This is a genomic window from Mesorhizobium sp. P2_F5 (assembly GCF_056403715.1).
In genome coordinates this window covers 1-110,238 of the sequence record NZ_JBFUEY010000011.1, presented here as the reverse complement: position 1 = coordinate 110,238, position 110,238 = coordinate 1, and the positions used below count along the sequence as shown (strand labels likewise).

The 110,238-nt window shown below is 62.8% G+C and carries 109 protein-coding genes, 1 tRNA gene, 2 pseudogenes and 1 riboswitch (1 of these 113 only partly in view); of the genes and pseudogenes, 56 read left to right on the top strand and 56 right to left on the bottom strand.

The annotated features are described in order from the left end of the window. Both AC1DYO_RS17550 and parE read right to left on the bottom strand, forming a co-directional pair. On the bottom strand, positions 1–1,866 hold the 5' portion of the coding sequence (locus AC1DYO_RS17550; protein ID WP_477265304.1) for an FUSC family protein. Its footprint begins 204 nt before the window's first position; 1,866 of the gene's 2,070 nt are visible here — the first part of the coding sequence; its start codon is at positions 1,864–1,866; the stop codon falls past the left edge of the window. Positions 1,867–1,910: 44 nt separating this feature from the next. Continuing rightward, complete coding sequence (parE, locus tag AC1DYO_RS17545; protein ID WP_477265302.1) at positions 1,911–3,968, bottom strand: DNA topoisomerase IV subunit B; 2,058 nt, start codon at positions 3,966–3,968, stop codon at positions 1,911–1,913. A 237-nt stretch (positions 3,969–4,205) separates the two neighbouring features. On the opposite strand from parE, the gene cpaB reads away from it, so the two are divergent. From cpaB to AC1DYO_RS17500, 9 genes are all read left to right on the top strand, one after another. Next, positions 4,206–5,132 (top strand): Flp pilus assembly protein CpaB, encoded by a 927-nt coding sequence (gene cpaB / locus AC1DYO_RS17540; protein ID WP_477265300.1) that lies wholly within the window; start codon positions 4,206–4,208, stop codon positions 5,130–5,132. A gap of 33 nt (positions 5,133–5,165) precedes the next feature. Further along, positions 5,166–6,611, top strand: coding sequence for a type II and III secretion system protein family protein (locus tag AC1DYO_RS17535; RefSeq protein ID WP_477265298.1), 1,446 nt, complete (start codon positions 5,166–5,168; stop codon positions 6,609–6,611). A 4-nt stretch (positions 6,612–6,615) separates the two neighbouring features. Next, positions 6,616–6,882: a hypothetical protein gene (locus AC1DYO_RS17530; RefSeq protein WP_477265296.1), complete on the top strand. Its 267-nt coding sequence runs from the start codon at positions 6,616–6,618 to the stop codon at positions 6,880–6,882. A gap of 45 nt (positions 6,883–6,927) precedes the next feature. After that, on the top strand, positions 6,928–8,142 hold the full coding sequence (locus AC1DYO_RS17525) for a CpaE/TadZ family protein (RefSeq protein ID WP_477265294.1): 1,215 nt from the start codon (positions 6,928–6,930) through the stop codon (positions 8,140–8,142). Next, complete coding sequence (locus tag AC1DYO_RS17520; RefSeq protein ID WP_477265292.1) at positions 8,139–9,560, top strand: CpaF family protein; 1,422 nt, start codon at positions 8,139–8,141, stop codon at positions 9,558–9,560. The genes AC1DYO_RS17525 and AC1DYO_RS17520 overlap by 4 nt, the downstream gene beginning before the upstream one ends. Positions 9,561–9,564: 4 nt before the next feature. Next, the gene (locus AC1DYO_RS17515) at positions 9,565–10,530 is read left to right on the top strand and encodes a type II secretion system F family protein (protein WP_477265290.1); all 966 of its coding nucleotides are present in this window, start codon (positions 9,565–9,567) and stop codon (positions 10,528–10,530) included. Position 10,531: 1 nt separating this feature from the next. After that, positions 10,532–11,497, top strand: coding sequence for a type II secretion system F family protein (locus AC1DYO_RS17510; protein ID WP_477265288.1), 966 nt, complete (start codon positions 10,532–10,534; stop codon positions 11,495–11,497). Between the two features lie 173 nt (positions 11,498–11,670). Continuing rightward, positions 11,671–12,141: a hypothetical protein gene (locus tag AC1DYO_RS17505; protein ID WP_477265286.1), complete on the top strand. Its 471-nt coding sequence runs from the start codon at positions 11,671–11,673 to the stop codon at positions 12,139–12,141. A 161-nt stretch (positions 12,142–12,302) separates the two neighbouring features. Continuing rightward, positions 12,303–13,472, top strand: coding sequence for a GGDEF domain-containing protein (locus AC1DYO_RS17500; protein ID WP_477265284.1), 1,170 nt, complete (start codon positions 12,303–12,305; stop codon positions 13,470–13,472). 12 nt (positions 13,473–13,484) lie between these two features. Here the strand turns inward: AC1DYO_RS17500 and gcvP are convergent, their stop codons facing one another. From gcvP to gcvT, 3 genes are read right to left on the bottom strand one after another with little or no spacing between them, the layout of a single operon-like run. Further along, entirely contained in the window at positions 13,485–16,295 is a 2,811-nt protein-coding gene (gene gcvP / locus AC1DYO_RS17495; protein ID WP_477265282.1) for an aminomethyl-transferring glycine dehydrogenase, read from the bottom strand. Between the two features lie 17 nt (positions 16,296–16,312). Beyond that, positions 16,313–16,681, bottom strand: a complete 369-nt coding sequence (gene gcvH / locus AC1DYO_RS17490) for a glycine cleavage system protein GcvH (RefSeq protein ID WP_477265281.1) — start codon at positions 16,679–16,681, stop codon at positions 16,313–16,315. A gap of 5 nt (positions 16,682–16,686) precedes the next feature. Then, entirely contained in the window at positions 16,687–17,787 is a 1,101-nt protein-coding gene (gcvT, locus tag AC1DYO_RS17485) for a glycine cleavage system aminomethyltransferase GcvT (protein ID WP_477265279.1), read from the bottom strand. Between the two features lie 149 nt (positions 17,788–17,936). Beyond that, a riboswitch (glycine riboswitch) is annotated at positions 17,937–18,023 on the bottom strand. Between the two features lie 330 nt (positions 18,024–18,353). On the opposite strand from gcvT, the gene AC1DYO_RS17480 reads away from it, so the two are divergent. Further along, complete coding sequence (locus AC1DYO_RS17480; RefSeq protein ID WP_477265277.1) at positions 18,354–19,355, top strand: hypothetical protein; 1,002 nt, start codon at positions 18,354–18,356, stop codon at positions 19,353–19,355. Between the two features lie 100 nt (positions 19,356–19,455). Here AC1DYO_RS17480 and AC1DYO_RS17475 read toward each other — a convergent pair whose 3' ends face one another. The 7 genes from AC1DYO_RS17475 to AC1DYO_RS17445 form a co-directional block, all read right to left on the bottom strand. After that, a complete protein-coding gene (locus AC1DYO_RS17475; RefSeq protein WP_477265275.1) occupies positions 19,456–19,887 on the bottom strand; it encodes a GNAT family N-acetyltransferase in 432 nt (143 codons plus the stop codon). After that, on the bottom strand, positions 19,887–20,678 hold the full coding sequence (locus tag AC1DYO_RS17470; protein ID WP_477265273.1) for a molybdopterin-binding protein: 792 nt from the start codon (positions 20,676–20,678) through the stop codon (positions 19,887–19,889). Before AC1DYO_RS17470 ends, AC1DYO_RS17475 begins: the two co-directional genes overlap by 1 nt. Before the next feature lies 1 nt (position 20,679). Further along, the gene (locus tag AC1DYO_RS17465) at positions 20,680–21,546 is read right to left on the bottom strand and encodes a cytochrome b/b6 domain-containing protein (RefSeq protein ID WP_477265271.1); all 867 of its coding nucleotides are present in this window, start codon (positions 21,544–21,546) and stop codon (positions 20,680–20,682) included. 135 nt (positions 21,547–21,681) lie between these two features. Then, positions 21,682–22,362 carry a DUF1345 domain-containing protein gene (locus tag AC1DYO_RS17460; protein ID WP_477265269.1) on the bottom strand — a complete coding sequence of 227 codons (681 nt, stop codon included), beginning with the start codon at positions 22,360–22,362 and terminating at the stop codon, positions 21,682–21,684. Between the two features lie 22 nt (positions 22,363–22,384). Further along, complete coding sequence (locus AC1DYO_RS17455) at positions 22,385–22,852, bottom strand: YaiI/YqxD family protein (protein WP_477265267.1); 468 nt, start codon at positions 22,850–22,852, stop codon at positions 22,385–22,387. A 63-nt stretch (positions 22,853–22,915) separates the two neighbouring features. Then, positions 22,916–23,485, bottom strand: coding sequence for an S-(hydroxymethyl)glutathione synthase (gene gfa / locus AC1DYO_RS17450; RefSeq protein ID WP_477265265.1), 570 nt, complete (start codon positions 23,483–23,485; stop codon positions 22,916–22,918). 66 nt (positions 23,486–23,551) lie between these two features. Continuing rightward, positions 23,552–24,679: an S-(hydroxymethyl)glutathione dehydrogenase/class III alcohol dehydrogenase gene (locus tag AC1DYO_RS17445; RefSeq protein WP_477265263.1), complete on the bottom strand. Its 1,128-nt coding sequence runs from the start codon at positions 24,677–24,679 to the stop codon at positions 23,552–23,554. A 238-nt stretch (positions 24,680–24,917) separates the two neighbouring features. Between AC1DYO_RS17445 and AC1DYO_RS17440 the strand changes: the two genes are divergently transcribed. The 5 genes from AC1DYO_RS17440 (at position 24,918) to AC1DYO_RS17420 (ending at position 32,449) form a co-directional block, all read left to right on the top strand. Next, the gene (locus AC1DYO_RS17440) at positions 24,918–26,930 is read left to right on the top strand and encodes an acetyl-CoA carboxylase biotin carboxylase subunit (protein WP_477265261.1); all 2,013 of its coding nucleotides are present in this window, start codon (positions 24,918–24,920) and stop codon (positions 26,928–26,930) included. 104 nt (positions 26,931–27,034) lie between these two features. Further along, positions 27,035–30,562: a DNA polymerase III subunit alpha gene (gene dnaE / locus AC1DYO_RS17435; RefSeq protein ID WP_477265259.1), complete on the top strand. Its 3,528-nt coding sequence runs from the start codon at positions 27,035–27,037 to the stop codon at positions 30,560–30,562. Between the two features lie 149 nt (positions 30,563–30,711). Beyond that, a complete protein-coding gene (locus tag AC1DYO_RS17430; protein ID WP_477265257.1) occupies positions 30,712–31,083 on the top strand; it encodes a glyoxalase superfamily protein in 372 nt (123 codons plus the stop codon). A gap of 113 nt (positions 31,084–31,196) precedes the next feature. Then, complete coding sequence (locus AC1DYO_RS17425; RefSeq protein ID WP_477265255.1) at positions 31,197–31,595, top strand: nuclear transport factor 2 family protein; 399 nt, start codon at positions 31,197–31,199, stop codon at positions 31,593–31,595. A gap of 53 nt (positions 31,596–31,648) precedes the next feature. Next, on the top strand, positions 31,649–32,449 hold the full coding sequence (locus AC1DYO_RS17420) for a potassium channel family protein (protein ID WP_477265253.1): 801 nt from the start codon (positions 31,649–31,651) through the stop codon (positions 32,447–32,449). Positions 32,450–32,460: 11 nt separating this feature from the next. Here AC1DYO_RS17420 and AC1DYO_RS17415 read toward each other — a convergent pair whose 3' ends face one another. Both AC1DYO_RS17415 and AC1DYO_RS17410 read right to left on the bottom strand, forming a co-directional pair. Further along, complete coding sequence (locus AC1DYO_RS17415; RefSeq protein ID WP_477265251.1) at positions 32,461–33,342, bottom strand: DMT family transporter; 882 nt, start codon at positions 33,340–33,342, stop codon at positions 32,461–32,463. Positions 33,343–33,459: 117 nt separating this feature from the next. Continuing rightward, positions 33,460–35,016, bottom strand: coding sequence for an AMP-binding protein (locus AC1DYO_RS17410; RefSeq protein WP_477265249.1), 1,557 nt, complete (start codon positions 35,014–35,016; stop codon positions 33,460–33,462). 556 nt (positions 35,017–35,572) lie between these two features. Here AC1DYO_RS17410 and AC1DYO_RS17405 point away from each other — a divergent pair. Beyond that, positions 35,573–36,076 (top strand): hypothetical protein, encoded by a 504-nt coding sequence (locus tag AC1DYO_RS17405; RefSeq protein ID WP_477265247.1) that lies wholly within the window; start codon positions 35,573–35,575, stop codon positions 36,074–36,076. Positions 36,077–36,082: 6 nt separating this feature from the next. On the opposite strand, the gene AC1DYO_RS17400 is transcribed toward AC1DYO_RS17405, so the two are convergent. Further along, positions 36,083–37,411, bottom strand: coding sequence for a DNA polymerase IV (locus AC1DYO_RS17400; RefSeq protein WP_477265245.1), 1,329 nt, complete (start codon positions 37,409–37,411; stop codon positions 36,083–36,085). Between the two features lie 67 nt (positions 37,412–37,478). Between AC1DYO_RS17400 and AC1DYO_RS17395 the strand changes: the two genes are divergently transcribed. Both AC1DYO_RS17395 and AC1DYO_RS17390 read left to right on the top strand, forming a co-directional pair. Further along, a complete protein-coding gene (locus AC1DYO_RS17395; RefSeq protein WP_477265243.1) occupies positions 37,479–38,054 on the top strand; it encodes a GNAT family N-acetyltransferase in 576 nt (191 codons plus the stop codon). 100 nt (positions 38,055–38,154) lie between these two features. Then, positions 38,155–39,660 (top strand): hypothetical protein, encoded by a 1,506-nt coding sequence (locus tag AC1DYO_RS17390; RefSeq protein WP_477265241.1) that lies wholly within the window; start codon positions 38,155–38,157, stop codon positions 39,658–39,660. A 25-nt stretch (positions 39,661–39,685) separates the two neighbouring features. On the opposite strand, the gene AC1DYO_RS17385 is transcribed toward AC1DYO_RS17390, so the two are convergent. Continuing rightward, complete coding sequence (locus AC1DYO_RS17385; protein ID WP_477265239.1) at positions 39,686–40,339, bottom strand: hypothetical protein; 654 nt, start codon at positions 40,337–40,339, stop codon at positions 39,686–39,688. Then, entirely contained in the window at positions 40,336–40,635 is a 300-nt protein-coding gene (locus tag AC1DYO_RS17380) for a DUF3572 domain-containing protein (RefSeq protein ID WP_477265237.1), read from the bottom strand. Before AC1DYO_RS17380 ends, AC1DYO_RS17385 begins: the two co-directional genes overlap by 4 nt. 238 nt (positions 40,636–40,873) lie before the next feature. On the opposite strand from AC1DYO_RS17380, the gene AC1DYO_RS17375 reads away from it, so the two are divergent. Continuing rightward, positions 40,874–41,245, top strand: a complete 372-nt coding sequence (locus tag AC1DYO_RS17375; protein ID WP_477265388.1) for a response regulator — start codon at positions 40,874–40,876, stop codon at positions 41,243–41,245. 33 nt (positions 41,246–41,278) lie between these two features. Next, the gene (locus tag AC1DYO_RS17370; protein WP_477265235.1) at positions 41,279–42,652 is read left to right on the top strand and encodes a PleD family two-component system response regulator; all 1,374 of its coding nucleotides are present in this window, start codon (positions 41,279–41,281) and stop codon (positions 42,650–42,652) included. A 405-nt stretch (positions 42,653–43,057) separates the two neighbouring features. Here the strand turns inward: AC1DYO_RS17370 and rpmG are convergent, their stop codons facing one another. From rpmG to AC1DYO_RS17330, 8 genes are all read right to left on the bottom strand, one after another. Beyond that, the gene (gene rpmG, locus AC1DYO_RS17365) at positions 43,058–43,225 is read right to left on the bottom strand and encodes a 50S ribosomal protein L33 (protein ID WP_006201775.1); all 168 of its coding nucleotides are present in this window, start codon (positions 43,223–43,225) and stop codon (positions 43,058–43,060) included. Between the two features lie 154 nt (positions 43,226–43,379). Then, positions 43,380–43,838: a YqfO family protein gene (locus AC1DYO_RS17360; protein WP_477265233.1), complete on the bottom strand. Its 459-nt coding sequence runs from the start codon at positions 43,836–43,838 to the stop codon at positions 43,380–43,382. Between the two features lie 116 nt (positions 43,839–43,954). Beyond that, a complete protein-coding gene (locus AC1DYO_RS17355) occupies positions 43,955–45,130 on the bottom strand; it encodes an MFS transporter (protein WP_477265231.1) in 1,176 nt (391 codons plus the stop codon). Between the two features lie 37 nt (positions 45,131–45,167). Then, complete coding sequence (locus AC1DYO_RS17350; protein ID WP_477265229.1) at positions 45,168–45,908, bottom strand: NUDIX hydrolase; 741 nt, start codon at positions 45,906–45,908, stop codon at positions 45,168–45,170. Between the two features lie 86 nt (positions 45,909–45,994). Next, entirely contained in the window at positions 45,995–46,447 is a 453-nt protein-coding gene (locus AC1DYO_RS17345) for a DUF983 domain-containing protein (protein ID WP_477265227.1), read from the bottom strand. Then, the gene (gene rnr, locus AC1DYO_RS17340) at positions 46,447–48,753 is read right to left on the bottom strand and encodes a ribonuclease R (RefSeq protein WP_477265226.1); all 2,307 of its coding nucleotides are present in this window, start codon (positions 48,751–48,753) and stop codon (positions 46,447–46,449) included. Before rnr ends, AC1DYO_RS17345 begins: the two co-directional genes overlap by 1 nt. 4 nt (positions 48,754–48,757) lie before the next feature. Continuing rightward, positions 48,758–51,394 (bottom strand): type I DNA topoisomerase, encoded by a 2,637-nt coding sequence (gene topA, locus AC1DYO_RS17335; RefSeq protein WP_477265224.1) that lies wholly within the window; start codon positions 51,392–51,394, stop codon positions 48,758–48,760. 333 nt (positions 51,395–51,727) lie between these two features. Then, the gene (locus tag AC1DYO_RS17330) at positions 51,728–52,105 is read right to left on the bottom strand and encodes a COG4315 family predicted lipoprotein (protein ID WP_477265222.1); all 378 of its coding nucleotides are present in this window, start codon (positions 52,103–52,105) and stop codon (positions 51,728–51,730) included. 217 nt (positions 52,106–52,322) lie between these two features. Between AC1DYO_RS17330 and AC1DYO_RS17325 the strand changes: the two genes are divergently transcribed. Further along, positions 52,323–53,072: a cytochrome c biogenesis CcdA family protein gene (locus tag AC1DYO_RS17325; RefSeq protein WP_477265220.1), complete on the top strand. Its 750-nt coding sequence runs from the start codon at positions 52,323–52,325 to the stop codon at positions 53,070–53,072. Positions 53,073–53,216: 144 nt separating this feature from the next. After that, on the top strand, positions 53,217–54,590 hold the full coding sequence (gene glmU / locus AC1DYO_RS17320) for a bifunctional UDP-N-acetylglucosamine diphosphorylase/glucosamine-1-phosphate N-acetyltransferase GlmU (RefSeq protein ID WP_477265218.1): 1,374 nt from the start codon (positions 53,217–53,219) through the stop codon (positions 54,588–54,590). 3 nt (positions 54,591–54,593) lie between these two features. On the opposite strand, the gene AC1DYO_RS17315 is transcribed toward glmU, so the two are convergent. After that, complete coding sequence (locus AC1DYO_RS17315; RefSeq protein WP_477265216.1) at positions 54,594–54,956, bottom strand: ADP-ribosylation/crystallin J1; 363 nt, start codon at positions 54,954–54,956, stop codon at positions 54,594–54,596. A 211-nt stretch (positions 54,957–55,167) separates the two neighbouring features. Between AC1DYO_RS17315 and glmS the strand changes: the two genes are divergently transcribed. The 4 genes and pseudogenes from glmS to AC1DYO_RS17295 all read left to right on the top strand — a co-directional run bounded on the left by glmS (position 55,168) and on the right by AC1DYO_RS17295 (position 58,563). Further along, positions 55,168–56,991 (top strand): glutamine--fructose-6-phosphate transaminase (isomerizing), encoded by a 1,824-nt coding sequence (gene glmS / locus AC1DYO_RS17310; RefSeq protein WP_477265214.1) that lies wholly within the window; start codon positions 55,168–55,170, stop codon positions 56,989–56,991. 85 nt (positions 56,992–57,076) lie between these two features. Further along, positions 57,077–57,389 (top strand): annotated as a pseudogene (locus tag AC1DYO_RS17305) (type II toxin-antitoxin system RelE/ParE family toxin). Between the two features lie 34 nt (positions 57,390–57,423). Further along, positions 57,424–57,723 carry a HigA family addiction module antitoxin gene (locus AC1DYO_RS17300; protein WP_112625080.1) on the top strand — a complete coding sequence of 100 codons (300 nt, stop codon included), beginning with the start codon at positions 57,424–57,426 and terminating at the stop codon, positions 57,721–57,723. Positions 57,724–57,804: 81 nt separating this feature from the next. Beyond that, entirely contained in the window at positions 57,805–58,563 is a 759-nt protein-coding gene (locus AC1DYO_RS17295; protein WP_477265211.1) for a DUF502 domain-containing protein, read from the top strand. Here the strand turns inward: AC1DYO_RS17295 and recG are convergent. After that, complete coding sequence (recG, locus tag AC1DYO_RS17290) at positions 58,515–60,623, bottom strand: ATP-dependent DNA helicase RecG (protein WP_477265209.1); 2,109 nt, start codon at positions 60,621–60,623, stop codon at positions 58,515–58,517. The genes AC1DYO_RS17295 and recG overlap by 49 nt on opposite strands. Before the next feature lie 312 nt (positions 60,624–60,935). Between recG and AC1DYO_RS17285 the strand changes: the two genes are divergently transcribed. From AC1DYO_RS17285 to AC1DYO_RS17265, 5 genes are all read left to right on the top strand, one after another. Continuing rightward, a complete protein-coding gene (locus AC1DYO_RS17285) occupies positions 60,936–61,223 on the top strand; it encodes an FAD assembly factor SdhE (RefSeq protein WP_477265207.1) in 288 nt (95 codons plus the stop codon). A 71-nt stretch (positions 61,224–61,294) separates the two neighbouring features. Then, on the top strand, positions 61,295–64,792 hold the full coding sequence (gene mfd / locus AC1DYO_RS17280) for a transcription-repair coupling factor (protein WP_477265205.1): 3,498 nt from the start codon (positions 61,295–61,297) through the stop codon (positions 64,790–64,792). Between the two features lie 110 nt (positions 64,793–64,902). Further along, positions 64,903–65,235: an Mpo1-like protein gene (locus AC1DYO_RS17275; RefSeq protein ID WP_477265203.1), complete on the top strand. Its 333-nt coding sequence runs from the start codon at positions 64,903–64,905 to the stop codon at positions 65,233–65,235. Between the two features lie 2 nt (positions 65,236–65,237). After that, complete coding sequence (locus tag AC1DYO_RS17270) at positions 65,238–65,672, top strand: DUF3995 domain-containing protein (RefSeq protein ID WP_477265201.1); 435 nt, start codon at positions 65,238–65,240, stop codon at positions 65,670–65,672. A gap of 136 nt (positions 65,673–65,808) precedes the next feature. Beyond that, positions 65,809–67,182 carry a class II 3-deoxy-7-phosphoheptulonate synthase gene (locus AC1DYO_RS17265; protein WP_477265199.1) on the top strand — a complete coding sequence of 458 codons (1,374 nt, stop codon included), beginning with the start codon at positions 65,809–65,811 and terminating at the stop codon, positions 67,180–67,182. A gap of 61 nt (positions 67,183–67,243) precedes the next feature. Here the strand turns inward: AC1DYO_RS17265 and AC1DYO_RS17260 are convergent, their stop codons facing one another. The 3 genes from AC1DYO_RS17260 to AC1DYO_RS17250 all read right to left on the bottom strand — a co-directional run bounded on the left by AC1DYO_RS17260 (position 67,244) and on the right by AC1DYO_RS17250 (position 69,647). After that, complete coding sequence (locus AC1DYO_RS17260) at positions 67,244–68,014, bottom strand: RES family NAD+ phosphorylase (protein WP_477265197.1); 771 nt, start codon at positions 68,012–68,014, stop codon at positions 67,244–67,246. Next, the gene (locus AC1DYO_RS17255; RefSeq protein ID WP_477265195.1) at positions 67,974–68,357 is read right to left on the bottom strand and encodes an antitoxin Xre/MbcA/ParS toxin-binding domain-containing protein; all 384 of its coding nucleotides are present in this window, start codon (positions 68,355–68,357) and stop codon (positions 67,974–67,976) included. Before AC1DYO_RS17255 ends, AC1DYO_RS17260 begins: the two co-directional genes overlap by 41 nt. A 219-nt stretch (positions 68,358–68,576) precedes the next feature. After that, on the bottom strand, positions 68,577–69,647 hold the full coding sequence (locus AC1DYO_RS17250) for a GGDEF domain-containing protein (RefSeq protein WP_477265193.1): 1,071 nt from the start codon (positions 69,645–69,647) through the stop codon (positions 68,577–68,579). A 345-nt stretch (positions 69,648–69,992) separates the two neighbouring features. On the opposite strand from AC1DYO_RS17250, the gene AC1DYO_RS17245 reads away from it, so the two are divergent. The 3 genes from AC1DYO_RS17245 to AC1DYO_RS17235 all read left to right on the top strand — a co-directional run bounded on the left by AC1DYO_RS17245 (position 69,993) and on the right by AC1DYO_RS17235 (position 71,485). Next, positions 69,993–70,412, top strand: coding sequence for a GFA family protein (locus AC1DYO_RS17245; protein WP_477265191.1), 420 nt, complete (start codon positions 69,993–69,995; stop codon positions 70,410–70,412). A 79-nt stretch (positions 70,413–70,491) separates the two neighbouring features. Continuing rightward, positions 70,492–70,851: a diacylglycerol kinase gene (locus AC1DYO_RS17240; protein ID WP_477265189.1), complete on the top strand. Its 360-nt coding sequence runs from the start codon at positions 70,492–70,494 to the stop codon at positions 70,849–70,851. 40 nt (positions 70,852–70,891) lie between these two features. Continuing rightward, positions 70,892–71,485 carry a hemerythrin domain-containing protein gene (locus AC1DYO_RS17235; RefSeq protein WP_477265187.1) on the top strand — a complete coding sequence of 198 codons (594 nt, stop codon included), beginning with the start codon at positions 70,892–70,894 and terminating at the stop codon, positions 71,483–71,485. A 6-nt stretch (positions 71,486–71,491) separates the two neighbouring features. Here AC1DYO_RS17235 and AC1DYO_RS17230 read toward each other — a convergent pair whose 3' ends face one another. After that, a complete protein-coding gene (locus AC1DYO_RS17230; RefSeq protein ID WP_477265185.1) occupies positions 71,492–72,097 on the bottom strand; it encodes a DedA family protein in 606 nt (201 codons plus the stop codon). Beyond that, entirely contained in the window at positions 72,094–72,657 is a 564-nt protein-coding gene (locus tag AC1DYO_RS17225; RefSeq protein ID WP_477265183.1) for a DUF1003 domain-containing protein, read from the bottom strand. Before AC1DYO_RS17225 ends, AC1DYO_RS17230 begins: the two co-directional genes overlap by 4 nt. 100 nt (positions 72,658–72,757) lie before the next feature. On the opposite strand from AC1DYO_RS17225, the gene AC1DYO_RS17220 reads away from it, so the two are divergent. From AC1DYO_RS17220 to AC1DYO_RS17205, 4 genes are all read left to right on the top strand, one after another. Next, positions 72,758–73,474: a DNA-3-methyladenine glycosylase I gene (locus AC1DYO_RS17220; protein WP_477265181.1), complete on the top strand. Its 717-nt coding sequence runs from the start codon at positions 72,758–72,760 to the stop codon at positions 73,472–73,474. 125 nt (positions 73,475–73,599) lie between these two features. Beyond that, a complete protein-coding gene (locus AC1DYO_RS17215; RefSeq protein WP_477265179.1) occupies positions 73,600–75,282 on the top strand; it encodes an NAD+ synthase in 1,683 nt (560 codons plus the stop codon). A 146-nt stretch (positions 75,283–75,428) separates the two neighbouring features. Continuing rightward, positions 75,429–75,839, top strand: coding sequence for a GNAT family N-acetyltransferase (locus AC1DYO_RS17210; protein WP_477265177.1), 411 nt, complete (start codon positions 75,429–75,431; stop codon positions 75,837–75,839). 392 nt (positions 75,840–76,231) lie between these two features. Beyond that, a complete protein-coding gene (locus AC1DYO_RS17205; RefSeq protein ID WP_477265175.1) occupies positions 76,232–78,037 on the top strand; it encodes an ABC transporter ATP-binding protein in 1,806 nt (601 codons plus the stop codon). 44 nt (positions 78,038–78,081) lie between these two features. Here AC1DYO_RS17205 and AC1DYO_RS17200 read toward each other — a convergent pair whose 3' ends face one another. The 7 genes from AC1DYO_RS17200 to AC1DYO_RS17170 form a co-directional block, all read right to left on the bottom strand. Then, positions 78,082–78,495 carry a GFA family protein gene (locus tag AC1DYO_RS17200; RefSeq protein WP_477265173.1) on the bottom strand — a complete coding sequence of 138 codons (414 nt, stop codon included), beginning with the start codon at positions 78,493–78,495 and terminating at the stop codon, positions 78,082–78,084. A gap of 22 nt (positions 78,496–78,517) precedes the next feature. Continuing rightward, positions 78,518–78,982, bottom strand: a complete 465-nt coding sequence (locus AC1DYO_RS17195; protein ID WP_477265171.1) for an SRPBCC family protein — start codon at positions 78,980–78,982, stop codon at positions 78,518–78,520. Continuing rightward, the gene (locus AC1DYO_RS17190) at positions 78,979–79,299 is read right to left on the bottom strand and encodes an ArsR/SmtB family transcription factor (protein ID WP_181061553.1); all 321 of its coding nucleotides are present in this window, start codon (positions 79,297–79,299) and stop codon (positions 78,979–78,981) included. The genes AC1DYO_RS17195 and AC1DYO_RS17190 overlap by 4 nt, the downstream gene beginning before the upstream one ends. 193 nt (positions 79,300–79,492) lie before the next feature. Beyond that, positions 79,493–79,990, bottom strand: coding sequence for an NUDIX hydrolase (locus tag AC1DYO_RS17185; protein WP_477265168.1), 498 nt, complete (start codon positions 79,988–79,990; stop codon positions 79,493–79,495). Positions 79,991–80,197: 207 nt separating this feature from the next. Further along, positions 80,198–80,698: a xanthine phosphoribosyltransferase gene (gene gpt / locus AC1DYO_RS17180; RefSeq protein ID WP_181061551.1), complete on the bottom strand. Its 501-nt coding sequence runs from the start codon at positions 80,696–80,698 to the stop codon at positions 80,198–80,200. Between the two features lie 136 nt (positions 80,699–80,834). Continuing rightward, positions 80,835–81,668 (bottom strand): universal stress protein, encoded by an 834-nt coding sequence (locus AC1DYO_RS17175; RefSeq protein ID WP_477265166.1) that lies wholly within the window; start codon positions 81,666–81,668, stop codon positions 80,835–80,837. Between the two features lie 97 nt (positions 81,669–81,765). Continuing rightward, positions 81,766–82,506, bottom strand: coding sequence for a competence/damage-inducible protein A (locus tag AC1DYO_RS17170; protein WP_181061549.1), 741 nt, complete (start codon positions 82,504–82,506; stop codon positions 81,766–81,768). A 173-nt stretch (positions 82,507–82,679) separates the two neighbouring features. Between AC1DYO_RS17170 and AC1DYO_RS17165 the strand changes: the two genes are divergently transcribed. Together AC1DYO_RS17165 and AC1DYO_RS17160 are read left to right on the top strand one after the other, a co-directional pair. Further along, positions 82,680–83,666: an alpha/beta fold hydrolase gene (locus AC1DYO_RS17165; protein ID WP_477265164.1), complete on the top strand. Its 987-nt coding sequence runs from the start codon at positions 82,680–82,682 to the stop codon at positions 83,664–83,666. Positions 83,667–83,822: 156 nt separating this feature from the next. Next, the gene (locus tag AC1DYO_RS17160; protein ID WP_477265162.1) at positions 83,823–84,092 is read left to right on the top strand and encodes a hypothetical protein; all 270 of its coding nucleotides are present in this window, start codon (positions 83,823–83,825) and stop codon (positions 84,090–84,092) included. Positions 84,093–84,173: 81 nt separating this feature from the next. On the opposite strand, the gene AC1DYO_RS17155 is transcribed toward AC1DYO_RS17160, so the two are convergent. The 3 genes from AC1DYO_RS17155 to AC1DYO_RS17145 all read right to left on the bottom strand — a co-directional run bounded on the left by AC1DYO_RS17155 (position 84,174) and on the right by AC1DYO_RS17145 (position 86,024). After that, positions 84,174–84,413 carry a DUF2188 domain-containing protein gene (locus AC1DYO_RS17155; protein ID WP_181061546.1) on the bottom strand — a complete coding sequence of 80 codons (240 nt, stop codon included), beginning with the start codon at positions 84,411–84,413 and terminating at the stop codon, positions 84,174–84,176. 39 nt (positions 84,414–84,452) lie between these two features. Beyond that, positions 84,453–84,731, bottom strand: coding sequence for a DUF982 domain-containing protein (locus tag AC1DYO_RS17150; protein ID WP_032891817.1), 279 nt, complete (start codon positions 84,729–84,731; stop codon positions 84,453–84,455). Positions 84,732–84,926: 195 nt separating this feature from the next. Further along, positions 84,927–86,024, bottom strand: coding sequence for an NADH:flavin oxidoreductase/NADH oxidase (locus AC1DYO_RS17145; RefSeq protein WP_477265159.1), 1,098 nt, complete (start codon positions 86,022–86,024; stop codon positions 84,927–84,929). Positions 86,025–86,179: 155 nt separating this feature from the next. Here AC1DYO_RS17145 and AC1DYO_RS17140 point away from each other — a divergent pair, with 155 nt between their 5' ends. Next, positions 86,180–86,758 (top strand): NUDIX domain-containing protein, encoded by a 579-nt coding sequence (locus AC1DYO_RS17140; RefSeq protein WP_477265157.1) that lies wholly within the window; start codon positions 86,180–86,182, stop codon positions 86,756–86,758. A 27-nt stretch (positions 86,759–86,785) separates the two neighbouring features. On the opposite strand, the gene AC1DYO_RS17135 is transcribed toward AC1DYO_RS17140, so the two are convergent. Further along, positions 86,786–88,291 carry an HAL/PAL/TAL family ammonia-lyase gene (locus AC1DYO_RS17135; protein ID WP_477265154.1) on the bottom strand — a complete coding sequence of 502 codons (1,506 nt, stop codon included), beginning with the start codon at positions 88,289–88,291 and terminating at the stop codon, positions 86,786–86,788. 262 nt (positions 88,292–88,553) lie between these two features. Here AC1DYO_RS17135 and AC1DYO_RS17130 point away from each other — a divergent pair, with 262 nt between their 5' ends. Further along, positions 88,554–89,525, top strand: a complete 972-nt coding sequence (locus tag AC1DYO_RS17130) for an ATP-grasp fold amidoligase family protein (protein ID WP_477265152.1) — start codon at positions 88,554–88,556, stop codon at positions 89,523–89,525. Between the two features lie 244 nt (positions 89,526–89,769). Here AC1DYO_RS17130 and AC1DYO_RS17125 read toward each other — a convergent pair whose 3' ends face one another. Together AC1DYO_RS17125 and AC1DYO_RS17120 are read right to left on the bottom strand one after the other, a co-directional pair. Further along, a complete protein-coding gene (locus tag AC1DYO_RS17125; protein ID WP_181061541.1) occupies positions 89,770–89,976 on the bottom strand; it encodes a hypothetical protein in 207 nt (68 codons plus the stop codon). Positions 89,977–90,110: 134 nt separating this feature from the next. After that, the gene (locus AC1DYO_RS17120; RefSeq protein WP_477265150.1) at positions 90,111–90,317 is read right to left on the bottom strand and encodes a hypothetical protein; all 207 of its coding nucleotides are present in this window, start codon (positions 90,315–90,317) and stop codon (positions 90,111–90,113) included. Positions 90,318–90,639: 322 nt separating this feature from the next. On the opposite strand from AC1DYO_RS17120, the gene AC1DYO_RS17115 reads away from it, so the two are divergent. Further along, entirely contained in the window at positions 90,640–90,879 is a 240-nt protein-coding gene (locus tag AC1DYO_RS17115) for a hypothetical protein (protein ID WP_477265148.1), read from the top strand. Positions 90,880–91,693: 814 nt separating this feature from the next. Here AC1DYO_RS17115 and AC1DYO_RS17110 read toward each other — a convergent pair. Continuing rightward, a complete protein-coding gene (locus AC1DYO_RS17110) occupies positions 91,694–91,909 on the bottom strand; it encodes a hypothetical protein (protein ID WP_477265146.1) in 216 nt (71 codons plus the stop codon). Between the two features lie 522 nt (positions 91,910–92,431). On the opposite strand from AC1DYO_RS17110, the gene AC1DYO_RS17105 reads away from it, so the two are divergent. Beyond that, positions 92,432–92,578, top strand: a complete 147-nt coding sequence (locus AC1DYO_RS17105; protein WP_477265144.1) for a hypothetical protein — start codon at positions 92,432–92,434, stop codon at positions 92,576–92,578. Between the two features lie 134 nt (positions 92,579–92,712). On the opposite strand, the gene AC1DYO_RS17100 is transcribed toward AC1DYO_RS17105, so the two are convergent. From AC1DYO_RS17100 to AC1DYO_RS17090, 3 genes are all read right to left on the bottom strand, one after another. Then, a tRNA-Leu gene (locus AC1DYO_RS17100) sits at positions 92,713–92,798 on the bottom strand. Between the two features lie 135 nt (positions 92,799–92,933). Next, positions 92,934–93,593 (bottom strand): outer membrane protein, encoded by a 660-nt coding sequence (locus AC1DYO_RS17095; RefSeq protein WP_477265142.1) that lies wholly within the window; start codon positions 93,591–93,593, stop codon positions 92,934–92,936. 115 nt (positions 93,594–93,708) lie between these two features. Beyond that, positions 93,709–94,560, bottom strand: a complete 852-nt coding sequence (locus AC1DYO_RS17090) for an alpha/beta fold hydrolase (protein WP_477265140.1) — start codon at positions 94,558–94,560, stop codon at positions 93,709–93,711. A gap of 145 nt (positions 94,561–94,705) precedes the next feature. On the opposite strand from AC1DYO_RS17090, the gene ade reads away from it, so the two are divergent. Next, on the top strand, positions 94,706–96,523 hold the full coding sequence (gene ade, locus AC1DYO_RS17085) for an adenine deaminase (RefSeq protein ID WP_477265138.1): 1,818 nt from the start codon (positions 94,706–94,708) through the stop codon (positions 96,521–96,523). Between the two features lie 258 nt (positions 96,524–96,781). On the opposite strand, the gene AC1DYO_RS17080 is transcribed toward ade, so the two are convergent. The 3 genes from AC1DYO_RS17080 to AC1DYO_RS17070 all read right to left on the bottom strand — a co-directional run bounded on the left by AC1DYO_RS17080 (position 96,782) and on the right by AC1DYO_RS17070 (position 100,651). Beyond that, complete coding sequence (locus AC1DYO_RS17080) at positions 96,782–97,939, bottom strand: alpha/beta hydrolase (protein WP_477265136.1); 1,158 nt, start codon at positions 97,937–97,939, stop codon at positions 96,782–96,784. A gap of 134 nt (positions 97,940–98,073) precedes the next feature. Then, positions 98,074–99,147 carry an alpha/beta hydrolase gene (locus AC1DYO_RS17075; protein WP_477265134.1) on the bottom strand — a complete coding sequence of 358 codons (1,074 nt, stop codon included), beginning with the start codon at positions 99,145–99,147 and terminating at the stop codon, positions 98,074–98,076. A gap of 100 nt (positions 99,148–99,247) precedes the next feature. Beyond that, complete coding sequence (locus AC1DYO_RS17070) at positions 99,248–100,651, bottom strand: aminopeptidase P family N-terminal domain-containing protein (protein WP_477265132.1); 1,404 nt, start codon at positions 100,649–100,651, stop codon at positions 99,248–99,250. Positions 100,652–100,747: 96 nt separating this feature from the next. Between AC1DYO_RS17070 and AC1DYO_RS17065 the strand changes: the two genes are divergently transcribed. The 3 genes from AC1DYO_RS17065 to AC1DYO_RS17055 are packed head-to-tail and all read left to right on the top strand — an operon-like array spanning position 100,748 to position 103,408. Next, a complete protein-coding gene (locus tag AC1DYO_RS17065) occupies positions 100,748–101,596 on the top strand; it encodes an O-fucosyltransferase family protein (RefSeq protein WP_477265130.1) in 849 nt (282 codons plus the stop codon). A gap of 4 nt (positions 101,597–101,600) precedes the next feature. Beyond that, positions 101,601–102,857 (top strand): threonine ammonia-lyase IlvA, encoded by a 1,257-nt coding sequence (gene ilvA, locus AC1DYO_RS17060; RefSeq protein WP_477265128.1) that lies wholly within the window; start codon positions 101,601–101,603, stop codon positions 102,855–102,857. Next, positions 102,854–103,408 (top strand): DUF1697 domain-containing protein, encoded by a 555-nt coding sequence (locus AC1DYO_RS17055; RefSeq protein ID WP_477265126.1) that lies wholly within the window; start codon positions 102,854–102,856, stop codon positions 103,406–103,408. The genes ilvA and AC1DYO_RS17055 overlap by 4 nt, the downstream gene beginning before the upstream one ends. A gap of 2 nt (positions 103,409–103,410) precedes the next feature. On the opposite strand, the gene AC1DYO_RS17050 is transcribed toward AC1DYO_RS17055, so the two are convergent. Then, on the bottom strand, positions 103,411–103,704 hold the full coding sequence (locus tag AC1DYO_RS17050) for a DUF2218 domain-containing protein (protein ID WP_477265124.1): 294 nt from the start codon (positions 103,702–103,704) through the stop codon (positions 103,411–103,413). Here AC1DYO_RS17050 and AC1DYO_RS17045 point away from each other — a divergent pair. Beyond that, positions 103,703–103,834: a hypothetical protein gene (locus tag AC1DYO_RS17045; RefSeq protein WP_477265122.1), complete on the top strand. Its 132-nt coding sequence runs from the start codon at positions 103,703–103,705 to the stop codon at positions 103,832–103,834. The two genes, AC1DYO_RS17050 and AC1DYO_RS17045, sit on opposite strands and share 2 nt — an antisense overlap. A gap of 3 nt (positions 103,835–103,837) precedes the next feature. On the opposite strand, the gene AC1DYO_RS17040 is transcribed toward AC1DYO_RS17045, so the two are convergent. After that, positions 103,838–104,278 (bottom strand): VOC family protein, encoded by a 441-nt coding sequence (locus AC1DYO_RS17040; protein WP_477265120.1) that lies wholly within the window; start codon positions 104,276–104,278, stop codon positions 103,838–103,840. 356 nt (positions 104,279–104,634) lie between these two features. Here AC1DYO_RS17040 and AC1DYO_RS17035 point away from each other — a divergent pair, with 356 nt between their 5' ends. From AC1DYO_RS17035 to AC1DYO_RS17020, 4 genes are all read left to right on the top strand, one after another. After that, positions 104,635–105,231 (top strand): cold-shock protein, encoded by a 597-nt coding sequence (locus AC1DYO_RS17035; protein ID WP_477265118.1) that lies wholly within the window; start codon positions 104,635–104,637, stop codon positions 105,229–105,231. Between the two features lie 122 nt (positions 105,232–105,353). Continuing rightward, positions 105,354–105,929: a DUF192 domain-containing protein gene (locus AC1DYO_RS17030; protein WP_477265116.1), complete on the top strand. Its 576-nt coding sequence runs from the start codon at positions 105,354–105,356 to the stop codon at positions 105,927–105,929. A 9-nt stretch (positions 105,930–105,938) separates the two neighbouring features. Then, positions 105,939–106,706, top strand: coding sequence for an alpha/beta fold hydrolase (locus AC1DYO_RS17025; protein WP_477265114.1), 768 nt, complete (start codon positions 105,939–105,941; stop codon positions 106,704–106,706). Positions 106,707–106,757: 51 nt separating this feature from the next. After that, a complete protein-coding gene (locus AC1DYO_RS17020; RefSeq protein ID WP_477265112.1) occupies positions 106,758–107,255 on the top strand; it encodes a GNAT family N-acetyltransferase in 498 nt (165 codons plus the stop codon). 13 nt (positions 107,256–107,268) lie between these two features. On the opposite strand, the gene AC1DYO_RS17015 is transcribed toward AC1DYO_RS17020, so the two are convergent. Then, on the bottom strand, positions 107,269–107,880 hold the full coding sequence (locus tag AC1DYO_RS17015) for an HD domain-containing protein (protein ID WP_477265110.1): 612 nt from the start codon (positions 107,878–107,880) through the stop codon (positions 107,269–107,271). Between the two features lie 111 nt (positions 107,881–107,991). Between AC1DYO_RS17015 and AC1DYO_RS17010 the strand changes: the two genes are divergently transcribed. The 3 genes from AC1DYO_RS17010 (at position 107,992) to AC1DYO_RS17000 (ending at position 110,031) form a co-directional block, all read left to right on the top strand. Beyond that, on the top strand, positions 107,992–108,618 hold the full coding sequence (locus tag AC1DYO_RS17010; protein WP_477265108.1) for a VOC family protein: 627 nt from the start codon (positions 107,992–107,994) through the stop codon (positions 108,616–108,618). 207 nt (positions 108,619–108,825) lie between these two features. After that, positions 108,826–109,674, top strand: a complete 849-nt coding sequence (gene cysE / locus AC1DYO_RS17005; RefSeq protein WP_477265106.1) for a serine O-acetyltransferase — start codon at positions 108,826–108,828, stop codon at positions 109,672–109,674. A 153-nt stretch (positions 109,675–109,827) separates the two neighbouring features. After that, positions 109,828–110,031 carry a DUF3126 family protein gene (locus AC1DYO_RS17000; RefSeq protein ID WP_006200852.1) on the top strand — a complete coding sequence of 68 codons (204 nt, stop codon included), beginning with the start codon at positions 109,828–109,830 and terminating at the stop codon, positions 110,029–110,031. A gap of 65 nt (positions 110,032–110,096) precedes the next feature. On the opposite strand, the pseudogene AC1DYO_RS16995 reads toward AC1DYO_RS17000, so the two are convergent. Then, positions 110,097–110,238 (bottom strand): annotated as a pseudogene (locus AC1DYO_RS16995) (IS110 family transposase); the annotation flags it as partial.

The window sequence follows — 110,238 nt, the reverse complement described above, 5'->3', positions numbered from 1 at the left end:
ATTGGCGATCGAAAGCGCGGTTGCGGAAGGAATGGTCAGGCTCAGCTGCGCGGCGCGCAACCGCAGGATTTCGAGGCCGACGGTGACGGCGGCGACGCCGCCGCCCAGGATGGCGTCGCCTTTCTTGCCGGCATTCTGCAACAGCGGCATCAACTGGTTGATACGGTCATAGGCCAGGCTCTCGAAGGCTGAACGCCGCGGCACCCGCTCATGCAGGCACAGCCGGGCCAGATCCTCGCGCATGACGCGCACGATGCGGTTGGCGGCGAGCCATGGATCGGCTGGCAGCACGACGATGAAGACGCCGATCGCCAGCAGGATGCCGACCAGCACCGACGCCGAGCCGGCGAAGAACGGGCCTGGAGCATAGGTCATCGCCTGGTGCGGGCTGAGGAAGGCGAGGAAGTTGATGGCAAAGGCCGTCGCCACACCGACAGTACGCGGATTGGCCATGCCCAGCGCCGTCGGTATGAGGATCGGCACGACAAACAGCGTGAACCAGCCGAAGCCGGGCAGGGCAGGCAGCGCGACCTGGCCGACAAGGAAGGCAAAGGGCAAAGCCAGCAGCGTTCCCTTGAAGAAGCCCCAGGACACCTGCACCGGGTCAGGCCGCGCGGCGAAAAGACTGGAGACGACGGCCACGAGAATGACGGTGCCGGCCGCATCGGACCATTTCGTCGTCAGCCAGAAGGCGGCGACCGCCAGCGTGGCAATGGCGGCGCGTATGGCATTGCGCGACGCGCCGGGGTAGTCGCGGTGCACCACCAGCGCCGGCGGCTGCCTGTTGCCTTGACCGGGGCGCGTCACCGGCGCGCGCAAAGCGTCGAGACCGCGCAGCACCTGCTTGAAGGCTTCAGCGAAATCGGCGGCGATGGTGAGGCGCGTTATGGTGCCGACCCTGTCGTCGCCCTGATCGGTCGAGGCGTCGGGCATTTGCCGGGCCTTGCCGGCGATCGCGTCGAGCCGCGTCACCCAGGGCCAGGTGTCGTCCAGCGCCTCGGGCGTGGCTGCAAGTTCGCTGACCAGCGACTGGAGTTCGGAGCGCACCGGAATGAGTGCGGCGTTTTTCGGCGCGGCGTGCGAATGCAGCGCGCGTGCCGCCGACAGCGCCGACAGGAGTTGGCCAATGGTGCGGCGGACCGGATGGGCACGGGTGGCGAAGCTCGGCGCTTCGAGCCGGGCATAGGTGCGCATCTCGGCCAGCGTCTGGGCGTCGCTGATCAGCTTGCGATGCAGGCCGGCCAGCGTCGCCGGGTCGCCGCCGGAAAAAGCGCCGCCGGCGTAAGTGGCAAGGTCGAGGATGCTGCGCTTCAGCCTGGAGATGATGGCGTCGGCCGCCAGCTTGGGCAGGATCAACCGGCTGGTCAACCCAGCGCAGACGATGCCGAGCACGATCTCGGCGCAGCGCGCGACAGCGAGATCGACGATCACATGTGGTTGGCCGAAAGCCGGCAGCCCGATGATCATCGCGGTATAGCCGGCAAGGGCGGCGCCATAGGCTTCCGGGTTGCGCAGCAGCGACGAGACCAGAGTGCATAGGCCGATCCAGACGGACAACGCCGTGACCAGCAGCCAGGGGTTGGTGCCGAAAACCGAGGTGATGGCGATCGCCGCCAACCCGCCGGCCAGCGTGCCGAGCAGCCGGTAAAAACCTTTCGCCAACACCATACCGGCGACCGGCTGGGCGACGATGAAGACCGTCATCATCGCCCATTGCGGGTGGTCGAGTTTCAGCGCGTAGGCAACGAGGAGCGCGATCAGGCCGGCCGAAACGGTGCGCAGGGCAAAAATCCAGTCCGAGCGGGTCGGCTGCGTCAGGCCCGCCAAACTGGTTTCGAAGTAGCTCTTCAGCCGCGCCCAGATCACAAGCTGGTCTCCGTATCGGAAGCGCAGGCTAGACCGGCTGACGCTCAGATATCCAGCACTTCCGTCGCGGCGAATTCGGCGCGTTCCTGGATGAAGCGGAAGCGGGCCTCGGGCTTGGTGCCCATCAGCGCGTCGATCGCATCCTTGGTCGCCGCCACGGCATCGATGACATCGACCCTGAGCAGCGTGCGCTTCCTCGGGTCCATGGTCGTTTCCTTGAGTTGCGCGGCCATCATTTCGCCGAGGCCCTTGAAGCGGCCGATCTCGACCTTGGCGCGGCCGGTGAATTCGGTGCGCAACAGCTCGTCCTTGTGCGCATCGTCGCGGGCATAGGCGACTTTGCCGCCCTGCCGGATCGAATAGAGCGGCGGCACCGCCAAATAGAGATGGCCCCCGTTCACCAGGTTCGGCATTTCCTGGTAGAAGAAGGTGATCAGCAGCGAGGCGATGTGGGCGCCGTCGACGTCGGCGTCGGTCATGATGATCACGCGGTCGTAGCGCAAATCCTCGTCACGATATTTCGAGCGCGTGCCGCAGCCGAGGGCCTGGATCAGGTCCGAAATCTGCTGGTTGGCGGCCAGCTTGTCGTTGCCGGCGCTGGCGACGTTGAGGATTTTGCCGCGCAGCGGAAGGACCGCCTGGCTGGCGCGGTCGCGCGCCTGCTTGGCCGAGCCGCCGGCCGAGTCGCCTTCGACGATAAACAGTTCCGCACCCGCGGCGGCATTCTGCGTGCAGTCGGCGAGTTTGCCGGGCAGCCTGAGCTTGCGCACAGCGCTCTTGCGCGAGACTTCCTTTTCCTGGCGCCGGCGCACCCGCTCGTCGGCGCGCGCGATTACCCATTCCAACAGCTTCGAGGCTTCCTGCGGATTGTCGGCCAGCCAATGGTCGAAAGGATCGCGGATGGCGGTCTCGACAATGCGGATCGCTTCGATCGTCGCCAGCCTGTCCTTGGTCTGGCCGACGAATTCCGGCTCGCGGATGAACACCGACAGCATGCCGGCCGCCGAGATCATGACGTCTTCGGAGGTGACGATCGAAGCGCGCTTGTTGCCGACCAGGTCGGCATAGGCGCGAAGCCCGCGCGTCAGTACGTTACGGAAGCCGGCCTCATGGGTGCCGCCTTCGCCGGTCGGGATGGTGTTGCAGTAGGAATTGACGAAGCCGTCGCCGCCGAACCAGGTTACCGCCCATTCGAGCGAGCCGTGGCCGCCTTGCTTCTCGCTCTTGCCGGCGAAGATTTCGCGCGTCACCTGGAAGTCGTCACCGAGCGATGCCTTGAGGTAGTCCTTCAGCCCGCCGGGGAAATGGAACTCCGCCTTGGCCGGCGTCTGGTCCTTTTCCTTGATCAGCGACGGATCGCAGCTCCAGCGGATTTCGACGCCGCCGAACAGATAGGCTTTCGAGCGCGTCATGCGGTAGAGCCGCGCCGGCTCGAAGGCGGCGCCCTTGCCGAAAATCTGCTCGTCGGGATGGAAACGGATCCTGGTGCCGCGCCGATTGTGCACCTCGCCGAGGTGCTCCAGCCCGCTTACCGGTACGCCACGAGAGAATCTTTGGCGGTAAAGCTGGCGGCCCCGCGCGACTTCGACCTCGAGATGGTCCGACAGCGCGTTGACGACGGAGACGCCGACGCCGTGCAGGCCGCCTGACGTTTCATATACCTTGGAGTCGAATTTGCCGCCCGAATGCAGCGTTGTCATGATGACTTCGAGCGCCGGCTTCTTGAATTTCGGATGCGGATCGACCGGGATGCCGCGGCCATTGTCGGTAACGGTCAAAAACCCGTCGGCCGAAAGCTCGACGTCGATGAAGGTGGCATGGCCGGCGACCGCCTCGTCCATCGAATTGTCGATGACCTCGGCGAACAGATGGTGCATCGCCTTGTCGTCGGTGCCGCCAATATACATGCCGGGACGGCGCCGCACCGGCTCCAGCCCTTCCAGCACCTCGATGTCGGCGGCGCTATAGCCTTCGCTGCCATCCTTGGTGGCAACAGGGCGTTTCGCCGCCGCCTGCACCAGCGGATCGGCCGGTCGCGCGGTCGCGCGGGCAGGTTGGGGCTGCTTTTCCAGATTGCCGAAAAGATCGTTGTTGTCGTCCATGCCTGCCATAGAATCCGGTGCCGCGAATCACCCGTCGATACTGCCACGCTTTTCAGCGCCAAGCGACGGAAGTTCCTGTTACGTTCGGGGATTTAACCCCTTCTTATCCTAAAACCTTTCGATAACCAAGCCGGCGAAAATAGGTCCGTGCGGAGCGCCCGGGATTCCTGAATCTTTAACTATGCGGCCTAGCGTGGCCTCAACAAATAAAAGACCACTAGGTGTCAGGGGTTAGTTGTGAGGGGCAAGGCCATAACGATGATCGGCATCGCCGCCGTTTTCGGCGCGATCTCGATCTTTGCCGCGGATTTCTGGGTTAAAAGCCAGGCCAAGGCCGATGCCGAGGAAAAGACGGCATCGATCCCGGCGCCAGTGACCCCCAAGGTCGAATTCAAGACCATCGTCGTGGCCAACGCGCCGCTGCGTTACGGCATGGAACTCGACCGCGCGCAGCTCACCGAAATCCCGTGGTCGGAAGGCTCGGTGCCGCAGGGCGCATTCACCACCATCAATGCATTGCTAGCCGACGGCAGCCGCGTGGTGCTGTCACCGATCGAGATCAACGAGCCGGTGCTGATCAGCAAGCTGTCGGGGCCGAATGGCCGCGCGACGCTGTCCAACATGATGACGCCCGGCATGCGCGCGGTCACGATCCGCACCGACGAGATCGCCGGTGTCGGTGGCTTCGTGATGCCGGGCGACCGGGTGGACGTGGTGCTGACACGCGATGCCGGCGAAATCCAGGAAGTGGCCAAGAACGCGCAAGGCGCGGCCGGTTCGACCGTTACCTCCGAGATCGTCGTCTCCGACGCCAAGGTGCTGACCGTCGGGCAGGGTGCCGACCAGCGCCAGACCACGCCGCAGATCGCCAATTCCGTGACCATCGAGGTGACAACCGACGGCGCCCAGAAAGTGGCGCTCGCCCGCACCGTCGGCACCTTGTCGCTGTCGCTCCGCTCGGCCGCCGATGGTGGCACTGCCAAGGACGGCGTCACCACCATCTCATCCTTCGGCGGTTCGGTCGCCTCCGGCGTCCAGGCTGCGGCCGGCGCGCTGTTCACTGCCGCGACCAAGGAGCCTGAGAAGCCGAAATTCAAGACGATCATCGTGACGCGCGGCACGCAGGTCGAAGAATACCAGGTTCCTGCGCGGGACCAGCCATAACTGCCGGTGGGGACCGGACGAGGGACGGGACAGATGTCGGGACTTCATGCATATCGGATGACGAAAGGGCTGCGCCCAATGCGGGCGCTCGCGGTGACGGCTTGCCTCGCCGCGGCCGCAATGCTCGGCCTCAGCGCGCCGGCCAGGGCCGACAACGACATCGTCTATGTGTCGTCGACCAAGAATGCGTCGATCAAGGTTGCCAAGGGCAAGCCGAAGACGATCATGACCAATGCCGCCTTCTACCAGATCGTCATCGGCGATCCGGAGATCGCCAACGTCAATCCGCTGACCGACAAATCCTTCTATGTGCTGGGCAACAATCTCGGCACCACCGGCATCGCGCTGTTCGACGAGAACAAGCAACTGGTCGGCACCGTCGACATCGAAGTGACGCTGGACACCGACCAATTGGCCAGCACCATTCGCGCCAGCGTGCCGGACGCCAAGATCAAGGTTGGCTCGGCCAACGGCCGCGTCGTGCTGTCGGGCGAGGCCGATGACGCGGTCGCCGCCGAGAAGGCGAGCAAGATCGCCAGCCGCTTCTCCGGCAATGAGGAAGTGATCAATTCGGTCAACATCTCGTCTTCGCAGCAGGTTCAGCTCAACGTCCGCTTCGTCGAGATCAACCGGCAGGCCGGACAGGATCTCGGCGCCAAATACAGCGCCAATTTCGCTTACGGCCTTGGCGGGCGCGATGTCACCATCCAGCCTGGCTCGCTGCCGGCGGCCGGCAATGGCGAGATCATCGGCCGGCTGCTGTCGAACGGCCTGTCGATCGACGTTGCCATCAAGGCGCTGGAGGAGCGTGGCCTTGCCAGGCGGCTGGCCGAGCCGAACCTGATCGCCCGTTCGGGCCAGACGGCAAGCTTCCTCGCCGGCGGCGAGTTCCCGATCCCGGTTTCCGAGGACAATGGCAAGATCTCCGTCAGCTACAAGAAATACGGCGTCAGCCTGGATTTCACGCCGACCGTACTGAAGGACGGGCTGGTCAGCCTCGACATCGCGCCGGAGGTGTCCTCGATCGATGCGTCGGCCTCGTACAATATCGGTACGATCTCGGTGCCGGGCTTCATCGTGCGCCGCGCCAGGACATCGGTCGACCTGAAGAACGGCCAGAGCTTCATGATCGCCGGTCTGCTGCAGTCGCAGAACGACATCACCACCTCGCGCCTTCCCGGCCTCGGCAAACTGCCGGTGCTCGGTTCGCTGTTTTCCTCGAAATCCTATCAGCGGCGCGAGACCGACCTGGTGATCATCGTCACCCCTTATCTGGTCAAGCCGGTCGATCCGTCGAAGAAGCTGCTCGAGCCGACCGACGGCACGCAGCCGGCCAGCAATGTCGACTATTTCCTCAACAACACGGAAGAAGTGAAAACGTCCGACACCAACCGGGCAATGGCAATGGCCAGCGGCAGCACGGCACAGTCGGCCCCGGTCACCACGGTTGGGCATTTCCTCGATCTGCCGAAGGATTGAAGCCATGCGCATGGGACCATGCATTGCCCTGTTGCTCGCCGGCTTCGCCGGCGGCTGCACCAGCGACGACTATATCCGCAGCGAGGGGCCGACGACGGCCGCCGGCAACGCGCAAGCTGCCAATACGGCCATGCAGATGGTCGATCCCTGGAAGTACGGCGTCCAGAACACCAGGCTGCTGGTGCCGGCGCAGCGCAGTGACGCGGCGGTGAACGCCGCCGATCAGGCGGCTGCCGCCAAGGCCGTGCAACCAACAGCGACAACCGATTGATTTGCCTGGCGATTTGACCGGGAAATGACCTGACAGGCTGACAAAATGGCAAGCGGCATCAAGATCAAGAAAATCCTGCTGGTGTCCAGCGACCGGACCTTTGTGCAGGATACACGCACCGCTTTCGCGGCCTCGGAGGTGATCCAGCTTTCGACCGTCGAGAAGAACATTTCCGAACTGCGCGGCGAGGTCCAGGAAGCCGATTTCGGCGCGCTCATAGTCGACATGGATGCGGCAAAGCTGGAAGAGATCGAGTCGCTGCAGCGCATCATGCGCCGGCTCGAAGGCCGCGTTCCGGTCGTCGTCGTCACCCAGGAGTTCAACGCCGCAGCGGTGCGCATCCTGGTGCAGCTCCAGGTCGCCGATTTCCTGGTCAAGCCGATCACCACAGCCGATCTGGTGCGTTCGGTCATCCGCGCCCTGCAAGGGCCGGGACGCGAGGAAAACACCGAGTCGCAGATCTACACCTTCATGCCGGCCGCCGGCGGCGTCGGCACCACGACGCTGGCGCTGCAGACCGCCTTCCAGCTGCATCATTCGGTGACGCGCGGCGCGTCGACCTGCGTCGTCGACCTCAATTTCCAGCAGGGCGCCTGCGCCGAATATCTCGACCTCGAGCCGCGCTTCGACATCACCGAAATCGAGAACCAGCCCGAGCGCCTCGACCGGCAGCTGCTGGATGTGATGCTGTCCAAGCATGCGAGCGGGCTCTGCGTGCTGGCCGCCCCCACGCATCCATCGGAAATGCGCTCGTTCAAGACCGATGTCGTGGTGCGCATGCTCGATCTCGTCTCGGCCTACTTCGACAATGTCGTCATCGACATGCCGCGCACCTGGTTTCCGTGGACGGAGACGGTGCTGCTCGGCTCCAACAAGCTCTACATCGTCGCCGAAATGACGGTGCCGTGCCTGCGCCACACACAGCGGCTGATTCAGGCGGTCTACGAGACGGCCGGCAAGGAAGTGAAGCCGAATGTCATCGTCAACCGGTTCGAGCAGAAGATGTTCGACAACGGCATCAAACAGGCGGATGTCCAGGAAATTCTCGGCGAGCATTTCGTCGGCGGCATCTCCAACAATTACCGGCTTGTGCGTGAAGCGGTCGACCGCGGCGTGCCGCTGCACGAGATCGACCCGAACGCCAATGTCGTCAACGATCTGAAGAAGATCATCCTGCCGGAAGAAGCCGTGGCGACGCCGGAGAAATCACGCTCGCTGTTCGGCATCGGCAGGGGCCTCCTGAAGAGGAAAGCCGGATGACCAGCCGCTTCTCGACCCTGCAGAACCGTGACGTCCGCCCGCTGAAGTCGGCCGAGGCGGCGCCGGTTGCGCACCACGCCGTGGTCATTCCGACGATCCGCAAGGCCTTGCCACCGAAGCCAGATACAACACCTGGAAAAAGCGCCAACAAGGTGCTCGACGCCCGCGTGCGCATCCACCGTATGCTGCTCGAAGAGATCAACCTGGTCGCGCTGGAGCGCCTGCCCAAGGAAGAAATGCGCCGGCAGGTGCAGGAATTCGTGTCGGAAAAGACCCGCCAGGAGCGGATGGCGATCAACACCGTCGAGCTCGAGGCGCTGGTCGACGACATCGTCGATGAGATGGTCGGCCTCGGCCCGCTGGAGCCGCTGCTCAAGGACCCTGACATCAACGACATCCTGATCAACGGCCACCAGAACTGCTTCGTCGAAAAACGCGGCAAGCTGCAGCAGGTCCATATTCCTTTCAAGGATGAGGCGCATCTGTTGCGCATCATCAACAAGATCGTCGCCGCCGTTGGCCGCCGCGTCGATGAATCGCAGCCGATGGTCGATGCCCGCATGCTCGACGGCTCACGCTTCAACGCCGCCATCCGGCCGGTGGGCGTCGACGGGCCGCTGGTGTCGATCCGCAAGTTTTCCAAGAACAAGCTCGGCCTGCACAAGCTGGTCGAATTCGGCGCCATCACCCAGAACATGGCCGAGGTGCTGGCCGCCGCCGTGCACGCCCGCAAGACCACCATCATCTCCGGCGGCACTGGCACCGGCAAGACGACGATGCTCAACGCATTGTCGGCCTTCATTCCGGAAGACGAGCGACTGATCACCATCGAGGACGCGGCCGAACTGCAGCTGCAGCAGCCACATGTCGCGCGCATGGAAACGCGCCCCGCCAACATCGAAGGTCATGGCGAGCTGAAACAGCGCGACCTGGTCAAGAACGCGCTGCGCATGCGCCCCGACCGCGTCATCCTGGGCGAGTGCCGCGGCGAGGAAGCCTTCGACATGCTGCAGGCGATGAACACGGGCCATGAAGGCTCGATGGCGACCATCCACGCCAACACGCCGCGCGACGCCATTTCACGCCTCGAGCAGATGCTGGGCATGACCGGCATGCCAATGACGGTGCAATCGATCCGCAGCCAGATCGCCAGCGCGCTCGACCTTATCGTCCAGTTGACGCGTCTGTCCGACGGCAAGCGCAAGGTGACCAGCGTCGCCGAGGTGACCGGCATGGAAGGCGACGTCATCCAGATGCAGGAGATATTCCGCTTCGTGCGCACCGGCATGGAAGCCGATGGCACCATCCTCGGTCATTACGAGGCGACCGGCATTCGCCCGCGCTTTCTTGAGGATCTGCGCAATATGGGCATCGAATTCCCCGGCAGATATTTCGAACCTGGCCGGCCGCAGGAGTAGGCTGGTGTTCGAGAATTTCAGCCCAATCTATGTCGTTTATGCCGCGGCAGCGCTGACCGGCATCATGATCGCCGAAGGCTGCTATCTGCTTTATGCCGGCCGCAGCGACAAGCGCGTGGCGATCAACCGGCGCATGAAGCTGCAGGAAAACAAGATCAGCCAGGAACAGGTGCTGATCCAGCTGCGCAAGGAGCGCGGCCTGGATGCCGGCACGTCGCTGTTCTCGCCCGACCGTTTTCGCGCGTTGCGCACGCAGTCGGGCATGGTGATGCCGTTGCCGAGATTCCTGACCATCACGACGGGCGTGGCACTGGCGCTGATGCTCACCACGCTCTGGTACGGCCTGCCGCTGCTGCTCGCCATCTTGCTGTTTGTGATGCTCGCGCCACTGCTGCCGGTGCTGGTGCTGCGTACCAAGCGCAGCCGGCGGGTCAAGCGGTTCGGCGTGCAGCTGCCGGAGGCGCTGGAGCTGATCACGCGCGGCCTCAAGGCCGGGCATCCGGTGCCGGTGGCGATCTCCATGGTGTCGCGCGAGATGCCCGATCCGATCGGCAGCGAGTTCGGCGTTATCTCCGACGAGGTGACCTATGGCTCCGACCTGGTCTCGGCACTGAATTCGCTGTTCGACCGGGTCGGCCAGGAGGATCTGCCGCTGTTCGTCACCGCGGTGTCGATCCAGACGAGTTCGGGCGGCAATCTGCGCGAGATCCTCGACGGCTTGTCGACGACCATCCGCGAACGCGGCAAGCTGCGCCGCAAGGTGCGCGCCATTTCGACCGAAGGCCGTATGTCGGCCTATATCCTGACGGCGGTGCCGGCGCTGCTGTTCACCGCCATCATGGTGATGATGCCGCAATTCTATCAAAGCGTCTGGGATGTGCCCAAGACCTGGTATCTGCTGGGCGGCTCGGTGACATGGCTGATGCTGGGCAACATCATCATGTTCAAGATGTCGAATTTCCGGTTCTAGGATGGAACAGGTGATCCAGTTTCTCGCCTCGCTGGCGCCGACGTCGCTGATGCCGGTGGCCGCGATGCTCCTGGCATTGGGCGGGGGCGCGGTGGCATGGCCGCTGGTGATGGCCAAGGGCGACCGCAACGATCTCAAGCGCCGGCTCAAGGTCGACGACAGGAAGGCTCCCGAACAGGTCGAGCCAGCGCCGAAGAAGAGCCAGAACGTCGTGCGCGAGAAGGCGGTGAAGCGGGCGCAGGAATTCTATGCCAAGAGCGATCCGGAAAATGTCGCCCGGCTGCGCATGAAGCTGATCCAGGCGGGCTACATGGAGCCACGCGCCGTCGGCACGTTCTTTCTGATCCGCTTCGCCTGCCTCGTGGGCACGGCGATCGGCGCGTTCCTGGTCAACCACTGGATGGCAAGTGCTGATTCCACCGCGACCAGCCGCTGGACCTTCATCATCCTGTCGGGCGCCGCCGGCTATTTCGTGCCCGGCCTGGTGCTCAGCCAGAAGGTACGGGAAAAGATGCGCGAGTACCGCAACGGCTTTCCCGACTTCATGGATTTGATGATCGTCTGCTCCGATGCCGGCATGAGCATGGAAGCCGGCATCGAGCGCGTCTCGAAGGAACTGGCAAAGACCTACCCGTCGCTCAGCCAGAACCTGCAGTTGGTGTCGCTGGAACTGAGGGCGGGCCGCAGCCTCGACGATGCCTTGAAGGCGCTCGCCGATCGGCTCAGCCTGGACGAGGTGCGCTCCTTCGCCACGCTCCTGCAGCAGTCGAAGGAACTCGGCACCAGCCTCGCCGGGGCGCTGCGCGTGTTCTCCGACGAAATGCGCCACAAGCGCATGTCGCTGGCCGAGGAAAAGGCACATGCCTTGCCAGCCAAGATGTCGGTGCCGGTGGTGGTGTGCATCCTGCCGGTGGTGCTGATGATCGCCGTCATCCCGATCATCGTCAAAATGACTGCCGCGCAGTAGTATATTTCGATATTTCGAGACGGGCTCCTGCACATCGGAGGGCGCTGGTGGTTAATGGCTGGTATGCCGGAAACCAAATTTTCAGCGCATTTCAGCACAGAAGCTTAATCGCTCTCCTGTACAAATGATCCCCAGAGAATGACCCGGTAAATCGGGCGATTGGGGCCAGGGGCATGCGTCACAGAAGTTTCACGGCAATGGCCGCGCTAACGGCCGTCTTGATGGTCAGCGGCTGTACGACTGAGAACGTCGACAAGACCAAGACCACATCGATCCAACCGGCGGCAAAGGACGTCAGCACGTCCGACCTGGCGCAAGGCAAGGCGCAATTCCGCGATGCCAATTACGGCTTGGCTGAACAGCATTTCCGCAAGGCCGTGGAGCTGAAGGCCGACAGTGCCGAGGGATGGATGGGGCTGGCCGCGTCCTATGACGAGCTCGGCCGCTTCGACTTCGCCGACCGCGCCTACGACCAGCTGTTGAAGGTTGCCGGGCGCAAGCCGCAGATCGTCAACAATATGGGCTATTCGCAGCTGCTGCGCGGCAACAAGAAGAAGGCGAGAGCCCTGCTGATGGAAGCAAGGGCCGGCATGGCCGACCCGACAGTGGTCAACGCCAACCTGGCGCTGCTCAACAAGGGGTGAGGCTTCGCAACCGTCGTTTGCGGTATCGGCCGCGATCTATCGACGGTTTGTAAACCCTGTCGGAAAGTTGCACTGGAAGCCCGGCCAAAAACGGTATCTCGAAGCGACCGCTCGCCTATGATGCAGCGCAACCGACGATCCCTGAAGGCTGTCGTTCACCCATGCTTGATTTCAGTTCGCTCCTGCTGGCCGCCGCGCTGTCAGGCACATGCCTGAGCATTACCATGTTTGCGATCTGGTTCACGGCGCCGCGCGCACGCTTCGTGTTGACGGTGGCGTGCGGTATCCTGGTGCTCGTTGCCCATGTCGTCGTCTTCTGGCGCTACACGAGGGAGCCCAACCCCTGGCTTTGCCAGGCAGCGCTGGCGCTACTCAGCCTCGGTTTCCTGGCCCTTTCGCTTTCAGCCATGCAATACCTCGACGTGCGAAATTACAGTCGCGCCGTCCTGCCGACCCTGCTTGCGATGGTTGTCTGCGCCGGGGTGACCTATCTCGGCTTCGACGGTGTCGGCTTCATCCTCACCTATGTGACGGTAACAGTGCTGCTCGCCTCGATCGGCGTGATGTTCTGGATCAAGGGCGGTCATGATCGCGGCATTCTCCTGGTCGTCTCGGCGCTGAGCGGCGTCTGTGGTCTGTCCTTCGGCCTCTGCGGCGCTGTGCTTCTGGTCAAGGGTCAGTGGGTGCTCGGCGTCGCACCCGACAATTGGGCCGAGCGGCTGAATTCGGTCGTGGCGGTCGCCTGCATGACGGCGCTCGGCGCGCTGACGCTGTCGCTGCATCATTTGCAGGCGCAGATCGAACTGAAGGCCGAGACCTTGACCGACCCGCTGACCGGACTGATGAACCGGCGGGCTTTGAACTCGCTCTATGGCGAGCGCGTCTTCGGTCCGTTCATGTCGGTCGCCATGTTCGACCTCGATCATTTCAAGCGGACCAACGATGTCTATGGCCATCCGGTCGGCGACCGGGTGCTCTGTCGCTTTGCCGCAATCATCAGGAAGTATGACAGGGCCGGCGTCGACGCCTTCCGGCTGGGCGGCGAGGAGTTCGCGCTGGTCATGTCGCGGATGAATGAAGACAAGGCCTACGACCTCGCCAGCAAGATCGGCGTCGCCTTCGGCACGGAAGTGGTGCCAACGCCGCGCGGTCCGCTGCGCAGCAGCGTCAGCGGCGGCATCGGCTTTGGCAAGGAGGGTGGCAGCAGCCTCGACGAGGTGCTGGCCGAGGCCGACAAGGCGCTCTACGCGGCCAAGCACGCCGGACGAAACCGCGTGCTTGTCCACGACCGTATGAGCAAGGCAGACGGGCCGGCCTTGCGTTCTGCCTAACAGGCCAGGGTGTTACTCGGCGGCGCCGAGGTATTCCGACAGCGGCGGGCAGGAGCAGACCAGGTTGCGGTCGCCGGCGACATTGTCGATGCGCGATACCGGCGGCCAGTATTTGGCCGCCGTATCCACGTCACCGGCGGGGTAGGCCGCTTCCAGCCGCGTGTAGGGGTGGGTCCATTGGCCGGCCAGCGTTTCGGCGGCCGTGTGCGGGGCATTGACCAGCGGGTTGTCCTCGAGCGGCCATTCGCCCTTCGCCACTTTCGCCGCCTCGCCGGCGATGGCGATCATCGCCTCGCAGAACCGGTCCAGCTCGCGCTTGGGTTCGGATTCTGTCGGCTCGACCATCAGCGTACCGGCGACCGGGAACGACATGGTCGGCGCATGGAAGCCGTAGTCGATCAGCCGCTTGGCGATATCGTCGACGCTGATGCCGGCGCTCTCCTTGAGCACGCGGGTGTCGAGGATGCATTCATGCGCGATGCGATCGTGCCTGCCCTTGTAGAGAAGCGGGAAGTGCGGCGCGAGCCGCGTCGCCACATAGTTGGCGGAGATGATGGCGGTCTCCGTCGCCTGCTTCAGGCCGGCGGCGCCCATCATGCGGATATACATCCAGGTGATCGGCAGGATGGAAGCGCTGCCGAACGGTGCGGCCGACACGGCATGCGCCGAACCCTCGGTGACATGACCCGGCAGATAGGGTTTTAGATGTGCCCTGACGCCGATCGGGCCGACGCCCGGACCGCCGCCGCCATGCGGGATGCAGAAGGTCTTGTGCAGGTTCATGTGGCAGACATCGGCGCCGATGTCGGCGGGCCGCGCCAGCGCGACCAGCGCGTTGAGGTTGGCGCCGTCGAAATAGACCTGGCCGCCATGCTCATGGATGAGAGCGCACAGGTGCCGCGCGCCTTCTTCGTAGACGCCATGCGTCGAGGGGTAGGTGAACATCAGGGCCGCGAGGTTCTTCGAATGCTCGTTGGCCTTGGCGCGCATATCGTCCATGTCGATGTTGCCGTCCTCCAGGCAACGCACGACGACGACGCTCATGCCTGCCATGGCCGCACTCGCCGGATTGGTGCCATGCGCGGACTGCGGGATCAGGCAGATGGTACGATGGGCTTCGCCGCGCGAACGGTGATAGGCGCGGATGGCAAGCAGGCCGGCATATTCGCCCTGGCTGCCGGCATTGGGCTGCAGGCTGACGGCGTCGAAGCCGGTGATCTCTCCCAGCCAGCCTTCGAGCTCGCCGACCATGGCGCGATAGCCGGCCGAATGGCTGGCCGGTGCGAAGGGATGCAGGTTGGCGACGCTCGGCCAGCTCACCGGCATCATTTCCGCCGCGGCGTTGAGCTTCATGGTGCAGGATCCCAGCGGGATCATGGTGCGGTCGAGCGCCAAATCCTTGTCGGCCAGCCGGCGCAGCAGACGCATCATGTCGGTTTCGGAGTGGTTGTCGCGGAAAACCGGCTGGGTCAAAAATTCCCTGCCGCGCGGCTTGCCGGGCATCGAGCCGGCTTCGGCAGCGCCCGGCTTGGCGCCGAACAGCTCGGCGATCGCCTCAAGGTCAGCTTCCGTCGAGGTTTCGTCGAAGGCGATGCTGACGCGGTCGGTATCGATGACGCGCAGCAACCGGCCACCCTTTTCAGCGGCAGCGGCGATCGAAGCTGCCTTGCCCTTGACCTCGGCCGTCACCGTGTCGAAGCGGCTTGAGCCGAGCACGGAAACGCCTGAAGCCTTCAGGCCTGCCGCGAGGCGATTGGCGAGTTCATGGATACGTGCTGCGATCGCCTGCAGCCCGGTAGGACCATGCCAGATCGCATAAGCCGTTGCCATGTTGGCAAGCAGCGCCTGGGCAGTGCAGATGTTGGAGGTCGCCTTGTCGCGGCGGATATGCTGTTCGCGCGTCTGCAGGGCGAGACGATAGCCCGGGCGGCCCTTGCTGTCGGTCGACTGGCCGACCAGCCGGCCGGGCATCAGCCGGGTCAATTTGTCGGAAACGGCGCAATAGGCGGCATGCGGGCCGCCAAAGCCCATCGGCACGCCAAAGCGCTGCATCGGGCCGACGGCGATATCGGCGCCAAGCCTGGCGGGCGCCTCGGTCAGCGTGAGGGCAAGCGGATCGGCGATGAAGACGACGACCGCGCCGGTGGCGCGGGCCTTGTCGATCGCCGCCTTGTGGTCGCCATAGACGCCAAACGTGTCCGGCCAGGAGACCAGCAGGGCAGCGGTGTTGTCGTCGATCGTCTCGCCGTCGATCTCGATGCCGAGCGGCTCGGCGCGGGTGCGCACCACGTCCAGCGTCTGCGGATGCGGCGTGCCGGCCAGCGCCACCTTGGTGCGCTTGTCGCGGTGATGGCGCAGCGCGATGCCAACCGCTTCGGCCACCGCCGTCGCTTCATCGAGCAGCGAGGCCGATGCCACCGGCAGGCCGGTCAATTCGGTGACCAGCGTTTGGAAGTTGAACAGCATTTCCAGCCGGCCCTGGCTGATCTCGGCCTGGTAGGGCGTATAGGCGGTGTACCAGGCCGGGTTCTCGAACAGGTTGCGCTGGATGACCGGCGGCACGTGGACACCGTGATAGCCGGCGCCGATGAAGCTCTTCAGCACTGTGTTTTTTGCCATGGTCGCCGACAATTCGGCCAAGGCTTCCGCTTCGCTCGCCGCCGCGGGCAGGGTCAGCGGCAGGTCGAGGCGGATCGACTGCGGCACGGCCTGGCTGATCAGCGTTTCGACGGAGGGAACGCCGATCACGGCAAGCATGGCTCTGACATCATTGACGCCCGGGCCGATATGGCGGGCCGAGAAGGGGGTAAGTGCTGCGCTCATTGCAATAGGTCCTGATATCAACCGATATGGGTTTTGTAGGCGGCCTCATCCATGAGGCCCGCGAGCTGGCCTTCGTTGGCGAGCTTCATCTTCCACAGCCAACCGTCGCCGGTCGCCGCCGAATTGACCAGCGACGGGTCGGACGACAGCGCGCCGTTGGCGTCGGTGATCTCGCCATCGACCGGTGCATAGACGTCGGATGCCGCCTTGACGGATTCGACGACCACGGCGGTGTCGCCCTTGCTCAGCTTCGTGCCGATTTGAGGCAGTTCGACGAAGACGAGATCGCCAAGCTGTTCCTGCGCGTAGTCAGTGATCCCGACGGTGGCGATGCCGCCCTCGACGCTCAGCCATTCATGATCTTGGGTGAAATAGGTTTTTGCCATCGGGATTATCCTTTGCGGTAGCGATGAGGAGTGAAGGGCAAGGAACTGATATCGATCGGGATTTTCGTCCCGCGAACGTCGGCGAAGAGTTTTGCACCCGGCTTGGCCAGGGCCGTTGTGGCGTAGCCCATGGCGACGGGATGACCGGCCGAGGGGCCGAAACCGCCTGAGGTGACATGGCCGGCCGCATTGCCGTCGGCATCGAACAGGGCAGCGCCGGCGCGCACCGGCTGGCGTCCCTCGGGCTTCAGGCCGACGCGTTTTTGCGAGGCACCGCGCTCCAGGATGGACCGCAGCGCATCGGCGCCGATGAAGGCGCCAGTGGCTCTGATCTCCTTGGGGATCGCCCACATCAGGCCGGCGCTGGCCGGATCGATCTCCGGCGTGATGTCCTGGCCGTGCAGGCAGAGGCCGGCCTCCAGCCGCAGGCTATCGCGGGCGGCAAGGCCGATCCACAGCACGCGCTCATCCTCGAGCAATTTCGCGACCAGGGCGCGCGCATCCGCTTCCGGCAGGCCGATCTCGAAGCCGTCCTCGCCGGTATAGCCGGAGCGGCTCATGAACCAGTTCTGCTTCGGCTCGATGCCGTGCATGAACAGCAGCGAGCCGGTCTCGATGCCGGCGCGCGACAGGGCGGCCCAGGCTTCCGGCCCCTGGATGGCGAGAAAGACGCGGTCGAGCGCATCGACCTTCACATCGAAATCCGTCGCCAGCGCGCGCAGATGCTTCTCGTCCTCGACCGCATTGCCGGCATTGGCGACGACCATGAAGCTGGTATCGCCGAGCCGGGTGACAATCAGATCGTCGATGATCCCGGCGGCTTCATTGAGGAAGAAGGTGTATTTGGACTGCGAGACGTCGAGCGCGCCGGCATCGAGTGGGCAGGCGCGGTTCAGAAGTGCTGCAGCGCCCGGTCCGCTGACCTCGAACAGCTTCATATGCGAAATGTCGAACAGGCCGGCATGTTCGCGGGTGTGAAGATGCTCCTTCATCACGCCGGCCGGATAGGTCAGCGGCATCGACCAGCCGGCAAAGGCGCCGAAGCGCGCGCCGGCGGCGGTGTGCAGATCCTCGAGGGGAAGGTGTTTGGTGTCGTCGCCCGTCATGTCATCTCCAGAGTCGCACGCAATCGGCCGCTGCTGGCGACCAGTCCGTGCCCCTCTGTCTGAAGCCTGAGAGACTCGCGCAACCGGAACTCTGTCGGCGACGCTTACACCTTCGGCGCGGGGGCAAGCCCCGACTTTCCAGAGTGTCTTTCCCGTCTACGGTTCTTTTGCCTGAGAGATTTCGGGCGATTTCCCCTTCGGCGGCAGCTCGCGCTGCTCTCTCCCGCAAACAGGTAGGACTCAGACCCGAGCCCTCGACGCGCCATCCATAGCTTGTCGGCGACACCTTGTCACCTGCCCGCGACATCAAAGGTGTATCGATATTCAGGTGATGCCGGCCTGCAAGCGCTGGCTTCCTGCGCTTCCGGTGCTCACGTACTTAAGTACGCTCCGCTCCGGTTCTCGAAACCCAGCGCTTTCGGCTCGGCCTGACCTGAATCTCGACACACCTTAAAGCGCTGCTGGCCGACAAGTCTTCGGTAACCACGCCGTTTGCCGGTTTTTCAAGACACTGCTGATATTTTGGGAGCAATGACTCTGGGGACACAGCGGACGGGGACTGACAGATGGGCGAACGGATCGGGAGCGCGCCGGTGGCGGGGCTGAGCGCGAAGGATCGCATCACGGCGGAAGATGTGGTCATGCTGCGTCGCGACGTGTTCGCCGACGGCGTGGTGACGCGCGGCGAGGCCGAAGCGCTGTTCGCGCTCGATGCCACGGCCAAGGACAAATGCTCGGAATGGCCTCAATTCTTCGTCGAGGCGGTCACCGACTACATCGTCCACCAGGAAAAGCCGGCCGGCTATATCTCCGAGGACAATGCCAATTGGCTTGTGAGCACCATCTCGCGTGACGGCATGGTCGACAGCCTGACCGAGCTGGAGCTGCTGGTGCATGTGCTGGAGCGGGCGAAATCGTCGCCCGGCCGGCTCTCGGCCTATGCGCTGGAGCAGGTCGCCCATGCCGTGGTCGACGGCAAGGGGCCGCTGATGCTCGGCGGCGCGCTGGTTCCCGGGCTGGTCGCCAAGGCCGAGGTCGAGCTGTTGCGCTGCATCCTTTATGCCTATGGCGGCGACGGTAACATCGCCATCACCCGTGCCGAGGCGGAGGTGCTGTTCAGGATCAACGAGCAGACTTCCGCTGCAGACAATGATCCGTCCTGGAACGAACTGTTCGTCAAGGCGATCGCCAATTTCGTCATGTGTTCGGCCGGCTACGAAGCGCCGACGCGCGATGTGGCGCTGCGCCGGGATGCCTTTTTCGAACAGTCGGAACCCGAGATCGGCGGCTTCTTCGGGCGCATGGTGTCGGGCGGACTCGCCGGCATCATGGAAGCCTATCGTTCGCCCGGCGATATCGAGGCCGAGTGGGAATCGAAGAACCGCGCCGCCGAAGCACTCGCCCGCCGCGCCGAAACGATCGACGCCGGCGAGGCGAAATGGCTGGCCGAACGCATCGGCACCGGCCGCCCGTTGCATGACAATGAACGCGCGCTGCTGACGCTGATCAAGCACGCCTCGCCGGAAATCCATCCGGCGCTGAAGCCGCTGCTGGACAAGGTGGCCTAAAGCGCGTCGCGCCTGAACGGCCTCATGCGACGCGCTTTAGGTTGTTGTATTTATGCATGTCGTTGTCCCAAAACCGCTGCGCACTTTTGGGCGACATGCATTAGGCCGTCCCTGCTATCGTTTTGCATAGGATGACGTTGGAGTGGCCTTCGGGCCAGTCCGCGAGTTCGGCCATGCGTTCGAAGCCGGCCTTTTCATATAGGCTTGGCACCTGGAAGTCATGGCTGGAGACCCAAATCTTGCATACACCGCGGCTGACGGCCTCGGCGACAAACGCGTCGAGCAACTGCCTTGCGTAGCCGCGACATCGATGGGTCTCCTCAATCCACATCAATGTGAGTTCGGACGTGCCTGCCCAGGAATAGCCGGCGGCAACGCCGATCGCGTCTCCCGCCTCGTTGCGGAGGACAAAGGCCAGCTGCCGATCATCGTCGCAGTTTGTGACACGACGATTTTCTGCGTGGAGACGTTCCTCGAGAGCATTCAGTTCGGTGGGTGACAGATCGTGCTCGGCTTGCAGGCGAGCTGCCATCAAATCCCGCCATACCAGTCGTAGCCATTGTCTTCCCAATAGCCGCCGCGGCCGCCGCCGACATTGGCAAAGCTGTCGACCAACTCGATCTTGTAGAGATATTTCGGCATCTTGTAGCCGAGCTGGCGCTCGACGCGGACGCGCAGCGGTGCGCCGTTTTCGACCGGCAACAGCTTGCCGTTCAAGCCATAGGCGAGGATCGTCTGCGGATGGCGGGCATCGATCAGGTCGATGGTGCCATAGTATTTGACCTCGCCGGAGAGGCTGCGGTCGATCGTATCGAGGCAATGGAACATGACGTAGCGAGCCTCAGGCTTGACCACGGCCTGATCGAGCACAAGCGACAGCGGTGTGCCGGTCCATTTGGCGATGCAGCTCCAGCCCTCGACGCAGTCATGCCTGGTGATCTGAGTGCGGCTCGGCATGTTCTGCAACTGCTCGCGGCTGAGCGACAGCGGCTTTTCGACCAGGCCCGTCACTTCCAGCCGCCAGTCGGCGAAATTGTTGGCGAGCAGGCCCTTGTAGGTGTCGTCGTCGGGCGCGGTGACGCCGTTCGGGCGCTGCGGCTGGCGGATGTCGGCCTCGGAAAATTCCGGTGCCAGCGCATCGCGGCCGGCCAGCAGCCGTTGAGCCCGATAGGTCAGGCCATTGGCATTTTCGAGGAAACTGCGCAGGCCGTCTCCCATGCCAAGCTGGCTGTCGAAGGCATCGCAGCCCGACAGCATGATGCCGGAAACGCCGAGGCTGGCCGAAGTCAGGAATTTTCTGCGGCTGATCTGGAATTTGGCCATGTCAGATGCTCCTCTCGGCGGGCTTGTCGTCATGCGCGGGAGGATCGGTGCGGTACCAGCCGGTGATGATCGAGCGCAGTTCGTTGATGGGGCCGGCAGCGAGGATCATCACGATATGGATGATGAAGAAGCCGACCAGCAGCACCATCACCGTGAAATGGATAGTGCGCGCTGTCTGCCTTCCGCCGAGCAGTTCATTGAGCCAGGGCAGCACCGAGTTCATGCTCGGCGACATGGCAAGGCCTGTGATGATCATCAGCGGCAACAGCACGAACAGCACGCCGCCGTAAGCCATTTTCTGCAGCGTGTTGTATTCACGGGTGTGGTGAAACCTGAGCTTGGCGTGGTCGACGATGTCCTGCGGCAGGCGCTTGAGATCGTCCAGGCGCGGCGCCAGATCGCGGCGCAGATGGCCGTTGATGAGACTGGCGACAAGCCAGACCACCAGTGTGGTGGTCAGTATCCAGGCGAAGAAGAAATGCACGACGCGGGCGGTGCCGAGATCGTAGTAAGACGGGATGGTCGCCCAGGACGGAAAGCCGCGCGAGGTTTCCTGGCCGGCGGGGCCGGACCAGCCGAGCACACCGGTGGTGTCGAAGCGATGGCCGAAGATTTCGGTATAGCCGCGGGGGCCGGTGACGGTGTTTTCGGCGCCGATGGCAAAGACGGTGTTGTTGTAGCCGAAGCCGGATTGCTTGCCGATGTAAAGCTGCGGGCGGGCGTTGAAGATCTGCAGGCCGGACAACAACATGAAGAACAGCGAGATGGCCCACAGCCAGTGCGTCAGACGCGTCCAGCGCGATTGCCGGTAGATCAGCGTCGCATCCTTCGGCGCGGTGGTATCCGCCTCGGCGATGGCCTGGCTCATGGCAATGGTTTCCATCTTTTCCTCGCCTTCCGGCTGCGCGATCCTGGCATGGCCGCGCTCGTCCTTGTCCTCCCAATACGTCGCTATCGAAAGCGATGTTTCATGCGATCACGTTTTTATTACGGGCACGGATTGTTACGGGTTGCCCAAGCTGACCGCGAGATTGACCACGGCGGCGACGATGACCGTGTTGAAGAAGAACGACAGAATCGAGTGGACAAGCACGACGCGGCGCATATGCGAGGTGGTTATTGCCGTGTCGGCGGTCTGCGCGGTCATGCCGATCACCGTCGCGAAATAGAGGAAATCCCAGCCATCCGGCCGTTTGCTGCCGGGAAAATCGAGGCCGCCGACCGGCATCTTCTTCTTGGTCTCGGCATCGATCGCGTCGCCGTCCATCCAGTACACATGCGCATAGTGAAGTGCCGCCAGGCAGTGGATGGTGAACCAGCCCAGCGGGATCGACAGCATGGCGATACCGAGTTCGATCGGGTCGCGGTCCTTGTGGTTGATCAGCAGGAACAAAAGGACGATGGCGATGCCGACGACACCGAGCGTGATGGCAAAGATGCCCAGCACCGGCAGGTCGACCTCGCGCGCATTCTTGCTGAGATAGCGACCGGACAGCAGCGGCATCTTGGCGATGACCAGCGCAATGAAGACGACGAAGAAGGCGTCGGCAGCGACCGAGACGGAATAGGCAAGCGGCAAGCCCGCGATCAGCGCGATAACCAATGCCGGCAGGCCGACGCAGGCCGACACCAGGAATTGCTTGTGCCGGTGCAGCGGGTTCGTGACGGGGATATCTGTCGCCATAGTCCGGCCCCTGGCGCCGTTTCTAGCCCGGTGTGACGGATTTCAACGCTCGCCGCAAGATGCGGTCGAGCTCGCCCAGGAAGCGCGAACGGTCCTGCGGCGCGAAGCTGGCATTGTAGCCCTTGCTCTCGCCGGTCTCGCGCAAATGCTGTTTAAGATCCCGCATCGCAACCGCCATGCCGATGGTTTCGGGCGTGAACGGCCGCCCGGTTGGGCCGAGCACATGCGCGCCGAGCGCGACTGTGCGGGCCGCAAGCGGGATGTCGGCGGTGATCACGATGTCGTTGGCCTTGGCATTGTCGACGATCCAGTCATCGGCGGCGTCGGCACTCTTGGACACCACGACGTTGCGGATCATCGGATCGCGTGACGGACGAAGGCCGCCATTGGAGACGTAAGTAACGACGACGCCATGGCGCTCGGCGACCTTTTCGACTTCGGCCTTCACCGGGCAAGCGTCGGCGTCGACATAGATGGCGGGTGCAGGCATTGTCTCTCCAAAACGAACATGGGGCCGGTATGTTACCCGGCCCATGCCAGAAATCTCGCTCTGTCAGGCCGGCAGGGCGCCCGACTTCTTCGCCGTCCAGGTGGCCATATAGTCCATCAGACCGGGGTTCAGGCAGTCATAGGGTTCGAGCCCGATCGATTTCAACTGCGCGCGAATACCGTCCATCCGCTTGGGGTCGACACCGGATTCGATAATCGACGAGACGAAAGCGGTGAAGCCCGGCGGCGACCAGCCGTCTTCCTCGAAACGCTCGGGATGGATGAAGGACAGGCCCTTGAACGGATGGTCGCGCTCGACCGGTCCGTGCATGTGGACGCCGCAGCCGGTGCAGGCATGGCGCAGGATCGTCGCTGAGGGGTCGACCACCTTCAACTTGTCGCCATTCTCGATGACGGTGACATCGCCGGTGCCGGCGACCGCCACGACCGAGAACACCGCGCCGTCCGGCTTCCAGCATTTGGTGCAGCCGCAGGCATGGTTGTGGGCGATCTGGCCCTTGACCTTCACCTTCACCGGCTTGCTGGTGCAGGCGCAGACCAGCGTGCCGCCGGCAAAGCTGGCGCTCTCCTTGGGCAAGCCATTGTCGATTTTGGGATGCAGTTTTTCAGGCATTTTATTCCTCCCTTGTTGAACCCGTGCAACTTCAGTCGCTGGCCCTTCGGTCGGCGGCTTTTCTCCTCAGTAAACCACCACGCTTCGGATCGACTTGCCCTCATGCATGAGATCAAAACCCTTGTTGATGTCCTCGAGCTTCAGCATGTGGGTGATCATCGGATCGATCTGGATCTTGCCGTCCATGTACCAGTCGACGATTTTCGGCACGTCGGTGCGGCCGCGCGCGCCACCGAAGGCGGTGCCCATCCAGGTGCGGCCGGTGACCAGCTGGAACGGTCGGGTCGAAATCTCCTGGCCAGCACCCGCGACGCCGATGACAACCGATTTGCCCCAGCCGCGATGCGAGGCTTCCAGCGCCTGGCGCATCACCTTGGTGTTGCCGGTGCAGTCGAATGTGTAATCGGCGCCGCCGATCTGGTCGGCGCCACGCTTGGTCATGTTGACGAGGTGCGGGACGATGTCGCCGTCGATCTCCTTCGGATTGACGAAATGCGTCATGCCGAAGCGTTCGCCCCATGCCTTCTTGTCGTTGTTGAGATCGACGCCGATGATCATGTCGGCGCCGGCAAGCTTCAGGCCCTGGATGACGTTGAGGCCAATGCCCCCGAGGCCGAAGACGACAGCGGTCGCGCCTTGCTCGACCTTGGCGGTGTTGATGACAGCGCCAATGCCGGTGGTGACGCCGCAGCCGATGTAGCAGATCTTGTCGAAGGGCGCGTCCGGGTTGACTTTTGCCACCGCGATCTCGGGCAAGACCGTAAAATTGGAGAAGGTCGAGCAGCCCATATAGTGAAAGATCTTGTCCTTGCCGATCGAGAAGCGCGACGAGCCGTCCGGCATCAGGCCCTGGCCCTGCGTGGCGCGGATGGCGGTGCAGAGGTTGGTTTTCCTGGACAGGCAGGACGGGCACTGCCGGCATTCCGGCGTGTAGAGCGGGATGACATGGTCGCCCTTCTTGACCGAGGTGACACCCTTGCCGACATCGACGACGACGCCGGCACCTTCATGGCCAAGGATCGCCGGGAACAGACCCTCGGGATCGGCACCTGACAAAGTGAATTCGTCGGTATGGCAGATGCCGGTCGCCTTGATCTCGACCAGCACCTCGCCCTCGCGCGGTTCGTCGAGGTCGACCTCCATGATCTCCAGCGGCTTTCCGGCGGCGACAGCGACAGCGGCGCGGGTTTTCATCAGGCAATTCCTCCCAAGCGATTGGTCTTCAGGCTTTCAGGATTTTTATACTGTTTCAACCCGATTTGGCGACCAAATATGGCGCAAATCTTGGCCTAGTCGTCGGCGATCCCGACCTTCGTCTCGCGGCACGGGTCCGGCGTGCCGGAAGTGTCTTGATGGGAGCGCGGCCGGGCGGTGCTTGAGCCCGGCTGCCGAAGCCCATAAGAAGGACGAAAGACCCGAGGAAACGCCTTCGATGTTCACGAAAATCCTGATCGCCAATCGCGGCGAGATCGCTTGCCGCGTCATCAAGACGGCGCGCAAGATGGGCATCGCCACAGTAGCAGTTTATTCCGACGCCGATCGCGACGCCGTGCATGTCGAAATGGCCGACGAAGCCATCCATATCGGCCCGTCGCCCGCCGCGCAAAGCTATCTCATGCCGGAAAAGATCATCGCCGCCTGCAAGGAGACAGGCGCGCAGGCCGTGCATCCCGGCTACGGCTTTCTTTCAGAGCGGGCCGCCTTCTGCGAGGCACTGGAAGCGGAAGGCATCGTCTTCATCGGCCCGAAGCCCAAAGCGATCAAGGCGATGGGCGACAAGATCGAATCGAAGAAGTTCGCCAATGCGGCCAAGGTTTCGACCGTTCCCGGCTGGCTCGGCGTCATCGAGAATGCCGACCATGCCGAAAAGATCGCGGGCGAGATCGGCTATCCCGTGATGATCAAGGCTTCGGCCGGCGGCGGCGGCAAGGGCATGCGCATCGCCTGGAGCCAGTCGGAAGTGCGCGACGGCTTCGACCGGGCGCGTTCGGAAGCCAAAAGCTCGTTTGGCGACGACCGCGTCTTCATCGAGAAATTCGTCGTCGATCCGCGCCATATTGAGATCCAGGTGCTGGCCGACGCGCATGGCACCGCGCTCTATCTCGGCGAGCGCGAATGCTCGATCCAGCGCCGCAACCAGAAGGTCGCCGAAGAGGCGCCGTCGCCTTTCCTCGATGCCAAGACACGCAAGGCGATGGGCGAGCAGGCCGTGGCGTTGGCGAAGGCGGTCGACTACCAGAGCGCCGGCACCGTCGAGTTCATCGTCGACGCTGAAAAGAACTTCTATTTCCTTGAAATGAATACACGATTGCAGGTCGAGCATCCGGTGACGGAGCTCATCACCGGTATCGATCTGGTCGAGCAGATGATCCGCGTCGCCGCCGGCGAAAAGCTTGATATCAAGCAGAGCGACGTCAAGCTGAACGGCTGGGCGGTGGAAAGCCGCCTCTATGCCGAGGATCCCTATCGCAATTTCCTGCCGTCGATCGGCCGGCTGACGCGGTACCGGCCGCCGGAGGAGGGCACGTTCGGCGATGTCGTCATCCGCAACGACACCGGCGTCACCGAGGGCTCCGAGATTTCGATGTTCTACGACCCGATGGTGGCCAAGCTCTGCACCTGGGCGCCGACGCGTATCGAGGCGATCGATGCCATGTCGGAAGCGCTCGACAGTTTTGTCGTCGACGGCATCGAGCACAACATTCCGTTCCTGGCGGCACTCATGCAGCATCCGCGCTGGCGCGAAGGGCGGATATCGACGGGCTTTATCGCGGAGGAATATCCGGACGGCTTTGCGCCGATCGTGCCTGACGCCGACGAAAAGGCGGTGCTGGCGGCGATCGCTACGGCCGTGGAGCTTTTGCGTCGCGACCGGCTCGATCGGCTGGGCGGGCGGCTGGCGCCGCATTCAGGCGCGCTCAAGCGCGACTGGGTGGCGAAGATCGGTGAGGACTATCTCCAGGCTGCGATCCTCGAAGGCATGATCTCCATCCCGATGGAAATCGACCTGTCGGTCGACGGCGGCAAGGCGCTGACGGTGACTTCCGACTGGCGGCCGGGCGATCTGATCTGGCGCGGCACGGTTGGTGCGCGCAAGGTCGCCGCGCAGATCCGGGCGCTGCCGAATGGCTTGCGCATCGCCTGGAAAGGCATGTCGGTGACGGCGCGCGCCATGCTGCCGCGTACGGCGGAGCTCGAACGGCTGATGCCGGAGAAAGTGGCGCCGGACACGTCGAAGATGCTGCTTTGCCCGATGCCGGGTCTGGTCGTGTCGATCGCGGTGGCCGAGGGCCAGGAGGTCAAGGCCGGCGAGACGCTGGCAGTGGTCGAGGCGATGAAGATGGAAAACGTGCTGCGCGCCGACCGTGATCTTGTTGTGTCGAAGCTCAACGCCAAGCCGGGGGACAGCCTGGCCGTGGACGCGGTAATCATGGAATTCGCCTAAAGGCTGGAATGCTGTGGTCGGGGACCGTTTGTGCTGGACTGGTATCGCGCGGTCCCGGACAATACATCTCCATCGACTCAAAGCCCTAGGCAGCGCGAGAAATCATGGCGGATGACAAACTTCCACGCGATCCCCTGAAGCGCGAAGCAGCGATTGCCGCAGCGCGCCCGGAGGCACCGGCGCGGCCGTTCATCCATCTGCGCGTGCATTCGGCGTACTCGCTGCTCGAAGGCGCCTTGCAGGTCGGTGCCGTGGTTGGTCATGCCGTCAAGGACGAGTGCCCGGCAATCGCCGTCACCGACACCAACAATCTGTTCGGCGCGCTGGAGTTCGCCCAGAAGGCGGTGAAGGAAGGCATCCAGCCGATCATCGGCTGCCAGATCGATCTCGCCTTTTCCGGTGAGACCAGCGACGCGCAGCGCGACCGCCGCCGCCATGGGCCGGAGATGCATGCCGTGGTGCTGCTCGCCGCCACTGAGGTCGGTTACAGCAACCTCGTCAGGCTGGTCAGCCAGGTCTATCTGGAGACGCCGCCCGGCGAGGCGGTGCATCTGACGTCGGCAATGCTGGAGGGGCATAGCGAGGGCCTGATCTGCCTCAGCGGCGGGCCGCGCGGCCCGATCGGCCGGGCGCTGAAAGAGGACCGCCGCGATCTTGCCGAAACACGGCTGCTGGCGCTCAAGGCGCTGTTTGGCGACCGGCTCTATGTCGAGCTGGACCGGGTTTCCGGCTATGACCGCGCTATCGAAAAATCATCGGTCGATCTTGCCTATACCCATGACCTGCCGCTGGTCGCCACCAACGAGGCGTTCTTCTCCGCCCGCGACGACTATGACGCGCATGATGCGCTGATCGCCATTGCCGAAGGCTCGGTGGTCGCAGCAGACAATCGCCGCCGGCTGACATCGGACAATTTCCTGCGCAGCCAGGCCGACATGGCGCGGCTGTTCGCCGATCTGCCGGAGGCGATCGACAACACCGTCGAGATCGCGCTGCGCTGCTCCTACTATCCGAAGAACCGCAACCCGATCCTGCCGCGCTTTACCGGCGGCGACGTCGCCGACAATGAGGCGGCGCTGAAGGCGGAGGCCGACGAACTGCGGCGCCAGGCCCAAGAGGGGCTGGAGGCGCGGCTGGCGGCGCATGGACCCACTGCGGGCTACACGGTCGAGCAGTATCGCGAGCGGCTCGATTTCGAGCTCTCCATCATCGAGAAGATGAAATTCCCAGGCTACTTCCTGATCGTCGCCGACTTCATCAAATGGGCCAAGGCGCAAGGCATTCCGGTCGGGCCGGGCCGCGGTTCGGGTGCTGGATCGCTGGTTGCCTATTCGACGACCATCACCGACATCGACCCGTTGCGCTTCTCGCTGCTGTTCGAGCGCTTCCTCAACCCGGACCGCGTGTCGATGCCCGACTTCGACATCGACTTCTGCCAGGACCGGCGCGAGGAAGTGATCCGCTACGTCCAGCAGAAATACGGCCGCGACCAGGTCGGCCAGATCATCACCTTTGGTACGCTTCAGGCGCGCGCGGTGCTGCGCGACGTCGGCCGCGTGCTGCAGATGCCCTATGGCCAGGTCGACAAGCTGTCCAAAATGGTGCCGCAGAATCCGGCCAATCCGGTCAAGCTGGCGGACGCCATCGCCAACGAGCCGCGCTTTGCCGAGGAGGCCGAGAAGGAGCCGATCGTCCAGACGCTGCTCGATATGGCGCAGAAACTGGAAGGGCTCTACCGCCACGCCTCGACGCACGCCGCCGGCATCGTCATCGGCGACCGGCCGCTGTCGGAACTGGTGCCGATGTACCGCGATCCGCGCTCCGACATGCCGGTCACCCAGTTCAACATGAAATATGTCGAGCAGGCCGGGCTGGTGAAGTTCGACTTTCTCGGCCTGAAGACGCTGACGGTGCTGGAGACGGCGGTGAAGCTGATCCGCCGGCGTGGCATCGAGATCGACCTGGCGACGATCCCGCTCGATGATCCCGACACTTACGCCATGCTGTCGCGCGGCGAAGTGGTCGGCGTGTTCCAGGTGGAAAGTGCCGGCATGCGCAAGGCGCTGATCGGCATGCGGCCCGACTGCATCGAGGACATCATCGCGCTGGTGGCGCTCTATCGTCCGGGCCCGATGGAGAACATTCCGACCTACAACGCCAGAAAGCATGGCGAGGAGGAGATGGCCTCGATCCATCCCAAGATCGACCATCTGGTGAAGGAGACGCAAGGCGTCATCGTCTACCAGGAACAGGTGATGCAGATCGCGCAGGAGCTGTCGGGCTATTCGCTCGGCGAAGCCGATCTTCTGCGCCGCGCCATGGGCAAGAAGATCCGCGCCGAGATGGACAAGCAGCGCGAGCGCTTCGTCTCCGGCGCCGTCGAGCGCGGCGTCGGCAAGCCGCAGGCCGACTTCATCTTTGACCTTTTGGCCAAATTCGCCGACTACGGCTTCAACAAATCGCACGCTGCCGCCTACGCCGTCGTGTCCTACCAGACGGCCTTTCTCAAGGCGCATTATCCTGTCGAATTCCTGGCGGCGTCGATGACACTCGACATGGGCAACACCGACAAGCTCGCCGATTTCCGCCAGGATGCGCTGCGTCTCGGCATCGAGGTGGTGGCGCCATCGGTGATGACCAGCTTCCGCAATTTCGAGGTTGGCGAAAATCGCATCTACTATTCGCTTGCGGCGCTGAAAGGGGTTGGCGACGCGGCGGTCGAGCACATCGTCGCGATGCGCGGCGAAAAACCGTTCAAGAACCTCGCCGATTTCTGCGAGAGGGTCGACCCGAAGATCGTCGGCAAGCGCGTCTTCGAAAGCCTGATCATGGCCGGCGCGCTCGATTGTTTCGAGCATGACCGCGCCCAGATGATGGCCGGCGTCGAGCGGATGATGGGGCTGGCCTCGCTGGCGCAGCAAAATGCGATCTCGGGGCAGCACGATATCTTCGGCGCTTCGCTGGGTGCGCAGTCGCAGGCGCTCAACCTGCCGCAGACCGATCCCTGGCTTGCCGCCGACCGGCTGCATCGCGAATTCCAGGTGGTCGGCTTCTATCTCTCGGCGCATCCGCTCGACGAGTACAAGGCGGCGCTGCAGAAGATGCGGGTGCAGAACTGGGGCGAGTTCTCGGCCGCGGTCAAGCGCGGGGCTGCGGCCGGGCGGCTCGCCGGCACCGTCACCACCAAGCAGGAGCGCAAGACCCGAACCGGCAACAAGATGGGCGTCATCGCCTTTTCCGACACGTCGGGCCAGTATGAAGCCGTACTGTTTTCAGAGGGGCTGGCGCAATATCGCGACCTGCTCGAGCCTGGCCGCTCGGTGGTGATCACCGTTTCGGCCGAGGATAGGCCCGAAGGCGTCAATCTGCGCATCCAAACCGTGCAGTCGTTGGAGGACGAGGCCAGTCGCATCCAGAAGGCGCTGCGTATCTTTGTGCGCGACGCCGCCCCCATCGGCATGCTGGCCGGCCAGTTGGCGGTGAAAGGCGAGGGCCAGGTCAGCTTCGTGCTGATCAAGGACGCCGGCCAGGGCGAAATCGAGATCGAACTGCCAAACCGCTACCGCATCTCGCCGCAGATCGCGTCCGCGATGCGCGCCGTGCCGGGCGTGGTCGAGGTGGAACTGGTGTAGCCGATTTTCGGCAAAGCCCGTTTACCGGCAGATTGTCTATAGTTTTCAACGCGTGGGCACCGTCTCATCGAACCGATAATCAGGAACCGGAATGCTGACATGGCACCGTCCATGGAGCAGGCGCGGGTTCCAAAAACATCGAGGTTACGATGACCAACCCTATCCGTTTCGGCCGTGTCGCCGCCATGCTGCCTGTTGCTGACATGCAAAGGGCTACCGCCTTCTATTGCGGTGCGCTCGGCTTTTCCAAGACATTCGAAAATGGCAATCCCGTCGGCTTCATGATTCTGGAACGCGATGACGCCGAACTGCATTTGACCCTGCAGAAGGATCACCGCGCCGTGCATTTCAACGTCGCCCATATGGTGGTCGGAGACGTCGATGCCATGCATGACGCCTGCAAGGCGCACGGCCTTCGCATCGTCAAAGGTTTGCGCGATCATGACTATGGCTTGCGCGCCTTCGTCTTCGAGGATCCCGACGGCAATCGCATCGATGTCGGCCAGCGCATCACTGCGTAACATTGCTCTGGGCCTGACATTGCGGCCGATAGGGCCAGCATGCCTCGCATGGTTGAAGTGAAGTTCCTTTGAACCACATGCGTTGAGCACGAATGTGAAAGGAATACACAACCATGCCCAGCCGCGAACGCGTCGAAGCCTTCCTCAAGGAGGTGGTCGAAGGCAGCCATGTCAAGGCGATCGCCGACTTCTACCATGACGATGCGACCATGCAGGAGAATCTCGGTGTCCCGCGCCGCGGCATCGAAACGCTGATGGCGCATGAGCAGGCCGCGCTCGACCGGGTCGAGAGGATGCACACGCATCCGGTCCAGACATTCCTGGTCGATGGCGACCATGTCGCCATCCGCTGGACGTTCGACCGTATCGACAAGACAGGCACCGTGCGCCGGCTGGAAGAGGTGGCGCTGCAGCGCTGGCGCGGCGACCGGATCGCTGAGGAGCGGTTCGTCTACGATACCGCCTCGGCCTGGCGCCTTGTCGGGCCTGACGGCAAAGTGGTCGAAGGCTGAGGATTTCCGGTCGCCACTAGACGGGCCTGGCAGCGGACGCTACGCACTTTGCCATGAAAGCGGACAAGGACAGCCTACAGCAAAGCTCTGTCATGGCGCGCCTGCGCGACAAGCTGCGCAAGCTCTATCACGGCCGCACGCCGGCCGCTTTCCGGTTCCAACTGGCGGCGGTCATCATCGATCTCGCCATCATCGCCTTCTTCATCGCCACCCCAGTCCTGCAGGACAAGCCGTCCTTCCTCTGGCTCGACTATTCAGTGGCGGCCCTGGTTGCCGCCGACCTGGTTGCCCGATTGCTCGCCTCCAACGACATGCTTCGGCTGATGAAACAACCGACATCGTGGGTCGACGTCTTCATCCTTTTGACGCTGCTGATGCCGACGGCGCTGGCGAATCTGGCTTTCCTGCGCATCCTGCGGCTGTGGTCGCTGTCGCGCAGCGGCTCGCTGTGGCGGCATTTCGAGATGCGCGGACTGAGGCCCTGGCGCGAGGCGAGCCACGCAGTCATCAATCTTTTGACGTTCCTGTTTATCATCACAGGCTTCGTCTACACTTTCTTCTTCCGCACCGGCGCCGGGCTCGAGAACTACATCGATGCGCTTTATTTCACCGTCGCCACAGTGACCACGACCGGTTTCGGCGACATCGTGCTGCCGGGTATCGCCGGCAAGCTGACCGCAATCGTCACCATGATCATCGGCATCTCGCTGTTCGTCCGGCTGGCGACGGCGATTTTTCGGCCGGCCAAAGTGTTCTTTCCCTGTCCGCAATGCGGCCTGCAGCGGCACGAGCCGGACGCTGTCCACTGCAAGGCCTGCGGCCACTTGCTCAACATACCTGATGAGGGGAATTGACGGGTGGATCGTTACGAAGCTGCGACCTCGGCCGGTTTTACGGCCTTGCGCTGCAGGTTCAGCAGATTGCCCATCAGGATCAGCGCGGCGCCGCCGGCGGTGAAGATGTCGATCTGCTCACTGTAGAGCAGCCAGCCGACCAGCGCCGACAGCGGTACGCGCAGGAAATCCATTGGCGAGATGATCGTGGCGTCGGCATAGACCAGTGCGCGCGCCAGGCAGAAATGCGACGACATTCCGGTGAAGGCGATGACGAAAATCCACGGCCAGAGCGCCAGCGAAGGATTGCGCCACTCATAGAGCGCCGGCACGAGGCCGACCGCCGACTGGATGACCAGCATCCAGAAGATGATGCGCACGACGCTGTCGGTGCGCGTCAGTGACTTGACCAGCACCAGCGAAATGCCAAAGCAGACCGCGGCTCCGAGAACGACGAGGTGGCCCGGATCCATGGAGCCGACGCCGGGGCGCACAATGACCACCACACCGATCAGGCCGAGCACGATCGCCGCCAGCCTTGGCCGCGACAGTTTTTCGCCAAGGAAGCTGACGGCCAGGATCGCGGTCCAGATCGGCGTGGTGAATTCGATCGAGATCAGCACTGCCAGCGGGATCAGTGTCAGCGCATAGAGCCAGGCCGCCTGGCCGGTATAGTGGATGACGTTGCGGGCGATATGGGCCAGCGGCCGCTGCGTGCGCATCGCGGCGAAACCGCCGCTCATCATCACCAGTGGCAAAAGGATGAAAAAGCCGATCACCGAGCGCAGTTCCAGCACCTGGAAGACGTTGAGCTCCGCGGTCGTGGCGCGGCCGGCGACCGACATCGCCAGGAACGAGGCGATCGACAGCGCCATCCAGAACGCGGCTTTGGGGATCGAGGGAGCAGGGACCATAGGCGCTATGTCGCAAGCCGCGACCTTTATCGCAACCGCTAGTCGCCGCATTCGACTGGGCCACCGTCATCCGGCTGATCCTCCTCACGGTCGAGAGCGTCACCCTGCGGCCTGGAATTAATTCACCGCAGTGTCGCGCGAAGTTTCCTCCGCCAGCATGTCGCGCAGTTCGCGCTTCAAGGTCTTCCCATAGCTTGATTTCGGCAGCTCGGCGAGGAACCGGTAAGCCTTCGGCCGCTTGAAGCGTGCGACATGGTTTTGGCACAAGGCGTCAAGTTCGGCTGCTGTCGGGTTGCTGCCGGGCCTTGCAACGACAAAGGCGACAACCTCCTCTCCCCACTCGGCGTGAGGGCGGCCGACAACCGAAACTTCAGAGACCGCCTCGTGCTTCAGCAGCACCTCCTCGACTTCCCGAGGATAAATGTTGCTGCCGCCGGAGATGATCAGGTCCTTCGATCGGTCGAGCAGAGTCAGGAACCCGTCCTTGTCCATGACCCCAACGTCGCCCGTATGCAGCCAGCCGTTGCGTAGCGCGGCCGCGCTAGCTTCCTCGTTCTGCCAATAGCCGGCGAACACCGACTCGCCACGCGCGCAGATCTCGCCCATCTCGCCGGCTTGCAGCGGCCGGTCGTCTGCATCCATCACCGCGCAGTCGACGACAGCTTGCGGGAAGCCTGCCGATCCGATCAGCGCCTCCCACCTGGGGTTCCAGCGGTCGGCGTAGAAACGTTTAGCGAGCCCCGTGATGCACATTGGGGCCTCCCCCTGGCCGTACAACTGCGCAAGGCGCGGACCCAGCACATCCAGGGCGCGCTTGACGTCTTCCACCAGCATGGGCGCGCCGCCGTAGATGATCGTTTTCAGCCCCGACAGATCCAAGTCGCCAATTGCCGGATGATTGACGAGCCGGTGCACCATGGTCGGCGCCGCGAAAAGACTGAGTCTCTGATGCACCTTAGCCAGTTCAAGAATCTCCAGCGGATCAAAGCCGCCTGATTCGGGGATGATTTGAGTAGCCAAGCCCAACACATGAGGAAAGATGTAGAGCCCCGAGCCGTGCGACATGGGTGCTGCGTGCAGGATCGAATCGCCCGGCGCAATCGTGTCGATGTCAATGAAGTAGCTGGCGGACATTGCCAGTATGTTGCGATGGGTGATCATAGCCCCCTTCGGGCGGCCGGTGGTACCTGACGTGTAAAAGAGCCAGCACAGGTCTTCAGGAAGGGCCGCCCATCGGCCTTCGACCGCTTCGCATTTCAGCGCATCGCTGTACTCGCTGCTCGCCACGTCGATGATGCTCTTTAGCCTCGGGACAGAGCGCCCCGCCTCGTTAAGCGCGCCGGCAAGGTCGACCGTCACGAATGCCGCCGTCGTGCCCGAATGCTCCAGCATGTAGGCTATTTCCCGGGGATGCAGCTTCGCGTTCATCGGCACGGCGACCAAGCCTGCTTTCCAGATGCCGAACAACACCTCGACGTACTCGGGCGCATTCTTCATCAGGAGTGCGACGCGTTCGCCTGCGGCCAGATTCAACCGGTTCTTGAGGAATCCGGCAATAGCCTCCGAGCGGGCTTTCAGCGCCGCATATGTGTGAAGCGCGCGAGGTCCGTGCGCAATCGCAACAGCGTTCGGTGCAATCCGGGCTGCCCGATCGAGAATGCCAGCGATAGACATGGACCACCCCCGGATCGATCATCAGGCCAGCAGACAACGATGGAAGGCCGAGGTCAAGGCACTGCCACAATCGCTTCGGTAGCTGCTACTGGCGCCGATCCCGGACGCGCGAAATCCGCGCCGACCTGACGACCAGCGGAGCGACCTACAGCGGCACCTATGTCGGCTCCAAAGCGCGCCGGCGGCGCTCAGCGGCAGCCGCACGGGTGATGCGATCAACCTCGATATCCGCTGGGCAAAGATCGTCAATGGCGATCGCGACGCCCAGATGACCGTCGAAAAGATCGGCGCCGACGCCATGCGCCTGACCGTGACCGATGTCGACCCCAAGACTGGCAAGATGGTTGTGACAAGCCACATCGATCTCAACCGCACTTAGGTTTGCTTCCCTCGCAACCGCCAGTCGACGCATTCGAACGGCCAGCACTGGGCCGGGCGGCGTAAAAAACAGTCATATTGAAAGCGGAACCCGTTTTGCGGGCAGGCGTTCTAAGTCTGCGTGGTGCCGGCTTCGCTGGACGCGTGGCATCTCCAATACGTCTCGGGGGAGAGTATGATGAAATCACTTGCATGCTTTGTCCTTGCGGGTTGCTTGATGGCTGCGGCGAACGCTCGTGCCGACGAGGCTGATTTCCTGCGCTCGTTCCAGGGAAATTTTGCGGGAAGAGGAATTGTCAAGGTCACCACCGACGCACCGACGGTGAATGTGTCCTGCACCTTCAATTCCGACGCGACCTCGACCTCATTGTCGCTCGACGGCAACTGCCGTGGTCTTGTCGTGGTGACGCGCGCGATCAGCGCGGATCTGAAGGCCAGCGGGGCGAAATACACCGGAGTCTATGTCGGATCGCGCACGGGACCGGCGAAGCTCGCCGGCAGCCGCTCGGGTAACGCGATCAATCTCGGCATCAGCTGGGCGACCGAGGTCAATGGCGATCGCAAGGCGCGGTTGACGGTCGAGAAAACCAGCGGCGACGGAATGCGGTTAACCGTTACCGACGTCGATCCGAAAACCGGCAAGAGCGTGGTGACGAGCCGCATCGATCTGCAGCGCATCTAAGCCGTGTTACTCCTCGATCGGCTCGGGCGGGTTGGCGTTGCGGCCCTTGCCGAAGGTATAGCCGGTTTCCACCGCCTTCTTGCCGAACTTGTCGCGCAGTGTGTCGATGGCGCTTTCGGCCATGGCGCGCTTGCGCGAGCCGACGTCGACGAGATCGGGCGGGTCGGCCTTCTCGTCATCCGAAAGATCGCTGACGCCGATGCCGAGCAATCGGTATTTCGTGCCATCCGCTTCCCTGCGCAGCAGGTCGAGGCCGGTCTGGAAGATGCGATCGGCCAGCCTTGTCGGGTCGCCGAGCTGGCGGTTGCGGGTGCGAAGCTTGAAGTCCTGTGACTTCAGCTTCAGCACCACCGTGCGTCCGGCAATGCCTGACTTCTTCAGCCGCGCCGAGACCTTTTCCGACAACCCCCGCAGCACGGGAACCAGTTCGTCCATTTCAGCTATATCGGTGTCGAAAGTAGTTTCGGCCGAGACGCTTTTTGCATCCTGGTCAGGATCGACACGGCGGTTGTCCTGGCCGCGCGACAGGTGGTAGAGCCGGGTGCCCATCACGCCATAGCGGCGCATCAGATCGGCGCGCTCCATGCGCTGCAACTGGGCGATGGTGCGGATGCCGTCGCGCTCCAGCGTGGCAGCAAAGGCCTTGCCAACGCCCCAGATCATTGTCACCGGCTGTTCGGCCAGGAAACCCAGCGCCTCGGCCTCGCCGATCACCGAAAAGCCGCGCGGCTTGCGGAAGTCGGAGGCAACCTTGGCGAGGAACTTGCAGTAGGAGAGGCCGGCAGAAACGGTGATACCGATCTCCTTTTCGACGGTCAGCGCAAAGCGCGCCAGCACCACAGCCGGCGGCATGCCGTGCAGGCGCTCGGTGCCGGCAAGGTCGAGAAAAGCCTCGTCGATGGAGAGCGGCTCGACCAGCGGTGTCAGCGCCTGCATCAGCGCGCGCACTTCGCGGCCGACGCGGACATATTTTTCCATGTTGGGCGGGATGACGACCGCTTCCGGACAGGCTTCGAGCGCCTTGAACATCGGCATCGCCGAGCGCACCCCCTTGATGCGGGCGATGTAGCAGGCGGTGGAGACGACGCCGCGCTTGCCGCCGCCGATAATCAGCGGCTTGTCCTTCAGCGCCGGATTGTCGCGTTTTTCAATCGCCGCATAGAAGGCGTCGCAGTCGATATGGGCAAGATGCAGGCGATAAAGCTCGGGATGACGGGCGAGCCGGGGGCTGCCGCAGCGCTCGCAGCGTCTGACATCGCTGCGCTGAAGGGTCAGGCAGTCGCGGCAAAAACCGTGCTCGGGATTGTTGACAGGGGCCGCCATCGCTGCGAACATAAAGAGAACAGATGCAATGGTACGTCAGGACGGAAGCCGCCACAAGCGGTTAGCCGGGAGAGAACGCATGAGCACGACCATAGCGCCGCTGGCGCCCGAATTGTGGGCGGATTTCGAGGATCTCTTCGGCAAGCAAGGCGCCTGTTACGGCTGCTGGTGCACATATTTCCGGCTGGCGCCGGCGGCGCGGCGCGGCAGCGACAAGCAGCGCAACAAGGATCTTATCAAGGCGCGTATCGAGGCCGGGCCGCCGCCGGGCCTTTTGGCTTTCGAGGACGGCGCGGCGGTCGGCTGGATGCAGATCGGCCCGCGCGCCGACGTGCCCGAATGGAACAATCGGGGCCGGGGCTCGGCGCCGGTCGATCCGTCCGATGCCAGCGATCCCGGCGTGTGGGCGATCTCCTGCTTTTTCATCCGGGCCAGTGCGCGCGGCAGGGGCATAAGCCATCGTCTGGTCGAAGGCGGCATCGCCTTTGCCCGCCAGAACAAAGCGCGGCTGGTCGAGGCCTGCCCGATCGATGTGTCGCGCGACTCGCGTTCGATCGGTCTGTTCGTCGGCTCGTCGCGTGTGTTTGAAAAGGCCGGCTTCGAGCGGCTTGTCGAACGCAAGGCGGGCCGGCCGCTGATGCGGCTGGTGCTGTAGTCTAATTACCCGTCGGCGTTTGTTGATGTCATCTTGAAGTTGTAGGTTGGTTTCATAGCAGACGAACGAAGCGTTCCTTTTTGGTCAAATGGAGAATTTTGTGAACCGTGTCTTGCCGCTTGCTTTCCTTCTCGCCCTCAGCGCTCCTGCTTTTGGCCAGGCTGTCGATGCCCAAGGTGCCAAGCAACTTTCCGATGAGCTCTCCCGCTATGTCGGCAAACAGGCGCTCAATGAAGGCATTTTGAAGATCTCAGCCGAGGAGGGTGCCTACAAGATCACTTTCGATGTGAAGGCGCTTGTGGCGAAGATGCCGAAGCAGGATCTGAAGCGGTTCGATTTCCCGCCCGTCACGCTGCGGGTCAAACCGCGCAGCGACGGAGGCTGGGATGTCGCCTCGGATTTCTCTACAACTGGGTCCATCGAGGTAAATGGCCCAAATGGCCTGAACAGCGGGCAAATCGTTGTCAACGATGGCAAGTTCACGGGCGTCTATGACCCGGAACTGGCGGCATTTACCAGCGGCACCAGTTCGATTGCGGGCATGACGATGACGTCGCGCCAAGCCAGTCAATTGACGGATTTGAGCGTGGGGCCGGGCTCTTCCAAGTTTGACGCCAGCAAGTCGGCCAACGGCGGCGTCGATCTTAATTTCACACAGGCGATGGCGGACTTCGTCGAAACGGTCAAAATCGATGACCGGTCAATCGCAGCGCTCCGGGCACCGGAGCTCGCTGTGAACGTGACCGCTAAGGCCATTCAGACCAAGCCGCTTCTGGATCTTTTGGCGTTCGCCGTCGCCCATGAGGACGAGGCCCGGCTGAAGGCCGATCAAGCAGAGTTCAAAACGCTTCTGCTCGGTGCGCTGCCGCTATGGGAACGGATCGATGGGACCTACGCATTCAAAAACCTTGCCATTGAAACATATGCCGGCAATTTCGGCGCGGCGCAGCTGAACACCGTTGTCGGCATGGACGGCATCACCAAGGACGGCAAGATCAGCTACGCATTCAAGGTTTCCGGCCTGACAATACCGCAGCAGATGCTGCCCAGTTGGACCGTTGCGTTGCTGCCGACGGATCTCGACCTGAATTTCGGCGGCGCCAGCATCGATCTCGACAGTATGGCGAGGAAAACCATAGAAACCCTCGATTTCAGTAAGGATCCACCGCTTCCGGCAGATTTCGGCGATGAGATTTCCGCCGATTTCTTGGCCAAGACACCAAAGTTCGTACTTGGACACAGCACGGTTAAGAACGGCGACATCGAGGTCGCCATGGAAGGCGAAATGACCTTCCCTGGCAAGAAGCCCGACGCCAACGTGACGATCGACGTAACCGGCTACGACAAGATCGTGGCAAGCCTGCAGGAGGCGGCGAAGACCGACCCGCAGGCCTCGCAGGCTTTTACCGGAGCGCTGGCCATCAAGGGATTTGCCAAGACGCTGCCGGACGGCCGGATTGAATGGGTGATCAACGCGAAGCACGATGGGTCGGTGACGGTCAACGGCGCCATGCTGAAAGGGCCCGATCCGGTCGTGGAAGACGATCAGGATGCTAGCCCCGGCGAGGGTAATAGCGGTGGGGCAGGGGCGAAGCTGCAGCCCTGATCATCAGGCTTTGAGGCGCTAGGGCCTAGAGCCCGAGCGCGCTGGCGATCTTCGGCACGGCGTCGCGCCAGTCCTCGACGGAGATGATGTCGTCGGGCACCGGCGGCATGAAGGCGCGCAGCGAGTTGTCGGCCATCAGATGGAAGAGATGGGCGTCGGCGACAGAATTTCGTGCCGAGATGAGATTGGTGGGCTGGTCGTCGACAAAGGCCACCGGCCGGCCTTTGCTACCGCGCAACTTGGCCACCGCCGGGCCTTTGGCCATCTCGGTGGTCAACAGCGGGTAGGGCAGCCCGAGCGCATCGAGATGGGCGCGGCGCGCCGCGCGATGGCGGTGCGGCATGGCGGTCAAAAGCACGATCTCGGCGCGGTCGTCGAGACTGGCAAGCGCTTGTTCGGCGCCGTCGGTGACGCTCTGCCAGTCGGCCTGCGCGTCGAAGAAATCGCCAAGCAGTGCCGTCACCTCCGGCTGTTCGATCAGCCGGCCGCTCGCCGTTTCGGCGATGTTGCCGGTGAGGCGGAAGGAGGCCAGTGTGAGCCCAAAGCCGCGCGATTTCAGGAAATGCGGAAATGGCCGGATGAATTCGAGCACGACATCATCGACGTCGAGGATCAGCAGTGGCCGGTCGTCGGCTGCAAGTTCGGCGATCTGGCGTGCCGTCTCGGGATCGTCGCTCATATCGAATGCTCATGGTCATCGCCGCCAAGCGGCAGCGCGCGCAACGCCTTGCCGACTGAGGCTGGCGGTGTGCCGGTTTCCTCGGCAAAGCGCAGCAAGGTAGGCTCGTGGGCGAGGACGAACTGCAGCACGCCGGCAAGGAATCCCGGTTCGGCCGCGGCGCGCCGGATGGCGGACGCCTCGATGCCGGTTATGGCCAGGAAGCGCGGCAGGAGTTCGGGATCCGCGGCGACGAAGCCCAGTGCCCTCACGGCAATGGTTTCCGCCTCCTCACGCATTGACGCTGCGTTTGCCATCATTACCTTCTGGTTTGCGGAAATGAGTCTCTTTTCCGCAGTAATGGCAAGCGTCGCTTGCGGCAAGCCACCGCCCCAATCCAATGTGGTTTTCGAGGTGGAATCCGAATGGCTTTTACAGCTGCGGGTTTCCGTTTCGTCAATCATATTGTCGTAGAGTGAAGGAGGGTTTGGTGTGCTCGGACAAGGGCGCATGACGGCAGGCTTCAGGCAGAAGCTCGGCCGGGACGGGAAATCGATGCCTAAGAAGGTGATGATCGTCGAGGACAATGAGCTTAATATGAAGCTCTTTCGGGACCTCATCGAAGCCAGCGGTTACGAGACTGTGCGCACGCGCAACGGCCTCGAGGCGCTCGATCTGGCGCGCCAGCACCGGCCGGACCTGATCCTGATGGATATCCAGTTGCCGGAAGTATCAGGCCTGGAAGTGACGAAATGGCTGAAGGAGGATGACGACCTCCATTCCATTCCGGTGATTGCCGTCACCGCCTTCGCCATGAAGGGCGACGAGGAACGTATTCGCCAGGGCGGCTGCGAAGCCTACATCTCCAAGCCGATCTCGGTGCCGCGTTTCATCGAGATCATCAAATCCTATCTGGGTGATGCCTGATGCCAGCACCCATTCGAGCCGGAGCCTTGTGAAATGACTGCGCGGATCCTCGTCGTCGACGACATCCCTGCCAATGTCCGGCTGCTGGAGGTTCGGCTGCTGGCCGAGTATTTCGAGGTGCTGACGGCGTCCAACGGGCCGGATGCGATCGAGACCTGCGAAAACGGCAAGGTCGATGTCGTGCTGCTCGACGTGATGATGCCCGACATGGACGGGTTCGAGGTCTGCAAGCGGCTGAAGAGCGATCCGGCGACGTCGCACATCCCGGTGGTCATGATCACCGCGCTCGACCAGGTTTCGGACCGGGTGCGCGGCCTCGAGGCCGGCGCCGACGATTTCCTGACCAAGCCGGTCAACGATCTACAGCTGATGACGCGGGTGAAGAGCCTGGTCAGGCTGAAGTCGCTGACCGATGAGTTGCGCCTGCGCGCCTCGACCACCCGCAACATCGGCATCGAAGCGCTGTTGAGCCGCAGCTTCACCTCCGAGGACGCGACGCCGAAGGTGTTGTTGATCGACGAGCGCAAATCCTCCTTCGAGCGCATCCAGAAAATGCTGCGCGGCAGCGCCGAACTCGACATTGCCACCGATCCGCATGCCGGCTTCTTCCAGGCCGCCGAGGCGCCGTATGAGTGCGTGCTGATCTCGACCGGTTTTGCCGATTTCGATCCGCTCCGGCTATGCTCGCAATTGCGTTCGCTCGATCGCACCCGCTTCCTGCCGATCATCCTGCTTGCCGAAGAAGGCGAGGAGGGCCGCATCATCCGCGGCCTCGAACTCGGCATCAATGACTATCTGATGCGGCCGATCGACCAGCACGAGCTGATGGCGAGGCTGCGCACGCAGGTGCGCCGCAAGCGTTACAACGACCAGCTGCGCGCCAGCGTCACCCAGACCATCGAGATGGCGGTGACCGACGGCCTGACTGGCTTGCACAACCGCCGCTACCTCGACAGCCACCTGCAGACGCTGTTTGACCGCGCCGTGGCGCGACGGCGGCCTCTGTCGGTGATGATCACCGATCTCGACCGCTTCAAGACCGTCAATGACGCGCATGGCCATGATGGCGGCGATGACGTGCTGCGCGAATTCGCCCGGCGGCTGCGCAAGAATGTCAGGGGTATCGACCTTGCCTGCCGTTTCGGTGGCGAGGAATTCGTCGTTGTGATGCCGGACACGGACGCAACGGTGGCGGAAAAGGTTGCGGAGCGCATTCGCGCCGAAATCGCCCAGATGCCGTTTGCCATCGGTCAAGAAGGCAAGACGATCGAAGTCACAGTCAGCGTCGGCGTGTCGTCGGTGCTGAATGGCGCGGACACGGTTGCGGCGCTGATGAAGCGCGCCGACGTGGCGCTTTACGAGGCCAAAAGTGGCGGCCGCAACCGCGTCGTCGCCAAGGCAGCGTAGGCTCGACGCCGGATTATCCAGTCAACCCGACAGGGTTAGGAATTTACCTTAATCCAAGCGATTCCCGAGCCTTGGTTAAGAAACTATTGATTTTCCAGCGTTGTTGCGCAAATGTGCATCGCAAGAACAAAGGCGATGTGGGCACGAGGGTAGACAGCCGCATCGCTCCGACCGATACCCCATGATGCTCAGGTCCGCCGCATCTCCTGGGTCCGTGGGGTCGGCCGGTCGGCGCTGGCACATAGTGGCCTCCTCGTACCGCTGCCATACGCCGACCGGCCCCCTTTTTGCCAAAAATGACATGAACAGTCCGCGCCAAGCTGCGGAGGGTTCACGTATTTCGCAGCTTGAAACAAAAACGCCGCCCGAAAGGGCGGCGTTTTTGCATAGCGTATGAAAACCAGATTACTTAATCTTGGTTTCCTTGAACTCGACGTGCTTCTTGGCGACCGGGTCGTACTTGCGGAAGGACAGCTTGTCCGTCTTGGTACGGCTGTTCTTGCTGGTCACGTAGAAGAAACCGGTGTCGGCGGTCGACAGAAGCTTGATCTTGATGTTTGCGGCTTTGGCCATTGTATCAGTCCGTTATGTTCGTGGGGTTTTGGCCGCTGGAGCGCGGGAAAACACCCGGACGCGGGAAACTTGGCGCGACACATAAAGAACGTGCCCGGAAAGTCAAGCCCGGCACGCGCGCTGTGACCCACGCGAGCCGTCCTTTGGCTTGAAATCACGCGGTTTGCGCGACCGGCGTTGCCGCTTTCTTCCAGTCGCCGGTGGTGTTCCACCAGCGATTCGGGTTGGCGCGGTCGTCCAGACCCTTGGAGCGGCTGGCGAGGATAGGCTGGATGCGGATCACCGGCTCCTGGTAGGAATGCGCCTGGAAAATCGCCTCGACGACGCGGGCGGCGAGCAGCTGGTCATCGGGCAGTTCGAACGAGACCTCGACCGTACCGGGGCGGCGGCGCAATTCGGTTTCGGCGCCGGCGGCAGCACCTTCAAGTGGCCTGTAGCGTTCGATGCCGTGCGCCGTTTGATAGGCGTTGCGATCGTATTTGCCCATGGCGAGCGGGGCGATCGCGACCACGGCGTCCATGATGCGGTCGACATCGGCTGCCGGGGCCTGGAAGCTGACAAGCAGCAGAAGCGTCATGCGTAACGATGTGGTTTCAAAGCCGCTGTCGATCATCGTCGTATCCTCAACTCGGGTGTTTTGGGACACCCTTTTAGCTGAGGCCTCCTGACACGGTTCTGTCAGCAGCGGCGTCGCTTCGAAGGATTGCGCAGGCTGGCGGGCGGTTAAGGCTACCAGATTTTGCGGACCAGCCTGGCGCTGACCAGGGCGATATAGGCGGCGAAGAACAGGCCGAGCGACCAGCCGAATCCGGACGGGCCGAACGCATCCATGCCGATGCCGATCGCCTGCGGGCCAAGCACCATGCCGACGCCGTAGCAAAGCACGAAGGCGGCGTTGGCCGAGGCCAGCTCATGGCCGGACAGCTGGGAGCCCAGATGGGCAAGACCGATCGTGTACATGGCGGCCACCACACCGCCCCAGACGAACAGCAGCGCCGCCATCAGGTGCCAATTCCCGGCGAAGAACGGCATGAAGATGGTGCCGGCGAGCCCGACCGTGGCGCAGGCCAAAAGCAAATAGCGGCGGTCGCTGACGCGATCGCTGATCATGCCGATCGGGATCTGCAACAGCACGTTGCCGAGGCCGATCATGGTGAGCAGAAGGGCAGCATCCGCCTCGGAGTAGCCGATGCGGTTGCCATAGACCGGGAACAGGGCAAAACCGCCGGTCTCGACGGCGCCGAACACTAGCACGGCGGCGGTCGCCGTCGGCACCAGCCAGATGTAGCGCAGGAAGTTGCTGGTTTCGCCGTCGACCACGATGGTGGGGCTTTCGTTGCGCGCGGCCAGCACCGGGATTGCGGCCAGCGCCACCAGCACGATGATGACGCCGAACGGCCTGAAGCCGGTGCTGCCGATATGGGCGAAGATCCACGGCCCGGCGGCAAAGCCGAGCGAGAGCACGGTGGCGTAGATGCCGAGCACCAGGCCACGCCGACGCGGCGGCGCCGAGGTGCTGATCCAGAATTCCGACAGGATGAACAGCACGGTGAGCGCGATGTGCAGCACGATGCGCAGCGGAAACCACATCCAGAAGTCCGGCGCGAAGTGGAATCCGACAAAGGCGAGCGCGCCGGCCGCGATCATGGCAACCATGGTCCAGGCGACGCCGAACCGCATCGCCAGCGGCGTGGCCAGCGGGGCGCCGGCGATCGAGGCGAGGCCGGCGACCGCCGTGTTGAGGCCGATCATCGATGCCGAGTGGCCGCGGCTCTCGAGAATAACACTGAGCAGTGGCATGCCGAGGCCGATGGCGATGCCGACGACGCTGATCGACGAGATCGCGGCGATCATCGGTAGCCAATGTACGCGCTCGTCGCCCTCTTGCTGGGTATCGACCGTCATGTGATTCCTGAATACTCGATGTTGGAAAATTCGGGGGCTAAAGAATTTCGCGAACGAAACGGTTGCGGACCAGCCGGTAGAACGGCACGGCCACACCGGGTCGCAGCCGCGGATCGTCGGCAAGCCGCTTCTCCAGCTCCCGCAAGATCGTTCGGGTGATGTCGGGGATATCGGCCTCCCTGGCCTTGGCAAGCGGCAGCCAGACCAGTTCTTCCAACTCATTGGTCGGGCCGCCACCCGGCAGCTCGACGGCGACATCGCCGCGCCAGGCGCTGAAGAAGCGGGTGTCGAACCGGCGCACGCGATTAGGCGGCGTAATGGCGCGGGCGATGAAGCGAAGCGGCGCCAGCGAAGGCTGCACGCCGTGTTCGACAAAGCCCTGCCAGTCGCGTTTGTCCGTTGCGAAGGCGCCTTTGCGGCCGATGAGCAGGCCGGCTTCCTCGTAGGTCTCGCGGATGGCCGAGAGCGCGATGGCGCGGGCCCGCGACGGGCTGATGTGGCCTACGCCGGCGGTCAGCTTGGCCTCTTCCTCCGGGAGCAGTGGGGTGGCAACGGCAATGCGGCTATCGGCCGGATCGGTGCGGCCGCCGGGAAAGACGAACTTTCCGGGCATGAAGGCATGGCCGGCATGGCGCCGGCCCATTAGCACCAAAACCTTGTCGCCCTTGCGTTCCAGCAGGATCAGGGTGACGGCGTCACGCGGACGCATGGACTGGCCGCTATGGGCGATCGTGCCCCGCTCCACCCTGCCGATGTCCGCCTTGGTCATACCTTCCATGCGCAGGACCTAGCGGAAACTTCTGGCAAACGAAAGTGGCCTTTCACGGTCGGCATGTTGCGCCAGGCAACATTGCCCGGTGCGCGTCAGGTTCCAGGACGTGGCTCAGCCCCATCCTTTTCGCCGCCGAAGCCGTGCATATAGAACGCCCATTGCAGTCCGATGACGGCGCCCTTGACCGGTTGCAGCAGGACGAGAGACAGAACGATGGTCAGCGGCACCCAGATGGCGATGTGCTGCCACATGGAGAGCGTCGAGGTCGCCTCGACAGCCATGAAGGCGCCGAGAACGATGTGGCCTACAATGACGATGACGAGATAGGCGGGCAGATCGTCGGCGCGGTGGTGGTAAAGCTCCTCACCGCAGACGCTGCATTTGTCGACGCTCTTGGTGAAGCCGGCAAACAGTTTGCCTTCGCCGCAATGCGGGCAGCGGCCAAGCGCGCCGCGCTTCATCGCCGTCCACAGCGGGCGGGCGACCCGGCCCGAATGATGTTCGCCGCCGAAAACCTGTTCCTGGATTCCCAATTCGCTCGCCATTACCGTCTCCCGCCGCGCGACCCCGGGCGCGATTGCGACGCGCGGGCGCGGCCTTTTGCCTTGTGAAACGACCTTTTGGAGCCGGGCAGGGGCTTCGGGTCGGTCAGCATCTCGAAACGCATCGCGCCGGCCATCGGCGCCACCTCGATCAGGCGAACCTCGACGCGGTCGGCAAGTTGGTATCCTTTGCCGGTGCGTTCTCCAAACAGCGATCGCGCGGTTTCGTCGTATATATAGTAATCGCCATCCAGACTTGACACCGGGATGAAACCATCCGCGCCAAACTGCGGCAATTGGACAAATAGTCCCGATTTGGTGACGCCCGAAATGCGGGCGTCGAAACGGTCGTCGATGCGCTCGGCAAGATAGGCGGCGATCAGCCGGTCGACCGTGTCGCGCTCGGCGGCCATGGCACGGCGCTCGGTGCCGGAGATCAGCACCCCGACGTCTTCCAGCCGCGCCTCCTCGTCCTGCGTCAGCCCGCCCGGGCCAAGCCCGAGTGCGGCAATCAGCCCGCGATGCACGATCAGATCGGCGTAGCGGCGGATCGGCGAGGTGAAGTGGGCATAGCGCCTGAGATTGAGGCCGAAATGGCCGATGTTCTTGGGCGAGTATTCGGCCTGGCTCTGCGAGCGCAACACCACTTCGTTGACCAGCCCTTCATTGTCGGCGCCACGCACGCGATCGAGAATGCCGTTGAACTGGGCGGGCCGCATCTGCGCGCCGCGGGCCAGCGACAGGCCGAGCGTCTGCAGGAACTCGCGCAGCGATTCCTGCTTGGCCAGCGACGGCGCGTCGTGGACGCGGAAGACCAGCGCCTGCTTCTTCGCCTCAAGCGTTTCCGCGGCGGCGACATTGGCCTGGATCATGAATTCTTCGATCAGCTTGTGGGCGTCGAGCCGTTCCGGCACGATGACGCGGTCGACGGTGCCGTCCGGCTTGAGCATGATCTTGCGCTCCGGCAGGTCAAGCTCGAGAGGCTGGCGGCCGTCGCGGCCGCGCTTGAGGATCGCGTAGGCGTCCCACAGCGGCTTCAGCACCGTGTCGAGGATCGGGCCGGTCTTGTCGTCGGTCACGCCGTCTATCGCCGCCTGCGCCTGCGGGTAGGCGAGCTTGGCCGCCGACTTCATCATGACGCGGTGGAAGGTGTGGCGCAGCTTGCGGCCATCGGCCGAGAAGGTCATGCGCACGGCAAGCGCCGGCCGGTCCTGGCCCTCGCGCAGCGAACAGAGGTCGTTGGAGATGCGCTCGGGCAGCATCGGCACGACGCGGTCGGGGAAATAGACCGAATTGCCACGCTTCAGCGCTTCGCGGTCGAGCGCGGTGCCATAACGGACATAGGCCGCGACATCGGCGATCGCTACCGTGGCGATGACGCCGCCGGGATTTTTCTCGTCGAGGTCAGGCGTGGCAAACACCGCATCGTCATGATCCTTGGCGTCGGCAGGGTCGATGGTGACCAAGGGCAGGTCGCGCCAGTCCTCGCGGTGATCCATCGTCGCCGGCTTGACCGCCTCGGATTCGGCGATGACGTCGGCCGGGAAGATATGCGGAATGTCATGCGCATGGATGGCGATCATCGAGACCGCCTTTTCGCTGGTCAGCGAACCCAGCACCGCCAGCACTTTCGCACGCGGCAGCCCGTATCGGGAGGCCCGCGCCGGCTCGACTTCGACGAGGTCGCCGTTTTTGGCGCCGTTCTGGAATTCCTTGTCGACGATCAGTTCGGGCTGGCGCCGCTCAACCGGCTCGATGCGAAAGGTGCCGTCCTTCAGCACACGAAAGACGCCGAGCACGGCATCGGTCCGCTTCTCGAAGATCTTCATCACCCGGCCGGTATAGGCGGGGCCGGTCGGCTCATCGGTCGGGAAGGTTTTCGCCAGCACGCGGTCGCCAATGCCGGGCGCCGGGCCGTTGCCGCCGCGCGAGACGCGGATCGAGACCACGGGCGGTTCGCCGGTGCCGACGGCCTCGGCCGGATGTGCCAGCAAGATGCCATCGCCGTCGCGGCCGAAAATGTCGAGCACGGCAACATGCGCCAAGGCGCCGACGCGAGCGAGCCGCTTGCGCTCCTTGGTCAGGATACCTTCGTCCTGCAGGTCGCGCAGAATGTCCTTCAGCCAAATGCGGTCGTCGCCGCGCAAGGCAAACGCCTTGGCGATGTCGCGCTTGCCAGCGCGGTCGGGGTTTTCGGCGATGTAGCGCAGGATTTCGTCGCGCGAGGGCCGGTAGTCGTCCTTGACCTTGGCCCTGGTGTCGGCGGTGCGCGGATCGCCGTGGCTTCTACCGGTGATCCTGCGCGCCACGCCGCTATCCCTTTTTCTTCGCCGCCGGCTTCTTGGTCGCCGACTTCTTTGCTGTGGTTTTCTTGGCCGCCGGGGCCTTGGCTGCCGCTGCCTTGCGGAACGGCTTCTTGCCGCCACCGCCCTTGGCTTCCTTCTCGGCAATCAGCGCCAGCGCGTCCTCGACGGTGATCGACTGCGGATCCTTGCCCTTGGGCAGGGTCGCGTTGACCTTGCCGTAATTGACGTAAGGCCCGTATTTGCCGTCGCGCACGACGATCTTGCCGCCGCCATCGGGATGGTCGCCTAGCTCCTTGAGTGCTGCGGCCGTGCCGCCATTGCGGCCGCCCTTGCCCTTCAGCTGCTTCTCGGCGATCACCGACACGGCGCGGTTGAGGCCGATCGAGAAGACGTCCTCGATGCTCTCGACATTGGCATAGGTGCCGTCATGCAGCACGAACGGCCCATAGCGGCCGAGCCCGGCCGAGATCATCTTGCCGCTCTCGGGATGCTTGCCGACATCGCGCGGCAAAGAGAGAAGAGCGAGCGCCCTCTCATGGTCGATTGTATCAGGCGTCCAGCCCTTGGGCAGGCTGGAGCGCTTGGCTTCCTTGCCGTCGCCGCGCTGGATGTAGGGGCCGAAGCGGCCTGAGCGCAGCGTGATTTCCTCTGCCGTGTAGGGGTCCTTGCCCAGCACCTTGGTGCCGTCCTCGCCGCCGCCATTCTCACCGTTCGGGTTGGCAGCGTCGCCAAGCTGGCGGGTGAAGGAGCATTCCGGATAGTTCGAGCAGCCGACGAATGCGCCGAATTTGCCGAGTTTCAGCGATAGATTGCCGGTGCCGCATTTCGGGCAGATGCGCGGGTTGGAACCGTCTTCACGCGCCGGGAACACCAGCGGCGCCAGTTCTTCGTTCAGCGCATCGAGCACGTCGGTGACGCGCAATTCCTTGATGTCGGCGACTGCGCCGGAAAAATCCTTCCAGAAGTCGCGCAGCACGTCCTTCCAGGCAAGCTTGCCGTCAGAAATCTCGTCGAGCTTTTCTTCCAGCGATGCCGTGAAGTCATATTCGACATAGCGCTCGAAGAAGCTTTCCAGGAACGCCGATAACAGCCGGCCCTTGGCCTGCGGCACCAGCCGGCGCTTGTCGATGGTGACATAGTCGCGGTCTTCGAGCGTCTTCAGGATCGCGGTGTAGGTCGAGGGGCGGCCGATGCCGAGCTCTTCCAGCTTCTTGATCAGCGTCGCCTCGGAGTATCGCGGCGGCGGCTCGGTGGTGTGCTGGGTGGCGTTGATTGCCTGGCGGGCGAGCTGCTCGCCGGCACGAATCTCGGGCAGGCGGCGGTTTTCCTCGTCTTCCGCGTCGTCGTCCTTCTGGTCGGTGTATGCGGCGATGAAGCCGTCAAAGCGGACGACCGAACCGACGGCGCGAAGTTCCGCAGTGCGAGCGCCGTTGATCGCCTCGATTTCGACCGTGGTGCGTTCGATCTCGGCCGACTGCATCTGGCTGGCGATAGCGCGCTTCCAGATCAGCTCGTAAAGCCGTGCCTGGTCGGCATCGAGATATTGCCTGACCGATGCCGGCGTGCGCATGAAATCGGTCGGGCGGATCGCCTCGTGCGCTTCCTGGGCGTTCTTGGCCTTGGTCGTGTACTGACGCGGCTTTTCCGGCAGATATCTTGCGCCGAATTCCTTGGCGATGGCGTCACGTGCGGCGTCGATCGCCTCCGGCGCCATCTGCACGCCATCGGTTCGCATATAGGTGATCAGGCCGGTGGTCTCGCCGCCGATCTCCATGCCTTCATAGAGGCGCTGCGCCACCTGCATGGTGCGCGTGGCTGAAAAGCCGAGGCCCGATGATGCCGCCTGCTGCAGCGTCGAGGTGGTGAAGGGCGGGCCGGGATTGCGCCGGGTCGGCTTGGCTTCAACCGAGAGTGCCTTGAAGGTCGCGCCCTCAAGCATGCCCTTGATGTCGTCGGCCTGCGCCTTGTTGGCAATATCGAGCTTCTGCAGCTTCTTGCGCTCGAAGGCGGTCAGCCGCGCCTCGAAGCTGTCGTTGCGCGGTGTGCCGAGGAGGGCGGCGATCTGCCAGTATTCCTCGCGGATGAAGCGTTCGATTTCGGATTCGCGGTCGCAGACCAGACGCAGCGCCACCGACTGGACGCGGCCGGCCGAACGGGCGCCCGGCAATTTGCGCCACAGCACCGGCGACAGCGTGAAGCCGACGAGATAGTCGAGTGCGCGGCGGGCGAGATAGGCATCGACCAGTGGCCCGTCGATCTGGCGCGGATTGGCCATCGCCTCCAGCACCGACGATTTGGTGATGGCGTTGAAGACGACGCGGCTGACTGGCTTGTCCTTCAGCGCGCGCTTCTGCTTCAGCACTTCCAGGACGTGCCAGGAGATGGCTTCGCCTTCGCGATCCGGATCGGTGGCGAGGATGAGGCCATCGGCGTCCTTGACCGCCTTGGCGATGTCGGCAAGCCGCTTGCCCGACGCGGTGTCGACCGCCCAGGACATGGCGAAATCCTCGTCCGGACGCACCGAGCCATCCTTGGCCGGCAAGTCGCGGACATGGCCGAACGAGGCCAGAACCTTATAGTTCTTGCCGAGGTATTTGTTGATTGTCTTTGCCTTGGCCGGCGATTCGACGACGACGACGTCCATGAGTTCTCATATCAGCTGTGGTGCGGCAGAAGGATTCCGCTGCGCGCGACGAAATCTCGTTCTATTTGTCGCTCACATGGCCGCGCTTTTGCATCCGGTCAAGGGGAGGCGGCCAAATTGCCGGGGTGTCCGCAGCAATACACTCTTAGAGTGTATGGAGAAAATCACAGAATTCGAGGACACGCGGTTTGTGTGCCAAGTCTCGCGCAAACGACTCGGAGCTGCGCGCTGCTCCGTCCTTGCGAGGTGCCGCAAAAACGAAAACTGGCCGCCGGGCTTGGAGCCGGCAGCCAGCTGGTTCCGCCGATCAGGCGGGGTTAGAGGTTCGAAAGATCAGTCGGCCTTGACGATGTGCCAGACTTCGCCGACGCCGTCGCCGGTGACGTCACCAGCCTTCTTGTCCTTGATGAAGGTATAGACCGGCTTGCCGTCATAGGCCCACATCTTGGTGCCGTCGGTGCGGTCGACGATGCTCCATTCGTCATCCGCCTTGGCGCCGGCCTCGGCCTTCAGCGGCGGCCAGTTGGTGGCGCATTTGTCGTAGCAATTGGTCTTGCCCTTCTCGTCCTTGTCATAGGTATAGAGCGTCATGCCGTTGGCATCGGTGTAAATCTTGGTGCCGTTGACTTCGGCTTCCTTCCACGCTTCAGCGGCGAAGGATGCGGCGGTGCTGAGCAGAAGGGCCGCGAGCCCGACAGTGATCGTTYTCATGGAAATCTCCCTGGGTGATCCGACGAAGCGCGCAGAAATCGCGGCTTCGCTCTGTGAACGCTCGGCGAGGGGCGTTTCTTCCCTGGCTTGGTCAACTTAGGATTGGCCGGTAACAATTCCTTCGGCCGGGTCGTACCTGTAGCCAAATGCCACACGATGGTGATTGGCGAACATGGTTTTGCGTCGCTATATCGGCGCAACAGATCTGGAGTTGGGAATGGCATTGGACATTGGCTATGTCAGCGCAGTCGGGGCGGGAGCGATCTCGTTCCTGTCGCCTTGCGTGCTGCCGCTGGTGCCGCCCTATCTCTGCTACATGGCCGGCGTCTCGGTCGACGACTTTCGCGGTAGCGATGCCGGCCTCACGGCCAAAGCCGGCGCGCGCGGCGCGCTCATCTATTCCTCGATCGCCTTCGTGCTCGGTTTCTCCACGGTGTTCGTAGCACTTGGCGCCGGCGCCTCGACCATCGGCCATTGGCTGCGCGTCTGGCAGGAACCGCTGGCGATGGCCGCCGGCGTGCTGATCATTCTGATGGGGCTGAACTTCCTCGGTATCTTGCGCATTCCGCTGCTGTCGCGCGAGGCGCGCTTCCAGTCGCAGGGCAAGCCGGCCAGCATGGTCGCCGCCTATGTCATGGGGCTGGCGTTCGCTTTCGGCTGGACGCCCTGCATCGGTCCGGTGCTGGGACCGATCCTGACGCTGGCCGGCGGCCGCGAGACGGTCGGTGAGGGCGCATTGCTGCTCGCCGCCTATTCGCTCGGCCTCGGCATCCCGTTCCTGATTGCCGCCCTGTTCTCCGGCGCCTTCATGCGCTTCCTCGGCAAGTTCCGCGTCCATCTCGGCCGCGTCGAAAAGGCGATCGGTGCGCTGCTGGTCGTCGCCGGCGTGTTCTTCCTCACCGGCGGCGTGCAGGCCATGTCCTACTGGCTGCTGGAGAATTTCCCGGTGCTGGGACGGCTGGGTTAGGCATTGCCCGCTATGCGCCTTGGACCCGCTGATTAAGAGTCAGCTGCTCCATGCATCTCACCGGAATTTAACCGCATTGGTGCAGCATGGCGCCAGATGCTACCACTCTCCGATTCCTAATCCCTTTCATACGGTTGTCCTTCCATGAGCCAGAGATCCTGCCTGTCCGTTATCCTCGCCGCCGGCGAAGGCACGCGCATGAAGAGCGCGTTGCCGAAGGTGCTGCACCAGATCGCCGGGCTGCCGATGGTGGCGCATGTGGTGAAGGCGGCCGAAGCCGCCGGCGCCGGTAGCCAGGCGCTGGTGATCGGCCATGGCGCCGATGAGATGCGCAAGGCGGCGGCGAAATTCGCGCCCAAGGCCGAGACGTTCGTGCAGGAAAAGCGCTTGGGCACCGCACATGCCGTGCTGGCCGCGCGCGATGCGATATCAAAGGGTTATGACGATATTCTCGTCATGTTCGGCGACACGCCGCTGATCGACGCCAATGCTCTGACGGCGGCGCGGCTGAAGCTGGCGAAAGGTGCGGCCGTGGTGGTGATCGGCTTCCGCCCGCCCAATCCGACCGGCTACGGCCGGTTGATCGAAAAAGGCGGCAAGCTCATCGCCATCCGCGAGGAAAAGGACTGCAGCGCCGAGGAGAAGAAGATTGGCTTCTGCAATGCCGGCATGATGGCGGTGGCCGGCAAGCATGCGCTCGATCTGCTTGATCAGGTCGGCAACAAGAATGCCAAGGGCGAGTATTACCTGACCGACATCGTCGAGATCGCCAGCGCCAAGGGCCTCGATGTCGTCGCCACCGAAGCCAGCTTCGAGAGCGCGCTCGGCATCAACAACCGTGCCGAGTTGGCGCAGGCTGAGGGCATCTGGCAACAGCGCCGGCGGAATGAAGCGATGCTGTCAGGTGTGACGCTGATTGCGCCGGAAACCGTGTATTTCTCGCACGACACCGAAATCGGCGCCGACACCATCGTCGAACCCAATGTCTGGTTCGGCCCGGGCGTGAAGATCGCCTGCGGCGCCAAGATCCATGCCTTCAGCCATATCGAAGGCGCCACCGTCGCCGCCAATTGCGATGTCGGGCCGTTCGCACGGCTCAGGCCCGGTGCCGATCTTCGGCAGAAGGCCAAGGTCGGCAATTTCTGCGAGGTCAAGCAGGCGGTTATCGAGGAGGGCGCTAAGGTCAATCATCTGACCTATATCGGCGATGCCCGCGTCGGCGCAGGGGCCAATATCGGCGCCGGCACTATCACATGCAACTATGACGGCTATTCAAAGTTCTTCACCGATATCGGCGAAGGCGCGTTTATCGGCTCGAACTCATCGCTGGTGGCGCCGGTCACGATCGGCAAGGGCGGCTACATCGCCTCGGGCAGCGTGATCACTGAAAGCGTGCCCGACGATGCGCTGGCCTTTGGCCGCGCCCGCCAGAAGACGATCCCCGGCAAAGGCAAGGAGTTGCGCGAACGCTTTGCCTCAGCCGCAGCAGCGAAGAAGAAGGCCGCCTCAGACCACTAGTGCTCAGCCGGCATCGTCCTTGCCGAAACTCGCTGTTACCTCGATCCCGCCGACAATTGCTCTGTTGAAATCGGCGAGGTCTTCAGCCGGAATCCAGTACTCCAGATGCGCCTTGCTGCCGGCGTACTCGACCCGGTAGCGGTCGAGGTAGCTTTTCAACACCTCGAACCGAGTGACGAAGCCGGAGCCGCTGGCCGGCACGTTCCAGTCGCGGGCGATCTGCGTCGCATAGGCCTCGGTCAAAACCGGATAGAAGATCGGCTGATCGGGCAGGCGCGGCGGGAATTCCCGCATCCCTGACGCCTTGATCAGTTCCAGTTCCTTGGGTCCGACAGGACGCCAGAGTGTGACGGTGGCTTGGCTCATCATGGCCGGACCTTAGCCAGATATCGCGAAAACGAGAACCAGACGCCTGAAAAATCGAGCAATTGCAGTAACCGGATTGCAAGAGCGGTCTGTCATGGTGCATCGGGTTGAGAAGCGTTCCGTTACACCAGACGAAACGCAAAGTGACTTTCGCGGCAGGCCGGCAATCCCTAGATAGCGCTGGTTTTCCATCGGGAATCGGGGCAAGCGCATGTGCGGTATCGTCGGAATTGTCGGCCAGCAACAGGTTGCGCCGCTCATTGTCGATGCGCTGAAGCGGTTGGAATATCGCGGCTATGATTCGGCCGGCGTCGCCACCGTCGAGAAAGGCGCGCTCGGCCGGCGCCGCGCCGAAGGCAAGCTGATCAACCTCGAACGCCGGCTGAAGGACGAGCCGCTCGACGGTACGATCGGCATCGGCCACACACGCTGGGCGACGCATGGCGTGCCCAACGAGACCAACGCCCATCCGCATTTTTCCGACGGCGTCGCCATCGTCCACAACGGCATCATCGAAAATTTCGCCGAGTTGCGCGACGAACTCATCCGCGACGGCTACGTCTTTTCGTCGCAGACCGACACCGAGGTTGTGGCGCATCTGGTGGCGCGGGAACTGGCTCGGGGGCTGAAGCCGATCGAGGCGGCGCATGAGGCACTGAAGAGGCTGGAAGGCGCGTTTGCGCTGGCCATCATGTTCACGGGCGATGAAGACCTTATCGTCGGCGCCCGCAATGGCCCTCCGCTGGCTGTCGGCCACGGCGAGGGCGAGATGTTTTTGGGCTCCGACGCCATCGCGCTCGCCCCGTTCACCAACTCGATCACCTATCTCGAAGACGGTGACTGGGCGGTGGTGCGCCGCAACGGCGTCACCATCTTCGATATTGACGGCAAGAAGGTTGTCCGCAAGCGCCAGCAGTCGCTGTCGACCAGCTTCATGGTCGACAAGGGCAACCGCCGCCATTTCATGGAAAAGGAAATCCATGAGCAGCCGGAAGTGATCTCGCACACGCTGGCGCATTATGTCGATTTCGTCTCCGGCGTGTCGAAGCCGCTGGATCTGCCGTTCGACTTCGCCAAGATCGGCCGGCTGGCGATCTCGGCTTGTGGCACTGCGTATCTCGCCGGCCTGATCAGCAAATACTGGTTCGAGCGCTATGCGCGGCTGCCGGTCGACATCGATGTCGCCTCCGAGTTTCGCTACCGCGAAATGCCGCTGTCGGCTGATGACGCCGCCTTCTTCATCTCGCAGTCGGGCGAAACCGCCGACACGCTGGCCTCGCTGCGCTACTGCCGCAAGGCTGGCATGAAGATCGGCGCCATCGTCAATGTCCGGGAATCGACCATGGCGCGCGAATCCGACGTCGTGCTGCCGACGCTGGCCGGTCCGGAGATCGGCGTCGCCTCGACCAAGGCTTTCACCTGCCAGCTGTCGGTTCTGGCTTCGCTTGCGGTGCGCGCCGGCGTGGCGCGCGGCACGATCTCGAAGGATGAGGAAAAGACGCTGGTGCGCGCGCTGTCGGAAGCGCCGCGCTACGCCAACCAGGTGCTGAAGCTTGAGGAGCAGATCGAGCGGATCGCGCGCGAAATCTCGCGCTACAAGGACGTGCTTTATCTCGGCCGCGACACCAATTTCCCGCTGGCCATGGAAGGCGCGCTAAAGCTCAAGGAAATCTCCTACATCCATGCCGAGGGCTACGCCGCGGGCGAACTGAAGCATGGCCCGATCGCGCTGATCGACGAGAACATGCCGGTGATCGTGATTGCGCCGCATGACCGCATTTTCGAAAAGACCGTGTCGAACATGCAGGAAGTGGCGGCGCGCGGCGGCAAGATCATCCTGATCACCGATGCCAAGGGTGCGGCGCAGGTCAGCGTCAAGACGATGGAAACGATCATCCTGCCCGACGTGCCGGAAATTATCTCGCCGATCATCTACGCGCTGCCGATCCAGATGCTGGCCTACTACGCCGCCGTCTTCATGGGCACCGACGTCGACCAGCCGCGCAATCTGGCGAAATCGGTGACCGTGGAATAGCTTTCCGCTCTCCGTATCAATCATTGATACGTTGTCATTGCTAAGCGTCTTGTATCAGGGTATGATACAAGACGAGGGGATAGCTTTGATCGTTTCGTTCAAAGGCAAGGCTGTGGAGGCGGTGGCTGCGGGAAGGGCGCCGAAAGGTTTCCCGCCGGATTTGGTTGCCCGCGCAGAGCGTCGTCTTCGGGCAATCGGGAACGCTGTCCAACTGAACGACCTTCGCTCGCCACCTGGGAACCACCTTGAAGCCCTGAAAGGAAGCCGCGCAGGGCAGCGAAGCCCTGAAAGGAAGCCGCGCAGGGCAGCACTCGATACGCATCAATGACCAATGGCGTATTTGTTTTCGATGGACTGCTGCCGGTGCCGAGGACGTGGAGATCGTCGACTACCATTGAGGGCCCTTGCCCTAACCTCTGAGGACTTTAAACTATGCTCAAGTTCGCACGCCCCATCCACCCCGGCGAATTCCTGCGCGAAGAGTATCTCGTTCCGCTCGGCATGAGTGCCGGTGCGCTCGCAAAGAAGCTCAATCTGCCGCGCACCCGCATCGAGCGCATTGCCAAGGAGGAGATCGGCTTGACCCCCGACACAGCCTTGCGCCTGGCCCGATTCTTCAACACCACGCCTCAGTTCTGGATGAATTTTCAGCAGGCCTATGAGCTTGAAACCGAGGCGCGGAAACTGGCGCCGGAACTTGAGAAGATCGAACCGCTGGAAGCGGCGGCTTAATCGGTTCTTTAAAAACTTCGCAGTTCCAAAGCGCCGTTGGGTTCACTAATGTTGCGGTGCAACCCGCGCGCCCGGTGAATCATGTCCGATGCTCCCAGAACCTCAGGCATGACCCGGCTGAGGAACTATTTCCTCACGGGCTTCATCGTCTGCGCGCCGCTGGCGATCACCGCCTATATCGCCTGGTCGTTCATCGGCTGGGTCGATTCCTGGGTAAAGCCGTACATTCCGGCGCGCTACAGCCCCGACACCTATCTGCCGTTTCCGGTTCCAGGATTCGGCCTGATCGTGGCGCTGATCCTGATTACGCTGATCGGCTTCATGACCGCCAACATCGTCGGCCGCGCCATCGTCAATTTCGGCGAGCGACTGCTTGGCCGCATGCCGCTGGTGCGCGGCATCTACGGTTCGCTGAAGCAGATTTTCCAGACGGTGCTGTCGAACAAGGGCGACATGTTCCGCCAGGTCGGGCTGGTCGAATATCCGCGCAAGGGCGTCTGGTCGCTGGTCTTCGTCGCCAGCGAGAAGGAAACCGAGATCAACCAGAAGCTCGACCAGGAGGGCGACCCGATGATCGCCGTATTCATGCCATGCACGCCGAACCCGACCACCGGTTTCCTGATGTATGTGCTGAAATCCGACATCGTGCTGCTCGACATGACGATCGAGGACGGCGCCAGGCTGATCGTTTCGGCCGGGCTGGTGGCGCCCGAGGTCAAGCCGAAAATGGTGACGGTCAATGGCGAGCCGATCGAGGGAGACCTCGCCAACCCGCCGCTTGGCGCCCTGGCTCAGCCGGCGCGCAAGAGCCGAACAGCCTCGTCGCGGCCGAACAAATAGAGCAACAGGCGCAGCGCCTCGCCGCGCTCGGATTGCAGTTCCGGGTCGCGCGACAGGATCAGCCGCGCATCGTCGCGGGCGGCTTCGAGCAGGTCGGCATGCGCCTCTATACGCGCCACCTGGAAACCCGGCGTGCCGGACTGGCGGGTGCCGAGCAACTCGCCTTCGCCGCGCAGTTTCAGATCCTCCTCGGCGATCAGAAACCCGTCCTCGGTCTCGCGCATCACCGACAGTCGGCGTTTCGCCGTCTCGCCGAGTGGGTCCTTGTAGAGCAATACGCAGGAAGACGGCTTGTCGCCGCGCCCGACGCGGCCGCGCAGCTGGTGCAGTTGCGCCAGCCCGAAGCGCTCGGCATGCTCGATGACCATGATCGTGGCATCGGGCACATCGACGCCGACCTCGATGACGGTGGTGGCGATCAGGATGCGGGTCTCGCCGGCCTTGAAGGCGCGCATCGCCTCGTCCTTCTCCGCCCCCTTCATGCGGCCATGCACAAGGCCGATGCGGTCACCGAACAGGGGTTGCAGCGAGGCAAAGCGGTCTTCGGCCGACATCAGCTTGATCTCTTCGGATTCCTCCACCAGCGGACAGATCCAGTAGATTTTCTGGCCGTCGGCCACGGCGTCGAGCATGCGGCCGACCAGCTCGTCCAGTCGCTCCAGCGGCAGCGTGACGGTGCGGATCGGCTGTCGGCCGACCGGCTTTTCCGTCAGCTTGGAGACGTCCATGTCGCCGAAAGCGGTCAACACCAGCGTGCGCGGGATCGGCGTTGCCGTCATCACCAGCATGTCGGGCGCGTCGCCCTTGGCGGTGATCGCAAGCCGCTGGTGAACGCCAAAACGGTGCTGCTCGTCGACGACGGCAAAGACGAGGTCGTGGTAGGTCACCGTTTCCTGGAACAGCGCATGGGTGCCGACGACGATGTCGATCTCGCCGCTGGCCAGTCCCGCCAGCGTTTCGGTGCGCTCGCGGCCCTTTTCGCGACCGGTCAGGATGGCGACGCGCAGGCCGGCCTGTTCGGCCAGCGGCGTGATCGTCGCCAGATGCTGGCGTGCCAGGATTTCGGTCGGCGCCATAAGTGCTGCCTGGCCGCCTGCCTCGACGGCGCGCGCCATGGCAAGCAGCGCCACCACCGTCTTGCCGGAGCCGACATCGCCTTGCAGCAGGCGCAGCATGCGTTCGGGATCGGCGAGATCGGCGTTGATTTCGGCGAGCGCGAATTCCTGGCTGCCTGTCAATGAATAGGGCAGGGCCGCGCGCAATTTCTCGACGATGCGGCCGTCGCCGATCAGTGGCCGACCCGACAGGCGGCGCACCTTTGCCCGCACCAACGCCAGCGACACCTGGCCGGCCAGAAGCTCGTCATAGGCGAGGCGGCGCCATGCCGGCCCCTCGATGGCGACATCGATCGGGTCCGAGGGATAGTGGATGCGGGCGAGCGCATCGCCGAAGGCCGGAAAGGTCTGCTTGCGCATGAAGGCGCCGTCCTGCCATTCCGGCAGTTCCGGCAGCCGGCCGAGCGCCTGGCCGATGGCGCGGCGCAGCACTTTTCCCGAAAGGCCGGCGGTCAGCGGATAGACCGGCTCGACCAGCGGCAGGGTTTCCGCCTCGCTGACAAGCGCAATATGGTCCGGGTGGACCATGGTCGGGCGACCGTTGAACCACTCCATGCGGCCGGAGACGATCACATGCTCGCCCACCGGCATCGCCTTTTCGAGATAGGCGGCATGGGCATGGAAGAAGGTCAGTCCGATCTCGCCGGTGTCGTCATGGGCATAGACGCGGTAAGGCACAGACCGGTTGCCGCGCGGCGGCGGCTGGTGGCGGTCGATGCGCACGTCGAGCGTGACGATGGCGCCGGCAGGCGCGAGCGCGATGCCGGGACGATTGCGGCGGTCGATGACGGTGTGCGGCAGCACGAACAACAGATCGCCGGCGCGCGCCGGGCGATCGCCGAGATCAGCCGCCACCACCTTCTCGATCAGCGCGCCGACCTTCGGCCCGACGCCGGCAAGCGAAGTGATCGGGACAAACAGGGGATCGAGGAGGGAAGGTCTCATTTGAGAGAGACCACGCGATGTAGGCGCTCACCCCCCTCTGTCCTGCCGGACATCTCCCCCTCAAGGGGGGAGATTAGCAGTTCCGGCCTCGCGGCCCATCTTGCAACGTTGGAAATTGGCGAAAGCAGTCGTGCCATCCGATCTCCCCCCTTGAGGGGGAGATGTCCGGCAGGCCAGAGGGGGGTGCTCGCGCCGATGCTATCAGGAATGTTCTTCACACCCGGGATGTTTAGCCGCCCACCGGCCTGTTGCAAGGCTGACACCGCCCTCTATCCACGCTATATGCGCCGCACCAAGCGAGGATGCGGCACCATGACCGGGACGAAACGATCAAGCGAGGGGCTGGATATCAGGCGTCGCAAGCTGTTGTTCCGCTCCTGGCATCGCGGCATGCGCGAGATGGACCTGATCCTCGGCACCTTTGCCGACAACGAGATCGGCGCCTTGACCGGCGACGAAATCGACCAATATGAAAGGCTCCTCGACATTCCCGACACCGAATTCCTGCCCATGGTCACCGGCGAACGCCCGGTTCCCGGGGATATCGACTGTGCCGTCCTGCAAAGGATCCTGGCATCGCGCCGGACCATGACATTTTAAACACAAGCAATTCCAGGAAAAGTGTGAAGCGGTTTTCCGTCCGGAATTGCGACAACCAAGACCGTGCAATCATGAGCGTCATTCCCAAAATCGGTCTGCCGAAAGGCCGCGCCGGCCAGTTCATCGTCGATGGCGTCGCCGATGGCTACGAAGCCTTTGCGCTGGTGCAGGCGATCCATGAGATCGCGCCTGACAAACCGGTGCTGTTCGTGGCGCGCGACGGCCAGCGCCTGCCGGCAATCATCGAAGCGCTGACCTTTGCCTCGCCCGGCCTGCCGGTGCTGGAACTGCCGGCCTGGGACTGTCTGCCCTATGACCGCGTTTCGCCTGGCTCGGATGCCGCCGCCAAGCGGCTCGATGCGCTGACGGCGATGATCGCGCTGGCAAAAAAGCCGCATCGCGCCGTCATCCTGACCACCGCCAATGCCTTGTTGCAGCGCATTCCGCCGGCGGACCTTGTCGAGGCGCAGACGTTCCACGCAAAGCCCGGCAACCAGATCGATATGAACGCGCTGGTGTCGCGGCTGGAGATCTCCGGCTTCGAGCGGGTGCCGACGGTGCGCGGCGTCGGCGAGTTCGCGGTGCGCGGCGGCATCCTCGACCTTTACGCGCCCGGCTGGACAGAAGCGCTGCGGCTCGACTTCTTTGGCGACACGCTGGAATCGATCCGTGTCTTCGACGCAGCCACCCAGCGGACCACCGGCCAGCGCAAATCGATGGCGCTGCAGGCGATGAGCGAAGTGGCGCTGACGCCCGAAACCATCAGCCGCTTCCGCCGCTCCTATATCGAGGCCTTTGGCGCACCGCAGCGCGACGACGGGCTTTATGCGGCGGTGAGCGAAGGCCGCCGTTTCGCCGGCATGGAGCACTGGTTGCCGCTGTTCTATGAGCGGCTGGAGACGGTGTTCGACTATCTGCCGGATGCGCCTGTCATCTTCGATCATCTGGCGCATGAGGCACTGGCTGAACGCCACACGCTGATCCTCGACCACTACGAGGCGCGCCGCAAACAGGCCGACGCGGCCTTGAAGGATGCCGTGCCTTACAAGCCGGTGGCGCCGGACCTGCTCTATCTCTCGCCGGAAAATCTCGTGGCGTCGCTTGGGCCACGCGAAGCCATCGACTTCACCGCCTTCGATGCGCCCGATGTCGGAGCCAAAAAAGTTTTCCACGGCGGTTCGCGCCATGGCCGCAGCTTTGCCGAGGAGCGCGCCGACCCCAACGCCAACGTCTTCGACGTCGTCGTAAAACACATTGCTAACGAGCGCGCGGCGCGCCGCCGCGTCATCGTCGCCGGCTGGACAGAAGGCTCGCTAGACCGGCTCGGCCAGATCCTGGCCGAACATCATCTCGGCAATCTCGTGCCGGTGGCGACGCTGGCCGAGGTGGAAAAGTTCGAGCCGGGGCAGGCCGCCCTTGCCGTGCTGCCGCTGGAATCCGGCTTCGAGACCGAACAGCTGGTCGTCGTTGCCGAGCAGGATATTCTCGGCGACCGGCTGATCCGGCGTTCCAAGCGCAAGAAGCGCGCCTCCGACTTCATTGCCGAGGCCTCTTCGCTGTCGGCCGGCGACATCGTCGTCCATGCCGATCACGGCATTGGCCGCTTCATCGGCCTGCGCACCATCGAGGCGGTCGGCGCGCCGCATGACTGCCTGGAAATCCATTATGCCGGCGATGACCGGCTGTTCCTGCCGGTGGAAAACATCGAGCTTCTGTCGCGTTACGGTTCGGATTCGGCCGAAGCCTCACTCGACAAGCTTGGCGGCGGTGCCTGGCAGTCGCGCAAGGCGCGGCTGAAGAAACGCCTGCTCGACATGGCCGGGCAGCTGATCCGTATTGCCGCCGAACGCCAGATGCGTACCGCTCCGCCCATGGTGCCGGCGGACGGGCTCTATGGCGAATTCTCGGCGCGCTTCCCCTATGAGGAGACCGACGACCAGCAGGGCGCGATCGATGCCGTCATGGACGATCTCGGCGCCGGCAAACCGATGGACCGGCTGATTTGCGGCGATGTCGGCTTCGGCAAGACGGAAGTGGCGCTGCGCGCCGCCTTCATCGCTGCGATGGAAGGGTTCCAGGTCGCCGTGGTCGTGCCGACGACGCTTTTGTCGCGCCAGCATTTCAAGACCTTCTCGCAGCGCTTCTCCGGCCTGCCGATTCGTGTTGCCCAGGCCTCGCGGCTGGTCGGCGCCAAGGAACTGGCGGAAACCAAGAAAGGCATCGCCGAGGGCCAGGTCGACATCGTCATCGGCACCCATGCGCTGCTCGGATCGGCGATCTCGTTCAAGAATCTCGGCTTGCTGATCATCGACGAGGAGCAGCATTTTGGCGTCAAGCACAAGGAACGGCTGAAGGACCTCAAGACCGATGTCCATGTGCTGACGCTGTCGGCAACGCCGATCCCGCGCACGCTGCAGCTTGCCTTGACCGGGGTGCGCGAACTGTCGCTGATCGCCACGCCGCCGGTCGACCGCATGGCGGTGCGCACCTTCATCTCGCCCTTCGATCCGCTGGTCATCCGCGAGACACTGCTGCGCGAGCGCTACCGTGGTGGCCATTCTTTCTACGTGGTTCCGCGTATCAGCGATCTCGCCGAAATCCATGATTTCCTGAGGGAATCCGTGCCGGAGCTGAAGGTGGCGGTGGCCCACGGCCAGATGCCGCCCGGCGAACTCGACGACATCATGAATGCCTTCTATGACGGCCAGTACGACGTGCTGCTGTCGACCACCATCGTCGAATCCGGGTTGGACATCCCGACCGCGAACACGCTGATCATCCATCGCGCCGACATGTTCGGCCTGTCGCAGCTTTACCAACTCCGCGGCCGTGTCGGCCGCTCCAAGGTGCGCGCCTATGCGCTGTTCACGCTGCCGGCCAACCGCAAGCTCACGGACACCGCCGAGCGCCGGCTGAAGGTGCTGCAGTCGCTGGACACGCTCGGCGCCGGCTTCCAGCTCGCCAGCCACGATCTCGACATCAGGGGCGCCGGCAATCTTCTCGGCGAAGAACAATCCGGCCACATCAAGGAGGTCGGCTTCGAGCTCTACCAGCAGATGCTGGAGGAGGCGGTGGCCGAGGTGAAGGATTCCGGCGAAGTGCAGGACGGCGGATGGTCGCCGCAGATCGCCGTCGGCACGGCTGTTATGATCCCGGAAAGCTATGTGCCGGACCTGCAGCTCAGGCTGGCGCTTTACCGCCGCCTCGGCGATCTCGAAAACACCGAGGAGATCGACGCCTTCGGCGCCGAGCTGATCGACCGTTTCGGCACGCTGCCGGAGGAAGTAAAACATCTGCTCAAGATCGTCTTCATCAAGGCGCTCTGCCGCAGAGCCAATGTCGAGAAGCTCGATGCCGGTCCCAAGGGCGTCGTCATCCACTTCCGCAAGCGCGAGTTCTCCAACCCGGTTGGGCTGGTCAAATACATCGGCGAACAGGGCTCGCTGGCCAAGATACGGGCCGATCACAGCGTGGTCTTCATCCGCGACTGGCCAACGGCGGAGAAGCGCCTGGCGGGTTCGGCGGTCGTCATGACGCAGCTGGCACGGCTGGTGGAGAAAGCCGCCTAGATTCCGCTTGGCAAAGATCGCTTCTGGGTCTGCGACGATTGGAGCCATTGAGGTATTTCGGCCCAAGGGATCAGATGGATCCTGCAACTCATCGCTGAACGGGGAAATCCATGAACCCGCAGACCTTCGATGAATACTGGCTCGGTTATCTCGCCGGCCATTCAAAACCTTCGACCCGGTTTATCCACTATCTCGGCCTGTTTTTCGCGCCGATCGCCGGGATTGCGGCATCTTTCATGGTCGTCTGGTGGGCTTTCCTGGTCATCATTCCGTTCTTCTACATCGCGGCTTTTCTCACCCACCCTTTCCTCGAGCACAACAGCAACAAGCCGTTCGCGGATCGGCCGCTGTGGAGCGCCATCGCCTTGCTGCGCATGCTTGCACTCGATCTGACGGGTGGGCTCGGTCGCCAGCTCAGGCGATTGAACGACGTCGCCCGATAGGCATGGCGACAGCGGTCGTCGCTCTCTGCTCGGCCATTCTGCTGCTTGGAGCCTGCTTTCACCTCTATTGGGGTTTCGGTGGGCGCCTTGGCGCCGGCGTCGCGTTGCCGCAACGCGAGGACGGCACTCCCGCCATCAAGGAGACGGCCTTCGGGGCGATGGCGGTGGGGTTGATCCTGGCGCTGGTGCTGCTGCTGGTTCTTGGCTTCGCTGGTGCCGTTCGCCTGCCGGTGCCGCAATCCTTGCTGAAGGTAGGCATCATCTTGTGGGCGCTTATCTTCACCGCGCGGGCGTTGAGCTGGTCCCAGTATTTCGGGCTGTTCAAGCGGGTCAGGACGACACGCTTTGCCAGCTACGACAGCTGGTTCTACAGCCCGTCATGCCTGCTGCTGGGGCTGGGCCTTTTCTATCTCGCTTTGTCGCAGACTGCAGAGTGAGCCGCCGGCCATCATTCGCCAGCGCTTGAATTCCGGTCTAGAATAGGAAATCGGCTTCGTGTATGGAGCCGCGAACCCCATATGGGGCGGGAATGGCGGGCAAAAGCACCGCTGGAAAGAGCGTTTGGGTGCAGCGATGACGAAATGGTCGCCGAATTCTTGGAGAGCAAAGCCGATCAAGCAGGTTCCTGCCTATCCGGACCTTGCCGCGCTGAAGAACACGGAAGCCCAGCTCGCCACCTTTCCGCCGCTGGTTTTTGCAGGTGAGGCGCGCAAGCTGAAGAAGCAGCTTGCGGCTGTCGCTGCCGGTGACGCATTCCTTCTCCAGGGCGGCGACTGCGCCGAGAGTTTCGCCGAGCATGGCGCGGACAATATCCGCGACTTCTTCCGCGTCTTCCTGCAGATGTCGGTGGTGCTGACCTTTGCCGGCGCGCAGCCGGTGGTGAAGGTCGGCCGCGTCGCCGGCCAGTTCGCCAAGCCGCGCTCGTCCGACAACGAGACCAAGGGCGAAGTGACGCTGCCGAGCTATCGCGGCGATATCATCAACGGCATCGAGTTTGACCCCAAGTCGCGCATTCCCGACCCGGCCCGCCAGGAGATGGCCTATCGCCAGTCGGCGGCGACGCTCAACCTGTTGCGCGCTTTCGCCCAGGGCGGCTATGCCAGCCTGGAGAACGTGCATCGCTGGATGCTTGGCTTCGTCTCTGACAGCCCGCAGGGCGAGAAGTATGGCATGCTCGCCAACCGCATCACCGAGACGATGGACTTCATGAAGGCCGTCGGCATCACCTCGGAAACCAATTACGCGCTGCGCGAGACCGACTTCTACACCAGCCACGAGGCGCTGCTACTTGGCTACGAGGAAGCGTTGACCCGCGTCGATTCGACCTCGGGCGACTGGTACGCCACGTCGGGTCACATGATCTGGATCGGTGACCGTACGCGCCAGCCCGACCATGCGCATGTCGAATATTGCCGCGGCATCAAGAACCCGCTCGGCTTGAAATGCGGGCCGTCGCTGACGCCGGACGGCTTGCTGGAGCTGATCGACCTGCTCAATCCGGAGAACGAGCCGGGCCGGCTGACGCTGATCGCCCGCTTCGGCTCGGACAAGGTCGCCGACCATTTGCCGAAACTGGTGCGCGCGGTGCAGAAGGAAGGCCGCAGCGTCGTGTGGTCATCCGACCCGATGCACGGCAACACGATCGAGGCCGCCGGCTACAAGACGCGGCCGTTCGACCGCATCCTCAAGGAAGTGCAGACTTTCTTCGAGGTGCATCGCGCCGAAGGCACGCATCCGGGCGGCATCCATGTCGAGATGACCGGCAAGAACGTCACCGAATGCACCGGCGGCGCCCGCGCCATCACCGCCGAAGAGCTGCAGGACCGCTACCACACCCATTGCGACCCACGCCTCAACGCCGATCAGGCGATCGAGCTGGCATTCCTGGTCTCCGACTTGCTCAAGAAGAGCCATCCGGTGCAGCACAAGCAGGCGGCCAACGGTTGAACCTTTTTTAGGTTGAAATGAGGAAAGCACCGGCGAAGTCCGGTGCTTTTTCTTTGGGGGGTCAGCGGCCGCGTTCCCAGCGCAATCCGTTGAGCCGGGGATCATTGGCGAAGGCGGTTCTGGAAAACTCGATGCGCCTTTCCGGAAATTCACAGATGGCCTGGACGCCGAACGAGCCGAGCCGGATGCGCCAAGTGTGCGGCTCCAACGGCTTGGCCTTGGCAAAGCCGCGGCATGTCAGCAGCGCCACATTGGCGCCCTTCGGATCGCGCGCCGAGCGGTAGCGGATCGCTTCCAGCGCGGCCTCGCGGGCGACATCGGCAATCCCCTGGCAGGCGGCGTAGTCGGTCGTGTGTGTCCACTCAGCCTCATCGCGGTCGAGTGGCGGCCGCGTCAGGTCGACTGCTTTATCGGTGCGGATCGCGGCGGCGAAGGCGGTGTATTCGGCGGCATCGTGCGGCCATGGCGTGTCGGGCGAATCGGCAAAGAACAGCAAGCGGTAGAAGGCCATTTCGGCGACCGCCGTCATGATCGTCTCCGCCGCGTAGTAGACGCCCAGAGTGCGGCCGGCGCGGCGGAAGCGCGAGCCGTAGGGATAGATGGAACCGTAGCGGAAGGGCGTTGCCAGGAGATAGTGGAGATGCCGGCACTCCATGGGGATCTGCGGCTTGGTCTCCTCGATCAGATCCTCGAGCAGCGCCTGTTCGTCCAGCGTGTCGACGACTTTCAGCGTCGAGACGCGGTGCTGCGCCTCGACCATGCGCCAGTATTTGCCGTCGAGCCGAGCGGCTTCAGACGAGAGCGCGTCGGGAGTCCAGATAGGCAATGACATCGACAAGCCCGGTAATGGTGAGGATCTTTTCAAGCGGGCTGCCGTCGAACGCCGTGTTGGCGTTCTTCAGCCATGCCCGGGCGATCGTCTCGTCACCGCCGACAATGGCGTCGAGCGAACGGAACAGCCGCACGAACAACACCGCGAGCTCGAACGGCTTGGTGCCACGCTCCAGCAGGAACTCCTGCCTGCGCATGCGCGAAACCGTGGCTTCCGAGACGCCGATGATCGACGCCAGCATCCTGGCGGTTATATCCAGGAGCTCGGCGGCGCGCAGCGTGGCCTTGGTCAGAACCGCGTTTTCGGCCGCCTTGGCGGCAGCATTGGGTTGTGTAATAGACATGGCCTCTCTCTTTCCATGGAAAATATAGTCCATGAAAATTCATATGGAAAGAGGCTGTGTCCGATAAATTTGGCTATGCCCGCGAATTGGCTAGAGCATGATGCCGAAAAGTGTGAAGCGGTTTTCGGACGACATCATGCTCTATCTCTTTGATTTAGAGACGGATTCAGATTTCAGGTCGACTCGACCTGAAATCATCCGGCTCTAGGCGCCGAAGCGTCAGTCTTTCTTGTAGAGCAGCCAGTTCTTGCCGGCACGGCCGGCCATCGTCGAATGCCTGGTGACGCGGTTGCGGCCGCCGACCTTGGAGCGGTAGAGCGCCCGGTCCGCCTTGGTGTAGAGATCCTCCGGGCTTTCGGCCTCGGAGGCCATGCAGATGCCCATGGAAACGGTCACGGTGCCGTAATTGGTGCCGGTCTGGCTGCTGGTGAACGGCGTCTGCTCGATCAGCACGCGGATGCGTTCGGCGATCTCGTAGGTGGTATCCTCGCTGGCGCCCTCGATGATCAGCGCGAATTCCTCGCCGCCGGTGCGGGCAACGAACATGTCTTCGCGGATGCTCGTCTGGAAGATTTCGGCGACGATCTGGATGATCTTGTCGCCGACCGGGTGGCCGTAGCGATCGTTGACATCCTTGAAATGGTCGATGTCGGCAAGGATCAGCGCGTTGAACAGGATGCCCTTGTTGGAGGTGTAAATCGCCGTGATTTGCTTGTCGAAGGCGCGGCGGTTCCAGATATGGGTCAAGGGGTCGGTGTCGGCGAGCCGCTTGTACTCCTCGAGCTTCGACTTGACGCTCTCCAGTTCCGCCGTCTTGTCGCTCAGCGTGGTGGCGACCTGTTTGCCATGGTCGAGGGTTGAATTGGTGGCCACCGCCATGGCGTTGGCCACCTTCTGCAGCAGATCCTGTGAAAGCAGGCTGCGGTTGGCCAGTCCGCTCGACGTTTCGTCGAGGATCTTGCCGTATTTCTCGATATGGATGCGTTCGCTTCGGAGCAGCGAAGCGATGTCCTCGAGCTCCCTGGCCAGCACATCGCGCGCGTGCTCGACAATGCCGGGACCATGATGTTGAGCAAAGAAGGCGCGGCCGATGCGGTCGAGATCGTCCTGCGTCGGCCGGTTGCCGAGCGCGACGACGGCAAGGCTGAGTTCGCGATTGGTGCCTTTCAGCGCTTCGTAGAAGATCTCGTAATTGCGTGGCAGGCCAAGTACGCCGAGCTGGCGCATGGTCGCCACAACGGCTGTTGCAATGTCGCTGTTTCGGTCGGTCTGGACGGCTGCCGGCTGCATATTCTGTTCACTCTACCCCTGGGAACCATCGCAGACTTGCGCGTGCGAGATGTCGCCGACCGGGGGAGAACCAGCCGTATTTCGGATCATCTTACGAAGGACGCGTCCCCAATCGCGACCTTCGCTTGGCAACGACCATAGATGCGCTGGCGCTAAAGTTTCCTTAATGTGCCGCAAGGTAATGCGATTATTCTACCTCAGGCTGCAGCAGCGTGTTGCAACCATCCTGAGGTGAAGTCCGAACGCGCCCGTTCCGTGTCGCATTTGCTGGTGCCCGGTTGCGGCAAAACTGAAATCCTCTCCGGTGGCGGCGAAGCCGTGAACGATGGCCGGCGGAGGGCGGGAATGAGCAATAACAACAGCGGATCGTGCCTGTGCGGGGCGGTGCATTTCCAGACGCAAGGGCCGTTGCGCGGCGTGATCTATTGCCACTGTTCCCAATGCCGCAAGCAGAGCGGGCATTTTTACGCCGCAACCAATGTCGCCGATGGCGACATCACCATAACCGGCACGGACAACATCACCTGGTACGAAGCGTCGTCCTTTGCCAAGCGCGGCTTTTGCAAGACATGCGGCTCGGTGCTGTTCTGGAAGCCGGGCCAGGACGCCTATGTCTCGGTTTTGGCCGGGTCGTTCGATGCGCCGACCGAGCTCGAGGGCGAATGCCATATCTTCGTCAGCGACAAGGGCGACTACTACACGATCGACGATGGGTTGCCGCAGTTCGAGAAGTCGACGCCGGCGATCAAGGTTGCGGACGAGTGATTTTTGCCGCTGCTGCCTTATTCCCTTGATCCAGCCATTGCGTTATCCCCTGCCGGTGATTCGAAGGGGATACGCGGGCATGCAGCGGCTGATCGATGCTTTCTTCAATTCGGTGCGGGCTTTCCGCAAGCTCGCGGCCAGCGAAAAGGCGTTCCAGCAGGAACTGATGCTGCTGGTGCTGGCGCTGCCGCTCGGCTGGTTCGTCTCGGTGTCGTGGCGTGGCTATGCGCTGCTGATCGGCGCCGTGCTGCTTTTGATCATGGTCGAGGTGTTGAACACCGGCATCGAGGCGGCCTGCGATGCCTTCAGCCGCGAATTCAACGTCGATATCCAGCTCGCCAAGGATTGCGGCTCGCTGGCGGTGCTGATTTCGGTGGTGATGGTCGCCGGTGTCTGGGGCATCGCCATCATCGAGCGCATCACGGGTCTACCGATCTGATCTAACGGTTCCCATATGTCGGTCACTAAAGGAGACCGACATGACCGCGCCCGCCAATTCCCTCTTGCTTGAACGTGCCGGCCTGCCGGACGATCTGCGCTGGCTGGTGCAAAAATATCCGCGCGAAAACTGGCAGGGTCACGCCAACATCCATGGCCTGGCCAATATGTGGCTGCAGCGGCACGACATGTTCCGCGAGCTCGGCGGCATGCTGACCAACGGCATTGGCGACTATCGCGAAGGCAGGCTGACGGCGCCGGATTTCGCCCGCTGGTTCGCGCCGCGCCTCAACCATTTCCTCGGCAATCTCGACGGCCACCACAATGTCGAGGACTACCAATACTTTCCGGCTTTCGCCAAGGCCGAGCCGCGCCTGAAGCGCGGCTTCGAAATCCTCGATGCCGATCACCACGCCATCCATGAAGGGCTGGAGCGCAACGCCGAGGCGGCGAACGCCTTCATCCGTACGCTTGAGGAGAGCGAGGACAGGCAGCGCTTCGCCGCCGATGCCTATGCGGACGAGAACAGCCGGCTGATCGCCATGCTGAAGCGGCATCTTGCCGACGAGGAGGATCTCATCATCCCGCTGATCCTCGATCGCGGCGACCGCGCTCTGGTCGAGGACGACGACTGAGCTTTCCTAAGCGGCTTCGCTGTCGCGGGCGTCCTTGGCGCGCTCCTTGCCGGCGACGGTGCGAGCGATGAGCCAGGCAAGGATGGCGGCGGCAAGGCCGATGGCCAGCGCGATCAGCAGCCGTTCGTGATGGAGCAGTGCCTTGCCGATCATCTGCTCGGCGCCCAGGCCAAAGACATAGCCGATACCGCAGAACAAAGCCGCCCAGACCAGCGACGAGATGGCGTTGAGGATGACGAAGCGCAGCACCGAAATGCTGGCGAAGCCGGCCGCGATGCCGCCGACCAGGCGCAGGCCGTAGATATAACGGTTGGACAGCACGAAGATGTTGGGATGCGACGAGACCAGGCGGTAGGCGTGGTTAAAGCCGGGCCGCGCCTTCAGTTTCAGCACCCTGGGATGGTCGGCAAAGCTGCGGCCGAGGACGAAGAAAAACGTGTCGCCGACAAAGGCGCCGATCGCCGCCGTGAGGAAAGCCTTCCAAGGGACGAAGACATGCTGGTGGGCGAAGAAGCCGCCAAGGATGGCCGCACTTTCGCCTTCGGCGACACAGCCCAGGAAAACCGCGATCAGCCCATATTGCTCGATGAGGTGATGGACGATCCCGGTCATTGAGACGTTTGCCGGCCCGACAGTCTTTCGTCGATGCGGCTCACCTGTTCAGCCAGGCGCGCTATGTCCTCACGCACGCCGATGATCTGACTGTGACGCAGCTCGTCCAGCTTTTCATGCAGCGCCATGATTTCGATCTCGGCCTTGAGATTGACCTCGTAGTCGTGCGCGGCATCGATGCGATCGCGCGCGGCCTGGCGGTTCTGCGACATCATGATCACCGGCGCCTGCAAGGCGGCGATCATCGACAGCACAAGATTGAGGAAGATGAACGGGTAGGGATCGAACGAGTCCCTTCCTAGCAGCCACCAATTGGCGCCGATCCACAGGACCAGAAAAGCGATGAAGGACAGGATAAACGTCCACGAGCCGCCGATGCGGGCGATGGCATCGGCGATGCGGTCGCCGGCGCCCTGAAGACCGGCGAGACTTTCATTGATGTCCTGCGATATCGGCTTGCGGTCGACAGTGCTCTGCAACACCCGCCGCTCGAGCTCGCTGAGGGTCTCAGGCGTTCGCCTCAGCCAGCGGTCGGCCAATTCGGGCACGGTCTTATGCATGGTCGCCTCCATGGTCAGCGTCTGGCCTAGACCTAGAGACTACCGGCGCGAACGGGAAGTGGTAGATTGCCGCGTCCACCGACAGTGAATCAGGACGCCAATGGCTGACTTCCACAGGATTCGTGCCCGTGCGGCAAAACGAAAAGGCAGCGACGCGGTGCTGACGGAGCTGCTCGGGCCTTTGCCCGACAATGCCGCCGTGGCCAAGATCACTGACGACCGTATCCTGTCGACGATGGCCGAACGGGTGTTTGCCGCCGGCTTCGTGTGGCGCGTCATCGAGCAGAAGTGGCCCGGTTTCGAGGAAGCCTTCCTGCATTTCGAGCCGAAGCGGCTGTTGTTCCAGCCTGATGATTTCTGGCACGATCTGACGGCCGACAAGCGCATCGTGCGCAATCCGCAGAAGATCAAATCGGTGCGCGACAACGCCGCTTTCGTCGAGCGCGTATCGAAGGAGCATGGCGGCTTCGGCAAGTTCCTGGCTGAGTGGCCGGCGGACGACCAGGTCGGGCTGATGGCGTATCTTGGCAAGCATGGCAGCCGGCTCGGCGGCAACACCGGCCAGTATTTTCTGCGCTGGCTGGGCTGGGACGCTTTCGTCATCTCGGCCGATATGGCGGCAGCGTTGCGCGACGCAGGCCTCGATATCGCCGAAAGCCCGACCTCGAAGCGAGACCTCGACAAGATCCAGGCGCAGATCAATCAATGGGTGGCGGACACGAGGCTGTCGCGTCGGCACATCTCGCGCATCCTGGCGATGTCGATCGGAGAGAACCATTCGCCACAATCGCTGCGCGAGTATATGGGCGACGACTGATCACGGGCTGCCTCGCTACGATCCGCATGTCGAGCGATAAGACACGATCGGCTAATGCCGATCGGTCTGGATTGGTCCAAACGAACGCCATTGCCCGGGCAATTCTGCCGCGCTAAACCGCAGGCATGACCAAGAAGACCGCTCCCGATATTCTGCGCATCGCCGTTGCCCAGCTCAATCCGACGGTCGGCGATGTCGCCGGCAACCTTGCCAAGGCGCGCGAGGCGAGGGCGGACGCCGCCCGCCAGGGCGCCGACATCGTGCTCTATACCGAGCTTTTCCTGGCCGGTTATCCGCCGGAAGATCTGGTGCTGAAGCCGGCCTTCCTCAAGATTTGCGAAAAGGCCGCGCAAGACTTCGCCGGGGATACCGCCGATGGCGGGCCGGGCGTCATTATCGGCACGCCGCTGAAGCGCAAGAGCGGCACCCACAATTCGATCATCTTCGCCGATGGTGGCAAGATCCTGGCCGAGCGCTACAAACTCGATTTGCCCAACTATGGCGAGTTCGACGAGAAGCGCGTCTTCCAGGCCGGACCCGAGGCTCAGGGACCCGTCAACTTCCGTGGTGTGCGCATCGGAATTCCGATCTGCGAGGACATCTGGGGCGACGTCGGTATCTGCGAAACCCTGGCCGAAAGCGGAGCGGAGATCCTGCTGGTGCCGAACGGCTCGCCCTATTATCGCGCCAAGATGGATGTCCGCCATCAGGTCGTTATCCGCCAGGTCATCGAAACCGGTTTGCCGATGATCTATGCCAATCAGATCGGCGGCCAGGATGAGTTGATCTTCGACGGCGCCTCTTTTGCCATCGGCGCCGACAAGACGCTCGCCTTCCAGATGAGCCAGTTCGAGGAGACGGTCGACGTCACCACCTGGAAGCGAACGGATGCCGGCTGGGTCTGCTCGGAAGGGCCGATGTCGAAAATCCCCGAGCGCGAGGAAGCGGACTACCGCGCCTGCATGCTGGGCCTGCGCGACTACGTCAACAAGAACGGCTTCAAGAACGTCGTGCTCGGCCTGTCCGGCGGCATCGATTCGGCGATCTGCGCCACATTGGCCGTCGACGCGCTCGGCGAGGAGCGATTGCGCGCGGTGATGATGCCCTACCGCTACACCTCGAAGGATTCGCTGAAGGATGCCGAGGACTGCGCCCGCGCGCTCGGCTGCCGCTATGACATCGTGCCGATCTTCGAGCCGGTCGAAGGGTTTCTGCATGCGCTGACGCAGCTTTTCGAAGGCACCAAGGAAGGCATCACCGAGGAGAATTTGCAGAGCCGCGCGCGTGGCACCATCTTGATGGCGATTTCCAACAAGTTCGGCTCGATGGTCGTCACCACAGGCAACAAGAGCGAGATGTCGGTCGGCTACGCCACGCTCTATGGCGACATGAATGGTGGCTTCAACCCGATCAAAGACCTCTACAAGATGCAGGTCTATGCGCTGTCGCGCTGGCGCAACAGCCATGTGCCGCCCGGCGCGCTCGGGCCTTCCGGCGAGGTCATCCCGAAGAACATTATCGACAAGGCGCCTTCAGCCGAATTGCGCGAGAACCAGACCGACCAGGATTCGCTGCCGCCCTATCCGGTGCTGGACGACATTCTGGAATGCCTGGTCGAGAACGAGATGGGTGTCGACGACATCGTCGCGCGCGGCCACGACCGGGCGACGGTGACGCGCGTCGAACATTTGCTCTACATTGCCGAATACAAACGCCGGCAGGCCGCGCCGGGCGTGAAGATCACCAGGAAGAACTTTGGCCGCGACCGCCGCTATCCCATCACCAACCGTTTCAGGGATCGCGGCTAATAATCTGATTTCATTGACTAACCTTTGCGGCTTGCATGCTTCAAGAACGGCAAGCTCCGGGCGCGGCATCTGCTTCTGGTACGGCACGCTGGGCAGTCATCGACCGGACGAGACGTTCGGCCGCCCCTTATTCTTTGCGAGGCACTATGCCCGACTGTGAAATCAGCTTCGACATGTCACGGATCGATTTCCGGGCGACCTCCGACCTGTTGATGGCGAGCTACTGGGGCGCCGGCCGCAGCGATGAGTTTCATCGCCGCGCCTTTGCCAATTCGCTTTGCGCCGGCGCCTATGTCGAAGGGAATCAAGTCGGTTTTGGCCGGGCCATCACCGACCGTACGGTGTTTGCATATCTCGCCGACATCATCATCTGGCCGCAGCATCGCGGCCAGGGCATTGGCTTGCAACTGGTGCGGGCGCTCGTCGATAGCCCTGAACTCAGCACGGTCTCGCACTGGAGCCTGTCGACCAGCGACGCGCACGGTGTCTATGAGAAGCTGGGCTTCAAGGCATCGACCGATGGCCGTTACATGCGCCTCGATCGCAACCCGGAATGAGAGATGCGCCGCGCGGGCTCGCCCGCCCGTTGTTGCAAAATAACCTCACTGGTTGGACCAGTTACGCTTTTGCGGCGCGCCCGGTCTTGGCGATCCGCTGAGGCGTCTCTATAAGGGCCGCTCCGCAATTGTGTTGCGGGAGGTCCGAATGGCAGTATTTCACATGGTAATGCGAGGCCGCGAAGCCTAGGTCTCACCTGGTGTCCGGCGAAGGTTTGACCTTCGCGGCGATGCCGGGTCGAGTACAGGCTTCTGCCGATGCCGGTCGCCACCCGATATCTAGGGCGCGCCGCCACCTATGCCGAACCTCCGCAGCCCCGGGCGAATTGCCCAGCGCGGTTTTCAATTTTCGACCTTACCGGGACCGGGCATTTTTGCGCCCGGATGACATCATGGCTCGTTTTCGAATCGATCTGCGCGCAAGCGCCTTTCGCAGCGTTCTTGGCTTCACGTTCAGCCACTGGCGGCGCCAGCCTTGGCGGCTTTCGCTGATCATGGGCGGCTTCCTGCTGTCGACCCTGGCCGACGTGTTGACGCCGCTCTATTCCGGCCGGCTGGTCGACGCCGTCGCCAGCAGTGCTGGGGCCGACGATGTCGCGTGGAATGCGGCAATGGCGGCGTTCTTCGCGCTCGTCGCCTTGGCGCTGACCGGCGTGGTGCTGCGCAACCTCGCTTTCATGGGCATTGTCGAGCTGACGCTGAAGATGATGGCCGATATCGCCGCTGACGCGTTCCACCGCGTGCAGCGCTTTTCCACCGACTGGCACGCCAACAGCTTTGCCGGCTCGACGGTGCGCAAGGTCACGCGCGGCATGTGGGCGCTCGACCTGCTCAACGACACGATCCTGATCGCGCTTTTGCCGTCGGTCGCCATGCTGGTCGGCTCGACGCTGCTGCTCGGCTGGTTCTGGCCGCTGATGGGGCTGGTCGTAGCAGTCGGCTCGGTGCTGTTCATCATGGTGACGGCGATGCTGTCGCTCGGCTATGTCGCGCCCGCGGCACGGCTTGCCAACAGCTGGGATACGCGGCTTGGCGGGTCGCTTGCCGATGCGGTGAGCTGCAACGCCGTGGTCAAGGGCTTTGGCGCCGAGACGCGCGAGGAAACGCGGCTTGCCAAGGTCGTCGCCAAATGGCGTGCCCGCACGCGCCGCACCTGGGTGCGCGGCACCATCAACGGCACCACGCAAGGCGCCATGCTGCTGGTGCTGCGGACGGCGGTGATCGGACTGTCGCTAATGCTTTGGGCGTGGGGCCAGGCGAGTGCGGGCGATGTCGCCTTCGTGCTGACCTCGTTCTTCGTGCTGCAGGGCTATCTCAGGGATATCGGCACCCATATCCGAAATCTGCAGCGTTCGATCAACGACATGGAGGAACTGGTCGACTTCCAGTCGCAACCGCTTGGCATCGAGGACCGGCCCGGCGCTCAGCCGATCCGGATCACGCAGGGACGTATCGGCTTCGACAACGTCACCTTCCACTATGGCAGCCATCGCCTGCCGCTCTACCGCGACTTTTCGGTGGATATTGGTGCGGGCGAGCGGGTCGGACTGGTCGGTCATTCCGGCTCGGGCAAGACGACGTTCGTCAAGCTGATCCAGCGCCTCTACGACGTCAGCGGCGGCAAGATCCTGATCGACGGCCAGGACATCTCTGCTGTGGCGCAGGCGTCGCTGCGCGCGCAGATCGCCATCGTCCAGCAGGAACCGATCCTGTTCCACCGCTCGCTGGCCGAGAACATCGCCTATGCCCGGCCGGACGCTACACAGGCCGAGATCGAGCATGCCGCCAGGCTCGCTAGCGCGCACGATTTCATCACCAGCCTGCCGAAGGGGTATGGCACGCTGGTCGGTGAACGCGGCGTGAAACTGTCGGGTGGCGAGCGTCAGCGCGTGGCGATCGCGCGTGCCTTCCTGGCGGACGCACGCATCCTGATCCTGGATGAGGCGACATCGAGCCTCGATTCGGAATCGGAAGTGCTGATCCAGCAGGCGATGGAGCGGCTGATGGTCGGCCGCACGACGCTGGTCATCGCGCACCGGCTGTCGACAGTGCGCGCGCTGGACAGGCTCTTGGTGTTCGATCGCGGCAAGATCGTCGAGGAAGGCTCGCATGACCAGCTGATCCGGCTCAAGGGCGGCATCTACCGCCGCCTGTTCGAGCGCCAGGCGCTGGAACTGACCAAGGGCCTGGTTATCTGAGCCGAATGCAGAGCCCTATCTGAGGGACAGGGCTCTGCATTGGCTCATCCGGGCATTCGTTGGAATGGCTGCAAGGCGGGGTCGATCGTGTCCCAGGCATGGCCGCGGACGGTGTAGGTGACCGCGTGCGGATTGAACTGGCCAGGATCGTCAAGGCTGGTGGCATGGATCGCAGTCAGCTCGGGCATGGCGACGAAGGTCAAATAGAGCGGCGTGCCGCAGGTCGGGCAAAAGGCCTGGACCTTTTCATTGCCGCTGTCGGCGATCATCCGCCAGGTGCTTGGCTCGCCGGTGATCTTTACGTCAGCGCGCCGGCCGAAGGTCACATAGGACCCATGGCCCGTGCCGCTGCGCTTCTGGCAATCAAGGCATTGGCAGTGGTTCTGAAAGATCGGCTCGCCGCTCGCTTCATAACGGATCGCGCCGCAGGCGCAGCCGCCGATAAAATGCTTGGTCATCGTCGTTCTCCCGCTGGCTGCTTCAGGCCGATTTCGGCTTGGCGAAAAGGTCGATGCCGGTGCCGGTTTCGAGGAAGGATTTCATGCTGGACAGCACGGCCGGCCAGCCCTGGCTGACGCCCTTGGCCATGCCGCTGCCGGCTTCGAGCTCGTCATGGCTGACGGTCAGCTTGACCATGGTGTCGTATTCCTCGATGGCGAACGTTACCCGGCTGTGCTTGGTCGGATCGTCGGCCTGCGAAGCGTTGGCCCAGGTCATGACCAGGCGGGTCGGCGGCGAGATTTCGACGACCTTGCCGATGAGTTCGACGGTGCGCTCGTCATTGGCGCGGATGTGTTCCCATTTCGAGCCCGGCTTCCAGTCGGAGACGTTCTCGTGGCCCCAGTAGCGCTTGGCGATATCGGGCTTGGTGATGGCCTCGAACACCTTTTGTGGCGTTGATCTGATATAGGTCACGTAGACAAAACTGGTGGTTTCCCGGGTCATTGGTCGTCTCCTTCGAGTTCTTGCTTCAGGTCGTGCAGCAAGCTCAGCCGCTGCCGTTCGAATTTGCGCACCCACCGCTCGTAGACTTCGTGCAATGGCACGGGGTTGATGAAATGCAGCTTTTCGCGGCCACGCTTGACCGTGCTGATCAGATTGGCCGCCTCCAAAAGGTCGATGTGCTGGGTCGCGGATTGCCTGGCCATGTCGAGGTTTTCGCAAAGCTGCCCGAGCGTCTGTCCGTTCTTCTCACAGAGAAGATCGAGCAGCCTTCTGCGTGTCGGGTCGCCCAGCGCTTTGAAAACCTTGTCGGCGTCCATCGGTCTCACTCATCTTGCAAACATAATATGCAGGTAAATACCTGCATGTCAAGCCGTGGCAAAGCATGGCCTGAAGGCAGGGATCTATCGATGTCGGACTGGAGCTGGATCGGCCGCGCCGGAGGCGTCAGAATCGCTGGCAAGCGCCTGTGCTGGCGCATGGGAATATGCTGCGGTCGCTGTGGAGTTGCGTCTAGGTTCTAGCGGCGAATTTGTACGGATCGGCGCAGAAATGGGCGATAATCTGGCAAAGGTCCGGCTCGTTGACCATGCGCACGGCCTCGGCCGCATTGACCCATTTGCGGGTGCGCGCGCGCTTTTCCTTCCAGCGGTCGGAGACGCGTTCGACCTGCATCGGGAACACCAGCACTTCGCAAGGCACTTCCTCGCCGGACGCCAAGGCCTTGGCGTAGAAGTAACGGCCAGCCTCGAAATGAGAGATCTTGCCGCGCAATCCGGCTTCCTCGCCGGCCTCGCGCGCCGCAGCCTCGCAAAGCGGCTCCCTGGCCTCGGGCCAGCCCTTGGGCAGCACCCAGCGGCCGGTGTCGCGGCTGGTGATCAGCATGATTTCGATGCCGTTTTCGGTGGTGCGCCAGGGTAGCGCGGCAACCTGCAGACGGCACGGCGCGGTGCCGAAGAGTCGTTGGACCCTTTCAGCCAGGTGGTTGTGCGTCGTCGGTCTCGTCAGCATCAGAGAAGCTACCCCAGCCCTCAGAATCGTTTGCCATCACACGAATCTTACGAGGAAGTGTAAGTCATAAAAGTAAAAAACGTCACACCAACCCGTCAAATTTCGCCAACAAGTGTCGATTCAACAGAATATTGTGTCTGGCGGCGCCAGTTTCCACAGCAAACTGCGCGGGCCCGGCCACTTGGGCGGATAAAGGGGTGCTGCGAATCAGCCGGCGTGATCGTCGGCGATCGGCTTCTGGTAGGTAAAACCCATGTCCCAGGGAAAGTAGATCCAAGTGTCCTGGCTGACTTCGGTGACGAAGGTGTCGACCAGCGGCCGGCCTTTCGGCTTGGCATAGACGGTGGCGAAATGCGCCTTGGGCATCATGGCGCGCACGATGCCCGCCGTCTTGCCGGTGTCGGTGAGGTCGTCGATGATCAGCACGCCGGCACCGTCATCGGTAAGCAGGGCGGGCGTGATCTCCTTCAGCACCTGCAACTGCCCTTGGCTGGTGTAGTCGTGATAGGAGGCTACGCAGACCGTCTCGATGACGCGGATACCGAGTTCGCGCGAAATGATGGCGGCGGGGACAAGCCCGCCACGGGTGATGCAGACGATGGCTTTCCACTGACCCTTGTTGGCGCCGGCAAGACGCCAGGCCAGCGCCCGGGCGTCGCGGTGGAACTGGTCCCAGGAGACCGGAAAGGCTTTTTCGGGAAGGGACATTGTTGGTGCACTCCGCGCGCCGAGGGAATGCGCGCGGAATTAGCCGGAAAGGCTTGGGCTTGGCAAGGGCTGCAGCTCCCTTTGTTTTGACGCAATTCCGGACGGAAAACCGCGTCACACTTTTCCTGGAATTGCTTTAGCGCGACAGGAAAGCCGCCACCGGTACTGTGCGCAACACGGTTCGCGTGACGCCGCCGAACAAAAGCTGACGCAGCCAGGAATGGCTGTAGGCGCCGAGCACCAGAAGGTCGGCGCCGGTCTCGGCGATCCGGGTCTGGATGACGTCGTCGACAGAGGCGCCGCCCGACTTCTGCACCGACACGCTGACCGTCGCGCCGTGCCTGGACAGAGCCGCCGCGATCTCGGCGCCGGCTGCCTCCGGGTTCTCGTCCAGCGTGTCGGGCGGATCAATGACCAGAATGTCGGTCTTCTCGGCCTCGATGATGAAGGGCAGGGCGTCGAAGGCCGCCCGCGCTGCCTCCTTGCTGCCGTTCCAGGCAAGCAGCACGTGTTTGAAGGTGGTGACGAGCGGGCCGTCATGCGGCACCACCAGCACCGGCCGGCCGGCATCGTAGACCAGCGTGTCGACATCGGCGCTCGGATCTCCGCCGGTCTCGCGCTGAGCGGCGATGATCAGATCGGCGGCGCGGACATTGGAGATGCCGGTCAGCGCGCTGTCGCCGGAAAAGCTCTCAAAACTGCGCCATTCGAAGGAAAGGCCGGATTTCTCGATCTGCTTGAGGAAAAGCGCCTGCAGTTTTTCGGCGCGCTCGCGGTTCATGTCGGCGGAAACCTGCAGGAACTCGGTGTCGGGAAAACCGGTGGCGGAGGTGTAGGGAACGGGCAGCGCTTCGGCATGGATGCCGATGAGGTGGCTTTCGAACCGGTCGGCAAGCGGAATGGCACAGTCGAGAACGCGCTCGGCGTCCTGTTCGTTCTGCAATATGGCGACGATGGTCTTGAAGCGCATGGGAATCCCTCAAATCTGCCGGCGTCTGATGCGCCAGAGGGAAAACGTCGAAGTGCAGCGCTTGGTTCCGGCTCGGCGATGGGCCGCGAGTCCCCGATCAATTGGCGGCGGTAAAGCCGGCCACCATAGCCTCGACGTCCTTGCGCGCGGAATCCAGCGCCTCCTGGCTGCGGGCGCGGACGACCAGCTCCGTCCAGAATTTGCCATCGCCATATTTCGGGTAGGAGCCGATGATCGTGTCGGGATGCGCCTTCTGGATGTCGCCCAAGGGACCGCCGATCAGGCCTTCGCCGAACGGGCAATGGACGGTGGCCGACAGCATTTTTGTGCCGGCCTTCAGCGTCGGCACGACGTTGTCGAGCATAGCCTGGAAGATCGACGGCACGCCGGCCATGACATGGACATTGCCGATGCGAAAGCCGGGCGCGACGGAGACCGGGTTGTCGATATGGTCGGCGCCGCGCGGCATGCGCGACATGCGCTTGCGCGCCTCGGTGTATTCGATGCCGCGAGCGGCATAGCTCTCGCCCAGCATGGCATAGGCCTTGGCGTCATATTCGCAGGGCACGCCGAAGGCCTTGGAGATCGAATCCGCGGTGATGTCGTCATGCGTCGGGCCGATGCCGCCGGTGGTGAAGACATAGGTGTAGCGGGCGCGCACGGCATTCACCGCCGCGACAATCTCGTCCTCTTCGTCGGGAACGATGCGCACTTCCTTCAGGTCGATGCCGATGGCCGTCATGATGTCGGCGAGGTGGCCGATATTTTTGTCCTTGGTACGGCCGGACAGAATCTCGTCGCCGATGACAAGCATGGCGGCAGTGACGATTTCAGGCATGGAAAGCTCCGGCGGAAAGGCGCCTCAGGGCAGACGGGGTCGCCCTGGGCAGACAAGGTTGCCTGAGATAGCGCGACATGGAACGGGCGGCAATGTCGACAGAAGCCGCCACCTGCCTTGCCGTGCGTTCGGCAGTGGGTGATGGTGCGCGCCCAGGCCGCTCCGGGTGAAAAATGCTGGTATCGATTCTGCTATGGCTTGTCGCCGGCCTGTTTGTGCTGGCTCTCGTCATCATCGCCTGCCTGGTGGCGGCGACGCTCTGGATCGCCGCCAAGGCCGAAAGGCTGGTGCCGGCCGGCGGACACTTTGTCGAGATCGACGGCAACCGCATCCACTATATGGACGAGGGCGAGGGCAGGCCGATCGTATTCGTGCACGGGCTTGGCGCCCAGCTCCATCATTTTAGGCACACTTTGTTCGGACGCTTCGGCCCGGGCTACCGGCTGATCGCGCTCGACCGCCCGGGATCGGGCTATTCGGTGCGGGCGAAAGGCACCACCGGCCGCTTGCCTGAGCAGGCCGAGATCATCAGGCGTTTCATCGAAACGCTCGGGCTGGAAAGGCCGCTTGTGGTCGGGCACTCATTGGGCGGCGCCGTCGCGCTGACCCTGGCATTGGAACATCCCGACGCGATTTCCGGCGTCGCCCTGCTGGCACCACTGACGCATCTGGAAGCCGGCGTGCGCGAGAAAGCGGGCCTGCTCTATATCCGGTCGCGCCTGTGGCGTTGGGTAATGGCCTATACCGTCGCCATACCGACAAGCCTCAGATATGCGCGGCGGACAATGGAGTTCATCTTCGCGCCGCAGCCTGTTCCCGACGACTACATGATCCACGGAGGCGGATGGCTCGGGCTGAGGCCAAGCCATTTCCATGCGACCTCCACCGATTTCGTGGCGGTCGAACAGGATCTTGGCCGCATCGAGCGGCGTTATGGCGAGATCGCCATGCCGGCCGGAATTTTCTTCGGAACCTGCGACCGCGTCATCGCCATGCGCACCCACGGAGAGCCGATGAGGGACCGGATCGAAGGGGTCGATTTCGAGGCCGTCGACGGCCTTGGCCATATGCCGCAATTCGCCGAGCCGGACCGCGTCATCACTTTCATCAAGCGCCTCGCCGAGCGGGCATTCGCAGGCCGGACCATCAGCTCGGATTGAACCGGCCAATCGGCTGGCCACGACTTCACGCAGTGGTCACGCGAAGGTGTCGAAGCTCACGCGACTTCACGTTTTCTTGTCGGAACTTCGAGCTCGCTGGAGGATTCTTCCGCTGTCGCACGATAAGCGACGAGAAAATGGAATGGAGTACTTTCTATGCTTAGCAAGATCCTCGCAATCTCGATCTTTACGGTTGGCCTCGCCACCTCGGCGATGGTGCAGTCGTCCTATACCGCCCACACCCACCATCGCCCTGTTGCCAACGAGCAGATGATGAGCGTCGATCCGAACACCACCGGCAGCATCGATTCCTCAGGCCTGAACAGCCTGAGCAATACCGGCCCGGTTGGGCCTTGTGCTTCGAATACGGCGGGACCCGACGCCAATGCCGGGCTGAACGTCAACGATCACTATTGCGGCAAGTAATCAGGCCGTAGACTCGACTGACCGGCAGGATGCCTGAAACAGGGCATCCACGGCCGGCAGCGAGACAACTCACGCAAAAGATTAGTCGGAAACTTCGGTCTGTGGCCGATCGCGGCCATCGGCCAGTTCGTCGTGCCACTTGCCTTCGGAATCCTCATACTGGATGCCGTCCGTGGTTCCGGCGACCTGCTGCTCGGCCGAGGCGATCTCGGCGGCGCGCAGCGCGTCCTGGTGGGTGGGGAATGTCTCCGAGAATGTCGAACCGACCTTGTAGGCCCAGCCCCCGTCATGCTCGACGATCTTGTAAGTCAGCTTCGCCATGAAATCCTCCGGTTCGTCCGTTCGTTCAGTGCGGCCCGTTCAATGCAATTTGGCGTCGGGCAGCCGGTCTTCGGGAACCAGGACTTCCGATTCCTTGGCCGCTTCGATCAATGCCCGGCGCGCATCGGCCGTCGAACGATAACCTTCCAGCACTTTGAGGCAAGTGTCGAGAGCATCACGGTGGCGCGGGCCGCGATTGAGCGGCCAGACCGTCATCAGACACTCCGCCGCTTCCTGGGTGCTGCGGATTTGGCGATATTTGCCGACATGGCCGAGTTCGACCACGACGGGCGTTTCAAAAGGTTTGTTATCCATGATGGCCGCAACGCAAAGCAGCCAATTTGGTTGCAAAAGTGGCGGTCAGCCTGCGCCCAAACGTCACGTCGCGTTGGCGACGCGCCTTTAGGTCTTTGCCTGATGCATGCCGTTAGCCCAAAAACGGGTTCCACTTTTGGGCGACATGCATTGGCGTCTCAGTAACCGCAATCGTTGCGCAGCCGTCGGTGCATCCTGTCAGCCGTTCATCCAGTGCTGCATCGTCGTTACCGAACGTGCAAGTTGCGGTGCCGGATGGATTTTCTCGCCAAAGGTGGCGGCGGCGCGCCAGCCCCACCGCGGGTCGGCAAGGAAAGCGCGAGCCAGCGCCACCATATCGGCGCGGCCGTCGGCGACGATCGCTTCGGCCTGGGCGGGATCGTCGATCAGGCCGACGGCCCGCGTCGGGATGCTGGCGCCCTTGCGCACCGCTTCGGCCAGATGCACCTGATAGCCGGGGCCGATCGGCAGCTTTTGCAACGGCGAATTGCCGCCGCTCGAGCAGCAGAGATAGGCAATGCCCAGTGCTTTCAGCGCCTTGGCCACTTCGATCGCATCCTCGACCTCGAAGCCGCCATCGACCCATTCTTTTACGGACAGGCGTGTGCCAAGCATCAGGTTTGGAACGGCCTTCCTTACCGATTTGGCGATCTCGAGCAGAAAACGCATGCGGTTTTCCAGCGAGCCGCCCCAGCGGTCGGTGCGCTGGTTGGAGAGCGGCGACAGGAATTGGAAGATCAGGTAGCCATGGGCGGCGTGCAGTTCGAGGAAGTCGAAACCGGCGCGCTCGGCTCGCCTTGCGGCTTGAGTGAAGCGCTCGACCAACTGCAGGATTTCATCCTCCTCCAGCGCATGCGGCACGTTCCAGCCGCTGTCATAGGCGATGGCCGAGGCCGAGACGGTCTGCCAGGGATCCTCGCCCGGCTGCAGCGGACCACCGCCTTCCCAGGGTTTTCTGTTGGACGCCTTGCGCCCGGCATGGGCGAGCTGGATGCCGAACTTCATCCCCGGCGACGCGACGCGCCTGGCCGCGTCCAGTGTGCGCCGGGCGGCCGCCTCGTTGTCGTTGGAGTAGAGGCCGAGGCAGCCATGGGTGATGCGGCCGCGCCGCTCGACGTCCGTCATCTCGACGGTGACCATGCCGGCGCCCGACATTGCCAGGTTCATCCAGTGATAGAGATGCCAGTCGGTGGCCGACCCGTCGTCGGCGGAATACTGGCACATGGGTGCTACAGCGACGCGGTTCGGGAAGGTCAGGCCATCGAGGGTGATCGGCTGGAAAAGCGCTGCGGTCATCGAAAAACTCCGGGAGGGGCTGCAGCTATGTAGGCGACGGCAACTGACGGCACCAGACACGAGGCGGTGAAAGCCGGTGCTGGACCAATCATCGTTTCGGTTGCGCGGACACCGGTTCGCGGCTACGCCATGGCGCCGACAGCACGGAGTTGACCATGGAAGATCGCATCCGCATCCGCTCGGAGGAAGTCCTTTCCGACGACTGGGCGGTTCTGAAGAAGACCGTGCTGGACTATCGCCGGCGCGACGGCCAGTGGGAGACGCAGATCCGCCAGACTTACGATCGCGGCGACGGTGCGGTGATCCTGCCTTTCGATCCCGAGCGCCAGACTGTGCTGCTGGTGCGGCAGTTCCGCTATCCCGCCTATGTCACCGGCCACCGCGAACCGCTGGTCGAGGCCTGCGCCGGCCTGCTCGACGAAAACGATCCCGAAACCGCCATTCGCAAGGAAGCCGAGGAGGAACTCGGCTATCACTTAGAGAACATCGAGCGGCTGTTTGCGCCCTATATGAGCCCGGGCAGTGTCACCGAACGGCTGTGGTTCTTCGTGGCGCGCTACTCACCCGGCGACCGCATCTCGGCCGGCGGCGGCGCGCCGGAAGAGGGCGAGGACATCGAGGTGCTTGAAATGCCGCTCGATGAGGCGCTGGCCAGCATCGTTGACGGCCGCATCATCGACGCCAAGACGATCATCCTGATCCAGCACCTGAAGCTGTACCCGATGAAGGCCTAGCCGCTCGAAGCTCGGCGGGCAGGTGCCTCACTCGGTAGGCTGCGGACAGGGTGGCACGTCCACTTCGCGGATGAAGTTGCGCAATTCCTCCATGTCCCCGGACAGAGGCCGATCGTCGGAATAGTGCGCGATATTTTCCCGGACCATGCGATAGATGGTGTCGGTACCAGGCGCACGTGCACCGCGCTCTGCCAGAAAATCATGGGCCTGCGCGGCCGCCATGAGCTCGATTGCCAAAATGTATTCGGCATTGTCGATAACCGCGAGCAGCTTGTTGGCTGCGACGGTCGGATGAGCCAGAAAGTCCTCTTGCAGGCCGGATGTGACACCACCGTCGGTCGCCGCCGGGGCGGCCAGGCGCCGATTGACGTTGCTCAGCGACGTGGCGGTGTATTGGGCAATCATGAAGCCGGAATTGCTGCCATCTTCATCGGCAAGGAAGGCCGGCAAATTGTTGACAAGTGGATTGACGAGACGGTCGATCCGTCGCTCGCTCATTCCAGCCACCTGCGCCAAAGCGATTGTCAGGCCGTCGGCCGCCTGTCCGAGTGCCGGCGCCACCGCATGCGCCTCTGAAACAACCTGAGGATCGTTCAACGACCCGAATACCGCTGGATTGTCGGTGACGGCAGCCAATTCGCGGTCGACCAGCTCAGCCGACCGGTCCAACACCTCGCGGGCGGCACCATGAACATGCGGCACGGCGCGAAGACTGAGTGCGTCTTGCGTGCGGCTGCCGTGGGACAGCGCGATAAGCTCGCTGCCGTGAAGCCAGCCTCGCAGCGCTTTGCCCACATCCTGAATGCCGGGTGAGGGCCGCATCGCCAGGATGGCTTCGCCGAAGGCCGGCATTTGTGCGCCGGCGGCTTCCAGCGTCAAAGCGGCCGCCGCGTCAGCCCATCCCAACAAGCGCTCCGCGCGCTGCACGGCGATGCTTGTCAGGCCGGTCGCGCACGCCGTGCCATTGACGAGACTCAAGCCTTCCTTCGCGCCAAGCTCCAAGGGCTCCAGACCCATTTCGGCAAGCGCTTCCAGTCCGCTCATCGAGCGACCTGCCACGGTTGCGCTGCCTTCGCCGATCAAGACCAGTGCTACATGCGCGTTGTGCGTCAAATACCCGGCCGATCCCCTGGATGGCACGTCGGGAACGCAGTCGCGCTCGATGAAGGTAAGCAGGTTACGGACGATCTGAGGGCTGACACCGGAATGGCCATGCGCGAAATTTGCCACTTGAGCGGCAATGATGGCGCGAACGCCGCGTCTCGGCACTAGGTCACCGACGCCGCATGCGTGGCTGCGAATGATATTGCGCGACAGTTTCTTTTGCAGGGCAGGCGCCACAACCTTGCTAGCCAACGCGCCGACCCCGGTATTTACGCCATAGGCACGGATGCCTTTTTCGACGATGGAAGCTACGATCCGGTTCGCAAAGGCGATCCTCTCCCACGCTGCCGGACTGAGCGCCAGGGATTCGCCTTCGCTCACTTGCGCGATGTCGCGCCAGCTGGCGTTGCTATCTATCGTGATTGTCATTGGTCGTTCCGAAAATAGCGCTGCGGATGCACACGCGCTGTTGGCTCGCTCGAAAGGCTGGGTGAGAAGCTTGCTCTTGGCTCCGTACCGCACAACCGCGATGCATAATGACGATGGAATCGGCGATTGATGCGACTGCAGCGACGTCGTGGGTAATAAAATTCCGATCCGGCACCTGCGGCTCTTGCGGGGGATGCGTCATCGCGGACTTGACCCGAGAATCCTCGTCGCCTAGTCGTCCGGAAGTTGCAAGGACACCGGAATGGCGCGTGGCGCAAAGGCATGGCTGAAGCGAAACAGCGCGCGAGCATCGCTCCTGTTGCTGAACGCAGCGCTGCTTGTCCGCTACCGCCGGTTGACCCAGCGTTTCCTTGAGCGGATGCGGCATCTGCCGAATTTTGCAGCTCCGGTGACGTTCACGGAAAAGATCCACTGGCGCAAGATTTTCGATGACGATCCTCGCTTTGCCGGTCTTCTCGACAAGCTCAAGTCCAAGGACATCGTCCGGGAACGGCTTCCCTGGCTCGCCATCCCCAAGGTTCTGTGGCAGGGCGACGACCCACGCCAGATCCCCTTCGATGACTTGAATGTTCCCTACGCCGTCAAATGCAACCACGGTTGCGCCATGAACGTCATCGTTCGCGATCCGGCAAACGCCGATCGGGAGGTTATCATTGCCGAGATGACGGGACACCTTGCCCAAACCTATGGCACCCGCAAGGTGGAGCGCAGCTATGCGCACATCAAGCGGCGGGTTTTCGTCGAAGCGCTGGTCGGCAAGGACCAGGACTATGATCCAGTCGACTACAAACTCTGTGTGCTGGCTGGCCGCGTCGAATACATCGTCGTCGTCGCTTTCCGTTCCACTGCCAAGAATACGGGCCACCTGGATCGCGACTGGCGCCCGCTGAACATCGTCCAGGGTGCGATCGACTCGAGCCTGAAAATTCCCCCTCCCAAGAGCCTCGCCCGGATGATCGAGGCAGCCGAGGCGCTTGGCAGCGAATTCGACATGGTGCGTGTCGATTTCTACGAGGAGGAGGGAGAACCGATCTTCGGAGAATTCACGGTCTATCCGCGCAGCGGGCTGCTGCAATTCGACCCGGCGAGCTTCGATGGCGAACTGGGCGCGCATTGGGATATTGGCGCTTCGGGTTACCTCAGTCGTTTGCCTAGCCGATTTGCCCGACGATACAAGGCAATGCTCGTGGCCGCCGGCTATCTCGACGCTTGAGACTGCTGCTTGGGTGACCTGCCACCGAAGCTTGAAGAGCGAAGGGTGGTGCGGACAACGGGAATCGAGCCGTACGATCAGAGATCGAGGGATTTTAAGTTTCTAGGCTAGAAAGAACTGATGGCTCGGCAGCTCAAGAGCCGGTGCTTTCGAAGTGCTTCATCAACTGATGCCGGAGTAGCGCCTGGCGATGGATGGGGCCACTGCTCGCGATCTCGGGGTTCGGGGTCGGGATCATCATCGGTCAATTTGTCCTGCCGGGATCGATCTTCGTGAGGCGCAGCCTGGCCTCGACCACGCGCCTTTGCGCGGACCGAATTCGGCAACACAAGGCAAGATTCATGGCGACGCCGCAGTCTTCATCGAGCAAGTTTTCAGCGCGTTCGAGATCCAACTTTGCCCGGCCGACGCGCTGTCGTGCTCTGGCCAGTTCCAGGTTCCTCAGGTCCATTGTTCCGCTTCCTTTGGGTTGCGGTCCCTTCGGAACACCAACCCCTACCGAACGCTTTGGTTCCTGCGACGTATTGCCCGATCACCGCTAAGGGTATCAACAACCTCTCCCACACTATCGGGAGTGGGTCGCGATCATTGTGCGAACTCTTTCAGGGTTGTTGGGTCGATTGTCGCCAGACGCCCTCTCGGCTTCACGATACGCCGCCTCGCAGATCGTATCCTGCTGGATAAAGCGAGGTTCTCAGCCACCATTTTCTCGCTGAGTACAAGCGCTAGCTCGGTTTGTTTGATGCGCTGCTGAGCATCGACGAGTCGCATCGTGAAAAGATCGGCTGCCATTCTGGGTCCGGGGTCCGAGGGATTCATGAGTGCCTAACACATGGCGGGCGAAATCGTTCCCTATTGTCGGGCGAAACCGGTGCCGCATCAAGGGGGCTGAGGTTGAACTCCCCACCCGACGAGATATCCGAAGATCGACGTCGTGGGCGCCGACCTAAAAGCACGCCAGAAGAGCGCGACGAACGCAGGCGGCGTTTGGGCTGCGAGCGCCAAGGCATCGAGAGGGTGAGCCCGCCGCCTCACGGGTCGCGGCTGTTTAGAATGGTCAGGCTCGCTACAGCCTTGACAGGTACAGTCACGGCCTCACCAAGCGGAGGTATCAATGGTCGCGGCGATTGGAAATCAACATCGGCAGGAAACTCAACCGAAACCCGCAAAGACAGAACCGGGCGAAGGATTTGCGCCAGGCAAAAGCGCAGACAGCGTAGGGCATCGCGCCAAGGCCATGGTGGTAGAAAGTGGCGACACAGATCCTGGTGCGCAGGGGCGCGCTGCGTCGACAATCGCCAGAATGGATATTACCGTTTTGACCCCACCGAGCGAAGAGCCGCCTTTGGAGTAGCTCGGGCGGATCCGCTTGCCTCACGGGGCGGGCCTCAGTCTTTGTGCATCACGATGTAGCGACTGCTCACCGCATCCGCTCCCATGCCCCGCGTGACCACGACAGTCCTATACCCGGCAGGAAGGGAACCTGTAGTTGAAGGGTCGACCGAACGGCATCGCCCCACGATCTCCCCATTGGGGGCGCCAGCCAGCCTGTTGGCCAACGCAACCTGGCACTCGCCAAGGGATACGAACATCATAGCCGGCGACGTGTCGAGCGGTTTGCAGACAGCCTGGCCTGGACTACACGACAAAAGAACCATCATTGCTGCGGTTGCCGGATCCATTTGCGAGTTTCTCCCCATTGTGGACGAAATCTCAACGCGGGAACGGGGGACTTTGTTTCGCGGCTGCTAAAATATCAGGGCGTGTGTGGGAACAAGAGAGTGGTTATGTCGGTTCTTTGGCATGCGAGACAAAATCAAAGATCCGCCGCCGAAACCCAGTGCAAGGGAGACGCCTCTGCGTCCAGACCAAGACGCATCGCCAGAGCCTCAACATATCGACCCGCCACCACGCGATGTACGCGAGGCGCCGGCACCAAATCCAAACGGCGATAAAAAGTCCTGACGGCCTGCCTGCCGACCGATCACCAAGGACAGATCGTTGATTGATTTCAATGTGGTGCGGACGACGGGAATCGAACCCGTACGGTCAGAGATCTAGGGATTTTAAGTCCGTAGCATACCGTCTACTCCGGGGTACTCGACGCGCCCAGCATTCTTGCGATGCGGGATCGGCGCGGAGCCGTCCAGCTTGCCGTGAAACGCAGGCTAGGAGCGCGGTGGCTTGTAGCTCTCCCACCGCGATAGACGGGTCTCGATGTCGAAGCGGGACGCCTCGAAGTTGGTGCCAGTGATGACCTTGTTTTTGCCGTCGATCAGCCGATACAGCCCGTCGTTCTCGACATCGTCGACAGGGTGGGTCGATCGCACCACCCGCAACCATAGCGATCGTGCTCGATCGCAAACGTCCTTAACCCTGCTCATTTCTTCCTCCCGTCAGTCTCCGTGACGCTGCTCGAGGTTTTCATCGCACACGCGGTCTCGGCCGGGCCTGCCAGCTCTCGGTCGGCGCGCTCAATGTGCTCCTGATCTCTAAATCTCGTCAAGAATGATGCGTTATGCGAACCAGCGCCGGAAGGCCAACGTGGCACCAGCGGCAGGCTGCTGGCCGCAGGAACGGCAATCAGCGAAGCGGCGTAGGCGTACCCCTGCGAAGCGTACCCGGATCAGCGGCGTACCCCCCGTCGTACCCTCGATTTAATTGGTCGTAGGAAACGGGAAGCCAAGCCGTAGCCTTGGCGCTCCGAATTGCTCAACAATTAGAAGGATTTGCGGAGGGTTGGTGCGGACGGTGGGACTCGAACCCACACACCTTTCGGTCAGTCACAGCTTGTTCTGTCGCGCGCTCGCCACTTGTAGGATGCTCGCGATCTCTTCGGTGGCCGTCAACGGCCTTGACGGTATTTTGGGGTTTCGCGTCGTCAGTCCGGTGGAGCAAAGACGGTCGTGATCCAGAGGACGACCATCTACATCACGACCCTGCCCAAAGGGTGCGTGAAGACCACCTACAGCGGTGGCGCCGTGGTCTGGAAATGCGGGACCAAGTATTACCAGCCTTACAAGAACCGCTACGTGCTGGTTTACATCAAGTAAGGTTGGCCTCACGGGTGCCGTGAAACGGCCTTCTCGCCAAGCCGCCGGCGTGACACAGCGCGCTGGTCGCCGTTCGCTTGCGTCTTTGGTTTTCCGAGGGAGCTTCCTTTGCCTGGAGGCGCGGCAGCCAAAAATGGTGCGGACGACGGGAATCGAACCCGTACGATCAGAGATCGAGGGATTTTAAGTCCCTTGCGTCTACCAATTCCGCCACGTCCGCAGGCCAGCCCTTTTCAAACGCCAGCGAAAACCCGTCAAGCCATCTTTTGCCGAGTGTCGCCACTCGAACTCATGAAAGGTGGTTCGTGATTTTAAAACAATTGGTTGTGGCGAAAATCTCAGTCGCCGAGGACGCTCAGAACTTGTAGCTGAGATTGATGCCGACCGTGTTCAGCTTGACGTCCTGGTCGCGGCCGACGAATTCGTCGGACCCGTCATGGTGTTCGGAGCCGAAATCGTAGTAGCGATATTGGGCGCCGACGACGAACTTGTCGGTCAGCGCGTAGTCGACGCCGGCGCCGACCGTCCAGCCGACATGCGTGCCTGTGCTGGAAAAGTCCGGGGCTTGCGAGGTCTCGATGCCGGCGAAAGCGACGCCGCCAATGCCATAGACCAGCAGCCGGTCCATGGCGTAGCCGGCCTTGGCGTTGACCGACCCGAACCATTTGACGTCGGTGCCGAAATTGTTTCCCGGGGGGCCTAGTACCGTCGTGCCGTTGATACGGGAATAGTTGAGCTCGGCCTCGGCGCCGATCACCGCCTGGTCGAACTGCCACAGGCCGGCGACGTGGCCGCCGACGAAACCACCATCGAGGTCGGGCGAGGTGGAAAACGGCTCGCCCTCTGTTCCCGTGACGTCAGACTGGCCCCAGCCGTAGCCGGCCTGCAGACCGGCATAGTAGCCGGTCCAGTCGAAGCCCGGTTCGGTCATTGGCGCCGCCATCGGGTCGGCGGCGAATGCCGGGGCGGCCAGAGCGGTCAAAAATCCGGCACTTGCGAGCGTCAGACGACGCATCGAGCTCTCCGAAATGGCGGTTCAGAAGACTCCTTGCGGCAAGGTAACTCTATTCGCCGCAAAACGAAACCCATTGTTCAGCAATCGAAATGTGCCTGTTGCTGCGCGCTATGCTCTATTTGGCGTCGATGAAGTCCAGTGCCGCCTGGCTATATTCATCCGGCGCCTGAAGCATGGCGAAATGACTGGCATTGGGCAGGATGATGAGCTTGGCGCCTGGAATGACGGAGGCCATGTATTCGGTGTGTTCGCGCTTGATAGCCTCATCATGATCGCCGGCGACGATCGCCGTCGGCGTGGTGATCTTGCCGAGCTGTTCCTTGGTCCAGGCCGGCTCCGACTCCCACATGTGGCTGATCTGCGAAACGAAGGCATCGTACTGGTCCGGCGTCTTCGACATCTTCTTGTAGTCGCGACCCGAGCGGTCGATGTAGGCGGCAAAGGTCTTGTTGGTCATCACGCCGGGATCGACGCCATCGGTGGTGACATTGGCGGCTTGCGCAAAGAGCCTGGTCAGCCGCTCCGGATGATGCAGCGCGATGTCGATGCCGATAATGCCGCCGTCGCTCCAGCCGACAAGAGCGGTCTTGTCGATCTTGAGGTAGTCGAGCAGAGCCAGATAGTCGGACGCCATGAGGTCGTAGCCGTAAGGCTGCTCGGTGCGCGTGGATCGGCCGTGGCCGCGGCTGTCGGCGACGATCACCTTGTGGGTCTTGGACATCGTCGCCACCTGGCTCGCCCAGATGTCGGCGTGGCCAAGGCCGCCATGGATCAAGAGGATCGGATCACCGGCGCCGAAAACGGCGTAGTACATCTGGATGCCGTTGACCGGCGCATAGCCGCTCTGATCCGCTTTGGGCATGGCCGCCGGCTCCGGCAAGGTCTGCCAACGTTCCTCTGCAACGGCGAATGCGGTCGACGCCATGAGCAGGATGACAACGGCGAAGGCTTTCCAGAGACGGATCATGCTTATCTCCTTAGGGTTTGTGTCCAGCATCGCCTTTTGGCGGAACTAGTCAACAAGCCCGGCTTGCCGGCAGGAATGTCGGACCGACGGCTCTGGCGATGCAAGGCGACTTTTGCGAGAGTGGCCGCAACCCGAGGAATCGCCAATGACGAAAACCAAAGCCGCAAGCGCCGCCAAACCAAAACCCTGGACCGAGATGGCGACGCATCTGGTCGATGTCGCCATGGGGCGCAAGCCGGCCGATCTCGTCATCCGCAACGGGCGCTGGGTGAACGTCCATTCGGGCGAGATCATCGCCGGCACCGACATTGCCATTGCCGGCGGGCGCTTCGCCTATTGCGGGCCAAATGCCAGCCATGCCATCGGCCAGGGCACCAAGGTGGTCGACGCCGGCGGCCGCTATCTCGTGCCCGGCCTTTGCGATGCGCATATGCATGTCGAGAGCGGCATGGTGACGGTGACCGAGTTCTGCCGCGCGGTCATCCCGCACGGCACAACTTCGATGTTCATCGACCCGCATGAGATCGCCAATGTTCTCGGCCTGCCGGGCGTGCGGCTGATGCATGACGAGGCTGTCGCCATGCCGATCAATGTGCATGTCCAGATGCCGTCCTGCGTGCCGTCCGCACCGGGGTTGGAACATGCCGGCGCCGAACTGACGGTTGCCGATGTCACTGAAGCGATGACCTGGGAGAACATCATCGGGCTCGGCGAGGTGATGAATTTCCCCGGCGTCGCCGCCAACGACCCGGTGATGTCGGGTGAGATCGCCGCGACGGTGAGGGCCGGCAAGACGGTCGGCGGCCACTATGCCTCGCGCGATCTCGGCCTGCCGTTCCACGGCTATGTCGCCGGCGGGCCGGAGGACGACCATGAAGGCACGCGCGCCGAGGATGCCATTGCGCGGGTACGCCAAGGCATGAAGGCGATGCTGCGGCTGGGCTCCGCCTGGTACGACGTCGCCTCGCAGATCAAGGCGGTGACCGAGAGCGGCCTCGACCCGCGCAACTTCATCCTGTGCACCGACGACAGCCATTCCGGCACGCTGGTGCATGAAGGCCATATGGACAGGGTGGTGCGTCACGCCATCCAACAGGGATTGAAGCCGGTGACGGCGATCCAGATGGCGACACTCAACACCGCCCAGCATTTCAAGCTGGAGCGCGAGATCGGCTCGATCGCGCCGGGACGGCTGGCCGACCTGCTGATCGTCTCCGATCTTACCGCCATGACCATCGACGAGGTCTATGGTCGCGGCGTCAGGCTGGCCAAGGGCGGCAAGCTCGAAATCGACATTCCGGCCTATGATTACCCGAAGACGGCGAAGAACACCGTCAAGCTCGGCAAAAAGCTCAAGGCCAGGGATTTCGACATCGCGGCGCCCAAGGGCGCCAATGAGGTGCGGGTGCGTGTCATCGGCGTCATCGAGAACCAGGCGCCGACGCGGGCGCTGGAGGCCGATTTGCCGGTCGAGGACGGGCTGGTCGCCATGGACCGCCGCAACGATATCTGCCAGATCGCGCTGGTCGAGCGCCATCGCGGCACGGGCGGCGTCACCAACGCCTTCGTCTCCGGCTTCGGCTACATGGGCGACTGCGCCATGGCGTCGAGCGTGGCGCACGATGCCCACCACATCATCTGCGTCGGCACCAACAAGGAAGACATGGCGCTGGCCGTCAACCGGCTGGGCGAGGTCGGCGGCGGTGTCGTGCTGTTTTCAAAGGGCAAGGAGCTGGCGCTGGTCGAAATGCCGATCGCCGGGCTGATGTCGGACGAACGCGCCGAGATCGTCGCGGCCAAGGCGGAGAAGCTGACCGAGGCGATGCGCAAGATGGGCTGCTCGCTCAACAACGCCTACATGCAGCACTCGCTGCTGGCGCTAGTAGTCATCCCGGAACTCAGGATTTCCGATGTCGGTCTGATCGACGTGACGACCTTCCAGAAGGTGGATCTTTTTTTATAAACTGTTTGGGAATATCCGAACTCTCCGCGGCTCTGTGTGGATTTTTGTAGGCGGAGTTAGAAGAGGTAATTTTCAAAGACGGATACAGCAATTCCTAACACAATAGATCCAAAAAAGGCAATATAGGCGTACATATCGGTTCTATTTTCTATTTTTCGCCACCGTTGCGTATCCTTATCAAGGAGATTGAAATAAACTAGAATAGCGACGCCAGTTAAGCCAAATATCCACATCGAGTACGGCACGATATAAAATCCTTCACCCACCAGTGGCGATGGTCAGCACCTTGAACGGGGTGGTGATCACGACTTCGGCCATGGAGCCGACCGCCTTGCCGATCCCTTGGCCGATATCGTCAAACTCGCCCGGATCGTTCGATCGCAGGGCGGCTGGTGTGCGCAGTCGATCACCGAGCAATTGCACCAGGATCGGATTGTCGGCGAACTTGGCATGGTTCAAACGGTCACCGCCCTTGGTCTTTGTAAGATCCGCCACGACCACGCCATAGCTGGCAAGGTCGGCCGCATTGGCATAGTCGCCGACGCGCGGCTTGTCGCCGGAGATCAGGGACGACAGCTTCAGCGCACGGTCGTCTCCCGAAAGCAGGATGGCGAACGGCTTGTCGGGTTTGCCGTAGCGGATCATCTGTTTCTTGAAGACGTCGACATCGATGTCCGGCGAAGCGAGGACGACATAGCCGAGCTTGCCGCCGAGATCACGGTCGCCGGTGATGGCGAGCTGGCGCAGCGCCTCCATCGTCACCCAGGTTCCCATCGAATGCGCAATGACGTCTATACTCTTGACCTTTGTCTTGGCGAGCATCCTGAGCGTCGCCTCGAGATCGTCGCGCGCGGCGTTGGCACTTTCCTTGTCGTAGATGTAGCCAGTGGTCTTGCCGCTCGAAGCCCAGGAAAACAGCACCGGCGTGCCCGGATATTTGGTGTCATGGGCGATTTGCGTCAGCCGGTAGACGCCGTCGTCGAAACCGTTGTTGAAGCCGTGCACGAACACCAGTGCGCGGTCGCCATTCATGGCGATGTTGGCGCCGACAGCCTTTGCGAATTGCGAGGCGTCGCCATAGTGGACGACGTCGGTGGCGGTGAACTGCTTGGCCGGGTTGGAATTGGCCGAACCCTTGGCGCGCTCGATGGCGCCGACTTGGTGGACCTTCGGCACGGTCACGTCGACGCGGGCGTAACTGGTGGTCAGCGAACGGTCGCCGTCGAACACCTGGCGCGGATCCTTGGTCGCCGGCTGACGGGTGGTGGCGACGAAGATTTCATGCGTGGCCGCGATGTCGGAGGCAGGCACCGAAACTGTCGTCTGGTTCAAGAGGTCATGTGTATTCGGGCCGGCGCAGCCGGCGACTGCGAGCGCGAACGCAAGGACGAGGACAGTCTTCCAACGCACGTTCACGCGGGCTCCCGCTGGCGCATGGCGCCGATTTTATTGTCGATAGAGGCAGAGACCGGCCCGGTCCAGTTGAAAGTGATCTGGCCGCGCGGCATTCGCGAACTCACGCGGCCAACAGTAGCCGCAGGGCAACAGCCTTATTGCCCGAGCGCGCTGATGCGGTCGGTCACCGTCTGGTCGCTGGCAAAGCCGTCATCCTCGCGCAGCCGCTGGCCGATCATCTTCACCAGTTCGGGATTGTCGGCGAATTTGGTGTGGTTGAAGCTGTCGGTTCCCTTGACCTTGGAGAGATCGACGACGGTGACGCCATAAGCAGCAAGGTCGGCGGCATCCTTGTAGTCGCCGACGCGTGGCCGTGCGCCGGCGATCAGGCCGGAGAGCCGCAGCGCGCGGTCGTCGTCGGACAAAAGCAGGATGAACGGCTTGTCCGGCTTGCCGTAGCGGCGCATCTGGCTCTTGAACACGTCGACGTCGATGTCGGGCGAGGCCAGCACGACATCGCCGAGCTTGCCGCCGAGATCGCGGTCGCCGGTGATGGCGAGCTGGCGCAGCGTTTCCATGGTGACCCAGGTTCCGAGCGAATGGGCGACGATGTCGATGCGCCGCGCACCGGACTGCTGCAGCATTCTGAGTGTCACTTCGAGCTGGTCGCGGGCGGCGCTGGCACTTTCCTTGTCATAGACATAGTCGGTGGTCTTGGCACCTGAAGCCCAGGAAAACAACACCGGGGTGCCGGGGTAGCCGGAATCGTGGACGATCTGGGTCAGGCGGTAGACGGCGTCGTCGAAGCCCGTGTTGTAGCCATGCACGAAGACCATGACGCGGCCACCGCGCGCGGCGATGTCGGCGTTGAGCGCGGCGGAGAATTTCGGCTGCGCGTCATAGCCGACAACCTCCGAAGCCATGAAATACTTCGCCGGGTCGTTCGATTTGCCGCGCGAGCGGCGTTCGATCTGGCCGGTCTGGTGGATACCGGGAACGGTGACGTTGACGCGGGCATAGTTCAGCGTCGCCGAACGCTCGCCGTCGAAGACCTTGTTGGGATCGTCGGATTTTTTGCGTGTCGTGGCGATGAAGATCGAGTGATTGCCCGAAATTTCCGTCACCGACGTGGACATGACGGCGCTGCCGAGCAGTTCCTCGGTTTTGCGGCCGCCGCAGCCGGCGATCAACAGGGCAAGTGCAAGAATGCAAATCGTCTTCAAACGCACGTCAAAAATTCCACTCCGGCCAAAAGGCCCATCTACCCCCGCGACACCTCCCGGACAGTGAGAGTGCGGCAGAAGTAAGTCGTGTCCAGCCTAAATGCGTTCAGCGCCGAGCCACGGCCATCGCACTGTTGCGCGAAAGCCAAAATGGCGGCAGGAACGCCGGGATGTTGGAGAAGGGCAGCACTTCGGGCTTCAGCCTTATGCCGAGCACGTCCACCATGAAGGCGCGGCGCGCCTCGATCCGGCTCCAGGCCTCGGGATAGCGAGCCGCGATCTCCTCGCGCAAGGCCTCATCGGCAAGTGCGATGCCGTCCTCGATGTTGGTGGTGAAATAGTCGGTTCCGGTCGCCGGGATGATGTCGACCTGCAGCGCCATGCCCGACTTCAACTTGATTTCCGAGCCCGAATACACCGGCGAATGCATCCATTCGTCGATATGGACGAGATGGCCAGGATTGAGTGTAACGCCGAAGAATGGATCACCGATGCGGTCGTGCACGGCTTTCCACAAGGCACCGCCGGTGACACCAATGCCGATGGTTTCGTACCAGTCGACGACGGCGGCGAAATAGGGCGCGACCAGTTTTTCGACATAGTCGCCAATTCCTTTGGGCAGTTCCACCGCGCTTTCGACCAGGAAGCCGGCGCGGGCGTTGAGCGAGCCCTGGATGCCATAGGCCATTGTGATCGGGTCGCCGCGCTTGATGATGTCGAGGCGGGGGCTGGGCAGGCCGTAGGGCGCACGCTTGCCGGCGGACAGCATCGGGTGGCAGCACAGAGGCAGGCCGTTCATCCCCATCAGCTTCGCGGCCTGCAATTCGCTCATGCCGGGCTCGATACGCCCAAGCACATTGCGCAGGCCTTGGGAAGAAAAGGTCGCGGCGAATTCGAAGGATGCCAACTGGTCGGCCTCGTTGATGGCGCGCAGACCATCCGTTGGGTTCATCAGAAGGTTGGCGGCATTGACCACCGCGCCCTTGTCGCCGGCCAGTGTGCGCAGCGTATCGGCAACGAAGGACGGCAGGTCGAGCGTCGCCTCGCCAAAGCCGCCATCGCCGGGGCCGAACGGCTTCCAGCCGATGGCGCCGATCTTCTGGCCGGTCTTCAGGCCGCAGGCGGCAAGCGTGTCGGACAGGGAGGCGGAGCGGTCGCGCGGCTGCGCCGGCAGCGAGAAGGTCTGGTAGAGGACGCGCTCATACGGCCCATCGCAGATCTCGGCATAGCCCCAGCCCTCATTGCCGACGAGAAGTTTTGGTGTTTGGCCAGGGACGATGACCAGCAGCGTTTCCTCGAAACGCGGATCATAGCCACTGAGATAGGCGACATTGGCCGTGTGCTCGCGATCGCCATAGACGGCGAAGGCATCGAGCCCGGCGCTTGCGCCGCAGGCCAGCAGCGCCTCGATACGCGCTTCGTAGGTCCGGCGCTGAAGCAGCGGCATCACTGTCGGCTCGCCGAATTCGGGAAGGTCTACGGTCTTCAAGGCGACAGCCGAAACAGGCATGGAAAGGCGCTCCGGTGACTATGATGGCGCATCGATGAAGGATCGAGCGATCGCATCGGTGGCTGCAAATGGCGAATTATGCAATAGGCGTGGGCCATGTTCAGGTTCAAACGCCGCCGCTTCGTGAAGACTGATTTTCTCGGCCATTCGAGGATCGGAGCTGGCTCGCTGCTCGGCATCACCTGTGTCGGCAAGCTGGACGGGGGTGGTGCTCAGGTCCATGCCGTGATGTCGGCGATCCTGTTTTCGTGGGCAGCCGGGATTGCCTATTTCCATTCGCCGTTCACATCGGTGGGTGAGGGTGAGGAGCCGGAGGTTTTTGCGGCACGGTGGGAAGCGGCCTTCAATCTCGGGCAAGGCGCTCCCCGCGTTCCCGATGGCGTGCCGATCGTTTCTGGCGAGACTTTCAGCCAGGGCTATCGCGGCGCGCCGGCCGTTGTCGCGCAGCGGCATTTCCATGGCTTTGCCGAGCGTAATCCCGATCTTTACAGCCAGCTGGCCGATGAATTTCGCGCGCGGCTCGCCTTGCCGCCGCGGAGATTTGAGGTTCCCACGATCGCCGTTCACGTCAGGCGCGGCGATGTCGCCGGTAATGCGGCCCACGCGTCCCGCCTGACCGACAACGCCACCCTCTTGCGAAACATCAGCCACGTGCTGCGCGACCACCCGCGGCACCGTGTCGTCATCTTCTCGCAAGGCGTCGAATCCGACTTTGGACCGTTGGCCGACAGCTGTGCGTTCGAGCTGAATTCGGATGTGTTTTCCACGATCTCGGCATTGATCGCGGCCGACTGCCTGATCATGGCGAAAAGCTCGCTGAGTTACGTCGCCGGCTTGCTGTCCAAGGGCAGCGTGTATTACGAACCGTTCTGGCATGGGCCACTGTCGTCCTGGCGGGTTTTGCCGAAGCCGCCGGGCGCGCTGCGCCAAACGATCTGGGGATGATTTCATGAACAGCTTTTCCGCCCGTGTTGGCGTCGCCGCTGCCGCGATCCGCGAAATCTTTCCCGAAACGCCGCTGCAGGAAAACGATTATCTGTCGAAGAAGACCGGGGCGCGGGTGCTGTTGAAGCGCGAGGATCTTTCGCCAGTGCGCTCCTACAAGATCCGTGGCGCCTTCAATTTCTTCCGCAAGACGCTTGCCGCCGGCAACAAGGCCGAGCTGTTCGTCTGCGCCTCGGCAGGCAACCATGCGCAGGGCTTTGCGTTCGTGTGCCGACATTTCGGCAAGAAGGGCGTTGTCTTCATGCCGGTAACGACACCGCAGCAGAAGATCGACAAGACGCGGCTGTTCGGCGGCGACTTCGTCGAAATCAGGCTGGTCGGCGATTTCTTCGACGACTGCTACCGCGCCGCCTTCGAATTCACCGAAAGTTCCGGCGCGCATATGGTGCCGCCCTTTGACCACAAGGATATCATCGAGGGGCAGGCGACGGTCGCTTATGAGATCGCCGACCAGATGCCCGGTGCGCGCATGCCCGACATCATCATGCTGCCGGTCGGCGGCGGCGGCCTTGCCGCCGGCGTGACGCACTATTTCGCCGACCAGCAGCGCGAAGCCCGCTACGTCTTTTGCGAGCCGGCCGGCGCGCCGAGCCTGCATGAGAGCCTGGCCAGCGGCAAGCGCATCAAGCTTGCCAATGTCGACAATTTCGTCGACGGCGCGGCGGTGGCCGAGATCGGCCGCGAGCCGTTGCGTTACCTCAAGGAGTTCGCCGCCGACGCCGTGCGGCTGATCCCCGAGAACCGGCTCTGCGCCACCATGATCGAGATGCTCAACATCGAGGGCGTGGTGCTGGAGCCGGCCGGCGCGCTGGCGATCGATGCGCTGAAGGATTTTTCGCGCAAGGAAATCCGCGGCAAGACCATCGTCGCGGTGGTGTCGGGCGGCAATTTCGATTTCGAGCGGCTGCCCGACGTGAAGGAGCGGGCGCTGCGCTTCGAGGGGCTGAAGAAATACTTCATCATCCGTTTCCCGCAGCGGCCGGGCGCGCTGCGAGACTTCCTCGAAATGCTGGGACCCGACGACGACATTGCCCGCTTCGAATATCTGAAGAAATCGGCGCGCAATTTCGGTTCGGTGCTCATCGGCATCGAAACCAAGGACCGGCGCAATTTCGACCTGCTGAAGGCGAATTTCGAAGCCGAGGGCGTGCACTACCAGGACATCACCGACAACGAGACCCTGGCGGGCTTCATCATATGAGCGGTACGGTTTTCGTCGCGCTGTTTTCCGGCATCAATGTCGGCGGCAACCGCATCGTCAAGATGGTGGAGTTGCGGGCATTTTTCGAGACACTCGGCTTCATCGACGTCGCCAGCTATGTGCAGAGCGGCAATGTCGTGTTCCGGGCGAAGAAGGGCGATGCAGCCGCGCTGACGAAACAGATCGAGACCGCCTTCGAGAAAAAATGGGGCTTTCATTCGCGCATCATGGTGCGCGATCTCGGCTGGTTCGAGCGGCTGGTGAGTGAAAATCCCTATCCGGAAGTGGCCGGCGATCCGACCAAGCTTCACGCCTATACGCTGGAGCGCCAGCCGACAGCCGAGGAAATTTCCAGGCTTGCCGAAAAGTGCACCGGCCCCGAAAGCTTCGAGGTCAAAGGCGACGTGCTCTACCTCAAAGCGCCGGACGGGCTCGGCAAATCGGCGTTTGCCAACATTCTTCCGCGCACGCTGAAAGTACCGGGCACCGCGCGCAACTGGCGCTCGGTGCTGGCGCTGCTGGATATGGCCGGCCAGGCTGGCGCCAAATAGCGTTACGCCGCCGGCGCGGGCTTCCAGTCGAAGATCAGCTCTTCGCGGAAGGCAAAGCGCTTGATGTGATCGGCAACGACGCTTTCCAGGCGCTCCAGCGATCCGCCTTCATCCGTCGACACCGTGATATGCAGCGCTGCCGCATCGGCATCGAGAACCGTGCGGCCGAGCGACAGATCGATGGTGCCATGGTTCGGATCGAACTCGACGGGAAATTTGTGTGCCCAGTGCTTGCACAGCTGCTGCAGATAGCGGCTGGCATAGGCGGTGGTGACATCGACACGGCTGGTCGGCATGGATGAAGTCTCCTGGGTAGGGCGCTGGCTGTGCCTGGCTGGCGCGTCGGGCAATTACATAGGTGCAGTCGCCCGAAACGGCAAAGGCGGCCGGCATGTCGGCGCGGCCGCCTTGCTCAAGATGGCGTAATCGCTACCAGGTGCCGGTGTTCGGCATCGAGGCCCACGGCTCGGCCTTGGGTTTGGCCGGTCCCTTCTGCAGCAGCTCGAACGAGATTCCGTCCGGCGACTTGACGAAAGCCATGTTGCCGTCGCGCGGCGGCCGGTTGATGATGACGCCATTGTCCATCAGATGCTGACAGGTGGCGTAGATGTCGTCGACTTCATAGGCGAGGTGGCCGAAATTGCGGCCGCCCTTATAGTCCTCCGGGTCCCAATTGTAGGTCAGCTCGATCAGCGGCGCCTTGTCGGCGATGCCGCTCTCTTCGTCCTCGGAGGCGGCGAGGAAGATCAGCGTGAAGCGGCCCTGCTCGTTTTCGTAGCGGCGCACTTCCTTCAGGCCGAGCTTGTTGACATAGAAATCGAGCGAGGCATCGACGTCGGCGACACGGACCATGGTGTGGAGGTAGCGCATAGGATTTCCTCGGGGATGTTTGGGTTGCGAGGCAACATAGGGTCCACCCCGCCGAAGGGCAACGAGCGTCGGACTGAAAAAGTGGTCGCCGGTTTTGGAAAAGTCAGATTGCTCTGACAAAAGCGCTGGATGCAAGTGGTTGCCGATTTCGGCAGAATCCCATGCAAATTGCCGACCGGTGAAGGCCTGGACAGATCGTTATTGCGGCCGGCAGCAACGCCGGCAAACAACAAATCAGCTATTCCTGTATCCAACCGCGAAAAAAGGCACGGCAGGTCTTGCACACCCCGGAAGCGGCGGTGTTAATCTGATATCAAGAATCACTTGCGGTTTTCTTGAAAAAAGGGGGCGTTCTTATGGGGGATAGGGCCTCTTTCACGAGGCGGGATGAGAACCTTGACGACGCCCTGCAGCGCGACAGTGGCGGCGACACCGCCGACCTGGTCGAAATCGCCGGCGCCATCAAATGGTTCGACGTGGCCAAGGGCTACGGCTTCATACTTCCCGATGACGGTTTTTCGGGTGACATCCTCCTCCATGTGACCTGTCTCCGAAAGGACGGTTTCCAGACTGCATTGGAGGGCGCGCGCGTCGTCTGCCTCGTCAAGCATGGCGACCGCGGCTTGCAGGCGTTCCGGGTGCTGTCCATGGACACCACCACGGCGATCCATCCGGCCGAGATGCAGGAACAGCGCACCCATGTGTCCGTGACGCCGGAAAGCGGTCTCGAACGGGCGCTGGTAAAGTGGTTCAACCGCACCAAGGGCTTCGGCTTCCTGACGCGGGGCGAGGGCACCGAGGATATCTTCGTCCATATGGAGACGCTGCGCCGCTACGGCATCACCGAGCTCAGGCCCGGACAGGTTGTTCTGGTGCGTTTCGGGCGCGGTGACAAAGGCCTCATGGCCGCCGAGATTCACCCCGATATGGGCACCTTGCCGGTCGCGCATTAGGACGAGAGCCATCCCAAAGGATTCGGGACGGTTCTCTTCCTTGTTTTCTTGGTTTCACCACGATCTTATCCGAATACCTGAGACCACTTTTCGGGATCATGGTCTCCGGTCGAGGATTTCAAATGGCGCTCAGGAACTGGCTGACTGCAGGCGCGCTTTGCGTCATCGTTGCCGCGGCCGCCGGCGCCTACTTCTATTCCGGGCAGCCGACCGCGTCCCAGCAGGCTCCCGCCGGCGACAGCCAGGCGATGATCCTTCCCGTCGATCCGACGCCGCTGGTGGTGGCGACGAAAGGCGGAGACAAATCCTTCACCATCGAAATCGCCGACACCGAAGCAGAGCGCGAGGCCGGCCTGATGTATCGCCAGGACATGGGGGACGATCATGGCATGCTGTTCGTGTTCGAGATGCAGAAGCAGGTCGGCTTCTGGATGCGCAACACGCCGATGCCTCTCGACCTGATCTTTGTCGGCCAGGACGGCAAGATCCGGGCAGTGAAGCATGGCGAGCCTCAATCGGACGCGGTCATTTCACCGGGTGTGCCGGTGCGCTTCGTGCTCGAGCTCAAGGCCGGCACTGCGGCCAAAAACGGCATCGAATATGGCGATCTGCTGCGCCATCCGGCCGTCGGCACCGTGTCCGGGCCTGGCATGCCGCCGGCGGACAAGGGCGATTCGCCGACGCCCGGCGCCGGCTGAGCGGCGTCGATGCAGTTCTTTTCGCACGACGGGTTCGACCTCGCTTTCCTCGATCGCCAGCCGGCGTCGGGCGAGGGCGATCCGGTGCTGATGATCCACGGCTTCGCTTCCAGCCACTATGTCAACTGGGTATCGCCGGGCTGGTTCAAGACGCTGAACGATGCCGGTTATCGCGCCATCGCCTTCGACAATCGCGGCCACGGCTCGTCGTCGAAGAGCTATGACGAGGCCGACTACACGCCGGCCAAAATGGCTTCCGATGCGGCGGCGCTGCTCGACCATCTCGGCATCGGCCGCGCCCATGTCATGGGCTATTCGATGGGGGCGCGCATCTCAGCGTTCCTGGCGCTGTCCGATCCGGACAAGGTGGCGACGCTGGTCTTCGGCGGCCTCGGCATCGGCATGGTCGACGGCGTCGGCGACTGGGACCCGATCGCCGAAGCGCTGCTGGCCGACGATCCGGCCGCCACCAGCCATCCGCGCGGCCGCTCGTTTCGCGCCTTCGCCGATCAGACGCGCAGCGACCGCCGGGCGCTGGCGGCCTGCATTGCTACCTCGCGGGAGCTGCTCAGCGAGGACGACATGACGCGCATCGCCCAACCGACGCTGATTGCGGTTGGGACGACAGACGATATCGGCGGTTCGCCCGACGAACTCGCTGCGCTGATGCCCAACGCCAGGGCATTTCACATCGACGGCCGCGACCATATGCTGGCCGTCGGCGACAAGACCCTCAAGCAGCGCGTGCTGGAGTTTTATGCCGAAAATCCGCTCTGAGGCGGATGGCGATCTGAATCGGTGGCGCTCTTGCCTCAAACCGGAACCGCTATGGTCGAGCTCCTCGTCACCTATATGGAGATGACCGCGCCGCCGTCAGGTAGGGCTTTTGTGCCGACAGAGCCGGTCACGGTGGCACTGGAAAGGCTGGAAAGCGTTGGTTACATCAGCCTCTACCGCGCCGTCGGCGAGCCTGTGCAGTGGGACCAGCGGCTGCGCATGGCGGCTGGAGACCTCGAGCGCCTTTTGGCGCTACCCTCGACACACATCCATGTGCTGCGCGTCGCGGGCGTGGCCGCCGGCCTGTGCGAATTCAACGGCGTCGGCCAGCCTGACGTCGAGCTGGTTCATTTTGGGCTGGTTCCCGCTTTCCAGGGCCGCAGGCTCGGGCCGTTCCTGCTCGACCAGGCGCTTCGCGCCGTCTGGTCGCATGCGCCGCAACGGGTCTGGCTTCATACGGACACTTATGACCATCCGTCGGCGCAATCGGTCTACGGGCGGGCAGGCTTCAGGCAGTATGCCCAGCGCATGGAGACTTTCCCCGACTAGGACGTGTTGATGTTCAGTCGGTCGCAAGAGCCTCGATCGAGCGCGCAATGTTCTGCCTGGCCTGCGGTTCGAACCGCCGCCGGAATTCGTCGGTGTGGAAAATGTGGTCGCGGGCCAGGAAAGTCTTCAGGACAGCGCTGCGGCCGGCGCGCCACATCGGCTCCTCGACCCAGGCATATTCACGTCGGACCGCACGCTCATAAGCGTCGAACGCATCCGGTCGGGCGCCCAGGATCGACAGGTCTATGTCGAGGAACAGGCTGGCATCGCGCAGCGCCGCCGCGTCGTCGAACGACGGCAGCTGGTGCGTGGCGGTGGCAAGGATCATCGCACCGATGCGGTTCAAGCGTTCCGCATCGGTGCGTCCAGCCAGGTTTTTCTCGGCAAGGGCCGCACTTTGCGCCTCATTGTCCTTGGCCTTGCTGTCATAGATGGCATCGTGGAACCAGATCGCGGCCTCGACGGCTTCGGGATCATGCAGCGATACGCGATAATCGCCGGCCAACGCCAGCATCGCCTCGATATGTCTGAGGTTGTGGTAGTGGCGGTCTTCGGCCCGATAGAGCGCCGAGAGTTCCTGCTTCAGCGGTTCGTCGATCAAGTGCTGGTCTTTCAAGTTTGTCATCCGTCCAGTTAACCGGCCCCAGCCCCTCGGAGTCAAAACCAATCATTTCAAACCTTGCGCGGGCCGGGGCTCTGGGGAATGTTGCCATTCCATTCAACCAAGGAGGCTGCCATGACGAATACCTTGCCGGGGACGATCGACATGAAGCTGGAGGCCGTCATCATTGCCGTTGCGGATGCCGAGCGGTCCAAGCGTTTTTATGGTGGCCTCGGTTGGCGGCTCGATGCCGACTTCGTCGTCGGCGATGCGTTTCGGGTGGTGCAGTTCACGCCTCCGGGTTCGCCATGCTCGATCCATTTCGGCAAAGGCCTGACATCAGCCGCGCCAGGCTCGGCCAAAGGACTTTATCTCGTCGTATCCGATATCGTGGCGGCGCATACCGAACTCGTGGCGCGCGGCGTCGAGGCAAGCGAGGTGTTCCACCGTACGGGGCCCGGGCAGCCGCCGGTCAGCGGCAGGCATCCGGAAGGGCGCAGCTATTCCTCCTATGTCACGTTCAGCGATCCGGACGGCAACAGCTTCATCCTGCAGGAGATCACCCAGCGCTTGCCCGGGCGCGTGGACGCCGGCGACACGATATTTACCTCGTCGGGCGAGCTTGCCGCGGCGCTAAGGCGCGCCGCCGCCGCACATGGCGAGCACGAGAAGCGGACCGGCGGACAGCACGATGTGAACTGGCCCGACTGGTACGCCGAATATATGGTGGCGGAACAGGCAGGAAAGCCGCTGCCGACCTGAACGCCCACAGCGCGGCGTCATAGGCGTCGCGCGGGTCCGCCGGCCCGTTTTCTAGCGGGGCGGTGATCAAGGGTTCGTTTTCCATGGCGGCTTGAATCTGCGTGAACCAAATCCATTTGATGAAGCACTAAGGAAAATTGAGTTCAATCGTGCTATGATCTGGCCTATATGTGCGGCCGGATAACAGCCGGCAGGCCGGAGACGTCGATGAACAGCATTACGATTGCCCGCCCCACAATGGTGCAGCCGGTCGATCCGATCTGGCGCTCGATCCGCGACGAGGCGATGGAAGCGGTCAACCGCGACCCGCTTCTGGCGGCGTTCCTCTATTCGACCATCCTCAACCAGGAGAGCCTGGAAGAAGCGGTCATCCACCGGATCGCCGAGCGGCTTGCGCATCAGGACATCGGTTCCGATCTCATCCGCCAGACCTTCAAGTCGATGCTGGCCGACGACAACGAATGGTCATCGATCGTGCGTGTCGACATCCAGGCCTATTACGACCGCGATCCGGCCTGCGACCGCTTCATCATGCCGGTGCTCTATTTCAAGGGTTTTCACGCCATCCAGACGCACAGGCTGGCGCATTGGCTGTGGAACCAGGGCCGCAAGGATTTCGCGCTCTATCTGCAGAGCCGCTCGTCCTCGGTGTTCCAGACCGACATCAACCCGGCCGCCCGCATCGGCAAGGGCATCTTCATCGACCACGCCACCGGCCTTGTCGTCGGCGAGACGGCTGTGATCGAGGACGATGTGTCGATCCTGCACGGCGTGACGCTGGGCGGCACCGGCAAGGCCGGCGGCGACCGTCACCCGAAGATTCGCTACGGCGTGCTGATCGGCGCCGGCGCCAAGATCCTCGGCAATATCGAGATCGGCCATTGCTCGAAAGTCGCGGCAGGCTCGGTGGTGCTGTCACCGGTGCCGCACAACAAGACGGTTGCCGGTGTGCCGGCCCGCGTCGTCGGCGAGACCGGCTGCGACCAGCCTTCGCGCCAGATGGACCAGCTTTTGCCGTCGCAGTCGATGGACCAGGTCGTCAGCTTCGACATCTGATTTGCACGATCCGGTGTGCCGGGCTGAAGTCAGGCTGCCGGCGCTGTTGCCCCTTAACTTCGCGTTCTATCCAGCCGGCTTGCCTTTACATCGCCATTGTCGACGTGCCAGAAGCGCGTTCCAACGAGCAAGCCCGACGATCGGAGAAGACTTTTGAAGCCGGACGAAATCAGAAAGCTGGACGCCTATTTCAAGCGCGTCTTCCAGAATCCCAAACTCGAAGTGAAGGCGCGGCCGCGCAAGGAAGATTCGGCCGAGGTCTATGTCGGCGACGAGTTCCTCGGGATCGTCTTCAAGGACGAAGACGACGGCGATTACAATTTCTCGATGGCGATCCTCGACATCGATCTGGCCTGAGCCAGGGCTTTGCGGCTGACCGGACCTGCCATGGTGCAGGCCGGCAGCCTTCCGCGCTTTCGTCATCAACTCTGAGGAATCGCGGCGTCTCGAAGCCTTGCGTTTAGGGTGACGACGATCTTTCGCATGACGGCAGCGATAGCCACCATTGGCTTTTTGCCGTTGGCGATGAGGCGTTTGTAGAAGGCTGCGAACTCGCCTTTTCCG

Excerpts from the sequence above, each read along its gene's own strand:
- parE (WP_477265302.1), bottom strand. The coding sequence starts at position 3,968 with ATGGACGACAACAACGATCTTTTCGGCAATCTGGAAAAGCAGCCCCAA.
- AC1DYO_RS17535 (WP_477265298.1), top strand. The coding sequence starts at position 5,166 with ATGTCGGGACTTCATGCATATCGGATGACGAAAGGGCTGCGCCCAATG.
- AC1DYO_RS17530 (WP_477265296.1), top strand. The coding sequence starts at position 6,616 with ATGCGCATGGGACCATGCATTGCCCTGTTGCTCGCCGGCTTCGCCGGC.
- AC1DYO_RS17525 (WP_477265294.1), top strand. The coding sequence starts at position 6,928 with ATGGCAAGCGGCATCAAGATCAAGAAAATCCTGCTGGTGTCCAGCGAC.
- AC1DYO_RS17520 (WP_477265292.1), top strand. The coding sequence starts at position 8,139 with ATGACCAGCCGCTTCTCGACCCTGCAGAACCGTGACGTCCGCCCGCTG.
- AC1DYO_RS17510 (WP_477265288.1), top strand. The coding sequence starts at position 10,532 with ATGGAACAGGTGATCCAGTTTCTCGCCTCGCTGGCGCCGACGTCGCTG.
- AC1DYO_RS17505 (WP_477265286.1), top strand. The coding sequence starts at position 11,671 with ATGCGTCACAGAAGTTTCACGGCAATGGCCGCGCTAACGGCCGTCTTG.
- AC1DYO_RS17500 (WP_477265284.1), top strand. The coding sequence starts at position 12,303 with ATGCTTGATTTCAGTTCGCTCCTGCTGGCCGCCGCGCTGTCAGGCACA.
- gcvP (WP_477265282.1), bottom strand. The coding sequence starts at position 16,295 with ATGAGCGCAGCACTTACCCCCTTCTCGGCCCGCCATATCGGCCCGGGC.
- gcvH (WP_477265281.1), bottom strand. The coding sequence starts at position 16,681 with ATGGCAAAAACCTATTTCACCCAAGATCATGAATGGCTGAGCGTCGAG.
- gcvT (WP_477265279.1), bottom strand. The coding sequence starts at position 17,787 with ATGACGGGCGACGACACCAAACACCTTCCCCTCGAGGATCTGCACACC.
- AC1DYO_RS17480 (WP_477265277.1), top strand. The coding sequence starts at position 18,354 with ATGGGCGAACGGATCGGGAGCGCGCCGGTGGCGGGGCTGAGCGCGAAG.
- AC1DYO_RS17475 (WP_477265275.1), bottom strand. The coding sequence starts at position 19,887 with ATGGCAGCTCGCCTGCAAGCCGAGCACGATCTGTCACCCACCGAACTG.
- AC1DYO_RS17470 (WP_477265273.1), bottom strand. The coding sequence starts at position 20,678 with ATGGCCAAATTCCAGATCAGCCGCAGAAAATTCCTGACTTCGGCCAGC.
- AC1DYO_RS17465 (WP_477265271.1), bottom strand. The coding sequence starts at position 21,546 with ATGAGCCAGGCCATCGCCGAGGCGGATACCACCGCGCCGAAGGATGCG.
- AC1DYO_RS17460 (WP_477265269.1), bottom strand. The coding sequence starts at position 22,362 with ATGGCGACAGATATCCCCGTCACGAACCCGCTGCACCGGCACAAGCAA.
- AC1DYO_RS17455 (WP_477265267.1), bottom strand. The coding sequence starts at position 22,852 with ATGCCTGCACCCGCCATCTATGTCGACGCCGACGCTTGCCCGGTGAAG.
- gfa (WP_477265265.1), bottom strand. The coding sequence starts at position 23,485 with ATGCCTGAAAAACTGCATCCCAAAATCGACAATGGCTTGCCCAAGGAG.
- AC1DYO_RS17445 (WP_477265263.1), bottom strand. The coding sequence starts at position 24,679 with ATGAAAACCCGCGCCGCTGTCGCTGTCGCCGCCGGAAAGCCGCTGGAG.
- AC1DYO_RS17440 (WP_477265261.1), top strand. The coding sequence starts at position 24,918 with ATGTTCACGAAAATCCTGATCGCCAATCGCGGCGAGATCGCTTGCCGC.
- dnaE (WP_477265259.1), top strand. The coding sequence starts at position 27,035 with ATGGCGGATGACAAACTTCCACGCGATCCCCTGAAGCGCGAAGCAGCG.
- AC1DYO_RS17430 (WP_477265257.1), top strand. The coding sequence starts at position 30,712 with ATGACCAACCCTATCCGTTTCGGCCGTGTCGCCGCCATGCTGCCTGTT.
- AC1DYO_RS17425 (WP_477265255.1), top strand. The coding sequence starts at position 31,197 with ATGCCCAGCCGCGAACGCGTCGAAGCCTTCCTCAAGGAGGTGGTCGAA.
- AC1DYO_RS17420 (WP_477265253.1), top strand. The coding sequence starts at position 31,649 with ATGAAAGCGGACAAGGACAGCCTACAGCAAAGCTCTGTCATGGCGCGC.
- AC1DYO_RS17415 (WP_477265251.1), bottom strand. The coding sequence starts at position 33,342 with ATGGTCCCTGCTCCCTCGATCCCCAAAGCCGCGTTCTGGATGGCGCTG.
- AC1DYO_RS17410 (WP_477265249.1), bottom strand. The coding sequence starts at position 35,016 with ATGTCTATCGCTGGCATTCTCGATCGGGCAGCCCGGATTGCACCGAAC.
- AC1DYO_RS17405 (WP_477265247.1), top strand. The coding sequence starts at position 35,573 with ATGAAATCACTTGCATGCTTTGTCCTTGCGGGTTGCTTGATGGCTGCG.
- AC1DYO_RS17400 (WP_477265245.1), bottom strand. The coding sequence starts at position 37,411 with ATGTTCGCAGCGATGGCGGCCCCTGTCAACAATCCCGAGCACGGTTTT.
- AC1DYO_RS17395 (WP_477265243.1), top strand. The coding sequence starts at position 37,479 with ATGAGCACGACCATAGCGCCGCTGGCGCCCGAATTGTGGGCGGATTTC.
- AC1DYO_RS17385 (WP_477265239.1), bottom strand. The coding sequence starts at position 40,339 with ATGAGCGACGATCCCGAGACGGCACGCCAGATCGCCGAACTTGCAGCC.
- AC1DYO_RS17380 (WP_477265237.1), bottom strand. The coding sequence starts at position 40,635 with ATGGCAAACGCAGCGTCAATGCGTGAGGAGGCGGAAACCATTGCCGTG.
- AC1DYO_RS17375 (WP_477265388.1), top strand. The coding sequence starts at position 40,874 with ATGCCTAAGAAGGTGATGATCGTCGAGGACAATGAGCTTAATATGAAG.
- AC1DYO_RS17370 (WP_477265235.1), top strand. The coding sequence starts at position 41,279 with ATGACTGCGCGGATCCTCGTCGTCGACGACATCCCTGCCAATGTCCGG.
- rpmG (WP_006201775.1), bottom strand. The coding sequence starts at position 43,225 with ATGGCCAAAGCCGCAAACATCAAGATCAAGCTTCTGTCGACCGCCGAC.
- AC1DYO_RS17360 (WP_477265233.1), bottom strand. The coding sequence starts at position 43,838 with ATGATCGACAGCGGCTTTGAAACCACATCGTTACGCATGACGCTTCTG.
- AC1DYO_RS17355 (WP_477265231.1), bottom strand. The coding sequence starts at position 45,130 with ATGACGGTCGATACCCAGCAAGAGGGCGACGAGCGCGTACATTGGCTA.
- AC1DYO_RS17350 (WP_477265229.1), bottom strand. The coding sequence starts at position 45,908 with ATGGAAGGTATGACCAAGGCGGACATCGGCAGGGTGGAGCGGGGCACG.
- AC1DYO_RS17345 (WP_477265227.1), bottom strand. The coding sequence starts at position 46,447 with ATGGCGAGCGAATTGGGAATCCAGGAACAGGTTTTCGGCGGCGAACAT.
- topA (WP_477265224.1), bottom strand. The coding sequence starts at position 51,394 with ATGGACGTCGTCGTCGTCGAATCGCCGGCCAAGGCAAAGACAATCAAC.
- AC1DYO_RS17325 (WP_477265220.1), top strand. The coding sequence starts at position 52,323 with ATGGCATTGGACATTGGCTATGTCAGCGCAGTCGGGGCGGGAGCGATC.
- glmU (WP_477265218.1), top strand. The coding sequence starts at position 53,217 with ATGAGCCAGAGATCCTGCCTGTCCGTTATCCTCGCCGCCGGCGAAGGC.
- AC1DYO_RS17315 (WP_477265216.1), bottom strand. The coding sequence starts at position 54,956 with ATGAGCCAAGCCACCGTCACACTCTGGCGTCCTGTCGGACCCAAGGAA.
- glmS (WP_477265214.1), top strand. The coding sequence starts at position 55,168 with ATGTGCGGTATCGTCGGAATTGTCGGCCAGCAACAGGTTGCGCCGCTC.
- AC1DYO_RS17300 (WP_112625080.1), top strand. The coding sequence starts at position 57,424 with ATGCTCAAGTTCGCACGCCCCATCCACCCCGGCGAATTCCTGCGCGAA.
- AC1DYO_RS17295 (WP_477265211.1), top strand. The coding sequence starts at position 57,805 with ATGTCCGATGCTCCCAGAACCTCAGGCATGACCCGGCTGAGGAACTAT.
- recG (WP_477265209.1), bottom strand. The coding sequence starts at position 60,623 with ATGAGACCTTCCCTCCTCGATCCCCTGTTTGTCCCGATCACTTCGCTT.
- AC1DYO_RS17285 (WP_477265207.1), top strand. The coding sequence starts at position 60,936 with ATGACCGGGACGAAACGATCAAGCGAGGGGCTGGATATCAGGCGTCGC.
- mfd (WP_477265205.1), top strand. The coding sequence starts at position 61,295 with ATGAGCGTCATTCCCAAAATCGGTCTGCCGAAAGGCCGCGCCGGCCAG.
- AC1DYO_RS17275 (WP_477265203.1), top strand. The coding sequence starts at position 64,903 with ATGAACCCGCAGACCTTCGATGAATACTGGCTCGGTTATCTCGCCGGC.
- AC1DYO_RS17270 (WP_477265201.1), top strand. The coding sequence starts at position 65,238 with ATGGCGACAGCGGTCGTCGCTCTCTGCTCGGCCATTCTGCTGCTTGGA.
- AC1DYO_RS17265 (WP_477265199.1), top strand. The coding sequence starts at position 65,809 with ATGACGAAATGGTCGCCGAATTCTTGGAGAGCAAAGCCGATCAAGCAG.
- AC1DYO_RS17260 (WP_477265197.1), bottom strand. The coding sequence starts at position 68,014 with ATGTCATTGCCTATCTGGACTCCCGACGCGCTCTCGTCTGAAGCCGCT.
- AC1DYO_RS17255 (WP_477265195.1), bottom strand. The coding sequence starts at position 68,357 with ATGTCTATTACACAACCCAATGCTGCCGCCAAGGCGGCCGAAAACGCG.
- AC1DYO_RS17250 (WP_477265193.1), bottom strand. The coding sequence starts at position 69,647 with ATGCAGCCGGCAGCCGTCCAGACCGACCGAAACAGCGACATTGCAACA.
- AC1DYO_RS17245 (WP_477265191.1), top strand. The coding sequence starts at position 69,993 with ATGAGCAATAACAACAGCGGATCGTGCCTGTGCGGGGCGGTGCATTTC.
- AC1DYO_RS17240 (WP_477265189.1), top strand. The coding sequence starts at position 70,492 with ATGCAGCGGCTGATCGATGCTTTCTTCAATTCGGTGCGGGCTTTCCGC.
- AC1DYO_RS17235 (WP_477265187.1), top strand. The coding sequence starts at position 70,892 with ATGACCGCGCCCGCCAATTCCCTCTTGCTTGAACGTGCCGGCCTGCCG.
- AC1DYO_RS17230 (WP_477265185.1), bottom strand. The coding sequence starts at position 72,097 with ATGACCGGGATCGTCCATCACCTCATCGAGCAATATGGGCTGATCGCG.
- AC1DYO_RS17225 (WP_477265183.1), bottom strand. The coding sequence starts at position 72,657 with ATGCATAAGACCGTGCCCGAATTGGCCGACCGCTGGCTGAGGCGAACG.
- AC1DYO_RS17220 (WP_477265181.1), top strand. The coding sequence starts at position 72,758 with ATGGCTGACTTCCACAGGATTCGTGCCCGTGCGGCAAAACGAAAAGGC.
- AC1DYO_RS17215 (WP_477265179.1), top strand. The coding sequence starts at position 73,600 with ATGACCAAGAAGACCGCTCCCGATATTCTGCGCATCGCCGTTGCCCAG.
- AC1DYO_RS17210 (WP_477265177.1), top strand. The coding sequence starts at position 75,429 with ATGCCCGACTGTGAAATCAGCTTCGACATGTCACGGATCGATTTCCGG.
- AC1DYO_RS17205 (WP_477265175.1), top strand. The coding sequence starts at position 76,232 with ATGGCTCGTTTTCGAATCGATCTGCGCGCAAGCGCCTTTCGCAGCGTT.
- AC1DYO_RS17200 (WP_477265173.1), bottom strand. The coding sequence starts at position 78,495 with ATGACCAAGCATTTTATCGGCGGCTGCGCCTGCGGCGCGATCCGTTAT.
- AC1DYO_RS17195 (WP_477265171.1), bottom strand. The coding sequence starts at position 78,982 with ATGACCCGGGAAACCACCAGTTTTGTCTACGTGACCTATATCAGATCA.
- AC1DYO_RS17190 (WP_181061553.1), bottom strand. The coding sequence starts at position 79,299 with ATGGACGCCGACAAGGTTTTCAAAGCGCTGGGCGACCCGACACGCAGA.
- AC1DYO_RS17185 (WP_477265168.1), bottom strand. The coding sequence starts at position 79,990 with ATGCTGACGAGACCGACGACGCACAACCACCTGGCTGAAAGGGTCCAA.
- gpt (WP_181061551.1), bottom strand. The coding sequence starts at position 80,698 with ATGTCCCTTCCCGAAAAAGCCTTTCCGGTCTCCTGGGACCAGTTCCAC.
- AC1DYO_RS17175 (WP_477265166.1), bottom strand. The coding sequence starts at position 81,668 with ATGCGCTTCAAGACCATCGTCGCCATATTGCAGAACGAACAGGACGCC.
- AC1DYO_RS17170 (WP_181061549.1), bottom strand. The coding sequence starts at position 82,506 with ATGCCTGAAATCGTCACTGCCGCCATGCTTGTCATCGGCGACGAGATT.
- AC1DYO_RS17165 (WP_477265164.1), top strand. The coding sequence starts at position 82,680 with ATGCTGGTATCGATTCTGCTATGGCTTGTCGCCGGCCTGTTTGTGCTG.
- AC1DYO_RS17160 (WP_477265162.1), top strand. The coding sequence starts at position 83,823 with ATGCTTAGCAAGATCCTCGCAATCTCGATCTTTACGGTTGGCCTCGCC.
- AC1DYO_RS17155 (WP_181061546.1), bottom strand. The coding sequence starts at position 84,413 with ATGGCGAAGCTGACTTACAAGATCGTCGAGCATGACGGGGGCTGGGCC.
- AC1DYO_RS17145 (WP_477265159.1), bottom strand. The coding sequence starts at position 86,024 with ATGACCGCAGCGCTTTTCCAGCCGATCACCCTCGATGGCCTGACCTTC.
- AC1DYO_RS17140 (WP_477265157.1), top strand. The coding sequence starts at position 86,180 with ATGGAAGATCGCATCCGCATCCGCTCGGAGGAAGTCCTTTCCGACGAC.
- AC1DYO_RS17135 (WP_477265154.1), bottom strand. The coding sequence starts at position 88,291 with ATGACAATCACGATAGATAGCAACGCCAGCTGGCGCGACATCGCGCAA.
- AC1DYO_RS17130 (WP_477265152.1), top strand. The coding sequence starts at position 88,554 with ATGGCGCGTGGCGCAAAGGCATGGCTGAAGCGAAACAGCGCGCGAGCA.
- AC1DYO_RS17125 (WP_181061541.1), bottom strand. The coding sequence starts at position 89,976 with ATGGACCTGAGGAACCTGGAACTGGCCAGAGCACGACAGCGCGTCGGC.
- AC1DYO_RS17120 (WP_477265150.1), bottom strand. The coding sequence starts at position 90,317 with ATGGCAGCCGATCTTTTCACGATGCGACTCGTCGATGCTCAGCAGCGC.
- AC1DYO_RS17115 (WP_477265148.1), top strand. The coding sequence starts at position 90,640 with ATGGTCGCGGCGATTGGAAATCAACATCGGCAGGAAACTCAACCGAAA.
- AC1DYO_RS17110 (WP_477265146.1), bottom strand. The coding sequence starts at position 91,909 with ATGAGCAGGGTTAAGGACGTTTGCGATCGAGCACGATCGCTATGGTTG.
- AC1DYO_RS17095 (WP_477265142.1), bottom strand. The coding sequence starts at position 93,593 with ATGCGTCGTCTGACGCTCGCAAGTGCCGGATTTTTGACCGCTCTGGCC.
- AC1DYO_RS17090 (WP_477265140.1), bottom strand. The coding sequence starts at position 94,560 with ATGATCCGTCTCTGGAAAGCCTTCGCCGTTGTCATCCTGCTCATGGCG.
- ade (WP_477265138.1), top strand. The coding sequence starts at position 94,706 with ATGACGAAAACCAAAGCCGCAAGCGCCGCCAAACCAAAACCCTGGACC.
- AC1DYO_RS17070 (WP_477265132.1), bottom strand. The coding sequence starts at position 100,651 with ATGCCTGTTTCGGCTGTCGCCTTGAAGACCGTAGACCTTCCCGAATTC.
- AC1DYO_RS17065 (WP_477265130.1), top strand. The coding sequence starts at position 100,748 with ATGTTCAGGTTCAAACGCCGCCGCTTCGTGAAGACTGATTTTCTCGGC.
- ilvA (WP_477265128.1), top strand. The coding sequence starts at position 101,601 with ATGAACAGCTTTTCCGCCCGTGTTGGCGTCGCCGCTGCCGCGATCCGC.
- AC1DYO_RS17055 (WP_477265126.1), top strand. The coding sequence starts at position 102,854 with ATGAGCGGTACGGTTTTCGTCGCGCTGTTTTCCGGCATCAATGTCGGC.
- AC1DYO_RS17045 (WP_477265122.1), top strand. The coding sequence starts at position 103,703 with ATGGATGAAGTCTCCTGGGTAGGGCGCTGGCTGTGCCTGGCTGGCGCG.
- AC1DYO_RS17050 (WP_477265124.1), bottom strand. The coding sequence starts at position 103,704 with ATGCCGACCAGCCGTGTCGATGTCACCACCGCCTATGCCAGCCGCTAT.
- AC1DYO_RS17040 (WP_477265120.1), bottom strand. The coding sequence starts at position 104,278 with ATGCGCTACCTCCACACCATGGTCCGTGTCGCCGACGTCGATGCCTCG.
- AC1DYO_RS17035 (WP_477265118.1), top strand. The coding sequence starts at position 104,635 with ATGGGGGATAGGGCCTCTTTCACGAGGCGGGATGAGAACCTTGACGAC.
- AC1DYO_RS17030 (WP_477265116.1), top strand. The coding sequence starts at position 105,354 with ATGGCGCTCAGGAACTGGCTGACTGCAGGCGCGCTTTGCGTCATCGTT.
- AC1DYO_RS17025 (WP_477265114.1), top strand. The coding sequence starts at position 105,939 with ATGCAGTTCTTTTCGCACGACGGGTTCGACCTCGCTTTCCTCGATCGC.
- AC1DYO_RS17020 (WP_477265112.1), top strand. The coding sequence starts at position 106,758 with ATGGTCGAGCTCCTCGTCACCTATATGGAGATGACCGCGCCGCCGTCA.
- AC1DYO_RS17015 (WP_477265110.1), bottom strand. The coding sequence starts at position 107,880 with ATGACAAACTTGAAAGACCAGCACTTGATCGACGAACCGCTGAAGCAG.
- AC1DYO_RS17010 (WP_477265108.1), top strand. The coding sequence starts at position 107,992 with ATGACGAATACCTTGCCGGGGACGATCGACATGAAGCTGGAGGCCGTC.
- cysE (WP_477265106.1), top strand. The coding sequence starts at position 108,826 with ATGAACAGCATTACGATTGCCCGCCCCACAATGGTGCAGCCGGTCGAT.